Here is a 115,343-nt window from a genome sequence, read left to right on the forward strand (position 1 = left end):
GGCGGCTCAGCCCGGCCGGTTTCTCGGCCACGGTGACCGCGGCCGAAGGCGCAAAGGCGTCGTCGTCTCGCATTGTGAACTCCCCAGATCACGTTCGAGATCACGACGACCGATCGCCTTCGGGTGGCGATCGGGCCGGCAGCCTTCGGGTGGCTGACGTGGTCGTCGTGTCTCATTCGCGAGAATAGGGTCGCTCGTCCGCGATCTTGCGGGACTTCGGGGGATCTTGCGCCGGAATTGCGCTCAACCTGCGATTTGGGTGCGCTCCCACCGATCGCCGCCCCGCTGCTGGGCCTCCGAGACACGTCCCGCGGCGCCTTCGAGCAGCGCGTCCAGGTCGTGGCCGACGGCATCCACGCTCGCCCAGCCGATGCTCGCGGACAGGCGCACATTCGTCGGCTGCTCGGCATCCGCGGCGGCGACACGGGCGAGCAGTTGCGACAGCACCTGCCGCACGGCGCCCTCGGGCCGCGGCAGGAGCACGACGAACCCGGTGTCGCCGCGCGCTTCGATATCGGCATCCGCGGGAAGGGACGCCCGCACGTCGCGCGCGAACCCTTCAGTGATCGCGGCGAATGCGATCGAGTTCGATGCGTCGCGCAGGTCGTCGGGATCGTCGAGGCGGATGTCGAGCACCGACCACCACTGGTCGCCCGCTGCCCGCGCCCGGGCGAGACGGTCGGCCGCGACATCGGTGAAGCACGACGCGGTGCGCTGCCCCGCCGCAGCCGGCGTCGTGCGGGCGAGCAGCAGCACCGTGACGAGCGCGCAGACGACGTAGAAGATCGACCCCAGCGAGTTGAGGTCGCGCACGAAGCCGAGCTCGGCGGCGCTGGCCATGGTGCCGGACTGCGCGTACCGCACACCGCCGTCGATGAGGGCCAGGATGCTGAAGGCCACGTACCCGCCGGAGGCGAGCGCGAGGGGGAGCGCCTCGTCGCGGCGCTCGCTCCCGAGGCGGACGAGCTCGACGATGACGAGCACCGCGAGCGCGCCCGCGATGGCGAAGTCGAGGCGGAAGATGAGCGCGTAGTGGGCGGTCGTCGCCGTCGCGGCGAGCAGGATCGTCGAGGCCACGGCATAGGCGAAGACCGGCAGCCAGTACAGGCGGGCGGCGCCGCGCCACGCGCGCAGGCCCACCCACACGAACGCGCCGGCGCCGAGCAGCGCGCCGGACGCTGCCGCCCGGAGCGGCAGCGAGCCCACCGCGTCGGCGGCGACCCAGCCGAAGGAGGCGATGGTCGTCAGCGTGAACGCGAACGCCCAGATCGACGTCGCGCGCGACGGGCGCGAGAGGAAGCCCAGCCCGATCACCAGGCCCGTGCTGAGGAGGGACAAGACCGCGAAGCTGACGCTCGCGTGGGTATTGATCACGCGGTGATTCCTTCTGTGCTGGACCGGGGGAGGCGGAGGACGACGCGGGTCCCGACATCGATGGTGCTCGTGACCGTCAGTGTGCCGTCGTGCTGCTGGACGATGTCCCGCGCGATGGCCATGCCGAGGCCCGAGCCGGGGATGCCGCTGTCGCGCGCGCTCTGGGCGCGGAAGTCGCGGTCGAACACGCGGGCGAGGTCGTCGGCGGAGATACCGATTCCGGTGTCGGCGATGACGAGCTCGACCGTGTCGTCCGACCCGCCCGCCGAGAGCGTCACGACGCCGCCGCGACCGGTGTACTTGACGGCGTTCCCCAAGAGGTTGTCGACCACCTGGCGCAGCCGGAACGCATCGCCGCAGATCGGCAGCTCGCCGTCGAGCAGGCTGCGGATGCCGACGTCCGCCGCGCAGGCGGCGGGATGGAACGCTTCGACGGATGCCGTCGCCACGGCGCGGAGGTCGAGCACGGCGCGCGCGTCTTCGGGTGGAGTGGCGTGCGCGGTCAGCGCCGAGGTGATCAGCCGCTGCATCCGGGCGCTCGCGTTCTCGATGACGCTCAGCTGGTCGTGGACGTCGGGTGGCAGATCTTCGCGGTCGAGCAAGAGGTCGGTGTGCCCGGCGATCGCGGTGAGGGGGTTGCGCAGCTCGTGCGAGACGATGCTCGAGACGGTCTGGCGCTCACGGGCCGCGTGGAAGGCGCCCGTCGCATCGTGGACTGTCAGGAGGATGCCGGCGGGCTCGGGGCCGTCCGGCATCGCGCGGCTCGACACGTCGAGGGCGCGCCACGACCCGTTCGGGTCGAAGAGCCAGACGCGTTCGTTGTCGAACTCCTCCGCGCGCGCGGCGCGCGCTGCCGTCGTCCGTTCGCGCGGCAGCGCGAAGCCGCGGTAGTCGTCGTACTCCACGGCGCTCGCCGGCTGGGCCGAGGAGATGTCGTCGATGCCGTACAGCACGCGATAGGCCCGGTTCGCGGCCACGACGACGCCCTGTGGGCTGACGCGCGCGAGACCGGTCTCCATCGACTCGAACAGGGCCGCCGCACCCGCCTCCTGCGCCTCGACGCGGTGCAGCGTGCGGGTGAGCTGGGCGGACTGCCGGCGCAGCAGGCGAGCGAAGGCGCGGGTGCGGCGTGCGCCGATCTGGATCGTCATCCCGAGCAGCCCGAGCACGAGCAGGACGACGAGGAGCCGCAGCGCCAGATCGGGGGTGATGGGCGCGTGCAGCGCCACCGCGAGCACGAGCGCGGCGATCTCGCCGAGCGCCGCGATGAGCCAGCCGAAGCTGTAGTAGGTCGAGATCCAGGCGACCGGGAACACCCAGAGGAAGCCGAGGCGGGCGTCGTTGCCGGCGTACAGCAGACCGATCGCGGCGATGTCGAGGGCCGGCACGAGCGCCACGACGTCCTTGCCGAGACGGGGCCAGGGCGTCGCCAAGGTCGCGCAGGTCAGCAGCATGATCAGGACCAGGCCACCGCCGAATGTCGGCAGCGCGTACATCTCGGGGTCGAGCAGGGCGATCGCCACGGAGATCGTGCCGGCGCTGAGCGCGACGATCAGCTGCCATTGCCAGATCGAGCGGGAACGTGCATCGCCCCAGGTGCGTATCGCCCGGGGTCGGCTCAGCCGCTCGACATCCGGGGTGGTCTCTGCCCGCACCGCCTAGCCGGCCACAGTGGGCACGGGCTCGGTGTGCCGACGGGGCACGACCGCGCGGTAGCCGGCGCCGCGGACGGTTTCGATGAACCGCGGGCGCGCAGCGGACTCGCCGAGCTTGCGCCGCAGGTTGGTGATGTGCGCCTCGATCGAGCGCTCCTCCGACTCGGTCACCGTGTCGGGGCTGAGGTGCGACTCGTCGCGCAGGGTGAGGACGAGGTCGGCCTTGCTGCGCAGCCGCCGCTCCGACCCCAGCAGGGTGGCGAGCAGATCGAACTCGCTGCGTGTGAGCGCGACGTCCTCGCCGTCGAGGGTGACGGTGTGGTCGTCGAGGTCGAGGACGAGGCCGTCCTGGCGCAGCACGCGGCGCGACGGCGAGGCGCCGGGCACGATCTCGAGCGCCGCCGTGTCGAGCGTCGCCATGGTCTGCGGCACCCGCACGCGCCGGAGGATCGCCGACACCCGGGCGCGCAGCTCGCGGGCGCGGAACGGCTTCACGACCACGTCGTCGACCCCGACGCTGAACCCGAGCACGGCGTCGGCCTCGTCGGCGAGGGCCGTGATGAGCAGGATGTAGGTGTCGCTGATCTCGCGGATGCGGCGCGCCGTCTCGAACCCGTCGATGCCGGGCATGTTCACATCGAGCGTCGTGATCACCGGCCGGTAGGTCGCCACGGCTTCGACGCCCGCGACCCCGTTGTTGACCGCGATGGGGGAGAAGCCGGCGCTCGTCAGGATCTGCACGAGCAGGTGTCGCACATCGTCGTCATCGTCGATGACGACCGCCAGGGGCGCTGCGGAGCCGAGGTCGCTCATAGGTCTCTCTTGCCGGGTGGTGTCCCGCGCCGCGGCGGCGCGGTCTGCCGGGCCCGTTGCTGAAGCGTGCCCTGCTAGCCCCGATTGTGCCAGATCGCGCGCACTGCGCGTGGCAGCGACCGCAGACCGCGCGGCCAGCGGGCGATGCGGCCCCGGACTTTCGGCCAGAACGCGTCGGGGATCTCCGGCCGTGCGATCAGCAGATCGTGGTCGGTGGGCCAGATGGCGCGCCACAGGACGCGGAGCTTCGCGCGTCCGTGCGACCTCCGGAGGGCGACGAACCACTGGTACGCGCCGACAGATCCCGCGTCGACGCGTTCGCGCCACTCGCGCAAGCCGTGGGGCGCTTGGTCAGCGGATGCGGGAAGATCTACGCCCAGACGGGGGAGCACCGTTCGGAGTGTTTCGGCGCTGCCCGTAGCGGCGGCCAGGTCCGCGAGCTGCACCCGCTCCAACTCGGTCAGCTCGACCGCGAGCAACTCCTTCAACTCGGCCGCGTGACGCTCCTGCATCACGGTTCCCCGGAGTGAATGGAGGGCGAGGATCAGCACTCCCGCGACGCGATCCGGAACCAGGCACGACTGGTGTGCGAAATCGAGTGTCGTACGCCGCGCCCAAAGGGCTTCGAAGGCTTCGGCGGGGTCACCGAGAAAGCCGGGATAGTGGCTGTGCACGTCGATGTCGCAGGGCCAGCCGTCACGAAGGTAGGTCTTGGAGTGGAGCGTGGTGAGCTCGCTGAGGAGCATCGAGTCTCGCTGTCTCCACCCCACGTCGCCCAGATGTGCGCAGAAATCGTGAAAGCGAGCGGGCTCCACAAGAACATCCACGTCGCCCGAAACGCGAGCCGAGCGCAGACCCTGACGATGAAGTGCCGGGCCCTTGATGAACAAGGCCCGAATCCCCTGCGCATCGGCCGCCTGCTGCAGCCAGGCGTGCGCGAGATCGACGGCTTCGTCCAGTCTGATCGACGCGGGTTCGGGCACGCCCTGACTCTAGCCGTGCGCTAGGGGCGCCCCATGCCGTAGTACTCCCACCCCGCGGCACGCCACGCGGCCGGGTCAAGGCAGTTTCGCCCGTCGACGATGATTCGCCCTCGCGTCAGGGACGCCGCGTGGGCCGGGTCGAGCTGACGGCGGTACTCGTCCCACTCGGTGACGACGATGACGGCGTCCGCCCCGCGGAGCGCGTCGTCGCGGTCGGCGACGTAGTGCAGCTGCGGGTGGATGCGGCGCGCGTTCTCGATCGCCTCCGGGTCGGTCACCGTCACATCGGCACCCAGCCCGCGAAGCCGAACCGCGACATCGAGGGCCGGAGAGTCACGGATGTCGTCCGAGTGCGGCTTGAAGGCCGCGCCGAGCACCGTGACCTTCTTTTCGAAGACGGAGCCGCCGAACGCCGCGACGACGAGATCGACGGCACGGTCACGGCGGCGCAGGTTGATCGCGTCGACCTCCCGGAGGAACGCGACCGACTCGCCGCGGCCGAGCTCCTCGGCGCGGGCGGAGAAGGCACGGATGTCTTTCGGCAGGCATCCGCCGCCGAAGCCGATGCCTGCTCCGAGGAAGCGTCGGCCGATGCGCGCGTCATGCCCGATCGCGTCGGCGAGCGTCGTGACGTCGGCGCCGGTGACCTCCGCGATCTCGGCCATCGCGTTGATGAACGAGATCTTGGTTGCGAGGAAGGCGTTCGCGGCGACCTTCACCAGCTCCGCCGTAGCGAGGTCGGTGACGATGAACGGGGTGCCCTTCGCGACGGACGGGTGGTAGACCTCACGCAGGATCTCCGCGGCACGTGCGCCGGCCTCGGTCGCGACCCCGGCGTGGAACGGCACCCCGGCGACGAGCCGGTCGGGGTCGATGGTGTCTTGCACCGCGAAGCCTTCGCGCAGGAACTCCGGGTTCCAGACCAGCGTCGCGCCGGCTGCCTCGACACGCGGTGTGAGCGAAGCCGCGGTGCCGACCGGCACGGTGGACTTCCCCGCGACGATGTCGCCCTCGGAAAGGTGGGGGAGCAGGGCGTCCACGGCGGCGTTCACGTACGTCAGATCGGCGGCGTAGCCGTCCTTCTGCTGCGGCGTGCCGACCCCGACGAAGTGCACCTGCGCCCCGGCCGCCTCGGCCATGTCGGTCGTGAACTGCAGACGGCCCGAGGCGATGCCGGCGGCCAGGATCTCCTGCAGCCCGGGCTCGAAGAACGGGGCCTCACCGGTGGAAAGCGAGGCGATCTTGTTCTCGTCGACATCGATGCCGACGACGTCGTGACCGATGGATGCCATAGCCGCGGCGTGCACCGCGCCGAGGTAGCCGCAGCCGATGACTGAAAGACGCACGTCGCCTCCTGGGAAGATGAATTCGCTGAGGCGGTCAGCGGCGCGTCGGTGAGCGGCAAGCCTCGCGGACCAGCCTAGGGGACGCGCATTCGTTGACGCCGTCGCGCCGACGGCGTACCGTGCAGTCAGGACGTAGCCGTCCTTTGGGGATTCGCCGCAAGGCGGAGAGCACAAGTTCTGGGGGGAACGATGCTCAAGAGATTCGTTCAGCGCGTGGACCGCGCCGTCTGGGGAAGCGCCGACGTGCGCTGCGAAGAGTGCGGGCGGTCAGTGACGTCGCATGCAGCGGTCTGGCATGGTGCGCACCCGTACTGCTCGGTGGTGCACGAGTCCTACGACACCGGCGAGTTCGTGCTGTCGCACTGACTCGCCGGTGGCGAGGTCACTCGCGGATGTGGTCGACGTTGTCTCGGTACCAGGCGACGGTGCGCTCGAGACCGTCCTGCAGCGAAATCTTCGACGTCCACCCGGCGTCGGCGAGCTTGGAGACGTCGAGGAGCTTCTGCGGCGTGCCGTCGGGCTTCGTCGTGTCCCACTCGGTATCGCCGGTGAAGCCGACGACCTGGCCGATCGTCTCGGCGATCTCGCGGATCGTGACGTCCGACCCGGTGCCCACGTTGACCTGCTCGGGGCCGTCGTAGTGCTCCATGAGGTGCAGCACGGCATCGGCCATGTCGTCGGAGTGCAGGAACTCGCGGCGCGGTGTGCCTGTGCCCCAGTTGGTGACCGTCGGTGCGCCCGAGGCCGCCGCCTCGTCGTATCGCCGGATCAGCGCCGGGAGCACGTGCGACCCCTTCGGCGAGAAGTTGTCGTTCGGCCCGTACAGGTTGGTCGGCATCGCCGAGATCCACGGGAGCCCGTACTGCCGTCGCACGGCCTGCGTGTGCAGGATGCCGGCGATCTTCGCGATCGCGTACGCGTCGTTGGTGGGCTCGAGGTGCCCGGTCAGCAGCGAATCCTCGCGGATCGGCTGCGCCGCGAACTTCGGGTAGATGCATGACGACCCGAGAAAGGCGACCCGCTCCACGTCGTTCGCCAGCGCCGCGTCGAGCACGTTCGTCTGAATGCGGATGTTGTCGCTGAGGAAGTCGACCGGGTAGGTGCTGTTCGCGAGGATACCGCCGACTTTTGCCGCCGCCAGGACGACGAATTTCGGCTTGATCTCGGCCATGTAGGCGAACACGGCGTCGCGGTCTTTCAGGTCGAGCTCGGCCGAGCTCTTCCCGACGACATGCTCGAAGCCGGACGCCTCGAGCTTGCGCACGATCGCAGAGCCGACGAGCCCGCGGTGCCCGGCGACGTAGAACGTCGCATCCCGGTCGAGCTCCCCGGGGGTGAAGCCGACCCCGTCGGGGCTGGTCACGCCGCGCCCTGCGAAGCGAAGTCAGCCGTCCTCCACGACGCGAGGTTGACGGTGTCGATCCAGGCTGGGCCCTGCTCGAGAGCGGTGATGTCGGCGTCGACCATGAGAGTCGCCAGCTGCGCGCCGTCGACGCTCGGCGTCCAGCCGAGCTTCTCCTGCGCCTTGCCCGAGTCGCCGATAAGGGCGTCGACCTCCGTTGGCCGCAGGTAGCGCTCGTCGAACTTGACGAACTCCTGCCAGTCCAGACCGACGTGGCCGAAAGAGGCCTCGAGGAAGTCCTTGATCGTGTACCCGACGCCCGTCGCCAGGACGTAGTCGTCCGGGGTGTCGACCTGCAGCATCCGCCACATGCCCTCGACGTATTCCGCGGCGTAGCCCCAGTCGCGGACCGACTCGAGGTTGCCGAGGTAGAGGTCCTTCTGCACGCCGGCCTTGATGCGGGCCACGGCACGGGTGATCTTGCGAGTCACGAAGGTCTCGCCGCGGCGGGGCGACTCATGGTTGAACAGGATGCCGTTGACCGCGAACATGTCGTACGCCTCGCGGTAGTTCTTGGTGATCCAGAACGAGTACAGCTTCGCGGCCGCATAGGGGGAGCGCGGGTAGAACGGCGTCGTCTCCGACTGCGGCGGCGGCGTCGCGCCGTAGAGCTCGGAGGAGGAGGCCTGATAGAAGCGGGTCTTGATGCCCGACATGCGCACCGCTTCGAGGAGACGGATCGTGCCGGTGCCGGTCGTGTCGGCGGTGTGCTCGGGCTCGTCGAACGAGACGCGCACGTGTGACTGAGCCGCGAGGTTGTAGACCTCGTCGGGGTTGATCTCGGCGAGCAGCGTCACCAGGCGTGCGCCGTCGCTCAAGTCGCCGTAGTGCAGAAAGAGCTTCGCCTCGGGGTCGTGCGGGTCGACGTACAGGTGGTCGATGCGTGCCGTGTTGAAGGTGGAGGCGCGACGGATGAGGCCGTGCACCTCGTATCCCTTCGCGAGGAGCAGCTCAGCCAGGTAGGAGCCGTCTTGCCCGGTGATGCCGGTGATGAATGCGCGCTTGGTCATCGGGGGTCCGCTCCTTAAGTCTTTACCGGCCTTGCCCGGCCGACCACCGTCAGATTACAGGCTCTAGGCGATGGTCAAGATTCCGCAGCCCCGCATCCGGGTAGAAGGCACCTCCAGCCGCGGGGGTAGGCTAGAAGTTGTACTTTCAGGGTTGTAGTTCGGTGGCGGCAGTGGAGTGCGAAGCGGGAGCTGGCTTGAGTAGGATCGGATCCGTCGACCTCGCACTTCGTCGCGCAGGTCCGCGCACCGCGTCTCCAGCCCACACGCGAATCAGAGATGCGGGCGAGCGCTGGCAGTCAAGGCCTTTCGTGCTCTGCCGAGCGCACTCCCTGACTCGCGCCGACGACCGGCGCCACCGAACCCGTGGTGAGTGCCCTACTGCCGTCATCGCGGCAATGAGGAAACCTTGAAACGCGTCTGTGTACTCAGCCAGCTCCCCCCTCCGTGGCATGGGTCTACTGTTATGACCGCCACATTGGTCGCGGCGCTTCGCGCCGAGGGCTTCGACGTCGATGTCGTGGAGCGCAGATTCAGCCGCTCGGTGGATGAAGTGGGGCGGTTGTCTCCTAGGAAAATCCTCTCCGCTCTTGGGCTCACTGGCCGGCTAGCGTGGGTCCTCAGTGGTCGTACGCGGCCCCTTCTTGTGTTCTTCCTGACCAACCGTCCCTTTTCATTTCTGGTGGACCTGCTTCTGCTGGAGATCGCGAGGCTCCGCAGGGCCGAAGTATTGCACTACGTCCATACCACGGGATTCGCTGTGCTTGCACGACGTGGTCGGTTCTGGGCGTGGGCGGTGAGACGTGCTCTCGGGGCGGCGCGGCTGACCGTCGTCTTGGGTCATTCTCTGTCCGCGGATGTTGAGGCGTTTGTCGACCCCAAGAGCATACGCATCATCCCGAATGCGGTCGCCGCCGGTGACTTGGTTGTGTCGGCCGCACCGAGGCGTTCCGTAGTTTTCGTGTCTAACCTGCTTCCAGAAAAGGGAGCCGACGACTTCGTCGAGCTGGCGGCCCGATTCTCCCGCGATGTCGATTTCTTGCTCTACGGCGCACCGGGCCCAGCTGGCTACATGGCCGAACTCACTACATCCATTGCGGGACTTACGAACTGCGACTACCTGGGCACCCTTCCAACGCAGGAAAAGTGGCGGGTTCTATCGGAGGCATCCGCACTGATCTTCCCTAGCAGTTATCCGTACGAGGCGCAGCCGCTGACGATCATCGAGGCGATGGCTTGCGGCACACCTGTCATCGCGTATGACGTCGGAGCAGTGAGGGAGCTTCTCGAGCATGCCCCATCGTGCGTTGTCGTGTGTCAGGGTGGCCTCGACGATGTCGAAGGCGAGTTGATGAGGCTCCTGGGGTTAGGGCCTCGACAGAAGGAGGCTCAGCGTCAGCTGCTCCGAGAGTACGCGTCCGAGCACCATTCAACGTCAGCATACGGTCGGGCGTGGGGGCGCGTGGTTGAAGAGGTTCTCGGTGGCTAAGAAAGTTGCGATTGTTCAGCCCTACGCCAGTAGATACCGCGAATCGCTTTTTCGCAGCCTTAGTGCGAGGCTCGCTGCGGGTGATACCGACCTGGAGGTCTTCGCGGGTTCACCTACGGGGGTCGAGAGTCAGAGAAAAGATGCCTCGACGGACGAAATCTTCACGGCCGTCCGGCAGACGGTCATTCCGCTGGGTGAGCGCCGTTTGGTGTTTCGTTGGCTTCCTCGCCGAGTGTGGGACGCGGACCTGTTGATACTCGAACAGGCGACCCGGAATCTCGATACATACTTGTTGCTGCTATGGCGGCAGGTCACTCGACGGCCAACGGCGTTTTGGGGGCATGGGCACACCATAACGTCAGCGCAGTCCACATTGGAGCGACGACTTCAGGCATGGATGTTGCGACGCTCCCAGTGGTTCTTTGCTTACACCCCTCGAAGTCTCGAACGCGCAGTCCTGCTCGGTGCGTGTTCGCGCAAGGCAGTAGTTCTGAACAATACCTATGACTCCTCCGCGCTCCGGGAAGCGATCGGTTCCGCAGCTGGCTCTGTTGCGGAGGGGGACCAGCTCAAAGAACGATGGATAGGTGTTTACATCGGGGGCCTGGACCACACGAAGAGGATCGATTATCTCCTCCAAGTCGCGGCTGAGGTACACAAACGAGACCCTCGGTTTATCCTCGTGATTGGAGGTAGGGGTGAGGACGAGTCACTAGTTCGCGCCGCGGCCACTCGACCTTGGTGTCATTACCTTGGACCGGTGGGCAACTCGGAAAAGGCCTGGCTGTCGCGACACGCGAAGGTCTCCCTCATAGCAGGAAGAGTCGGGCTGGCTGCGATCGATTCGTTCGAAATGGGTCTGCCCGTAGTCTGCGAGGCGTGGCAGTACCACGCTCCCGAGTTCGAGTACCTCTCGGAAGAAAATGCCTTCATTGCCTCGCCCGGCGAGATGTCCGAGCTTGTGGGGCGAGTGATGGGCGACCCGAACCGCCTACGGTCGGTCCGAGACAACGCGCGGGCCTCTGCGGAAGCATATTCTCATGCCCGGATGGTCGAGCGGTTTCACTCGGGCATTACGGCTGCTATGGCGGCCGGGTGAGCGCATCCGCAGAATGACATGCGCTCCGTCGGGCGCCTGCGCGGAATCTCGATAGATCTGAGCGAGCTCTATGCGGGCCCGGTGTGTCATGCCGTCTAGGTTCGCGGGTCGTGACACCGCCGCGTTTAGATCCCTGTCTGGAACTGGCCGCTGGCCGCTACGGCAAGTCCCGAAGGCGCCGCGCGGGCGCGCCAGCGTAGAGGCCGTTGGGCGCACAGTCCCTAGTGACTACTGACCCGGCAGCTACGACGCACCCGTTCCCAATGGATACCCCTCCCAGGATCACGGTGTTCGCGCCCACCCAGGTACCGCGCCCGATGGTTATCGGCAACCCTTCATGTTCACCCGTCCTCCTATCGCTCGGCCCGATCCGATGGCCGCTCGATGCGAAAGTGACGTTGTACGCGATGCTGCAATTCTCCTCGATCGTGACCTCGCCGGACCCATCGATGAAGACTCCCACGTTGATGAAGGCTCCGTCGTGGATGTGAATCCTTCGACTTCCGAAGTAGACGCCTGACTTGATGCGTGCATTGCGAATGTCGACCCCGAGCATCTGCAACCACCGCCGCCGAACGATGGGGGGAAGGAGCGGGCTGCCTCCAACCGAGCACGCGAGGAACTCCCAAGCCCCCGCGCGTGCATCTCTCAAAGTCGGCATGAATCGCATGGAGAGGTCCTCAAGACAGGCAGAGGTCGGACAAGGTCAGCGAGAAGTGAGCTAAGCAAGCTCGGATCGCATCATCGTTTACGGATCGGCCGCGAGTCGCGGGCACGTTCTTCTTGTGTAGGGCGCCACCTTGGGATGCTCCATTCGAGCGGTATTCGCGACCGCTACCCACGCGAGCCGACGCGAACCCCGCACTTAGCGTGGCGCATTTCAGCCAAACATCGTCAGCAGACGGGGCCACGTCGGCGTAGTGGGGCGAACTCGCGTGTTGTAGTGAGCCCGGCGGGTACAGAATTCCGCCGCGGCCCGTGAGGAAGACCGCGGGGTGAGGCCAGTCTAGAGGTGCCGCTGGCCACGAGACGTAGGGCGAGAGGCCGTCCTTGTCTGCCCGCATCAACGTGCCGCGGGTTCCGACGCTGGCGTTAGGTGTCGCTTGACTGCCGGCCAGTAACCCTGCTAGCCAATCGGTTGGGTAGGTAACGTCATCATCGGCGGTAACGATAGTCGAGCCCGCGCCGAAGGCGGAGAGCGCGGGGAGGATCTTCTTGTAAGAACGACTATTGTCCGTGAACACTACTTCAATCTTCTCCGAGTGCAGACGAATTAGTCGTTGCAGGCTGGCTGGAAGGTCGCTCGTACCGCCGTGGAACTCGTCGCGCGCTAGCGCCAAGAAGATGACGTCCGGCGTTGTCTTCTGTCGAAGAATTGACCGAATCGTCCGTCCCACCGCTCTTATTCGGGCGGGATACGACGTCAAGGAAACTGCAACCTCAGGCATTGATGTCCCTACTCATGTGATCTCAGGGCCCCAGCTTCTGACGATGCGAATGATGCCCGGTGCTACCAGGAAGACAGCGAGGCAGATTGCCGAAGCGGCAAACGGGGCTGCGGGCAAATGTTCGCTGACAAGCAGCAATGTGAGCGAAACCGCACACGCAGACATCGGTATTGACCACAGCGCCTGGAATCGCAGGCCGTCTTCCGTGGTCAGGTTCATGCCGATCGCGAACTGGAGGGATTGTACGACAAGCAGCACCCCCGCGCTGAGCCAGGCAGCGGTTGGTGGTTCGACGGCACCCCCCGACACCACAGTCGCCACAACTGGCCCGAGAAGCACGACGGCGCTGCCACCGGCCACGCCGACCCCTCCGAACCACGCGACAGGTATCAGCGACTTCTTGCGCGTCGCTAGACCCGCGGATCGATTCGCTGCGAAATGGGGCCATAGGGCTATTGCAGCGGCGGAGACGACAGAGGTGGCGGGCAGGTACAGCTGCATAATGAGCGAGAAATCTGCGACTGCGTGGAGGTCCCCGCTTCGAGCAATGATGATTCTGCCAAGGGGCAACATCAGACTCGCCGTCAGGGTAATCACGGTGAAGTACATACCCTGACGCAGCAGCCCGCCCGCACGAAAGTCCGCGTCGAAGATCCAACGAGGCTTGAACTTCGTCCGACGAACGGCGGAGGCCGCCATGACCGCAGATGTGCATGCGAGTGCGGCCGATGGACAGATTGCAAGCAGCAGCCAGTTCCCCGGGCTGAGGGCCACAACGGACACCGTGAGAGCGAGAGTGAGAAGTGGGGTGAGCCCGCTTAATAGGACCGCCTGGGCGTTTCGTGATAGTCCTACCAGTACGCGTTGTCCGATTCCCAGAGGGACGGAGGCCGCGAAGAAGGCTAGCGCGACCGCCACTATGAGATCGAGGTCCGGACTCTGGTACTCCTGAAGACCGAGAATCGTTCCCCAGGAGCCGAAGAGATTGACGCTGAGCGCAATGACGACTATCGCTAGTGCTGACGCGATCGCGATCCGCACGGCCGAGGCGATGGTCCCCCACTTGACCCGGTCGCTGGCACTGCGAGCTGCGAGAGCATTTACAACCCCGGCGCCGACTCCCAGGTCTGCGAACGGGAGGACTTGCGCGAGTGTGGAAACCGTCGAGATCACAGCGAAGCCCGAGCTCCCGGTCTGGTCGATGATAATTCGCGCCGTTACGAGGCTTGCCGCCGCGGTCACGGGAAGCGTAAGCAGGCGGCTACTGCCTGCGCGGAGTACGGCTCTGGCAACGCTCAACGAACGCGGTCCAATACAGTGCTGTACACCTTTGCGCGAATCGACAGCGTAGCGATTGCCCCCGCAAGACCCAGCCAGACCTCGCCCCGCACGTTCCAGGGGGAGAAGAGCGCGTCCCAAGTCACAAGAAGCGCCGCAAAGAGGGTTAGGTTGACTATCCCATATGCCGCGCTGGGGCCAACCGCGCGCCAGCAGTGAGCGACGATTAGGGCGACACCCATAGCGCCCAAGAGTCCGGTCGCAATCCAGATTGTGAAGAGCAGGCTATGCGAGTTGATTCCGCCACCCAAAATTCTCTCGAGTTGAACATCGTTCAGCGGGAGACCCATCTGGATGTAGGTCCCGACAGCGAGCGACGCCTCCTGGTTGTCGAGGCTCGCGCCGAACCCACGACCAGTAAACCAGGAGTCTCGAAGAGCGATCATAGAGACGACAATCTCAGGTCGTGCCACTTCGATGAGGCCCGCGGAACTCCCCATTTGCGAATCGAATCGCGCCTTGGCGTCGCTCCCGAACCATCCCGCCTGGAGTGCGCCTGAGATGGCCCAGACGACTCCCATCGCCGCGATAAGCAGCGCAACGCCGTGAGTCGGCCGGAGTGACCTCCCGTCCACTCTGCCGAAAAGGTTAGGGAGAACAGACAGGATGACGATCAGGCCCAGGCTGCGAAAGTCAAGGAGGAGTAGAACAACTCCGGTAGCAACGATGATCGCCGGCCCGAGGGCCCCCCGACGGGCATTGCTCGCCAGTGCAACCGCTGCGACCGCCAGCCCGAGACCAGCACCAAGCTTAATCGGCGACAGTGACGTTGAGATAATCGGCTGCCATATCGCCCCGGCAGCGAGTCCCACCGCCACCCAGACACACAACTCCTTCAATCGTCGTGGCGATTCTCGGGCCAGGTGAAGGAGGAGCAAGTACGTTGCCAGTGTGACAAGCGGGTAAGTCACATTTGCGCCTCCGCTCATCACGGAGGTGTTCTGCAGGATCACGCTGACCAGGACCGACGTCAGCCAGACAAGAATCCCCCGTACGAACCACTTTCCGGCTGGCTCCCGGAGATGGATCGCTGTGACTGGTAACAGGACCACCGCGACTACTCCGAGAAGAGTAAAGGAGAGGCCCGGTATGACGACTACTGCCGTGGATAGAGAAACGAGAAGCCCCACTGCAGGGTCCAAACGTGGGCCCCCGCGAGACTGAAATTCAGGACTCATGAACTGGGCTTTGTGTAGGGCTTGCCCGCTACAAGTGGGGGGGAGTCGAATCTCGTCCGCCACATATACGCGTCGTACACCTTCTCAAGAGCTCGCGTCGCTGGTCTCACCAAAAGACCCAACCGCCGTCCGGGGCTGTGCGCGTACCGCCGTCGCACGTCCATCGATTCGTCTCGCGCACCCTTGGTCGCCGTTATGGAAGCCGAGTGGAGCCGATAGGCCGAAAGCTCCTTGGGCACGTACCGCCAGCGGTGGCTTCCGCCCTCGGAGAGAAAGAGGAACAACTCCAGATCCATCGCGTTCCTGAGCCCCTCATCGACGACCGGCCGGCGCTCGATAGCTGATGCTCTCAACAGCGAACCTGGTTGAGGGACGTAGTCTTTGCCGATTCGCATGTATAGAGGCGCCCACCTCGTTGGCCGACTGAGGTGGATCGTGTCGCCGAGTTCGTCGATGTACCGCGTGCGGCCATAGCCGAAACGTGCCTGAGGACTCTCAGCCAGCGCTTGTGACAACGTCTCGAGGGCGGCAGGTGCTAGCAGATCGTCATCTCCGAGCCACGTGACAAACGTGCACTGGTCGAGAAGCGCGTCAAACCCTTCGTTGATGGCCGTGCTAAGCCCTCGAGGTCCGGAAACGATATGGCTCGCCTGGAACTCACTCGCCATGGAGACGAGTGTCGGTGAGGCCGGACCGACGATCACGAGTTTCGTGGTGACACCGGCCTGAGTGCGAATCGAGGACAACGTCTGCCGAAGCCACGCGGGGCGTTCGCCGAGCGTCGGCACCACGACTCCAACGTCATAGGACATCAATAGAACCAACCCCCGCCGGCTACCTTGACGGACTCCACCAGGCGCGCTGAGCTAGCCGGGTCGTCGAGCTCGGCTTTCCAGCCCTGGTCAAACCGTGGCCAATGCTCTCCCGCGGCCAAGTTCCTCGCCCGGGTCGTCGCCACATCTGCGATGGGTCTCGCAGGAACACCGCCCCAGACTTCTCCACGGGGGATGCTTTTTGTGACGACGCTCCCTGCGGCGATGATGGACCCGCGCCCGATGAGGACACCGGGCAGAATCGTCGATCGCGCCCCTATGAAGACTTCATCCTCGATTTCCACTGGCTGGACTCGAGTCCAGCCAATGTGGTCTCGCAACGCGGCGTCGTGCGTCAGGATCATCACGCCGGGGCCAAAGGTCACGTAGTTCCCGATGGTCACGAACGGGCAGTCGTTCGGGCTGATGATCGCGCCGTTCGGCAAGAACCGGTCGCCGATTCGTGCTCCGGCGCGCCGATATCGCTCGGTCTCGCTCCGCCGGAATGTCTTCTTCAACGCCTCGCGCATCCTCATGATCCGCCCCCTGTGCCATCAGCGAATCGGTGGCTGAATGCGGCGCGGAGGAAACGCAGATTGCCGAAGACGTAACGTCGCCAGAGGCGACGCGGCTCCGAGGCTAGCCTGTACAACCACTCAAATCCCGACCGTTGGACCCATACCGGCGCCTGGCGGACTGTCCCTGCCGCGAAGTCGAATGCTGCGCCAACGTTCACGGTCGTGACCATGGCCTCTCGTGCGAGGGCAGTCCCGACCACATCCTGTTTCGGAGTCCCTAGCCCTACCCACACCAGGTCGGGCTTGGTCTGACGAATGTGGTCCGCGCACACCGCGATATACTCCGCCGTAACGGGTGCGAACGGAGGCGAGTACGAGCCGACGACGTTGATGCCGGGATGAGTGGCTGCGAGGGCTTCCTTCAATTGAGCCAGCGTCTCCGGCGTGCCGCCGAGCAGGAAATGCCGCGTCCCTCGCTCCACCCCGGCCCGCATGACATCTACAAAGAGCGAAGGCCCGCGAACACGCCTCGCAGTTCGAGGCAGCTGCGAGTTCATGAACCAGACGACGGGTGTGCCGTCAGGAAAGTTGACGCCCTCCTCGACAAGCAGTTGTCGGTACGAAGGATCCCTGTCTGCGAGCGCGACATTGTAGGCGTTGGCGAGACGAACGTTAACGGGCGCCGCACGACGGTCCTCGGCATCGAGAAGCCAGGTGGTTGCGTCTTCGGGTGAAGCGACGCAAAATGGGATGCTCCCGACCGTCCGCGTCTCGAAGGCGTGGTTGACGGGGGGGAGTCGACTTGGGGAAGTCGGATGAGAGGTGGGGGACATGATCGGAACTCTCAGTGCTAGTGCCGGTGGGGGGCTGGGGCAGGGGGCAGTCGTAACGCAAGCAGAGCGCGTCGCGAGGCGCCGGGCTCAGCGGATCCTGCGCATCGCGTTTCGGCGGTGGCGGTTGACTTCGGACCGTTGATGCCCGGATTGGCGCGTCGCCTCACCTAGTGCGCCGATCCTGAGGGTGCAATGGTAGCTCGCAGGGTGCGTGCGAGTATCACAAAATCGCCAAGCAGGCTCCAGTTCTCGACATAGGACAGGTCTAGGCGAACGGATTCGTCCCAGGACAGCGTGGAGCGCCCCCCGACCTGCCATGCCCCCGTGATGCCGGGCTTGGCGAGGAATCGACGGTGTACGTGATCGGCGTACACAGCGACTTCGTTCGGGAGTGGGGGGCGCGGACCGACGAGTGACATCGAGCCCGAAATGACGTTGAAAATCTGCGGCAACTCATCGAGGCTGAAGCGACGCATCACTCGCCCGACCGGCGTCACTCGGGGGTCGTTCTTCATCTTGAAAAGCACCTCATTGCCGGCGTCACGCTGCTGCTGCAGGCCCGGCAGAAGGTCTTCAGCGTTGGTAACCATGGAGCGGAACTTGAGCATGGTGAACTGGCGACCCTGATAGCCGATGCGTGTTTGTCTGAACAGCACTGGACCGGGACTAGAGAACTTCACGAGCAGCGCCAGCGCGAGAAGGACGGGGCTGATGAGGACGCCGCCGGCGATGGACAACATAAGATCCGTCATTCGCTTTGCGAATGCCTGGCCGCGCGTGAACTTCGGTGTTTCGACATGGATCAATGGCAGGCCTGCGACCGGCCGAATGTGAATGCGCGGCCCGGCGACATCGACGATGCTCGGCGCCAAAACCAGATGCTGCTGGCCGGCCTCCAGCCCCCACGAGATTTGCTTCACCTTGAACGGTGGCAGTTCGTCCGTGCTCGTCACCGCGACGGTGTCGGCATTGGTCACCGCGATCGCGCGACTGATGGAGTCGACGTTCCCCATGATGGGGATATCGGTGCCGTCAATCATGTCGGCTACCTTTCCCGACGGTACGCATGCCCCCACCACGCGATAGCCGCTAGTCGAGGAACGCGCAAGCTCGCGAGCGACCTGCGCGACCGACTCGCGTGACCCGACCAGCAGGACTCGTGCCGAGTACTGACCCGCCAATCGTTTGGCCACCAACCACTGCCGCCACAGCCAGCGTTCGAGAATGAGCACAATGATGCCAAACGGGAGGCTGATCACTAGGAAGCCTCGCGCCACGTCCACGCGAGAGAGGAACGCGATGATGGCGACGGCGCCGAACAAGAAGAAGCTGGCCCGGACGATGCTCGTATATTCGGTCGGTCCCGTGCCGATTACGCGGTAGTCGCGGGTATCCGCGAGGCTGAGGGCAGCCATCCAGGCGGCTATCAGGATGGCGGAAAAGACCCAGTAGGAGACGTCGCTGATCCGGGTGTCCTCGCGGATGGAGACTTCAACGTTGCCGAGTCCGAACCAGGCGATCTGCGTTCCATAGACAACCCATACGAGCGCGACTAAGTCGGTCAGCCAGAGGCGCCGAGCGTAGCGGTCTCGCCACCGATCGGGTTTACGGACATCGATGGGCCCGGTCGTCGTCGGGACGGCGCCAGCGGAGGTGCGGAGGGTTTCGGGTTCATCGGATTCGGGCGACGTCTGCGTCGCGTCGGCCTGAATTTTCGACGTCACAGTTTCGTTCCTCGGCTCCTTCCCCGCCCCAAGTGTAACTTGCGTTTGATTGCGCACTTGTTTCGGGCTACCCGAGGGTGACGACAGCGTCTCCAAACCACAACAGCAGAGCGTCGCCCGCGAAGGCGATAGCCCCAGAAACCCGCGGGTCGACGTCCCCGACGCACTCCGTCTCGTCCGTCGCGCCGTCCTCGTAACGTGAGATTGCGACCCCGTCACACGATGAAACGGTGTGTGCGATCGCGATCGCGCCGTCTGCGCTCACCGAGAGCCCGGCGGCGCCCGTCTCGACGAGTGGCGCCCACTCATCGGCATCCCGCACGTAGGCAGAGCCATCACAGATCAGAGCGACTACACCGCCGCGAGCGCGGATGTCCCACGGCTCGGCGCAGGGCGCCTCGATGGCGCCGTCAGGTGTGATGATCGTCGCGTCATCCGCGGGGTCAACATACGTCGACGACGCCAGCTCGTCAGGATACGGCGCCCAGAACTCCCCGGCCGTGAACGTGCGGAGTGCCTGCGTCTCGCAGTCCTCGCCGACATCGGCCACAGTCTCGGCGTTCGGGCCGCCGAAGGTCGACAGGGTACGCAGCTGCGCGATGCCGCGGTAGGTCGGGGTGACGTCGGTCCAGGTCGCACCGGTGTCATACGACACCTCGATCGTCGGGGCGTCACCGCCGCACGCGCCCGCCGTGCCGCGCCACAGCGCGTCCTCGCCGACAGCGAGAAAGCGCTCGTCGGCGCCGGGGGTCGTCGCATCCGAGCCGGCATCAGCCGTCGGGCTCGGCGTCGGCGTGCCGGTCGCCGCGTCGCCCGTCGGCAACGGGGCTGGACCGCCGAAGGAGAACGTCGGCTTCGGCGTCGCGCGGGCACCTGTTGCCTCAGCGCCGGTCTGCTGCAGCGCGTACACCGCCAGCAGTATCACGGCGACGGCGAGCACCGTGACGCCGATGCCCGCGAACACTCCCTGCGCAGGGTTGCCCCCGCGTCGCCACCGTGCCATCCGTGTCAGGAGGGGTCGCTGCGGCGCGTCTGCGGCAGAGTCGGCTGCGTTCCGGTGGGCTGGCCGTCGGTCGGCTGCGTGCCGGTGACGGGCGCGCCACCGGCACGCGGGCCGAAACCGAGGTCGCCGATGCTCGCGGCGCTCGGCACCTGTGCGATGGGGCCCGTGCGCTTGCGGCCCTTCGCGGCCTTCTTCGCGGTGCCCTTCTCGACGTACCCGCCGTAGCCGCCATAGCCGTAGCCGTAGCCGCCGTAGTACGAGTCGGGTCCGCGGGTCGGCACCATCGACATGACGATGCCGGCGACCTTCGCGCCCACCGTCTCGAGGGCGTCGGTCGCGCCCTGCAGCTGGTGGCGGGTGGTGCGGCCCGCGGCGACGATGACGAGCGCGCCGCTCGTGGCCCGGGCAAGGATCGCGCCGTCGGTGACGGGCAGGAGCGGGGGAGCGTCGCACAGCACGACATCGAAGTCGCGCTCGAGCACGTCGAGGAGGGTCTTCATCTGCTTCGAGCCGAGCAGCTCGCTCGGGTTCGGCGGGATCTTGCCGGCCGGGAGCACGTAGAGGCTGCGGCCACCCCACGGGAGCATCACGTCGCCCACGCGGGCGCGACCGATGAGCACGTCGGTGAGACCGGCGCCGCCCTCCATGCCGAGGTACTCGGCGACCTTCGGCTTGCGCAGATCGGTGTCGAGCAGGGCGACGCGCTTGCCGGCATCCGCCAGCGCGATCGCGAGGTTGATCGTCGTCGTCGACTTGCCTTCGCTCGGCACCGAGCTCGTGACGACGAAGCTCGAGCGGCCCCCCATGTCGAGGAACTGCAGGTTGGTGCGGAGCGCGCGGAACGACTCGGCGCGGGGGCTGAGCGGGTCGGCGTGCACGATGAGCGGCCGCTCCTTGGCCTTCGGGTCGAACGCGATCGCGCCGATCATCGGGGCCTTCGTGACCTGCTCGGCGTCGCGCGGCGTGCGCACGCGGGTGTCGAGCACCGACCGCAGCACGGCGATGCCGATGCCGAGCGCGAGGCCGACGAGCGTGCCGAGCGCGAGGTTCAGGGGCGTGTTGGGGCTCGCCGGGGTGAGGGCGGGCTGCGCGTCGCGCACCCGGGTGAGGCGCACGGGGCTGACGTCGCTGTCGTTCGGGGTCTCGATGCTCTCCACGGCGCTCGTGAGGCTCGCGGCCAGCGCATTGGCGACATCCGCGGCCCGCACCGGGTCGGGGTCTTCCACGAGGATCGTGATGAGGGTGGAGTTGAGCGCCGACGACGCCGTGACCGACTTCGCGAGCTCACCGGCGGTGATGCCGAGCTCGAGCTCGGCGATGACCGGGTTCATGACGATGGGCGTCGGGACGAGCCCGACATACGTGTTGATGCGCGCCTGCGTGAAGCTCGAGCCCTGCTGCAGCTCGGCGACGGTGCCGCCGGTCTGCGTGGAGACGAAGACGGTGCTGGAGGACTCGTACGTGGGCGTCCTCGTGAGGGAGTACGCCGCCGCCGCGCCGAGGCCCAAGAGGCTGGCGACGACGATGATCGCCCAGCTCTTGCGCAGGATGCGGATGTAGTCGCTGAGCTCCATGGTGCCTCTCGGATGCGGCACGCCAGGACGGGCGCCGTGATGGGGGTGTTCTCAGTCTGCCACAGGGCGGTTTCGCGGCCGTTTCCGTGCGGATGCGCTCCGCGGTCAGGCCACGGCGAGACGCACGACGCGGACGACCTGGTCGATCGCCGGATCGAGCTGCGCGCCGGAAAGCTCATACGTCGCCCACGACCGGCGGAACGGGTCGGTCACGTCGTCGTCCTCCGCGTCTGCGGGGCCGAGCGTGAGGCCGCGCTGCGCGGCGACGACGACGGCGGCCGCCCGCACGCGCGCCGAGGCGTCGGGGCCGGCCGCGGCGGCGGCATCCGCGATCGCCTCGTCGGGAACGGTGGCGGCCAGGCGGGCGAACTCGCGGAACGTGAACGTGGACCGCAGGCGCGCGGGCGCGAGCTCGGCGACGGCGCGGCGGTGGTCGCGCGTCATCGTGAGGATGAGGTCGGGGCTCTCGAGGTGCCGTTCGGTGAGGAACCGCGACCGGTGCGCGCGGGCGTCGTCATCGGCGACGCCGCGGAGGGTGGCGAGGCGGATCGCCTCCTCCGTCATCGGGGCGCTCGCGAGCCCGCGCGTGCCGGCGCTGTGCACCTGCACGTCGAGGCCCGCGAGGCGGGTGCGCAGCAGCAGTTCCGCCAGTGGCGACCGGCAGATGTTGCCGGTGCAGACGGTCAGGATCTCGAACACGATGTCACCTTCGGCTGGGGGGATGCCGGAGCACAGGGGGCGGGGCGCGGTTCGCGCGCAGGGTGGCGCCGGGTAGCGTGGCCCCGTGGACGAACAGCCTATCGACGTGATGGCGCCCGCCGAGACCGCGCCGGCAGCGACGTCGAGCGTCGCCACGGCCGCCCCCGCCGTCGCCGTGCCGACCTCGCGGGCCCGCACCCGCCGCGCCGGCCGCACCGACTGGCGCCTCGGCGGCCGCACCGTGCGGCCGTGGCGCGAGCTGACGCTCGCGTGGGCGTGCTTCAGCCTCGGCGTCGGGGTGCTGCTCGGCTTCGTCATCTCCACGTCGTGGGCCTCGCCGTGGGCGTCGTTCACCGCGACCGCGGTGCTGTGGCTGTCGATGCTCGTGCCGGTCGTGTGGGCGTTCCGGCGGTCGCGTCCGGTCGGGCTGCTGAAGTTCCGCCCCATCGACCTGCTGTACGGCCTCATGCTGGGCGTCGCGCTGCGCATCTTCCAGGGCGTCGTGTCGGAGATGTCCGGCGCCGGCGCCGACTTCCCCACCTTCACGACGTTCGACGGGCAGCTGCCGGCGATGTGGTGGCTGACGGATGCCGCCTCGTCGGTCGTCATCGCCCCCGTCGTCGAGGAGTTCTTCTTCCGCGCCGTCATCCTCGTCGCGCTGTACTCGGCGCTGCGCCGCCCGTTCGGCAAGCTCACCGCGGGCCTCGGCGCCGGCCTCGTCTCGACAGCGCTGTTCCTCATCGTGCACACCGTCGCCGGCTCGATCTCGGCCGACGCCGCGGTCTCGCTCGCCGCGGTCGGCGCGACCTGCGCACTGCTCGTGCTGCTGACCGGCCGCATCTGGGGCGCCGTGCTCGTGCACATCGTCTTCAACGCGACATACTTCGCGCTCGGCCTCGTCGGTACGTTTGTGGGCTGACGCACCGCTAGCATGGGCCGAGGCGGCCCGAACCGCCTGGCAGACGGCCCGAACCGGCTGCGTTTCAGCTTTCGAATCTGGGGATTTGATGAAGAAGACCCTCGCGGTGCTCGCCGTGTCCGGCGCGCTCCTGCTCGGCGGCGCATCCGCCGCCTCCGCTCACAGCTACACGGCGGACGGATACACGGTGCCACCGCCGACGTGCGCGGCCGCGCCCGCCAGCATCCCGGTCGGTGAGACGACCACCATCACGTGCGATTTCGACGACAGCTTCGAGGGCGCCACGGTCACGTTCGGCATCACCGGGCCGGGCGTCCGCAGCGGGTCGCTCGCGGCCATCGCCTTCACGGCGCGCGGTGCGGCGACCATCGACAAGGTCGTGCGGTCCGGCCGGGCGGCGACGACGCTCACCGGCCCGGCGGCAGGGGCGTACACCGTGACCCTCGCGTACGGCCCGAGTGCCGCGATGGTGCTGCCGATCGACGTCACCGTCACCGCCGCCGAGGGTGCGGCGCTGCCGATCACGGGCGGCACCGTGCCGACCGAGGGCATCTGGATCGGCGCCGGCGCCGTCGCGCTCGGCGGGATCGCGATCTTCGCGGCCCGCGCCCGGCGCCGCGCCTACGCGCGCGCCTGACGGCACCGGGGCGCCCTGCGCCGTCGCCCTACACTGAAAGCGACCGTTCCGGCTGGGAGCGGCCGCATCCAGATGGTCGGGAGACTGACGTGCCTTCATCCGCCGCTCTTCGCACCTGGCTGATCGCACCGGCTCTTCTCGCCGCGCTCGCGCTCGCCGGGTGCAGCGCCTCCGCGCCGTGGGCGGCCGACCCGTCGCCGTCGGCGACCCCCACCCCGGTCGCCACCGCGGCGCAGCCCGTGCCGAACGACCTGTCGACCGGCTCCACCCGCCGCACGCTCCAGGCCGGCCCGCTCGGCCTGTCGATCGACTACTGGTCGGACCTGCTGATGGACAAGTGGACCGCAGGGGCGCTCAAGCCGGTGAGCATGAACCTGCTCGCCACGGTCACTCCGGATGATGGCAAGTCGGTGTACCTGCAGCGCGCCGCGATGCTCGCGACGCCGATGAACGGCGCCACCGCGCTGCCGACGCTCGCCGCGCAGGTCGACACGTCGAGCGTCGCGCCGGGCTACCTCGCGCTCGACCCGTACAGCTACTCGCAGACCTTCACGGTGGGCGCGGTGCCCGAGGAGGCCACGCACGTCGTGCTGCTGTTCACCTACGACATGCTCGTGCAGACCACGCCGACGTCGGACCAGTACGCGAAGCAGACCGCGACCGACACGCTCACCGTCGCGATCGCGCCGACGCCCGCGGGCTGACCCGGCTCAGACCGCCGCGACCGGGGGATCCACCCGGCGCCACCGGTCGCCGCCGTCGTCGCGCGCCGCCTCGACGGCGATCGACGCGGCGCGGCGCAGCTGGGGCAGCTCGGCGGCAGCCGGATCGATGGGCACGACGCCCGCGCTCGCGGTGAGGCGCACCGCGAGCGGGTTGCCGGCGTAGTCGTCGCGGAGGCGGGTGAGCACCGTCCGCACCGACTCGGTCGCCGCCACGGCCGGCAGCGACACGAGCACCAGCACCTGGCCCGATTCGCCGCGGCCGAGGTCGGCATCCGCGGGGAAGACGGCGGCGATCGCGCGCTCGAAGTGGCCCGTCACGGTCTCCACGGCGACGTCACCCGTGGCGGCCTGGATCTTGCGGAGCTCGTCCATGCGGAAGTCGATGAACGTCCAGGTGCGCTCACCGCGCGTCGCGATGCGGCGGAGGCGCTCGGTGGCGAGCGCGACGAACTGGGGCGCGGGCAGCACGGGGTCGGACATGCCGGTGGTGGACGGCGCCGCGCGCCAGGTCGCGACGAGGCTCAGCACGGTGACGGTGACGGCGACGACGTACACGATCATCGCGATGCTGAGGAGCGCATGCACGGCGTCGAGGGCGGTGGAGCTGCCGGTGGCGATCTCCACGACGATCGCGGCGACCACGAGCACCGGGATCAGCGCCGACGTGAGCACGACCGGTGCCGTGAGGCGCGGGTAGGTGCGGGCGAGGAAGACCAGCTCGATGACCAGCAGCACCGCGAACACCCCGGCGGCGATGAGCTGGAGGAACAGCGCGAGGCGGGCGGTGGACTCGTTCTGCAGCCACCAGAGCATCCCGACGCCGAGCACGGCGATCGCCGGGCCCACCCAGCCGAAGCTGCGCGCGCCGCGGGACGCCCGGAAGCCGGACCAGATCATGGCGGGCACGCCGGTGAGCGGGGCCAGCGCGATCGTCCGTGCCGACGGCGGCAGCCCCAGGGCGGTCGCGGTGATCGCGCCCCAGCAGGCGACGAGGGCGAGCGCCAGCGCGGAGGTCCAAAGGGTCGTGGCCGGCACGGGCAGCGCGAGGAAGCCCAGGGTCGCGACCAGGACGACGCAGGCCGAGACGACGGCGCAGAGGGCGAGCAGGATGCCGGAGGGCTCGGCGGACAGGAAGCTGGTCATCGCTCCGACACCTCCGCCGCGCCGGCGGTGGCCGGTTCCCCGGCGCCGTCCGCCGGGTCGTGACGCTCGGGGCGCGCCGGCAGGGTGACGGTGACCTTCGTGCCGGCGCCCGGCTCGCTCTGCACGGCGATGGTGCCGTTGTGCTCCGCGACGATCGACTTGACGATCCCCATCCCGAGGCCCGTGCCCTGCGTCGCGCTGGCGCGGGCGCTGTCGCTGCGGAAGTACGGCTCGAAGATCCGCTGCACCTCGCTGTGGCTCATGCCGACCCCGGTGTCGGAGACGACGAGCGTCGCGGTGTCGCCGTCGTGGGTCGCGGCGATACGCACCCGCCCGCCCTTCAGGGTGTACTTCAGCGCGTTGCTCACGAGGTTGTCGACGACCTGGCGCAGCCGGAAGGCATCGCCGTCGACGATCACGGCTTCGGCGGTGTCGAGGCGGAGGACGATGCCGGCCAGGCGGGCCGCCGGGTCGAACGCGGTCACCGCGTCGGCGCAGATCTGGCCGAGGTTGGTCGTCTGCCGGACGGGCTTCGCCGCCTGCGCGGCCGGCGTCTCCAGCAGCTCGCCGATCATCCGCATCATCCGCTCCGCGGCGGTGTTGATCGCCTCTGCGCGGTCGCGGGTGCGCTCCTCGTCGGTGTCGTCGCTGAGCATCTCGGAGTAGCCGAGCACGGCCGTCAGGGGGTTGCGCAGCTCGTGCGAGACCCGGGCCGCGAGGCTCTGCCGGTCGGATTCGGCGCGGATGACGTCGGTGATGTCGTGCACGACGAGGAGCGTGCCGGACTCATCGGAGTCGTCGGTGAGGTCGCGGGCCGAGAAGGAGAGTGCGAACCATTCGCCGTGCTGGTCGAACAGCCAGAGGCGCTCGTCGACGAACCGCTCGCCGGCGACGGCGCGGGCCAGCGGCTGACGGTCCGGCGGGAGCGGGCGGCCGCGGAAGCCGTCGTACTCCACGGAGCGGGCGCGCGCCGCCGGGTCACCGGGATCGAGCCCGTACAGCTCGCGGTAGGTCTCGTTGGCGTACACGATGTCGCCGCGCTCGGACAGCCGCACGACGCCGACGTCCACGGCATCCAGCAGGAGCGACACTTCGCGCTCCTGCCGGCTCGTGCGCTCGACGGTGGCAGCGAGCTTGTCGGCCTGACGGCTGAGCAGCTGCTTGAACGCCCGGTTCTGCGCGGCGCTCGTGCGCATGAAGAGGGAGATGAACCCGAACGACAGGAGGGTGACGATGAGGCGCATCGTCGGTCCGGGCTGGCCGAGGATCGCGACGTCGCGGATCACGATGCACAGGGTGATCAGGCCCAGTCCGCCGACGATCGCGACATGCCCGAAGTACGTGGCGATCCAGACGACCGGGAAGAGCCACAGCGAACCGACGCTGAGCAGCGGATCGATCGTGAGGAGCCCGATGGCGGCGATGTCGACGAGCGGCACGACGAGGACGAACGCTTCCGGAAGGCGATCCCACGGTACGGCCAGGGTCGCGGCCGTCGTCACGATGATGATGGAGATGCCGGCGGTGAACGTCCACGACGTCGTCGCCTGCGGCGCCAGTGCCTGCGCCATCAGCACGAGGATGACGATGATCCCGGCGAGCAGCAGCTGGGCCAGCCACACCGAGTACGTCCTCGTGCTCACCGCGGGCGTCAACGCACGGGAGCGTGCCAGGGCGCCGTCGGAGGTCACGCGGCGGCTCGGCGTCGGTGCGACCATGGTGCCGAGTCTACGGTCTCGACGCGGACCGGCTCAGCCGCTCGACCCGGCTCGCGGGGCGCGCCGCGCGCACGATCTCCGCGACGCTGCGCAGCGTCACCTGCTGCACCGACAGATCGGGCCGGTACTTCACGCCGCGCAAGTCGAGCCCTTCGGCGAACAGCGCCCGGACATCGTCCTCCACGCCCTCGTCGACCTCGAAGCTCGTCGCCATCGCCGCGAAGATCCCGGGCCGCACCCGGCCGATCACGACGTCGGCCGGGAATGCGGCATCCACCGCCTCCAGCAGGGCGGCGAACACCTCCCGCGTCCAGGTGCGACCGTAGGCCGTGCGGTGCAGCGACAGGTCGAGGATGCTGATGAGGACGACCGACCGGGGCGAGGCCAGGGCGAAGCGGATGGCCGCCGCCGTGCGGAAGGCGCGGATCCCGAGCACGCGCTTCGGGCCCCGCACACGGCTCTCGTCGATGGCGATCCGGGTGACGCCGTACGCGCACGCGGCCGTCACGACGGCGCCGACGATCCCGCTCGGCGCGGTCGACAGCGCCGCGATGTAGAGCGGGTGGTCGATGCCGAGCACGGCGGTGCCGACCAGACGTACGAGGCTGTACACCCCGTATGCGCCGACCGCCGCGCCGACGACGGTGCGGCCGACGCTCGGCGGCGCGCTCGGACGGAAGCACTCCCAGGCAGTCAGGGCGCCCAACACGAAGATCACGCCGAGCTTGGCGTACTGCCCGGCGTCGGGCGAGACCCAGAGGGTGGTCACCCCCACGAGGGCGGACGGGACGATGACCGCGGGCAGCACCGACCGGACGACGTCGCGCCCGCGCCGCATCGCGGCCCAGAGGAGACCGACGGCCAGCGGCATCGTCGTGTCCGCGATCACGAGCGGCATGGAGGGGTGCTCGCTGCTGTCCGCAATGACGTAGCCGAGCGTGGACAGCAGGGCGGAGAATGCCCCGATCCCGGCGAGCATGGTCATCGGCAGACCGGGCTCCCCGCCACCGCGCTGCCACGGCTGGGCGATCACCATGATGGCGATGCCCATCCCCGACGCGAGGATCAACGCGACCGCGAACACCTCGACCACAGCGCTCCCACCGGTTCCGCATCACGGGAGGAGGCGGCGCCTCATCCGTTGCGGAGGTCTTGACCGAGTCTTGAGGTGGCCTCGACCGTCTCTCCACGTGACGCGGAGGCAACTCTAGCAAGCTGGACCCATGACGTTCCCGCCGCCCAGCACCGCCCCCTCCTCTGCCCTCGCCACCCGTGGCGTCCGCCCTGTCGAGCTCGAGGTCACCGGCACGGAGCACGCCGCCTTCCCGTCGGACTTCATCGACGTCTTCGACGACACGCAGCGCGCGACCATCGGGTGCGTCATCCCCGCGTACAACGAGGAGGAGTCGATCGCGAGCGTCATCGAGAGCCTGCTCTCCCAGACGCGCGTGCCCGACGTCATCCACGTCGTCGTCAACAACACGACGGATGCCACCGTCGCGATCGCCTCGCAGTTCGCCGGCGCGCACACCATCACGACCGAGATGGGCGAGCAGTTCACCGAGGTGTTCGTCCACGACATCGGCAAGAACCCCGACAAGAAGGTCGGCGCCCTCAACTACGGCTACGCGCTGGTCGAGGGCTACGACTACCTGCTCGGCGTCGACGGCGACACCACCGCCGATGCGCGGGCCGTCGAGTACCTCGAGACCGAGATCACGAGCGACAGCCGCATCGGCGGCATCTCGGCGATCTACTCGATTGACAACAAGCCGTTCAAGGGCCTCGCGTCGTTCCTCATCAGCGGGCAGCGCTCGCAGTTCGCCGCGTTCAACCTGCAGAACCTGCTGCGCGGCCGCAACATGGCCGTCCTCGGCGGGCAGTTCTCCATCTTCTCCACGCACGCCCTCCGCGAGGTCATGCGCGAGAACCACCAGTCGACCCCGTGGGTGAAGGACAGCGAGGTGGAGGACTCCCTCCTCTCTCTGCAGATCAAGAGCGCCGGTTACCTCACGAAGATCAGCCCCGTCGCGCGCGCCGACGTGGGCGGCATGACGACACTCCGCGGCCTCGACGCCCAGCAGGTGAAGTGGACGTACGGGGCCATCGAGCTCATGTGGCCGGGGCAGCGCGGCGACACGAAGGGTCAGCCGTTCCACCCGAACCTGCGCGTCCGGTGGCTGGAGAACGGCGGCATGGCCGTCAACCTGTTCGTCCGCATCGCCTTCGTGCTGCTGCTGGCCGGGTCGCTGTCGCTCAACGCGTTCGTCTTCTCACCGGTGTGGCTCATCCCCATCGCGATGGCCGTCGCCCTGAACGTGCGCATGGCGATGACGATGCAGAACCGCACCCGCAAGGACGTGCTCTTCGCGCTGCTCATCATCCCGGCGGAGATCTACATGTGGATCAGGCTGTCGCACTTCGCGCGCGCCTGGAGCCGCTTCCTGTCCAAGAAGAAGGTCGACAACTGGGCCGCGCAGGCGAAGGCGGAGAAGGGCGGCGGCAACGGGCACTGGGTGCCGCTGATCATCGTCGTGGCGATCGTCATCACGCTGGCCGTCATCTGGTCGATGCTCGGCCCCGTCGTGCAGTCATCCATCCTCTGGGTGGGCTGGCCCATCCTCGGTGTCGTGACGATCCTGCAGACGCTCGGGATGTTCCTCAAGCTCATCCGCCGTCAGCACGGCTACCGCGTCTGAGCGGCGGGGTCGCGGCGCAGGCCGGGGTCGGGGCTAGTACGCGCTGCCGTCGGAGGTGAGCCGGTAGCCGACCCCGCGCACGGTCTCGATGTACCGCGGGCTCGCGGCGTTGTCGCCGAGCTTGCGACGCAGGTTCGTCATGTGCGCCTCGATGGCCCTCTTGTCGGCGTCGCCGACGAAATAGGTCGTGACGTACGACTCGCCGCGGAGCAGCAGCGTCAGGTCGGCCTTGCTCCGCACGCGCCGGCGTGACTCCATGAGCGCGGCCAGCAGGTCGAACTCGGTGCGGGTCAGCTCGAGCTCCTCGTCACCGACGAGCACGACGCGGCTGTCCGGGTCGAGACGCAGGTCGCGGTGCGTCATCCAGTGCGCTCCGTCCGGCGCGGCCGCGACGGCGGCCGGCTGCTCGACGATGCGCGCGACGTCACCGGATCCGGCCGGGGTCGGCGGCACGGGCGCGGCCGGCGCGACCGGCATGCTGCTGGTCGCCGGCTGCCGTCCGGCGGGGAAGGACGGGCCGGCGCTCTCCTGCGCACGCGGCGCCGGGGCGAGCGGGGCGCGCGGGCGGCGCAGCAGCGCTTCGATGCGGGCGCGGAACTCGCGCGGCCGGAACGGCTTGTGGATGAAGTCGTCCGCGCCGGCGGACAGCCCGAGGACCACGTCGGCCTCGTCGTGCAGCGCCGTGATCATGATGAGGTAGGTCTCGGGGTTCTGCGCGCGGATGCGGCGCGCGGCCTCGAAGCCGTCCATCCCCGGCATGTTGACGTCGAGCGTCGTGATGAGCGGCGCGTACTGCGCCACGGCGCGGACGCCGTCGATGCCGTTGCCCACCGAGACGGTGGAGAACCCGGCCGATTCGAGCACGTCGATCAGGAGGTGGCGTACCTCGGGATCGTCCTCGACGATCACCGCGGTCTTGATCGGTTCTTCTGATTCGGCCAACTGATCCCTGGTCATCCTCTGAGCCGTCTGCGACGTGCGCCGTCGCTGCCCGCGCGGGGGCGCGGAGTAGTCGTCATCCTCCCACATGCGTGTGGCGGGAGGGACTATTGGGGCGGAGCGTCAGCCGACCGAGCGGGTCAGCTCGGTCACCGCATCCGGCCACCACTGACCGGCCGGCGGGCCGCCGTTGCAGGCGCCGTCGCTCTCGCCGGGCGGCTTGATCCACAGGTTGGCGTCGACGATGTCGTCGCCGAACGATCCGCTCCGCTGACCGACCTGCCGCCCGCCGGGGTTGCACCACTCGCCGGTCGCGCCGGCGCCGTTGCGGCTCGTGTCGATGACGGCGTGCAGCCCGCCGAGGTGGGCCGACAGGCTCCGCGCGTACATGACCTCGGCGGCGTCGGCGTTGTAGTTCGACACGTTCGTCGCGAAGCCGCGGATCATGTGGGTGACCCCGATCTGCGAGATGAGCCGCGCCATCTCGGATGCCGGACGCCAGTTCGAGTGGCCGCCGTCGAGGTAGAGCCACGCGGTGCGCGCCTGCAGGTTCGTCACGGCGGTCGCGATGTGCGCGAAGCGCTCCGTCATCCCGTCGCACTCGGGGGCGAGGGCCACCGCATCCGGCTCCACGATCACCACCGTCGGCGTCTCCGCCGCGCGCAGGGCGTCGCCGATCGCGAGGGTCCAGTCGTCGTACGCGGCCGGGTCGAGCCCGCCCGCGGACTGGTTGCCGCAGTCCCGGTCGGGGAGGCCGTAGACGACGAGGACGAGGGTCGCATCCTGCTCGCGGGCCTCCGCAGCCAGCGCGGTCACCTCGGCGCCGACCGTCTCGATCGGCATCGCCTCGGGCGTCAGCCACACCGCCTCGGGCTGGGACGCGAGATACGCCGCGGCGCGCGTGGCCGGGTCACCCGCCGTGCCGGAGGCCGCGGCATCCACCGCCTTCGAGGCGGAGGGCACGTGGAACGCCATCCCGGGCGCGGCGGCGGTGAAGGGGAGGAGGCGCACGTACGCCGTGGTCAGCAGCGGCACCGACAGCACGAGCATCACCGCAGCGGCGCCGGCGATGACCGTCAGGGCCGTGGAGGCGGTGGAGGCGGTGCCCCGTCGGGGGCTGCGTGGACGCACGCGTCCGAATATATAGCGCATGCGAGGCCACTCCGCGCGCGCAGGTTTGGCCGCGGCATCCCCATGGCGTAGACTGACTCTTTGGTTCTTGTGCCCTGCTGGCCAAGTACCGCGAACGTGAGCCCTCCACTGGCGTGTTTCACGGGACGTCGTCTCGGGAAACCACCCCGGAGTGGGATTCACGAACCTCTCCGTTCGATCAAGAAAGCAGCACTACAGTGACGCGCACCTACACCCCCAAGGCTGGCGAGATCCAGCGCTCGTGGCTGGTCATCGACGCGACCGACGTCGTCCTCGGCCGACTCGCCTCGCACGCCGCCACCATCCTGCGTGGCAAGCACAAGCCCACCTTCGCCAACCACGTCGACACCGGTGACTTCGTCATCGTCATCAACGCGGAGAAGGTCGCGCTGACGGGCCAGAAGCTCGAGAAGAAGAAGGCCTACCGCCACTCCGGCTACCCGGGTGGCCTCAAGTCGGTCACCTACTCCGAGCTCCTCGAGAAGAACCCGACGCGCGCCATCGAGAAGGCCGTCCGCGGCATGCTCCCCAAGAACAGCCTGGGTCGCCAGCAGCTGACGAAGCTCAAGGTCTACGCCGGTGCCGAGCACCCGCACGCGGCCCAGCAGCCCACCACGTACACCTTCGACCAGGTCGCCCAGTAAGCGCCGCCGAAAAGACTAAGGACATACTGATGGCGAAGATCGCTGACTCCATCGACCAGACCCCGGAGAACTACACCACCGAGACCCCTGCCACCGAGGCCGCTGCGGCGCCCCGTCCGGTGCTGTCGGTCCCCGGTGCTGCAGTCGGCCGCCGCAAGCAGGCCATCGCCCGCGTGCGCCTGGTCCCCGGCTCGGGCACCATCACGGTCAACGGCCGTACGCTCGAGGACTACTTCCCGAACAAGCTGCACCAGCAGCTGATCAACGACCCGTTCACGGTGCTGAACCTCACCGACGCGTACGACGTCATCGCCCGCATCTCGGGTGGTGGCCCGTCGGGCCAGGCCGGCGCGCTGCGCCTCGGCATCGCCCGGTCGCTGAACCAGATCGACGAAGAGAACAACCGCCCGACGCTGAAGAAGGCCGGCTTCCTCTCCCGTGACGCTCGCGTCAAGGAGCGCAAGAAGGCTGGTCTCAAGAAGGCCCGCAAGGCTCCTCAGTACTCGAAGCGCTAAATCGCTCGATGGCGCTGTTCGGTACGGACGGTGTGCGGGGCCTCGCAAACGGCCCCCTCACCGCAGACCTCGCGCTCACCCTGGCCCAGGCGACTGCTGTCGTCCTGGGCCAGGGGCGTATTGCGGAGGCGCGCAAGGCCGCCGGCAAGCGGCTGACCGCCGTGGTCGCCCGCGACCCCCGCGTCTCGGGTGAGTTCCTGGCGGCCGCCGTGGCGGCCGGCCTCGCCTCGTCGGGGGTGGATGTGCTGGATGCCGGCGTCGTACCGACACCGGCCGCCGCCTACCTGATCGCCGACATCGACGCCGACTTCGGCGTCATGGTCTCCGCCTCGCACAACCCCGCGCCCGACAACGGCATCAAGATCTTCGCGCGCGGCGGCGTCAAGCTCCCCGATGAGGTCGAGCAGCGCATCGAAGAGGCCATGACCGGGCCGAAGCTGCAGCCCACCGGCGGCGACGTCGGCCGCATCCGCCGATTCGCGGACGCCGAGGACCGGTACGTCGTGCACCTCCTGGCATCCCTGCCCAACCGGCTCACGGGCCTGCACATCGTGCTGGACTGCGCGCACGGCGCGGCATCCGGCGTCTCCCCGGAGACGTTCCGCGACGCGGGCGCCCGTGTCACCGTCATCGGCGCCGACCCGGACGGCGTCAACATCAACGACGGCGTCGGTTCGACGCACCTGGACAAGCTCGCGGCCGAGGTCGTGCGCACCGGCGCCCACCTCGGCATCGCGCACGACGGCGACGCCGACCGCTGCCTCGCGGTGGACGCCGACGGCAAGGTGGTCGACGGCGACCAGATCATGGCGATCCTCGCCGTCGCGATGAAGCGCCGCGGGCGCCTGACCGACGACACGCTCGTCACGACCGTCATGAGCAACCTCGGCCTGCACCGCGCGATGGCCGCACAGGGGATCAACGTCGTCACCGCGGCCGTCGGCGACCGGTATGTCCTGGAAGCCATGAACGAGGGCGGCTACGCGCTCGGCGGCGAGCAGAGCGGTCACGTCATCATGAGCGAGTTCGCCACCACGGGCGACGGGCTGCTCACCGGCCTGCACCTGTGCGCCGAGATGGCCCGGACCCGCAAGAGCCTCGCCGAACTGGCATCCGTCATGACGATCTTCCCGCAGGTGCTCATCAACGTCCGCGGCGTGGAGCGCTCGCGCGCGACCGACCCGGACGTCGTCGCCGCCGTGCGGCGGGTCGAGGCGGAGCTCGGCGACACCGGCCGCGTGCTGCTGCGCCCCTCCGGCACGGAGCTCATGGTGCGCGTCATGGTCGAGGCCGCCGACGCCGAGACGGCCCAGCGCTACGCCGACGAGCTCGCGGAGGTCGTCCGCGGCGAGGGCTGAGCGGCGGCGGGGTCAGTCGAGGAATGCGCGCGGCGCGCGCCGCGATGCCCCGGGTGCTCCCGCCTGGCCGCGCGGTGACGCCCGGGAGGAGATGACGCCTCGGGAGGTCGAATCCCCGGCATCCATCCTCCCGGGGTGACATCTCCTCCCGACGGATGCGGGATGCCGCGACGCGCGCGACGCCGCGGCGGGCCACGGAGCGACGGCCCCGGCACGGAGCGACGGCCCCACGGCGCGGCGCGACGGCCCCGGCGCGGCGCGACGCCCCGGGAGGAGATGGCGCCTCGGGAGGTCGAATCCCCGGCATCCATCCTCCCGGGGTGACATCTCCTCCCGACGCACCAGCGGGTCCTTGCGGCGCGGACCGATATATACGTCGCTGCGCATGAGGGCGTGGTGCGCGCTCTGCCAGGATCGGAGGTGCGCATCGTGCTGTGTGCTCCTGGGGAGCCGGCGATGCGCGGGGAAAGGTGTTCAGTGACGACCCGATTCAAGGGCGCTCTGGCAGCCATGACGGCTGCCGTATGCGTCGCAGCGACAGTATTCGTGGCGACGCCCGCAATCGCGGTAGTGGTGCAGACCGTCACGCCGGCTTCACCGTCTCGGACGGTCGGTTCACGTCGCGCACCGCGACCGTGACGATCGACGTCGCCGCCAACGACGCTCCCACCGCGTCGGATGCGACGATATCGGCGCCGTTCGCCGGCTCGGCGCCCGTCGACCTGGTCGCCGCGGACCCGGACGGGGCCGCGCTCATCTGGCGCATCGGGATGCCCGCGCCGGTCGTCCTCGGCACCGTGCCGGTCGGCGTCAACGGCTCGTTCGCACTCACGGTGACCGTGCCGACCCTCACCGTCGCCGGTGTCCACACCGTGCGGGCCTTCGTGGGTACGGTCGAGGCCGCCCGTGCGACCCTGACCGTCGACGCGGCGGCCGCCCCGGTCCCGCCGGTAGCACCGGCGCGCGTGCTCAGCGCCACGGGCGGCGAGGTGCCGGTCGACCTCGTGGTCATGGCATCCCTGCTGCTGATGGCGGGCCTGCTGCTCGTCGTCCGGCGCCGGCGCCGGCAGGCGTAACCGCCCCGGCGGCGCGCCCGGCTCGGTCGGGGCGCCGCCGGTCGCGCGTGGCGGGGCTCCGGGTTCGGCGCGGCGCACCCCGCGACGCTCCGTCGACCCGCGCGACGCCCCGGGAGGAGATGACGCTTCGGGAGGTCGAATCCCGGGAACCCGTCCTCCCGGGTTGCCATCTCCTCCCGAAGCGCGGGGGCGGGGGCTCACGCCGGTCGCGCGGGGGGCGGGGGCGGGGGCGGGGGCTCACGCCGGTCGCGGCGGGGCGGGGGCTCACGCCGGTCGCGTGGGGGCCGCGGAGGCGCCGGGATGCCGCGCGCGGCGGCGCAGCCGCTCGTACCGCCAGGCGACCGAGCCGTACAGCACGAGTGCCACGCCGACCAGCGCGACGAAGCCCGCCGCGGCGGGCCGCTCCCACGCCAGCGCGCCGCCGCCGAGCACGAGCGAGATGGCGATCGCGATCAGGCTGATCAGTTGGGCCTGGAACAGCACGCGGAACGCGCCCCACCGGGCATCCCGAGCCAGCGCGCCGTTCACGACCCCCGTCAGGGTCAGCACGGCGCCGGTCACCCGCGCCGTCAGCGGCGTGAGTTCCCACGCCCACACCGGGATGACGGCATCCGGGAACAGGAACAGCGCGAGGCCGGTGACCGCGGCCGCGCCGCCGACGAGCACGAGGATCGTCCGCACCGGTCGGGACACCAGAACCTCGCCCTCCGTGGATGCCGGGGGTCCGGCCCGCCGCGACTCGCGGAGCCACAGCGCCGCGACGACGACGGGCGTCGTGGCGTACAGGGTCATCCACACCGCGAAGGAGAGGTTCTGCGAGAACCGGTCGAGGTGCAGCAGCGTCGCCACGAGCAGGAGGAACGCGAACACCACGACGGCGGGGAACCCGTGCTTCACGTCATCCCACCGCCGCGCGCGTGTGGTGCTGACGAAGAACCACACTCCGCCGGCATACGCGGATGCCAGGAGGTAGGCCGACAGCGGCGGGGCGATCGCCCAGGCGAACAGCTCACCGGTGCGGTCGGGGAATCCGAACAGCAGCACTGCCGCGATCACGAGGAACGGGGTGATCGCGACGGCGGTCCACCGGGTCGCCCGCGTCACGCCGTCATCGCCGGACAAGGGCGATCGCCTCGTTGACGGACAGGTCACGCCCCTGCGCGATCGCCTCGTCGAGCTCTGCCGTCCGCCCGTCGGCGCGCAGCCGCTCCAGCGGGCCGGCGAAGAAGTCGAACGCGCCCGGGTTCATGACGCCCTTCCGCAGGCGCAGCGCCTGCGCGGCGCCCAGCAGCAGCCCCGCGCCGCGCGCGTCGGACTCCGCGGCGCGGAGGCCGACGAAGCCTTCGAGTCCGTAGGCGATGCCCTCGTCGTGGCCCAGGGCCAGGGAGAGATCGAGTCCCGCGCCGAACTCCTGGCGTGCCCCCTCGAGATCGCCGAGGAAGAGCCGGGCCCAGCCGAGGTGGTTGTGCGCGATGACGATGCCCAGTCGCTCGCCCTGCGCGGTGGCCATGCCGAGGCTGTCCTCGAACCGGCTGCGCGCCCCGGCGGGGTCGCCGACGGCGAGCGCGATGCGGCCGAGCATGACGAGCGACATCGCCTGGCCCCAGGTGTCGTCCCCCGCCCGGAAGCCGCTCAAGCTGCGTTCGAGTTCAGCGGCTGCGGCGGGGACGTCCGGCCCCGTGGGCCGCGCGAGCTGCGCCAGCCCGATCGAGACCCCGGCCAGGGCTGCACCCGCCGGATCGCCGGTGGCGTCGAAGAGGTCGCGGCTCTCGGTCAGGTCGTGCCGCGGGTCGTACGCGGCATCCTGCCAGAACCGGATCGCGGCGGTGTAATACAGCGCGATCGCGCGACTGTGCGGAGCCAGGTCGCCGCCCGCCGCGGCGAGCAGCTGGGTCATGAGAGCGCGCACGACACCCAGGTACCCGCCGATCCACAGGTACAGGTACAGCGACCACGCATACTCCGCGGCCTCGTCGAACCGGCCGCGTTCGACGAGCTCCCGCCCCACGGCGGCGATGTTCTCCGACTCGAGTTCGAGCGCCGCCAGCTGCTCGAGCTGATCGGGGCCGCGCAGCCGCGGCGCCGCGCGGGCCACCACGGTGCAGTAGTGCTCGATCCAGGCCGTCACCGACCGCTCCCGTTCATCGTCTGCGGCGAGCTCTGCCGCGTATGTCCGCACCGTCGTGAGAAGGCGGTAGACCCTCGTGTCACCCTCGACGCCGTGGCCGACGAGGCTCGCGTCGATGAGACCGGCCAGCGCATCCAGGGGAGCAGCGACGCCGGCGGCCGCCAGCACACGCTCCGCCGACGTGACGGTGAACGCCCCTCGGAAGGCGGCGAGGGCGGCGAGGGCCCTCCGCTCCGAGGTGCCGAGCAGCTGCACGCTCCACGCCATCGTCGCGCGCAGCGTGCGCTGCCGCTCCGGAAGGTCGCGCGGCCCCTCCCACTCGCCGAGCGCCGTGTCGAGGCGGGCGAGCAGGTCGGCGGGGGCGAGCGTGCGCAGCCGCGCCGCGGCGAGCTCGATGGCCAGCGGGACTCCTTCGAGGGCGCGGCAGATCTTCACGACATCGCCGACGTTGGCCGGTGTCAGCGTGAACCCGGGCTGCACCGCGGCACCGCGCTGGACGAAGAGGGCGAGGGCCGCGGAGCCCTGTGCGGCGGTGACGTCGCGCGTGCCGTCCGCCGGGACGGCGAGCGGACCGACCTCCACGACCCGCTCGGGCCGCACCCGCAGCGGCGCGCGGCTCGTCACCAGCACCTGGAGGCGCGGCGTCCCGGTGATCAGCTCCATCACGGTGGCGGTCGCCCCGAGCAGGTGCTCCATGTTGTCGATCACGAGCAGGGTGTCGCGCTCGCCGATCGCCGAGATCACCCGCTCGGTGAGGGATCCCGCGCTCGCCGCGTCGCGCACGCCGAGCGAGCGGGCCAGCGCATCGATCACCCGCTCCGGGGAAGACACCGCCTCCAGCAGCGTGAACGCGACATCGCGGCCCGCGCGGGCGACCTCGAGGGCGACCTCGATGGCCAGCCGCGACTTGCCGATGCCGCCCGCGCCGGTCAGGGTCACCAGGCGGGTGCTCTCCTGGGCGAGCAGAGCCAGGGTGGCGTCCCGCTCCGCCTCCCGGCCGACCAGCGGCGAGTAGGGAGCGGGGATGCCGGGACGCGGCATCTGCTCGGCGGGGCGCTGGGCCCGCGCCTGATCGAACTGCTCCGTCAGGAGCACGGCGAGATCGTCCTGCAGCAGCCGGCCGAGCTCCTCGGCATCCCGGAACGACTTGTACGACACGCGGTCGTCATCGCGGATCCGCTGCAGAAGCTCCTCCAGGCGCGGCTCACGCGCGCCGGCGGGCTCGCGGACGTAGATGAGGCTCGGCATCCCCGCCGAGAGGCGGTACTCGTCCTCCAGGCCGGAGACGTCCTCGCCCGGCGCGACCCACCCGTACTGCTGGCCGTACACCCCGACGAACACGTCGCTCTGGGCGAGGTAGGAGCGGTACAGCTCGCGCGGTGGATGCGGGCGGGCGCCCAGCTCGAACATCACCGGCGCGAGACGGAGCCGCTCGATCGCGGCGCGCGCCGCCCGGCGCTCCGGCTCGAGCTCACGCAGTGTGGAACTGACGAAGATCCGGAGGCGCTGGTCGGGAGTGCGGATGGCGCGTGGCGCGGCCATGACGGCATCATGGCCCAACCGCGCCCGCGCGTCCAGGGGAGGGGCGCGTCGTCAGGTGCCGGAGAGGCTGCGGGATGCGGGATGGCGTACCCCTCGGGAGGACTTGACGCCGCGGGAGGTCGGAATCCGGGATTCCATCCTCCCGGGGCGCGATCTCCTCCCGAGCGTCGCGCCGAGCGGCGGGCTCCGACGGCCGCGCGCTTCGGCTCAGCTCGGCTCGTTCCAGGACAGCGATTCGATGTAGCGGAGCAGCACGCCCTCCCGCAGTGCCCAGGGCGACACCTCGAGCTCGTCGACGTCGAGCACGGTCATGGCCGTGTGTAGCACGACCGCCCCGGCGACGATCTGCATCGTGCGGTCGGCGGTGATGCCCGGCAGCTCCTGCCGCGCCGCGGCGGGGATGCGGGCGAGCCGGGGGATCCATGAGCCGAGCGCGGCGCGCGGCATCCGCATCCGCTCACTGCCCGACCAGCCCGGCACGGGGTAGCCGGCGAGCTTCGCGAGCGAGCGGATCGCCTTCGACGACCCCACGACGTGGTCGGGGCGCGGCTGTCCCGCCATGAGCTCGGCGACGGGGGCGAGCGTTTCGCGGGCGTGCGCGCGCAGCACCTCGACGGCGTCTTCGCCGGGCGGGTCCTGCGGGAGGAACTCCACCGTCATGCGCCCGGCGCCGAGGGGGACGGATGCCGCGAGCTCCGGGAGTTCGTCGGGTCCGGCGGCCAGTTCCAGCGAGCCGCCGCCGATGTCGAAGAGGAGGATCTGCCCGGCCGACCACCCGAACCAGCGCCGCACCGCAAGGAACGTGAACCGGGCCTCGGACTCGCCGCCGAGCACCTGCAGCTCCTGGCCGAGGGCTTCCTCGATGCGGGCGATGACCTCCGCCCCGTTCGCCGCCTCGCGGACGGCGCTCGTGGCCGTCGCGAGCAGCTCGACGACGTTCTCGCCGTCGGCGATCCGCCGCGCCTCGGTGACGGCATCCACGAGAGCCGTCACGCCGACCTCGCTGATCGAGCCGTCGGGCTCGAGGTAGCGCATGAGGCGCAGCACCGTGCGCTGACTGGTCTTCGCGAGCGGCCGTCCGCCCGGGCGGACATCCGCGACGAGCAGGTGGACGGTGTTGGATCCGATGTCGAGGACTCCCAGGCGCACGGGCCCAGCGTAGTCGTCGGCGTAACCGGGATGTGACCTCCGGTGGGCGGCACGGTGGTCCCGGCGCGGATACGATGGGGCGCGATGTCCGAGAGCACTGTCGCGAGCGAAGACGCCGCACCCGAGACGACCGCGCGCGGGCTGTACCGCGAGATCCCTCGCGACGAGTGGGCGCGGATGGCCGCCGGCATCCCGCAGCCGTTGAGCGAGACCGAAGTCGTGCAGCTGCGGGGCCTCGGCGACCGGCTCGACATGGCCGAGGTGCGCGAGGTGTACCTGCCGCTCAGCCGTCTGCTGTCGCTCTACGCGAGCGCGACCAAGCGGCTCGGCGCCGATACCGCCGACTTCCTGGGCGAGACCGACTCCACGACGCCGTTCATCGTCGCCGTGGCGGGCTCGGTCGCGGTCGGAAAATCGACGGTCGCCCGACTGCTGCGCGAGCTCATGAGCCGGTGGCCGGGCACGCCGCGGGTCGAGCTCGTGACGACCGACGGCTTCCTCTACCCGAACGCCGAGCTCGAGCGCCGCGGCATCATGCACCGCAAGGGCTTCCCGGAGTCGTACGACCGCCGGGCGATGGTCGAGTTCCTCACCCAGGTGAAGTCCGGCGCCGCGGAAGTGCGCGCGCCCTTCTACTCGCACATGCGGTACGACATCATCTCCGACGCGCACGTCACGGTGCGGCGACCCGACGTCGTCATCGTCGAGGGGCTCAACGTGCTCGCTCCGCCCGCGACGCCCAACGGGGTGGCGGTGAGCGACCTGTTCGACTTCTCCGTCTACGTGGACGCGGACGTCGCGCACATCGAGTCGTGGTTCGTCGACCGGTTCCTCGCGCTCCGGCAGGGCGCCTTCAGCAACCCGAACTCGTTCTTCAAGGTCTTCGCCGACCTCCCGGACGAGGAGGCGGTGCGTCAGGCCCTCGGGTTCTGGAACGACATCAACCTGCCGAACCTGCGGGAGAACGTGGAGCCGACGCGCCACCGCGCCCGCCTCATCCTGCAGAAGGGCGCCGACCACACCGTGTCGAGCGTCCTGCTGCGCAAGCTCTGAGTCACTCGGCCAGGCGGATGCCCGCGCCGTCCGCGACGTAGCGCTCGCCGCTGTCGGGGCAGGTCCAGCCGTCGCCGTCGGCTGTCAGCGGATGGCCGGTGCGACCGACCCACCCGATGCGGCGGGCCGGGACTCCGGCTACGAGCGCGTGCGGAAGCACATCCTTCGTGACGACGGCGCCCGCCGCCACGAGCGCCCACGCGCCGATGGTCACGGGGGCGATGCACACCGACCGGGCCCCGATCGACGCGCCCCGCTCGACCGTGACCCCGACCGCGTGCCAGTCGTCGCCGCCCTTCAGGGAGCCGTCCGGGTTCGCGGCACGCGGGAACTCGTCGTTCGTGAACACGACCGCCGGTCCGATGAACACCCCGTCGCCGACGACCGCCGGCTCGTAGACGAGCGCATAGTTCTGCACCTTGCAGGCATCGCCGAGCACGACGCCGGGTCCGATGTACGCGCCCCGCCCGATATTGCAGTCGGCGCCGAGGACGGCATCCTCCCGCACCTGCGCCAGGTGCCACACCCGCGTGCGCGGGCCGAGCGTGGCGCGCGCGTCGACGTCGGCGGACGATTGGACGACGGGATCATCGGTCATGCGGGCCTCCACGGGTGGCTCCGGCTCAGATGAGAGCCGCCTCATGTGAAGTATTGTGCCCGCCGCGCTTGTATGGATACACTCCCGAACGGGGAGTCCGGTCAGGACCGTGCCACTGGGAGGCACGCATCTTCAGCGCTCAGGCGCCGTCGCGACCGGCTTATTGCGCGTCTCGGGTCATCGACGGGGCGGGCGTTTTTGGGGATATGGGTATGGGGACACCTGCGGGACTCGGCGTTTCATCGTTCGTCCGGTCGCGAGCACTCGCGATCATCGCTGCCATCACACTGGTCCTGGCCACGCTCGTGGCGATCGGGGGAGCGCAGCGGGCGGATGCAGCGAGTCCCTGCGGGCCCGGCGTCAACGCGATCGCGTGCGAGAACCTGGAGCTCGGGACCGACCCTGATGTGTGGGACATCGACGGGGCGGGCGACCCCACCATCCAGGGCTTCGCGACCGACATCTCGGTCAACGCGGGCTCGAGCATCGACTTCAAGATCGACACGGATGCCGCGGACTACACGATCGACATCTATCGCACCGGCTGGTATCAGGGCCTCGGGGCGCGGTACATCGACTCGGTCGACCCGCTGCCTTCACCGCCGGAGGGTCAGCCCGAGTGCCGGACGGATGAGACCACCGACCTCTACGACTGCGGCACCTGGCAGGTGTCCGGGTCGTGGAACGTGCCGCAGACCGCGGTGTCCGGCGTCTACCTCGCCGTTCTCCAGCGCGGCGACAACGGCGGCCAGAGTCACATCATCTTCATCGTCCGCAACGACGGCAACACGTCGGACATCGTCTTCCAGACGGCGGACACCACATGGCACGCCTACAACACCTATGGTGGGGCGAGCTTCTACCAGGGCGGGAGCCACGGCCGCGCCTACCAGCTGAGCTACAACCGGCCGTTCGCGACCCGCGGGTGGGAGCAGGGCCGCGACTTCTACTTCAGCTCCGAGTTCGCCACCGTCCGCTTCCTCGAGCGCAACGGCTATGACGTCAGCTACATCTCGGGGGTCGACGCCGACCGCTACGGCGGCGAGCTGCTCAACCACGACGTGTACCTCTCGGTCGGTCACGACGAGTACTGGTCGGGCCGGCAGCGCGCGAACGTCGAGGCGGCCCGCGACGCCGGAGTGAACCTGCAGTTCCTCTCCGGCAACGAGGCCTATTGGCGTGTCCGGTACGAGCCGTCGATCGACGGCTCCGCGACGGCGTACCGCACGCTCACCTCGTACAAGGAGACCTGGGCCAACGCGAAGATCGACCCCGCGTCCGAATGGACCGGTACCTGGCGGGACCCGCGGTTCGCCGGCGCCGCGCAAGGCGGCCACCTGCCGGAGAACGCTCTCAGCGGCACGATGTACGTCGCCAACTACGACGACCTTCCCGTGACGGTGAACGCTGCCGAAGGCAAGACGCGACTGTGGCGTCACACGCCGCTGGCGTCGCTCGCCGCCGGGACATCGGCCGCGCTTGCGCCGCACACGATCGGCTACGAGTCCAACGAGGACATCGACAACGGTTTCCGGCCGGCGGGACTGATCCGGCTGTCCACCACCGTGGGGCCCACCCCGGAGTACCTCATCGACCACGGCAACGTCGTGGTCCAGGGAACCACCGAGCATCACCTGACGCTGTACCGCGCCGCGAGCGGCGCGCTCGTCTTCTCGGCGGCGAGCATCCAGTGGGCGTGGGGCCTCGACCAGACCCACGACGGCAACGGAGCACCCGCCGACCCGCGCATGCAGCAGGCGCAGGTCAACCTCCTCGCCGACATGGACGCCCAGCCGACCACGCTCATGGCCGGGCTCACCGCCGCGACGAAGAGCGCCGACACGACCGCCCCGACGACGACGATCACCAGTCCCGCCTCGGGCGCGACCGTCGCCAACGGCACGCGGGTGACGGTGACGGGGACCGCCTCCGATGTCGGCGGCGTCGTCGCCGGGGTCGAAGTCTCCCTCGACGGGGGAGCCACCTGGCATCCGGCGATGGGCACCACATCGTGGACCTACACCGGCATCCAGCAGGGGTCCGGCGCCGTGACCGTCAAAGCCCGCGCGATCGACGACAGCGCCAACTTCAGCGCCGCGGGCGTCGGGCGGTCCATCACCGTCACCGGTCCCTTCTCCGCACTGGGCGCGATCGAGCCGGTGCTGGCATCGGCCGATGACACCCAGGCGGTCGAACTCGGCATGCGCTTCACCCCGGATGTCGACGGCTTCGTCGCGGGGGTGCGCTTCTTCAAGGGTGCCGCCAACACCGGGGTGCACACCGGGTCGCTGTGGGACGCAGCCGGCACCCGGCTCGGCACCGTCACCTTCGGCAACGAGTCGGCCGAGGGGTGGCAGAGCGCACAGTTCACCGTCCCGATCCAGGTGATCGCCGGCCAGGACTACACCGTCTCCTACACCGCTCCCAACGGCGGCTACGCGATGAAGGCCCAGTACTGGCCGTATCACGCGACACCCTCGACGCCCGTCACGGTTCCGTCGGCGGTGGGCGCGTCCGCGGCCGGGGTCTTCGGAATCGCCGGCCAGTTCCCGGCCGGCACCTGGCACGAGTCGAACTACTACGTCGACGTGCTCTTCACCAAGTCCGACACGTCGCCCCTGCGGATCCTCAGCAGGACGCCGCAGGCCGGAGCGGCGAGCGTCGACGTCGCGACCACGATCTCCGCGACCTTCACCCGCCCGGCCGACCCCGCGACGGTGTCGATGACGGTCACCGGGCCGGACGACCAGCCCGTCGCCGGTTCGACCGTCTACGACGCGCAAACCCGCACGGTGCGCTATCTGCCCGATGCGCCGCTGGCTGCCAGCACCACGTACACCGTCACACCCGCGGCCACCGATGCCGCCGGCGTGGCGCTGGAGGACGGTGCCGCCTGGAGCTTCACGACCCGCGCGGAGGAGCGTCCCGAAGGAGTGTGCCCCTGCTCGCTGTTCCTGGAGAGCTGGGTGCCCGACGTGGCATCCGCCGCCGACCGGGATGCGGTCACGCTCGGTGTGAAGTTCAGCAGCTCGCTGCCTGGCCAGGTCACCGGCATCCGGTTCTTCAAGGGACCGCAGAACGGCGGCACGCACGCCGCGTCGCTGTGGACCGCGGGGGGCACACTGCTGTCGACGGCGACGTTCGCGAACGAGTCGGCGCTCGGCTGGCAGGTCGCCACGCTCGACACGCCCGTCACGATCCAGCCGGGTGTGACCTATGTCGCGTCCTACACGGCACCGGCCGGCGGCTACGCCGTGACCGCCGGGCTGTTCGGCAGCGCGTACTCGCGCGGACCGCTGTCGGTCGCGGCCGGCGGGTCGGTGTTCAGCTACTCGGGCGGCTTCCCGACCCAGACGTCGACGACGGGATACGGCGTGGACGTCGTCGTGGAGACGGCCCCGGCGACGCCGACGATCGTGTCGCGCACGCCCGCGGCAGGAGCCACGGATGTGGCGGCCGATGCGAGCATCTCGGCGACCTTCGACGTGCCGATCCAGGCCGGCTACACCGGTTCGGTCAGTGCAGGGGGACAGGCGATCGCCGGAAGCTGGGCGCTGAACGCGGCCGGCACCACTGCCACCTTCACTCCCGCGACGGATCTGCCGCCGGCTGCCCAGATCGACGTCACGCTCTCCGGCGTGGTCGGCGCGGAGGGGGGCGCGGCCGCGACGTTCTCGTGGGCGTTCTCGACCCTCGATCCGGACGCCCCGATCAGCTTCTTCGCCTCGGCCACGCCGGCCGCGAAGGACCCCGACTCCTCGTCGGTCGAACTCGGGCTGGCATTCACCACCTCGGTCGCCGGCGAGGTCCGGGCGGTTCGCTTCCACAAGGCCGCCGGCAACGGGGGGACCCACGTCGGCAGCCTGTGGGGGCCCAACGGCCAGCGTCTGGCCCAGGTCACGTTCACGAACGAGACGGCGACCGGCTGGCAGCGTGCCGTGCTCAGCGTCCCGGTCGCCCTGACCCCGGGCGTCGTCTACACGGTGTCGTACCTGGCGCCGCAGGGGAACTACTCCTACACGGCGGGCGCGCTCACATCCCCCGTCACCAGCGGCCCGCTGACCACGGTGAGCGGAGCCAACGGGCGGTACCGGTACGGCAGCGGCGGCGTCATGCCGAACAGCTCGTGGAACTCGGCCAACTACTTCGTCGACGTCGAATTCGTTCCGGACGCCGCGGCACCGCTCTCGGTGGCGTCCATGAGCCCGGGTCGCGACGCCGTGGGGGTGTCCCACGCGGCCGACATCTCGGCCGTGATCGACGGAGACATCGGCAGCCGATCGCTGACCATGTCGGTCACCGGCCCCGAGGGTGTGGTCGCCGGCGCGTCGGCCTTCGACAGCAGCACGCGAACGCTCTCGTTCACGCCCACGACGCCGCTCGCGTTCGAGACGACCTACGCCGTCACGGTTCGGGTGCAGTCGTCCACACTCGAGACGTGGCGCTTCACCACCGGCAAGCTCACCCAGACGCTGTTCGGGGACGACCTGCCCCAGGTGGACGCGGTGTCCGATACGGATCCCGTCGAGGTCGGCACGCGCTTCACGGTCAGTGAGGTCGGCGTGGTGACGGCGATCCGGTTCTACAAAGGTGCGGCCAATACGGGCAGCCACCGCGGCACCCTCTGGGGTCCGGGCGGCGAGGTGCTCGCCCAGGTGCAGTTCACGGCGGAGACGGCGTCGGGCTGGCAGCGGGCCGAACTCGCCCAGCCGGTGACGGTCAACCCCGGTACGACGTACACGGCCTCGTACTTCTCCGCCACCGGACGGTACGCGCACACGAGCGAGTACTTCCTTCAGCCACTCGTCTCCGGCAGTATCACCGCCCCGGCGGGGGACAACGGCCGGTTCTTCTACGGCCCGAACGGCGGGTTCCCGCTGTCGTCGTGGAAGTCGGGATCGTACTTCGTCGACGCCGAGATCATGTTCGACCCGGCGCTCGCACCCACCCCGACACCGACGCCGACCCCGACACCCACGCCGACACCGACACCGACGCCGACCCCGACACCGACGCCGACCCCGACGCCGACTCCTGCGCCGACGCCGGAGGCGACCCCTGAGCCGACGCCCGAACCTGCGGCCACTGTGGCCGTCACGAGCACGACCCCCGCGCCGGCCGCGACCGGTGTCGCGCCCAACGCGGCGGTCTCCGCGACCTTCGCGTCCGGCGTGACGGGTGCGTCGCTGGCGGTCAGCGGACCGACCGGCCCCGTGGCCGGTGCGGTCGCGTACGACGAGACCGGTCGCACGGTCACGTTCACGCCGACCCACCCGTTGGCCTGGTCCACCGGCTACACCGCGACCGCGACCGCGGCGGGCGTCGTGGTCACCGACGCGACCTGGACCTTCACGACCGTGGACGAGCCGCCCGTGATCGCCGCGGCCACGATCTTCGGCGATGCCACACCACAGAACGCCGCGTGGAACGACCCGGACAGCGTGCAGGTGGCGACGCGGTTCACCGTCAACGTCGCCGGCGACGCCACCGGCGTGCGGTTCTACAAGGGGGCGGCCAACACCGGCATCCACACCGGATTCCTGTGGCGGGCGGACGGCCAGCTCATGGGCCAGGTCACCGTCGGGAACGAGACCGCCGACGGCTGGCAGGAGGCGGCCTTCGCCTCGCCCATCCGGCTCGAGCCCGGCGTGGAGTACCGGGTCGGTCTTCACAGCACCACGGGACGCTACGCGGTCGATCTGAACGCGCTGGCCGCCCAGACGGCGACCGGCGTGTTCACCATCCCGGCGCAGGGCAGCGCCTACACCTACTCGACCGGATTCCCGGCGAACCTGTCCGCGCACAACTACTGGGTGGACGTGACATTCGTCCCGGTCGAATGACCGCGACGTATCAAGAAGGCCGGTGACGGCCACATGCAACTGGGGAGAAGCATGACAGACAAGAAAAGGGCAGTCGTGGTGGGGGCCGGGTATTGGGGACCCAACCTCGCACGCAACTTCCGGGCGAGCACGGACTGGGAACTCGCAGGCATCTGCGACCTCGACCTCGATCGCGCGCGCAAGGTGTCGGACGGTGTGGGCGGCGTGCCGATCACGTCGAGCCTCGACGAGGTGCTGGCCGACCCGCACGTCGACGCGATCGCGATCGCGACGCCGGCACGCACACACCACCCGATCGTGATGGCAGCGCTCGACGCCGGCAAGCACGTCATGGTCGAGAAGCCGCTCGCCGACGACCGCGTGCGCGGGCGGCAGATGGTGGACCGGGCGAACGAACGCGGACTCGTGCTCATGGCCGACCACACCTACTGCTACACGCCCGCCGTGCTGAAGATCCGCGAGCTCATCGCCGACGGGGCGCTCGGCGACATCCTGTTCGTCGACAGCGTCCGCATCAACCTCGGTCTCATCCAGCCGGACGTCGACGTCTTCTGGGACCTCGCGCCGCACGACCTGTCGATCATGGACTTCGTCCTGCCGGGCGGCCTGGCCGCGGCATCCGTCTCGGCGCACGGATCGGATCCGCTCGGGACCGGGAAGTCCTGCGTCGGCTACCTCGCCATGCCGCTCGAATGCGGCGCGATGGCGCACGTGCACGTCAACTGGCTGAGCCCGACGAAGATCCGCCAGATGGTCATCGGCGGCACGAAGCGCACCCTCGTGTGGGACGACCTCAACCCGCAGCAGCGGCTCAGCGTCTACGACCGCGGCGTCGACATCGCCGCGGTGTCGAAGTCCACCACCGCAGACACGCGCGACGCGAACATCTCCTACCGGCTCGGCGACACGTGGTCGCCGGCGCTGCCCGAGCGGGAGGCACTCGGCGGCGTCGTCGGCGAGTTCGCCGCCGCGATCCGCGAGGGTCGCCCGGCCCGCACCGACGGCGAATCCGGCCTGCGCGTGCTCTCCGTACTCGACGCCGCGCAGCGCAGCCTCGGTGCCGGCGGCGCGCCGGCACCCCTCACCCTCGACATCCAGCCCCGGAGGGCGGCAGCATGACCCAGCTCGAAGGAGCCCGCATCCTCGTCACCGGCGGCGCCGGGACGATCGGCTCGACACTCGTCGACCAGCTTCTGGAGGCCGGCGCCGAGCGCGTGATCGTGCTCGACAACCTCGTCCGGGGCCGGGTCGCCAACCTCGACGCCGCGCTGGAGACCGGGCGAGCAGTCCTCGTCGAGGGCGACATCCGCGACGCGCGTCTCGTCGACGACCTGGTCGCCGGCACCGATGTCGTCTTCCACCAGGCCGCCATCCGCATCACGCAGTGCGCGGAGGACCCCCGCCTCGCCCTCGAGGTGCTCGTCGACGGCACGTTCAACGTCGTCGAGGCCGCCGCCCGCCACCGGGTCTCGAAGCTGATCGCCGCGTCGAGCGCATCGGTGTACGGCATGGCCGAGACCTTCCCGACGGACGAACGCCACCACCACGAGAACAATGACACCATCTACGGCGCCGCCAAGACGTTCAACGAGGGGCTGGTGCGCAGCTTCCGCGCGATGCAGGGCCTCGACTACGTGCTGCTGCGCTACTTCAACGTGTACGGCCCCCGGATGGACGTCCACGGCGTCTACACGGAAGTGCTCGTGCGCTGGATGGAGCGCATCGCCGACGGCCGCCCGCCGCTCATCTTCGGCGACGGGCAGCAGACGATGGACTTCGTCTGCGTTCCCGACATCGCACGCGCCAACGTCCTCGCCGCCCGCAGCGGCGTCGTCGACGGCACCTACAACATCGCGAGCGGCACGGAGACGAGCCTGCTCGACCTGGCCGAGGCCCTGCTGCGGGTGATGGGCGCCGAGCACCTCGGCGTCGAGCACGGTCCCGATCGCCCGGTCAACGGCGTGGTGCGCCGGCTGGCCGACACCCGCGCCGCGAAGCGTGACCTCGGGTTCGAGGCGACCATCGGGCTCGAGGAGGGCCTGCGTCAGCTCGTGGAGTGGTGGCGGCCGTTGCGTGAGGAGATCGCGGCCGGCCGCGTGGCGGTGACCGCGTGAGCGAGCGCATCAACGTCATGGTCCCCTGGCTCGGCCGAGAAGAGGCCGAGGCCGTCGCGGAGGTCATCGCGAGCGGGTGGGTGGCGCAGGGGCCGCGCGTCGCGCAGTTCGAGCAGGAGTTCGCCGCGGCGATGCAGGCGCCGTACGCGGTCGCGACCTCGAGCTGCACCACGGCCCTGCACCTCGCGCTCATCGTCGCGGGGGTCGGGCCGGGCGATGACGTCGTCGTGCCGTCGCTGTCGTTCATCGCCACGACCAACGCGGTCCGCTACGTCGGTGCGCGCCCGGTCTTCGCCGACGTCGACCCCATCACGGGGAACCTCACGGGCGAGACCGTGCGGGTGGCGATCACGTCGGCGACGAAGGCCGTCATCGCGGTCGATCAGGGCGGCGTGCCCGTCGACATCGACGATGTCCGCACCGCCACCGACACCTACGGCATCGTCGTCATCGAAGACGCCGCCTGCGGCGCCGGATCGACCTACAAGGGGCGACCCGTGGGCGCCGGCGCGACGATCGCGGCCTGGTCGTTCCATCCGCGCAAGCTCCTCACCACGGGTGAGGGCGGGATGCTGACGACGACCCGAGGGGACTGGGCGCAGCGCGCCCGCCGGCTGCGCGAGCACGCGATGACGGTGTCGGCGGCCGACCGCCACGGCTCCGTCCTCCCGCCGGCCGAGGAGTACTCGGAAGTCGGATACAACTTCCGCATGACCGACATGCAGGCTGCCGTCGGGCTCGTGCAGCTGGGGCGCCTTCCCGAGATCGTGCGCCGGCGTCGCGAGATCGCGGCGCGGTACCGCGCCGCGATCCGCGGGATCCCCGGGCTGCGGCCGGTCGCCGATCCGGAGTACGGCACCGGCAACGTGCAGTCCTTCTGGGTCGAGGTGGAGGATGACTACCCCACGGACCGGGACGGCCTGCTGGAGGCGCTCGCGCGGGCGGACATCTCCGCGCGGCGCGGCATCATGGCCGCGCATCGCCAGGCGCCGTACCGCGATCTCGCGGTTGACGGGTCGCTGCCGGCCACCGAGCGGATCACCGACGGCACGCTGATCCTGCCGGTCTACCATGCCCTCACCGAGGCCGATCAGGACCGCGTCATCGACGTGCTGCGAGATCCCGTGACCGAGGCGCTCGGATGAGCGCCGGGCTGCTGCTTGTGGGGGCAAGCGGCCTGGCGAGAGAAGTACTGGCGGCCGGCATCACCGGTGTCGTCGGGATCCTGGACGACGACGCGGCGCTGCACGGCACCGAGATCGGCGGCGTCCCGGTCGTCGGCGGGATCGACGACGCCGCGGCGCGGGACGAGCAGCTGCTCGTGTGCGTCGGAAGGGGCGCGGCGCGACGCGCCGTCGTTCAGCGACTCCGGGATCAGGACGTCACCGCGGAACGCTACGCGCGGTATGTCGCCCGCTCGGCGCGGGTCGGTGACACGAGCAGCATCGGGCCCGGCAGCATCCTGCTGGACGGGGTCGTCGTCACGGCGGATGCCGCGATCGGCGCCCACGCGGTCGTCATGCCGAACTGCACGATCACGCACGACGACGTCCTCGAGGACTATGCCACCCTGGCGGCGGGGGTCGCGCTCGGCGGTGGGGTCCGGGTCGGCGAAGCCGCCTACCTGGGGATGAACGCGGCGGTCCGGCAGGGCGTCGGGATCGGCGCCGGCGCCACCATCGGCATGGGAGCAGCAGTGCTCGACGACGTGCCGGCGGGGGACACCTGGGCAGGTGTGCCGGCCCGGCCCTTGAGGAGTCACAGGTGAAGACAGCAACGGGCATCCATGTCCGCACGAGTGCCGGGGGAGCACACATGACCGTACCTTTTCTCGATCTCGCCGCACAGCAGGCCGAGATCGTCGACGACGTCCTGCCGGTCTGGCGGCGTCAGCTGGCATCCGCCGCCTTCATCGGCGGGCCGGAAGTGGATGCCTTCGAGCAGGAGTACGCCGACTACATCGGCGTCCAGCACGTGGTGGGCGTCTCCAACGGCACCGACGCGCTCGAACTCGCGTATCGGGCGATCGGCGTCGAGCCGGGCGACGAGATCATCATGCCCGCCAACACGTTCATCGCGACCGCGGAGGCGGCCTCGCGGGTCGGCGCGGTGCCGGTGTTCGTCGACGTGGATGACGACTTCCTGCTGATCGACCCGGATGCCGTGGCCGCGGCCGTCACCCCGCGCACGCGGGCGATCGCCCCGGTGCACCTGTTCGGGCAGACCGCCCCCATGGAGCCGATCATCGCGCTCGCCGAACGTCACGGCCTGGTCGTCGTCGAGGATGCGGCCCAGTCGCAGGGCGCCGTGAGCGCCGCGGGGCGCGCCGGCGCGCTGGGCACGGTCGCGGCCACCAGCTTCTACCCGGGGAAGAACCTCGGGGCCGCCGGCGACGCCGGCGCCGTCATGACCGACGACGCGGGGATCGCCGCGATCGTGCGGAACCTCGGCGCCCACGGCAGCTCGGTCAAGTACGTGCACGACCGGATCGGCGTGAACGCCCGGCTCGATGCCGTGCAGGCCACGGTGCTGCGGGCCAAGCTGCGCCGACTCGACGGCTGGAACGCGGCGCGGCGCGGGGCCGCCGACCGCTACGCGGACCTCCTCCTCGACATCCCCGGGGTCCGGCTCCCGGCCGTGCGCCCCGGCAACGAGGACGTCTGGCACGTGTATGTCGTCCGGGTGGACGACCGCGACCGCGTCATGGCCGAGCTCGGCGCGGCCGGGATCGGCGTCGGCATCCACTACCCCACGCCCGTCCCGTTCACCGAGGCGTATGCGGGACTCGGGGCCGCGCGGGGCGCCTTCCCCGTCGCGGAGGCCGCTGCGGGCGCGATCCTGTCACTACCGATGTTCCCGCACCTCACCGAGTCGCAGCAGGGTCGCGTCGCCGCGGCGCTGCGGGCGGCGCTGACCTGAGGCCGGCCATGCGCGTCCTCGTCCACCTGAACAGCCTCGAGCTCGGCGGCACTCAGCTCAACGCCGTCGACTTCGCCGTCGCCGCGCGCGCCCACGGCGTCGAGTCGATCCTGGTGGGCGCGCAGGACACGCTGGCGTCCTCGCCGAACCTGCTGGATTACGCCGCGCCGGCCGGGGTGGAGGTCGAGGTGTACGAGCCCGCCGTGGGCATGCGGGGGCACGCGGCCCAGTTGGCGGCCCTGGCCGAGCGACTTCGCGTCGATCTCATCCACGTGTACGGCATGTGGGGTGCAGCGCGTGCCGTCTTCTGGGGACCGGCCCGCTTCGGCCGGATCCCGTGGGTGCAAACCGTCTACGAGATGAGCGTGACGCCCGTCGTCCTCAGGCACATGCCCTTGATGGTCGGCACCGGCTACCTCCTCGACGAGCAGGCGGACCGCCCCGGCGGAACGGTGCTGATCTCGCCGCCCGTCGACCTCGACCGGGATTCTCCCGCGGCGGCCGGCCTGACCGACCTGCGGCAGGAGGCGCGCCTCGGTGCCGGCCCGCTCATCGGGATCGTCAGCCGGCTGGACAGCAACATGAAGGCGTTCTCGATCGGTGTCGCCATCGATGCGATGGCCGGCCTCGGCGAGACCGGCGCCACGCTGTTCATCGTCGGGGGAGGCGACGCGGCGGAAGAGCTCCAGGCACGCGCTCGCCGCGTCAACGACATCCTCGGCCGGGACGGTGTCCGCCTGCTGGGTCCGATGTCGGACCCGCGTCCCGCCTACGCCGCTGCGGACATCATGCTCGGAATGGGGGGATCCGCGGCGCGCTCGCTCGCCTTCGGCAAGCCCCTCGTCGTGCAGGGCGAGGCCGGATGGTCGCAGAGGTTCGAGCCTGCCTCGGCCGACGCCCTCGCCCGGTCGAGCTACTGGAGCCCCGACCGTGTCGCAGATCCTGTGGGAGACCTCGAGGCGGCGATCCGCGTACTTCTCGCCGACCCGGCGCGCAGAGCCGAACTCGGGACCTTCGGTCGCCAGTTCGCATCCTCCCGGTTCGGCCTTCCGGCGATGACCGAGCGGCTCTGCACCTTCTATCGGGCAGCCCTGCAGTCATACGGGCCGGCGGAGTGGCTGGCCGATGTCCCGCGGGAAGGCCGACGACTCGTGGAGAAGATCGCGCGCGTCGCCGCGCGCCCGCGGCTGGAGGAGGCGGCATGACCACGCGGGTTCGCCCGGCCGCCGCCGCGGCGTCCGTCGGCGACCGGGCGACATCCGGAGTGTTCTGGCTGACTGCGCAGAAGTGGACGACCCGCCTGCTCGGGTTCGTGACGATCGCGATCCTGACCCGCCTCCTCAGCCCGGAGGACTTCGGCACCGTCGCGGCCGCCTCGACCGTGCTGCCGTTCTTCTTCCTGCTCGCCGACCTCGGCTTCTCCGCATACATCGTGCAGGTGAAGACGGCGGATCAGCGCATGCTGAGCACCGCCTTCTGGTTCTCGATGGGTGCCGGCGTCATGCTCTGCGCGGCGATGATGGCCCTCGCGCCGGCGCTGGGTCTCCTCTTCCACGATGACGGCGTCGTCCCGATCATCCAGGCACTCTCGCTGTGGGTGATCCTGACCGCGTTCGGATCGGTGCCGATGGCGATCCTCCGGCGCGACATGCGCTTCTCGGTGATCGCCACGCAGGGAGCGAGCGCGGCGATCGTCGCGCAGATCGTCGCGATGATCGTCGCCTTCTCCGGCGGAGGAGCGTGGGCGCTCGTCGCTCAGGGCCTGGTCGCCCCGGCGATCACGTCGGTCCTCGCCTGGGCGACGACGAGGTGGCACCCATCACGGACCTTCGTGCGCCGGGAGTTCGGGATCATGGCCCGGTTCGGCAGTCAAGTGCTCGGCGTCGAGTTCGTCGCCATGTTCCGCGCGCTGGGAGAGGCCGCGATCATCAGCGCGGCCTTCGGCGTCGCAGGTCTCGGATTCATGACGATCGCGCAGCGGCTGGTGCAGGTGGTGCAGGACCTCACGGGCAGCGCCATCGTCCCCGTCGCGCAGGTGGCGTTCGCCAAGATCCGCGACGACCCGGACCGGCTGCGCGGCGCCTACCTGCGCGCACTCCGACTGACCTACTTCGCGTTGGCGCTTCCGCTCACGTTCGTGGCGGTGGCGGCGCCGCTCATCGTGCCCACGGTGTTCGGCAGCGGCTGGGAGCAGAGCTATCCGATCACGCAGATCCTGGCGATCGCCGGCACGCTCACGGTCGGCGCGTGGCTCGACTACGGCCTCTTCTACGGGGTGGGCAAGCCGGGCGTGTGGTTCTGGTACGCCCTCGCGATCGACGGCCTCACGCTCGGGGCGACCGCGGTCCTGTCCCACGTCGGCCTCGTCGCGATCGCCTGGGGGTTCCTGGGGGTCTGCGTCCTGGCCACCGTGGTTCGCTGGTTCCTCACCTCCCGCGTGCTGCGCGCGCGGGTGCGGACCGTGGCCGGGCCGTTCCTGTTCCTGGTCGTCGCAGTCCTCACCTCCGGAGCCGCCGGGTGGGCGGTGATGACCGTCACGGCCCCGCTGCCGGACCTGGTCGCCCTGGCGCTCATCGGGCTCGCCGTGCTGGTGGTCCATCTGGTCATCACGCGGCTGATGGTTCCGCAGGTGCTCCCGGAGACACTGTCGATGCTCGCCCGATCGCGGTTCGGTGCACGCCTGCGCGTGCTCAGGAGGTTCGGATGACGGAATCAGCGGCGCCGCGCACACCGGTGTCCATCGTGTGCGTCTACAACGACCCCGAGGTGCTGGGGTCGTGTCTGGGTCGGTCGGTGACGGACGGTCGTGCGGCGGCACCCGCCACGGAGCTCATCGCGGTCGACAACCGCGAGGGGTCGTTCGCGACCGCCGCGGCGGCCCTCAACCACGGCGCCTCGCAGGCCCGGCACAGCGTCGTCGTGTTCGCCCACCAGGATGTCTACCTCCATTCGCTCGTCCGCCTCGAAGAGGTCGCGCATGTGCTGATGGCGTCGCCGGACATCGGGGTGATCGGCGCGGTCGGAATCGATGACCGCAGTCGGATCGTGGGCCGGATCCGGGACCGCATCATGGCTCTGGGGGAGCCCGCGCCCGAGCCCCGCGACGTCGAGTCGATGGATGAGGTGCTCTTCGCGCTCCGGCGCACCGACGCCATCGCGGAGCCGCTCGCCGACGTGGCAGACCTCGGCTGGCACGCGTACGCGGTGGAGTACTCGGCGCGGGTGCGCCGGCGCGGTCTGCGCGCGACGGTCGCCGACATCCCTCTCACCCACAACAGCCTGACCACGAACCTGCAGCACCTCGACCGGGCGCACGCGTGGATCGGAGCGTCCTATCCGGAGCTCCTCCCCCTGCAGACGACCTGCGGCACCATCCGTCGGCCGGGGATCCATCCATCCGTGGATGTCGTGCGGAGGCGGGTGTCCGGGGTGCGGACGTGGACGCGCGAGTCCCTCGTCGTGCGCTCTCTGGCGGTGGATGCCGTGATCGCGGACATCCGGTTCCTCATCGACGATGTCGTCCGCCTCACGGGAGCGCGGTCGCTGCGGGCGCTGGATGTCATCCAGGACGCGGCCGCCCCGACCAGCCTCCAGGGGATCGTCCGTCACGAGGTCCCGTACTCCGCCGCCTCGGTCACCGCGGATCAGGCTCGCCGGGAGATCGCCGGACGGCACCACGACCAGGCGATCGTCGTCACGAATCTGCGGGAGGCGGATCTCATGACCCTCGTCGAGGGAGCACGCCCGGATGTCGTCGGGGTGTCCGAGGGCGCCGGCATGTGGGCGCTGTTCGGCGTGGACGCCGAGCGGGTCGCACCGCTCTGGTCGGGAAGACGTCAGCGCCCGTTCGCGGGTCTCGTCCCTCCGCGGAGGCCCCGGTGACAGGGGCGCCGCGCCGATTCCCGCGGGGCGCAGGCGTGGTGCGGGCCACCCTGTTCGGCCTGGTCGTCGACGCGACGAGCCTCCTGCCGCCGCGCCTGCGCTATGCGTACGTGCACCGGATCACCGCCCGGCTGTTCCGCAGGCCGCTGCCCGCACTCCTCGCTCGGGACACGCCGGCCGCTCCCGGGCCTGCCGCCGTCACGTCACGGCGGCCCGCCGACCTCCGGTGCGTCCTGGCCGCCGACCGGCTCGACATCGGAGGCGTGGGCGCCGTCGTAGAGATGCTCGCGACCGGATTGGAGGCCCAGGGGGTGCATCCGATCGTGGTCTGCCTCGGCGACGGCACACGTGCCCGTCGGCTGCGCGCCCGCGGCGTCGAGGTGTTCTCCGTCGAGGACGAACGCACCGCCCTGGCAGCGCTCCGGGCAGCCGACCCCGACGTGATCCAATTGCACAGCGCCGCACCCGCACTGGAGCGCTTGGCCATCGCGGGGGAGACCCCGCTGATCCCGGTGCTGCACAACACGGAGATCCACTTCACCCGCGCGCGCTGGCGGACCTTCGAGACCCTCATGCACCGGTCGTACGCCGCGATCGCGGTCAGCGGCGTCGTCCGGGACTTCCACCGTCGGCACGTCTCCCCGGCGCTCGGCGAGCGGTTCCGGGTCGTCCCCAACGAGGCGCCGGGGCGCAACGCCACGGGTCATCCGCAGCGCACAGCGGCGAGGGCGGAGCTCGGAGACGTGCTGGGAGTGGACCTGGCAGCCGATGTCGTCTTCCTGTGCTTGGCCCGCTATGACGCGCAGAAGAACATCGCAGGCACGGTCGCATCCTTCCTCCGGGCGATCGATGCGACAGGCGTGCCGATCCGCCTCGTGATGGCGGGTGAGCCCTCGGACTGGGCTGAACTGGGGCGCGCCGACGGCATCCGCCGGTCGAGTCCGCACGGCGACCGCGTGCACCTGCTCGCCAACTCGGATGCGGCGACCCTGCTCGCAGCCGCGGACGCGTTCTTGCTGAACTCCTTCTTCGAGGGCTGGCCGGTCGCCGCCACGGAAGCGCTGTCCGCGGGCCTTCCCCTCGTGCTCAGCGATGTCGGCGGGGCGCGCGAGCTCGTCGCCCGGCATCCCGACCGATCCGTCCTCATCCCGAACGCGACCGGGGAAGCCGGATCCGTGACGGACGCCCGCGTCGCCCGGGCGCGTCGCCGTTCCGCGCGACAGGACAACGCGGCGGATCTGATCGCGGCGGTGACGCGTGTCGCTCAGCTCGCGCGCAGCGATGGGGCCTCCCGCGCCGATCCCGCTCCGGCAGCAGGGAGCGGGGCCGGCCCGTCAGGGATTGCGGCGATGATGGCCGGGCATGCGCAGATCATCCGGGAAGCCCACGCGCATGCGCGAGGCCGCCGCAACCTCATCGGTCACGACGGCCTCACGATTCCAGTCGCCCGGTCCTAGGCGGAGGGCCAGGGCTTGCTGACGAGACGTCCCTTGCCGTCCGTCGCGTTCTTGTCGTAGATGTAGTTGTCCTCCCACTGCGCCCAGCCCGGACCGCGCTGCGCGTAGGTGGCTCCGAATCCGGTGCCGCTGAAGCGGTTGTTCGTGGCGCGGAGGTTGCTGTACGGGGAGTTCAGCTCATTCAGGCCCAGCTGGTAGCCGGCGCCCTCGAGGTAGTTGCCCTCGATCACGACGTTGTCGATGCGCCCCGAGTAGGACTGGATGAACAGGGCTCCCGTGTCGTTGCCGGAGTCGGAGTTGAACCGGTTGTTCCGGATCGTCAGCTGGCGATCCGGACGCTGGGACGCCGAGAAGTCGCGGACCGTGAACGCGTCGGTGTGGTTACCGGTCGTCGCGGCGTTTCCCCATGCGATCAGGTCGGTCACGTAGTTGCGCTCGACCAGGCCGTTCAGGGTGTCTCCCGACTTCATGATGGCGATACCGCTGCCCATGTGGTGGAAGTAGTTGCCGGAGAGATTCGCGATGCCCATGAAGCCGGTGGCCCACGCGGCGGACTCGGTGCTCAGCTGGGAGCCCGTGATCTCACTGTTGCGGATCGTCACGGTGTCGGGCGTGATCTTGAAGGTGTTGTAGTTCTGCGTGTGCAGAATCGGCATCCCGCGACCGATCGACGTGGGCTGGATGCAGCTCTTGTCGATGGTGATCGCGCCTGCGGACAGGTCCAGCGGAGTCGTCACGCGCATGCCCGAGATGACCGTCCCGCGCGGGACTTCGCTGCTGCCGGTGTACAGGGGCAGCGACTCGCACGACAGGCCCTGCGGTGCGAGGCCCACGGTGGACGGGCTCACCGTCCAGCCCACACCCGAGGTGGCCTGCGGCGTGGTCGGTGCCGGGGTGGGGGTCGGCGTGGGCGTCGGTGTCGGCGTCGGGGTGGGAGTCGGTGTGGGGGTCGGCGTCGGCGTCGGTGTGGGCGTCGGTGTGGGCGTCGGGGTGGGGGTCGGCGTCGGTGTGGGGGTCGGCGTCGGGGTGGGCGTCGGCTTCGCGGGGCTCGTCGCCCCGGCGCGGAACACCACGTCGACCAGGTAGTTGGACCCGCGGTAGGTCTGTCGGGGGAACGCGCTCTGCCCGTACGTGTACACGCCGGCGCCGCTGTCGAGGCGGAAGCCGTTCTGCGTGCGCGCGCTCGTGAGGTCGTTCTCCGTGACCGGGTAGCGGCCCGTCGGCGCGTGGTAGGAGGCCACGTACGTCTCGCCGGCGGTGACGGCGACCGGGGCCGGCAGGGAGACGGTGCGCCAGCCCTCCGTGCCGGATGCCGGGAAGCGGACACGCGCGAGCGCGTCGCCCTTCGAGGACCACAGGGTGGCGGTCGTCACGCCGGACGCGCGCTCGCCCTGGTAGTACTGGAGCGCGGTGACCGCGCCGTCCTTCTGCGGGGCGAACTTCACGCCGAGTTCGACCGCGTCCCGGTCGGAGTCGGCCGCGACGGCCGGCCTCAGGTCATCGGCGAAGATGCCGGGGGTCGACGCGACCCCTGCCGTCGCGGGCGCGGCCGCGAGGGCACCGGCGCCCATCACGACGGCGGCGAGGATCGCCGTGAACCCGAGGCGGCGGGAGATGGGGGAGCGGTGTCGGTGGGGGGCGGGGGGACGGGGGGTTGCAGAATGCAACGTCATGAACTCTCCGATAACGGCGGGGACGGGATATCAGTATGCTAACGACGCTTGACATCGGCTCAGGGGCACATTATTGGACTCTCATCCCCGGCTGGCCGGCGCCCGCGGGGCCCGCAGATTCCCTCTCATTCCGGGGCCCTCGGCCGATAGCATCAGCGTGTGTGCGGAATCGTCGGCATGACCAGATTCGATGGAACCGCCGTCTCGCGCGACGTGCTGGCGGCGATGACGACCACGCTGCGCCACCGGGGTCCGGATGACGAAGGCACCTGGTTCGGCGGCGACATCGCCTTCGGTCACCGCCGGCTCTCCATCATCGACGTCGCCGGCTCGCATCAGCCGATGCAGAGTGTCGACGACCGCTGGGTGATCGCATTCAACGGTGAGATCTTCAACTACCGCGAGCTGCGGGCCCATCTGGACTATCCCTTCCACACAGATGGAGATACGGAGACGATCCTGGCGGGTCTCACGGTGCACGGGATCGCCTTCGTCTCCCAGCTGGTCGGCCAGTTCGCGTTCGCCGCCTTCGACCGGCGAGACGGCACCCTGCACCTCGTTCGCGACCGCCTCGGCGTTCTGCCGCTGTACTACTGGCGTGCCGGCGCCGAGCTGCTCTTCGCGTCCGAGATCAAGGCCATCCTGGCAGGGATGCCGCACCGGCCGTCGGTCGATCATCAGAGCCTGGACGCGTACCTCTACGGCCGATCGGTCCCCGCACCGTTCACCCTCTTCGAGGGGGTCCGAAAGCTCGAGGCCGGACACCGGGTCGAGATCGATCGGAGCGGGGCCGAGCGGTCCGTCCGCTACTGGACGCCACCGGACGAGCAACCCTGGGAAGGCGGTGCGCCGGCTGCGGTCGACGCCGTCGATGCGGCGGTGACCGAAGCCGTCCGCTCCGCACTCGTCGCGGACGTCCCGGTCGGGGCCTATCTGAGCGGCGGTGTGGACAGCAGTCTCATCGTGGCGAAGGCATCCGCCCTTCACACGGGAGGGCCCCTGAAGACCTTCTCCGCAGGATTCGGCGACCCGCGGCATGACGAACTGCCGTGGGCGCGCATGATGAGCGAGCACGTGGGCTCCGATCATCACGAGATCCGTGTGGATGCGGCCGACTTCGAGGCGCTCTGGCCGATGCTGACCTGGCACCGTGACGCGCCCATGTCGGAACCGGCGGATTTCGCGGTCTACCGACTCGCGCAGGCCGCGCGCGAGCATGTCACGGTCGTGCTCTCCGGCGAGGGGGGAGACGAACTCTTCGCCGGCTACCCCAAGTACAAGGTGGCCAGGGCGATGGCCGCGGCGTCGATCCTTCCGGGCCGGTTCCGGCAGGGCGTCGGTGAACGCCTCGACGCGCATCTGCCGTCCAGCCTGGCCCGCCTCCGGATCGCCATGCGCGCATGGGCCGCCCCGAATCGCGAGGACCAGTACCGCACGTGGTTCGCGCCGTTCTCGGCGCGCGAGCGACGCGAGCTGCTCGCCGGCCTGCCCAGCCGGACGACCTCCACCGAGGTGGGCGCACGCGATGACGCAATCCGCGCCATGCTCCTCGCGGACCTCCGGAGCTGGCTGCCCGACAACCTCCTGGAACGCGGCGACCGGATGTCGATGGCCGCCTCGCTCGAGCTGCGTCCGCCCTTGCTGGACCATCGCCTGGCCGAACTGGCGTTCCGGCTTCCCTCCAACGTCAAGGTGCGCTCCGGCCAGACGAAGTGGGTGCTGAAGGAAGTCGCCCGCCGCCATGTCCCCGCCCAGATCGTGGATCGGCCGAAGGTCGGCTTCCGGGTGCCGCTGGATGCCTGGTTCCGCACGTCGCTCCGTGACACCGTGCGTGATCGCCTCACCGGCTCGGGGTCCTTCGTCGCCCAGACGTTCGACAAGGGCGCGATCGAGCGGATGCTGGATCGGCACTCCAGCGGCCGGTTCAACGAGGAGATCCGGATCTGGACCCTCATGTCCCTCGAGGTGTGGCACGAGACGTTCTTCAGCGCGGTCCCCGAGGGGGCCTGCGAGTCAGCCTGACTCCCGTGAGCTGTCGTCCCGTTCCCAGCGCACCCCGCGGCGTCCCAGACGTGCCCGGGCCCGCGCCAGCGCGATGAGGGAGACGTAGACCACGGCATCGGCGAGTCGCCGCGGCTTGCGGGCGAGCATCGCCGCGAGATCACGCAGTTGGGCGCGCTGACCGGGGTACCGGCCCTCGCCCCCGGCCGTGACCTCCGATTGCGTGCGGTAGGTGCGACGCAGGATGCGCAGGAGGTCGGCGGTGCGCCGGGGCGTTGTGACGATGAGTGGGTCCGTCGCGATGATCGACACTTCGGCCCGCGCGAACAGGCTGTCGATGAACAGGTCGTCCGAGACGACATCGGGGAACTCGTCGAAGCGGGCCCGTCCCGCCTCGGAGAGCGCGTAGCACCCGGCTCCCCAGAGTGCGGTGGAGATCGACGGAAGGTCTTCTCGCACGCGATACCAGCTCCGGACCAGCCGCGAGGCGCGCGACGTGTCGAACGTGTGCGGCGGGCGGCCCGCGATCGCACCGCGGCGGAGCGCGTCGACGACGTCGCGAGCGGCCCGTGACGTCATCACGACGTCCGCGTCGAGGTAGATCCGCGGGCCAGGGCCGGCGAGCCCATCGCCCCGCCGAAGGGCGGCCGCCTTCGACGGGGCGTCGAGTTCGGCGACGACGACGCCGGGAAAGCTCCGGGCGATCTCCGCCGTGCGGTCGCTGCACCCGTTCGGGACGACGATCACAGCGAGATCTCCCTCGCGCGCGGCGCTGCCCACAGCCTCCAGGGTGCGCCCGATCACCCGCTCTTCATTGTGCGCGGCGATGATGATCGTGCCGAGGGTCATCGTGGCCCGCCCGGCAGCCCTGCACGCGCTCGTGAGGAGAGCAGCGCACGGACGGCCGCCCGAGCTCCGGGACGGTGCGGGCGGATCGCATTGCGGAGGAGCAGGGCCGTACCGAAGGCGCCCGCGGCCCACGGCCCGTGCCACTTCTGGAAGTAGCGCAGCTTGTTGACCTCGAGCAGCGCATCCAGGTGGGGAGAGGTGCCGGATCCGCCACCCCGATGCTGGACGACGGAATCGGGAACGTAGGCGATGGAGCCGCCGCGCGAACGAATCCGGCGGCAGTAGTCCGTCTCCTCCGAGTAGAGGAAGAACCGGTCGGCGTCCCACGCCCCGACCGCCGCCACGACGTCCGCCCGCACGGCGAGCGTCGCCCCGGTGGCCCACTCGATCGCATGCTCGCTGCGGTACACACGGTCGCGCCGAACGGTTTCGGCGAGCAGTTGCGGCCGACGTGCCCACGCATCTCCGAAGACCGCCTCGCCGAAGGCCGACAGCACCGTCGGCTCGCGGCGGAGCGAATCCTGCCGGACGCCGGTGGCATCGAGGATCCGGGGCACCGCCGCATCCGAGCCGCCATCGACGGCAGCCACGAGCGCGGTGAGCGCCCCGGTGCGCAGCACGAGGTCGGGATTGAGGAAGACGGTCACCCGCGCCTCGGGGGCCATCGTCAGGCCGAGGTTCAGCCCGCCGGAGTAGCCGAGGTTCGCTCCGGCCTCCACCACCGTGACCCGGTCGTCCTCCGACAGATGGGCGAGGGACTCATCGGTCGTGTTGTTGACCACCGTCGCGTGCCAGGACAGCGCTCCGGCCGCGTCGTCGATCGACCTGATCAGCGGCGGCAGATCCCGACCGCTGTAATAGGACACGATGACGATCGAAACGTCGAGCACAACGACTCCCCCCAGCCGCGCGTCGCATGGCGCAACCCGCCCTCAGATACCGTACCGGCGCACCCACGGAGGCGCATAGAGGCGCGACGCTACACTGGCGAGGGGCGTTGCGGGGAGGGGTACGGGTGACCGTTCGTGACATGATCGCGGCGATCGGCAGGCGCTGGTACGTCGTGCTGGTCGTGATCGTGTGCGCGGGCGCCCTCACCCTCGTCTTCGCCGAAGACGGCGGGACGTACTGGACCCGCACCGCCGTGTCGTTCACCCTCCCTCAGCGGTCCACGCTCGACGCGGAGAGCGGGCTCCAGGATGCCAGCCTCATCGCCTTCGCGGGTACCGTCGCGACCGAGATCAACGAGGGCGAACGGCCGCCCCGCTACTCGACCCTCGACGCGCCGTACTACGGTGCGGGCGTCCGTGAAGGGGTGCTCGTCGCACTGCGGGACGTCGGAAACCAGTGGGGGTCGGTGTTCCCGACCGCGACCCTCGAGATACAGATCGTCGGCCGCACGCACGAATGGGTGCAGGAGCGGCAGGACGCGATCCTCTCCGATGTCCTCGAGGCGGCCAGACTGCAGCAGGAGATCGCCGGGACCACCGCGGCGGACCGGATCGAGGTGAAGGTCGAGCCGCTCAGCACGGAGATCGCTTTCGTCGCGGCGTCGCGGACGAGCCAGATCGCCGCCGTCCTGGCCATGTCGCTGGCCGCCCTGCTCGTCAGCGGCGGCGCGGCCGTCACCGTCGACCGCCTCGTCGCCGCGTACCGTGCACGCTCCGCACGGCCGATGCCGATTCTCGTCCCACGCTCGGAAGGCCTCACCGAATGAACGTCGCCGACACTCTTCGTGCACTGATCCGACGCTGGTACATCGTCGTCCCGGGGCTGCTGCTGGCCGTGGCGGTGGCCGTGGGGGCGTGGGTGGCGGTCAAGCCGGCCTACGAACGCTCGGCGACCCAGCTGCTGCTCCCCGGCGAGGGGGTCATGCCCGAGGGTGCGACGAACCCCTTCCTCTTCCTGGGTGGACTGAGCCAGGCCACGGACGTCCTCGTCCGCACGCTGTCCTCCGGTGAAACCGTGGAAGAGGTGGTGGGTCGCTACCCGGGCACCGAGGTGGAGGTCCGACGCGACCCGACGACGTCGGGGCCCGTGGTCTGGACGACGGTGACGGCGCAGAGCGACGCGGATGCGGCCGGTGCGCTCGAAGCGATGCTCGCGCAGGCCGAGTCCGCTCTGGCGCGGCTGCAGACCGAGCAGAACGTCCGTGCTCGTGATGAGATCACGATCACGACCCTCACGCAGGACACCGAGAGCACACCCCAGCAGCGCACGCGCATGGTGCTGGCCGCCGGCGCCGGTGCCGCCGCGGTGGCCGTGACGCTGGTGGTGGCGAGCCTCGTCGACGGGCTCGCCCGCAGACGAGGCGGGCGCGGTGGGAATCGACGCAAGATGTCCGCACACGAGGCGTCAGATGCCGAGCCGGGCTCCGCCTCCGAACAGGACGAGGCCCCGGAGGCCGATCTCACCGAGCCCACGGACCCCGCCGAGCCCACGGATCCCGCCGATCCCGCCGATCCCGGCGGGGCGAGCCGTCCGCGCGCCGCGTCGGATGATCAGACACGGGCGCCGTCCGCCGTCGACGTCTGAATCCGGGCCATGTCGCTCACCGATCGCGAGTCACAGCCGGTACCGGCACGACGTCACCGGACCGCCGGCGGCGGGCGCGCGCTCACCGCCGGAACCATGCTCGCGGTCTACCTGGTGCTGCTGGTGGCCATCCCCTCGAACCTCACCATCACGGCGCTCGGCGGGTTCGGCAGACCGTCGGTGCTGTGGGGGCTGCTGCTGCTGTTCTGGTGGCTCCTCACCCGTCTGCAGATGCGCGCCGTCGACGCGGTTCCGGTGACCCAGCCGGTTCGGATCGCTCTCATCGCCCTCGTCGTCATCGTGCTCGTCTGCTTCGCCTCGCTGATGCTGCGCGGGCAACCGGCGGATCAGATCAGCCCGGCGATCACGGCTCTCCTGCGCCTCGCGTCCTGGTCCGGCGTCCTCCTCGTGGCGATGGACGGCATCCGCACCCACGACGACGCCGCGAGGATCGTCCGTGCCCTCGCGATCGCCGGTGGCGGTGTCGCCGCGCTCGGGCTGGCGCAGTTCATCACGGGACAGAGCCTGCTCGACTGGGTGTCGAGCATTCCCGGCATCTCGGTGGATGGAGCCAGCGTCGCCACGCGCAGCGCCTTCACCCGCGCATCCGCCACCGCAGCGCATCCGCTCGAGTACGGCACCGCCCTGGTGGGCCTGCTGCCGATCGCGATCGGGACGGCGGTGGCCCGCGGGTTCCCGGAACGCCGCCAGACGCGCCCATGGATCTGGTGGACCATCGTCGGGCTGATCATGGCGGCGGCGCTGCTCTCCGTCTCGCGCTCGGCCATCCTCGGCTTGGCCGTCGCCCTCGTGGCCTCCCTGCCGGCCATTCCCCAGGCGTACCGATGGCTGATCGGCGTGGGCGGGGCGATCGTCACGGCCGTGGTGATCGTCGTCGTACCGGGCATGCTGGGGACGGTCGTCTCGCTGTTCGCCGGCGCATCCGATGACCCCAGCACGCAGTCTCGTTCGGATGCCGTAGCCCGGGTGCCGGAGTTCATCGCCACCTCCCCGTGGATCGGCCAGGGCTTCGGCACCTTCCTGCCCCGGTACTACATCTTCGACAACCAGTGGGTGCTGCTCACGGTCGAGATCGGCATCCTCGGAGTGCTCGCGTTCGCCGCCGTCGTGGCATCCGCGTTCGGCAGCGCGGCGTGGGCAGCGCGCGTCTCCCCGTTCGAGGACACGAAGGCCATGGGGCGTTCGCTCGCCGCGTCGGTGCTCACGATCGCGGTCCTGTTCGTCTTCTTCGACGGACTGTCGTTCCCGATCTCGGGCGGGTTGCTGTTCCTCATCGTCGGTCTCACCGCGGCCATGCGCACGATCGCGGCGGCGGACATCGGCATCCGCGCCTCTGCCGAGCGCCTCTCGACGTTCGCCGAGTCCGACTAGGCCCAGGTCTGGACCCAGCGCTTCAGCACGACGCGGACGTTCCGCCGGTCGATGTCGCGCTGGCGCGATGTCGGGATGCCTCCGATCAGCGCGGCCGCCACCGAGAACGTGGAGTGACGGGAGTGCACGAGCCAATCGCACGAGGCGAGCGCCCACATGTCGATGAGGGCGTTCTCGGCCTCGCGGAGCGGATCATCCAGCTCGACGTGCTCGTGAAGGGAGTTGTCGTCGTCCCCGAGCACTTTGTCGATGACGAAGACGTCACGGAAACGGGCTCGGAACTGCTCCTGGACGCCCTGGTTGTCGGTGGCGAGGAAGATCTGCGCGGACGGCACCCTCGCCTGGACCCGCTGAACCTCCTGCATGATCCGGTCGAGGGAGACCTTGCGATCGGTGTACCGGATGTGCACGCCGATGATCGGGCGGGCGCGATCGGCGAAGAGGGCATCGACTTCCGCACGGACCCGGGCGTTCGGCCGGAAGTACTCACGCAACGCCCACCGCGTCAACGCGTCCCGGGACATGCCCCGAAACGGGCTCACCTTCGCCGCGGCGCGCCGGATGCGGGCCATCTTCGGCAGGTACGACCAGAACACGGCGAGCGGCTCCCGCACGTCGGGGTGCGCCAGGTCGATCGAGAGCTTCCGATAGATGAACGGGTTGCTGTGGTCGTTCGGAAAGAGGTCGGAAATGAGGTGGGTGGGGTGCTCGCTCAACCGGCCGCGCCACAGGGCGGGTGTCACATCGCTGCGCGCATCGAAGTCGGCCGCCCGGTGGGGCGTCGGGCTTTCGAAGAGGAGGGGATAGGCATCCTCGCCGTGCGGCAGGTACTCCCCGTCCCGCCAGTCCACGACCGCGGTCCGCCCGGTCAGCCGGGCGATGACGACCCCGGTCGCGGCGGAGAGGATGCGGTTGCCGAATCCGCCCTTCGCCTTGATCAGCAGGAAGCGATCGGGCGCCGCAGTCATGCGTCCCCCCGCAGCCCTGCGGCTCCCGCCCGGCCGGTGCTCCGCAACACAGATCTGCTCCGTCTCATGGCGTGCCCCTCGTCCCCCGTGTTCCCCAGCGTTCCGCGCCCGAACGGCAGCACGCGGAACCCGGACGTCACTCTATCGTCGGGGGTCTGCGCGGGGCCACTATCATGAGGCGCACCGCACCGACGGTGCGGCGATCGGGGTGCGGGGGTGGGCGTGCGTACGAACCGGCCGATGGCGGAGCGCACCGGACGCTCCGGGGTCATCGGCGGCCTCATCGTCTACGGCCTCGCGGTGGGGATCGTGCTGCTGCTGCCCGTCACATACAGCGGGATCGTCGACGCGATCGGCGGATGGCTCCGCACGGGCCTCGGGCTCTCGTTCTTCGGCTTCGGCTGGGTCGAGTTCTTCGCCAATGTCCTGATGTTCCTGCCGCTCGGGTTCCTGCTGACACTGCTGCTCAAGCGGCGGCGGTACGGAGTGGGGCTGGCACTGCTCATCTCGGTGGGCGCCGAAGTGGCGCAGATCGTCATCCCCTCACGGCAGCCGAGTCTCCGTGACATACTCGCGAATGCGATCGGTGCGGCGGTCGGGGCCCTGCTCGCCTGGCTCCTCGTCGTGCGTCGGCAGCGGCGGGCCGCGAAGGACCACACGGTGTCGCGGGAGCACGCGGCGTGATTCACTCCCGCACGACCGACGGCGACCAGGCGTGCTCGAGGAATACCGACGGCTCGCCCGACCCGTCCGCCGCGAGAGCCCACACATCGGTGTCTCCCGCGACCCCCTGCCGCGGCATCCCGTAGAGAATGGTGTCGTCGTCGAGCCACTCGATCTGGTCGTCGATGCTGCGTGATTCGGGCAGCAGGGTCACCTCGCCCGAGCCGATGTCGTAGATCGCCGGGGTCCAGTGCACGGTCGGCCCGGAACCGGCCGTCACCCGTTTGAACGCGATGCGCGTCCCGTCCGGCGACAGCGACGGGCACTCGACGTTCTCGTCGAGCACCTGCATCGAGCGCCCCGAGATCGACCCTCGCACGAGGTCGGTTGTCCCGTCCCTCGTCAGCCCCACGGTCGCGTAGAAGGTGTCGCCGTCGGCGAAGGTCACCCCCCAGAAGTTGCGGTCCACCGGCGCGCTCGGCGCGCCGTCCACGAGGAGCGTCCACTCCTCCAGGTTGCCGAGGCCCTCCCCGTCGGGCGTGTGGATGGTCGTCTCGGTGGAGAAGCCGATCGTCGCGTACGTGTGGCCGGTCACGAACGCCGTGGTGGAGATGAGCGAGCCGTCGCCGGCGATGCGGGTGCGACTCGGGATGCCGGAGAGCGGCCATTGCGCGATCTCCGCGCCGTCGCCCGTGTACAGCGTCGCGGTGTAGGAGGGTGCGATCCCGCGCACGCTGCGCAGGCACGACACCAGGTCCGCCGTCGCGTCCACCCGGTCGCAGGCGATGGCGCTGATCGTGCGGGCGCCGCTCGGGTCGCCGAGCGGGACGGAGGCCACATGGCCGTAGCCCGCGCCGGATGCCGTGTTGCGGAACACGACGCGGTCGCCGGTCGGGACGACCTCGGAGGTGTCGACCGCGCTCGGCGCCGCCTGGCGCTGCTGATACTGCGCCCACGCGACCGCACCGACGACGGCCGTGGCGCCGAGCGCGAGCGCGGAGAGGACCGCGATGAGGATCCATCGCGCGCGGAGCGTCATCCGGCCGCCTGCCCGGAGCGGGACTCGGCGCGCAGGAGCGGCCGCAGCAGGATCGCCACGAGCGGGATCGCGACCGCGAGCACGACGGCGGCGATGATCATGGCGGGCTCCCTGCCGGCTGCGTACCAGAGCAGCCCGAACCCCGCCGCGGACGCGAAGCGGGTGACGGCGACCACCGTCTGCGCCGACGCGATGGCCGTGCCGCGCGTCTCGGGTGTGGCGAGCTGCGCCGTGAGCGCCGCCAGCACCCCGTCGGTCGCGGCGTAGAACGCGCCGAGGAACACCAGGCACAGCAGCGTGGCCGCGAGGTCGGCCATCGGCAGCACCGCGACCACGTACGCGGCGAGCAGTCCGGCATGGCCCCACACGAAGACCCGCGCCCGCCCGACCCGGTCGGCCAGCCGCCCCAGCGGAACAGCGAACGCCAGGAACGCCAGGTTCGTGCCCACGTAGAGCAGCGGGAACCACTGCGCGGCGAAGTCGCTGCGCGCCTGCAGCACCAGGTAGACGAAGCCGTCACCGATCGTGACGAGGCCGAGGACGCCCGCCGCAGCCAGCACCCGGCGCATCCGCCCGCGCACCACGCTGCGCCAGTCGACCCGCCGCCGCGGCTCCCCGGCATCCGCCTGCGCCCGGCGGGTGCGCACGTTCGGCACGATCAGCCCGAGGACGAGGACGCCGATCGTCGCGAAGGCCAGCGACGCGATGAAGACGATGTGGAACCCGTCCGGCACGATCAGCAGGATCAGGAACGCGAGGAGGGGTCCGACTGCCGCGCCGATGTTGTCGAGCATCCGGTGCACGCCGAACGACGCCGCGAGCCGCGCGGGATCGGAGGTCGCGGTGATCAGCGCATCCCGCGGCGCCGTGCGGATGCCCTTGCCGAGCCGGTCGGCCGTGATGACGGCGGTCAGGGCGGCGAAGCCGGTCCAGAACAGCAGACCCACCCGGGCGACCGCGGCCAGGGTGTACCCCACGAAGGCGACCCACTTCGGCTGGTCGATCCTGTCGGAGGCATAGCCGCCCGCGATCCGCACGACGGCGCTCACCCCCTGATACATCCCGTCGAGCACGCCGAACGCGATCGTCGACAGCCCGAGGAACCCCGTTATATAGAGGGGCAGGATCGCCGACACCGACTCGGACGAGATGTCGGTCAGCATCGAGACGATCCCGAGGGTGATCACGGTCGACGAGACGGTGCGGATGCCGCGCGGCGGCCGGCCGGCCGGCCGGGGGTCCACGGGGTCGTCCTTGCTCACCGGCGAGTTGGTGAAGGAGATGTACACCCGGTCACTCCGTCCGCAGCGTCGCGTAGACGGTGTAGATCGTGCCGGTGCCGGACTCCGTGAAGGCCAGGGTGACCGTCGTGAAGGGATCGCTTGCCGAGACCTGCTCGCCGCCGGTCGGCGTCAAGCCCAGCGCGGACCAGGAGGCGCGGAAGCGGTCCGTCACGGTCGCCGGCGTCGCGTCGGTGCGTGCCTTGAGCGCCGCCTGCATCGTGCGGCCGTCTGAGGTGACCGAGCTCTCGAGCACCTCGTCGTCGCCCGCGGCGCTCGCGATCGACGAGGGGAAGCCGGCGACCAGCTCACCGGTCGCCGATGCGTTCTCCGGGAGCGGCGCCGCGATGAGCGGCGTGGGCTGCGGGAGGGCGGGCAGCCGGTCCGACGGCGCCGTCCCCTCCTCCGGCGCCGGCACTTCGCTGCCGTCGACGGGGGTGGCCTCCGGCGACGGACCCGCCAGCGGCGTGGCTGTGCCGGTCGCGCGGGTGCCCGGCACCGGCGACTCGGACGCGCCTGCCGGCCCTCTCGGTGTCAGCAGCATCCAGGCGGCGATGCCCAGCCCGAGGAGGACGATCACCGTGACGCCGATGATCACCCCGCGCATCGCAGCGGTCAGCCGGCCGTCGTCGGTACGCGTTCGCGTACGAGTTCGTGTCCCCATTGCACGTGTCCCCACACATCTGCGGTCCCGGACGATGCCGGGCCCTTGCCCTGACTCCCACACGATGCACGTCGTCGGTCACTCCCCAGTGACGATCCGCAGGTGCGGGACTCTTGCCCCGACTTTACGCGGCGGCGCCGGGGTTGGGAAGTGTTCCGCCGACGATCGGCGTGCCCGCCCCGTGTGGGTGTGGGGCGGGCACGCCGGCCCGTGGACGGCTCATGCCTTTTGGGGGAGGAGCGCGACATCCCGCCGGTCGGGCGAACCGGGAGCCCGCGACCATAGGTCACGGCCGTTACGCAGACTCAGGCATGAGCCGCCACATCTGTTACGACCTGCACCGCGGGCGGCGGCGGGGGCAGGCCGGTTCGTCGAGTCGGGAGCCGAGGCGACGTTCCGCCTCATGCGGATGCCAGCGGTGTGCGATCTTCCACGGGCGCCGGGTCGATCATCTGACGGATCTCGCCCGTCGTGACCGTGAGCGACGTCGCACCGCGATCGAGGAGGTAGTGCTCCAGTGCGTCGTCGTCGTGCAGGTCGACGTACCGCCGGCCACGAGCGTCGAACTCCGGTGCCGAGCCGGTGACCGGCACCGCCGGGCAGTCCCGGTGATGACCGGTGAGGGCGTCGTAGACGTCGACGTACGCCTCGGCCTGCGGGCGCCAATCCAGCGTGCTCGCGACCCGCTCGCGCGCCGCGCGTCCCATCCTGCTGCGCAGGCCGGGGTCGTCGATGAGCCGCTCGATGTGATCGGCGAAGCCGGAGATGTCCCCCGATGGCGCGTACAGCACCGCATCCGCCCCCGAGACGCGCGTCTCGATCAGGTCGAAGGCGACGGAGGGAAGTGCGTAGGCCATGTACTCCATCGTCTTGTTCATCGTCGAGACGTCGTTGAGGGGCGTCTTCAGATCCGGGCAGACCCCGATGTCGCCGCGGCTGAGGTACTCCGCCATCTGCGCGCGATCGACGCGGCCCGTGAAGGTGACGTGGTCGTGCAGCCGCAAGGCGAGCGTCTCGGCCTTCAGCGCCTCGAGACAGTCGCCGAAGCCGAGCAGCGTCGCGGTGACGTTGCGGCGACCACGGCGGTGCACCAGCTCGTCGACGACGTGCAGGAGCTGATCCACGCCGTCCTGCGGGCCCATGATGCCGACGTAGACGAGGTTGATGGTGCCGAGCGGGCGCGGGTTCTCGGGATGGATCGGGCGCATCTGCATCGTGTCGGGACCGCTGCGCACCACGGTGACCTCATCCGGCCTCCGGTCACCGCGTTCCACGGCCTTCGCCTTGTACGACTCGTTCGTCGAGATGACGTGCGCGGCGGTGCGGAACGACCGGCGCTCCAGCCACAGCAGCATCCGGTATTCGAGCTTCTTGAGGAATCCCTCCGGCTCGCCGAATCGCGAACGGAACAGCTCGGGGTTCAGGTCGTGGTGGTCGTAGACGAAGGAGACCCCCGCGACGCGCCACAGCAGCGCGAGGAGCCAGAACGTGTCCGGCGGGTTGCAGGCCTGGATCACATCGAACCGGCCCGCGCGGCGCACCTTCAGCGAGAGCCACGCGGTGCGGATCCAGCTGTATGCGAACTCCCACGCGAACCCCAGGAGGCCTTCGGCCTCCGGTGCCGGAGCGTACTTGTAGATGTCGACGCCGTCGAGGCGCTCGAAGGCCGGGTCGCCCGGACCCTTCGGGCAGATGACGCTGACGCGGTATCCGCGCGTGATGAGCGCCTGGCACTCGAGCCACACGCGCCGGTCGAGCGGCACGGGCAGATTCTGCACGATGATCAGGATGTGCGGGCCCGGCGTGCCGGCGGCTGCGGTCATCGTGCGCCGCGGGGCGCGGCTGCGGTCCTGGGCGGTCCGGAACATCAGTACGCCCCCTTCGGACGGACCATCACCTGTGCGGTGCGGAGGATGATTCGCAGGTCGGTCGCCACCGACCAGTTCTCGACGTAGTGCAGATCCAGTCGCACGCTCTGCTCCCAGGACAGGTCGCTGCGGCCGCTGATCTGCCAGAGACCGGTGATCCCCGGCTGGACGTACAGGCGACGCAGCACCTGCTCGTCGTAGTCGCGCACCTCGCTGGGCAGCGGCGGGCGCGGGCCCACGACGCTCATGTCGCCCCGCAGCACATTCCAGAACTGCGGCAGCTCGTCGAGCGAGAACCGCCGGAGCACCGCCCCCACCCGGGTCACGCGCGGGTCGTTCTTCATCTTGAACAGCGGACCGGCGCCCTCGTTCTGCGCCTCGAGTGCCGCCCGGTCCCGCTCCGCGGTCGTCGTCATCGTCCGGAACTTCAGGATGCTGAATTCGCGCCCGTCGCGCCCGATCCTCCGCTGCCTGAAGAACACGCCCCCCGGAGTGTCCATGCGGATCAGCAGCGCGATGATCGGAGTGATCACCGCGATCGGAACGAGCGCGACGAGCGCGACGACCACGTCCAGCACGCGCTTGGCGCTCAGGGTGGACTGGTCGAACCTGGGGATGCTCACGTGTGTGAGGGCCAGCCCGTCGGTGCGCTCGAAGGCGATCCGGGAGCGGGCGACATCCGCCAGGCGGGTCGCGAGGATGAGATCGGTGGCGGCGCCCTCGAGGCTCCAGCTGAGCTTGCGCACGTAGTCGGGGTCGTCGGAGCCGCCGGCGACGATGACCGTCTCGATGCAGAGCTCACGAGCCCGCTCCGCGACGGTGTCGGGCGACCCGACGACGCGGTAGCCGGTGCCGTCGACGCGGATGGTGTCCTCCCCGCCGTTGACCGCGACGCCCACGACGTGGTGGGCGAACCGCGGGTCGGCCGTCAGGGAACGGACCACCTGCTCCACGCAGCCGCGGTCGCCGACGACGAGGGTCCGCGGCGCGAGGGCGTGCGTCGTGCGGTGGCTGGTGAGCCGGCTGCGCCGCCCCAGCCGCGTGCCGACCAGCACGGCGACGCCCGCCGGCAGGGTGAGCGACAGGTGCGCCGGCAGCACCGTCCACCCGGCCGTGCCCTCGATGATCGCGAGCGCGGCGATCGCGATGGTCGCCGAGTGCAGGATCGGCAGGAGCTCGTAGCGCTCGCCGCTGCCGTGCCGGTGGGACGCGCCGCGCAACAGCGCGAGCGAGGCCCCCCACGCGGTGGTCACGGCCGCGACCGTGACCACCGCGACGAGCAGGGGATCGGCCACGCCGACCACCGAGGCCGCCTCCGTGGTGACCAGATGCACGGTGGCCGTCACGGCCGCGCAGACGGCGATGACGAGCGTGTCGAGCACGGTCGTGCCGGCCCGGTGCCGCCGCACCTGCGTGAGCCGCTTCTCGAGCACCGGCATGAGCCGCGGAGCCGCAGCACCGCCGATGCTTCCATCCAGCTGCAGCGTCGCGGAGCTCATCGCGACGCCCCTGCGCTCGGCGATGCGTGACCCGGATCGACCACGGCGCGCGAGCGCGCAGCCGCAATGATGCGTCCCCCCATGAACGTTCCCCAATGTCCCCAAAATGGCGAGCCTGAACTCGCGTTCCCCCAAGCGGACGATGCCGCTCCCCAATGGGTCAGAGCCTCCAGCCCGATTCCCACATCGGACGGAGCGTTGTTCGGGAGCTCCGACCCCTCGGCGCTCCCGCCACCTCACGGCGGCTGACTTGGGCATGAGTATTGCATAGGCCTCGGGGGAACGGAAGAGGTTGTCGCCCGCGTCCGGCGGGACCGCGGAAGAAGGCTGCGCGGCCCGGATGAGGGTAAAATCGACGGCATCCGCGCGTGAACCAACTGCCCCCCAACACAGCGGCGTATCGGAGCCCCGCCGTCCCCAACGGCCCTCCGATGGTGCGCGGACAGGGCCCTCTCGAGTCGACCGTCCCCAACGGCTCCTCTGGAGGGCCCGCCTCATCTTCCGGTCCGGCGCGGCCCGTGTTCGTCCAGGGATCCCCGGCGCCCGCTTACCATTGAGCCCATGTGTGGAATCGTCGGATACGTGGGCTCGCGCGACAGCCAGGCCATCCTCCTGTCCGGGCTCGCCCGCCTGGAATACCGCGGGTACGACTCCGCAGGCATCGCGGTGATCGACGGAGACGGTGACCTCGGCATGCGCAAGCGCGCCGGGAAGCTGCAGGTGCTGCGCGACGATCTGAATGCGCACCCGCTCGCCGACGGCACGACCGGCATCGGCCACACCCGGTGGGCGACGCACGGCGGCCCCACCGACGAGAACGCGCACCCGCACCTCGCGGACGACGACAAGCTCGCCGTCATCCACAACGGCATCATCGAGAACTTCGCCGAGCTCAAGAACGAGCTGCTGGCTGAGGGCTTCACCTTCCGCAGCGAGACCGACACCGAGGTGGCCGCCGTGCTCCTCGGCCGGGAGTACGAGGCGACGCACGACCTGGTGGGCGCCTTCCGCACGGTCGCCGCCCGACTGGAGGGCGCGTTCACGCTGCTCGCGATGCACCGCGACGAGCCCGGCCTCGTCGTCGGCGCGCGCCGCAACTCCCCGCTCGTGATCGGACTGGGGGAGGGCGAGAACTTCCTCGGCTCCGACGTCGCCGCCTTCGTCGAGCACACCCGCAACGCCCTCGCGATCGGGCAGGACGAGATCGTCGCGATCACGCCCGCCGGCGTCGAGGTCACCGACTTCGACGGCAACACCGTCGAGGTGGAGCCGTTCGAGGTCGTGTGGGACGCCGCGGCCGCCGAGAAGGGCGGCTGGTCGTCGTTCATGGCCAAGGAGGTCTCCGAGGAGCCCGAGGCCGTCGCCAAGACCGTCCTCGGTCGCATCCGAGACGGGGCGGTCGTCATCCCCGAGCTCGAAGCGCTCGACGACCTGTTCCGCGGCATCACCCGCGTCATCGTCATCGCGTGCGGCACGGCCGCATACGCCGGCATGGTCGGCAAGTACGCCCTCGAGCAGTGGACCCGCGTGCCGGTCGACGTCGAGCTCGCGCACGAGTTCCGCTACCGCGACCCGGTGATCGGCGCCGACACGCTCGTCGTCTCGATCTCGCAGTCCGGCGAGACCATGGACACCCTCATGGCGGTCAAGTACGCCCGTGAGCAGGGCGCCAAGACGCTCTCGATCTGCAACACGCAGGGCGCGACCATCCCGCGCGAGTCGGATGCCATCGTGTACACGCACGCCGGCCCCGAGGTCGCCGTGGCATCCACGAAGGCCTTCGTCGCCCAGATCACCGCGCTCTACCTGCTGGCGCTGCACGTCGGCCGCGTGCGCGGCGTGCTGTCGGCAGAGCAGTCGGCTGCGAACGTGCGGGAGCTGGAAGCCATTCCCGCCAAGATCTCGCGGGTGCTGGAGACCGAGCAGGCGCACATCGAGCAGTTCGCGCGCTGGATGGGCGACACGCAGTCCGTGCTGTTCCTGGGCCGCCACGTCGGGTACCCGATCGCCCTCGAGGGCGCGCTCAAGCTCAAGGAGATCTCCTACATCCACGCCGAGGGCTTCGCCGCCGGCGAGCTCAAGCACGGCCCCATCGCGCTCATCGAGCCGGGTCAGCCCGTGTTCGTCATCGTTCCGTCGCCGCGCGAGTCGGCGGAGCTGCACAAGAAGGTCGTCTCCAACATCCAGGAGATCCGCGCCCGCGGCGCGCGCGTCATCGCGGTCGCCGAAGAGGGCGACGCGGCCGTGCTGCCGTTCGCCGACGAGGTGCTGCGCATCCCGCTGGCCGGGGCGCTCTTCGAGCCGCTGCTGGCCGTCGTCCCGCTGCACATCTTCGCGATGGGCCTCGCGACGGCGAAGGGCCTCGACGTCGACCAGCCGCGCAACCTCGCGAAGTCCGTCACCGTCGAGTAGGCCCGGCACCTGCCCGGCTCAGGACGAAAGGTAGGCTGGCGGAGGCCGCGCTGCGGCGCGAGAGGAGGACGCCGTGATCATCGGAATCGGCGTCGACCTCGTCGACATCCCCCGCTTCGAGCGCTCGCTCGAGCGCACCCCGGCCCTCCTGCAGCGCCTCTTCTCCCCGAACGAGCGGAGCCTCAAGCCGCACTCGCTCGCGGCGCGCTACGCCGCGAAGGAAGCGCTCATCAAGGCGCTCGGCGGTTCGGACGGCGTGCACTGGACCGACATCGAGATCGCCTCCGAGCCCTCCGGCCGCCCGGTCTTCGCGCTGTCGGGCTCGACGGCATCCGCTGTCGCGGAGCGCGGGATCACCGCCGTGCACCTCTCCCTCTCGCACGACGCGGGCCTGGCGGCCGCCTACGTCGTCGCGGAGCGCGTCGAGGGCGGCGCCGACACGAAGGGTGGACGATGAGCCGGATGCCGGACGGGATCATGCGCGAGGCGGTCATCGACGTCGGCGCGATCACCGCGAACGTGCGGCACCTGCGGCGGCTCACCGAGTCCGAGGTCATCGCCGTCGTCAAAGCGGACGGGTACGGGCACGGCGCGGTGCGCTCCGCGCTCGCCGCGCTCGAGGGCGGGGCGGCGCGACTCGGCGTCGCCGACGTCGGCGAGGCGCTCGCCCTGCGCCGGGCCGGCATCGACGCGCCGATCGTCGCGTGGCTGCACGCCCCCGGCGCCTCGTTCGCCGAGCCGGCCGCGCAGAACATCGAGCTCGGGATCTCGAGCCTCGACCAGCTCCAGGCGGCCGCCGCGGCGGCATCCCGCGATCGTCCCGTCGTCGTGCACCTCAAGGTGGAGACCGGGCTCGGCCGCAACGGGATCGCCGCGGCCGATTACGGCGTCGTGCTCGCCGAGGCTGCGCGGCTCGAACGGCTCGGCAAGATCCGCATCCTCGGCATCTTCAGCCACCTGTCCAACACGAGCGAGGCGGATGACCGCGTCGCGCTGTCGCGGTTCCAGGTGGCGCTGGCCGCCGCCGCCGCGCACGGCATCGCCCCGCCGCTGCGCCACATCGCCGCCTCGCACGCCGCGATCGCGCTGCCCGAGGCGCGGCTGGGCTGCGTGCGGCTCGGGATCTCGATGTACGGGCTCTCGCCGTTCGACGACCGGACGTCGGCCGACCTGGGGCTGCGGCCCGCCATGACCCTCCGCGGCGCCGTCGCCGCGGTGCGGCGCGTGCCCGCGGGCCAGGGGGTCTCCTACGGCTACGCGCACCGCACCGTCACCGAGTCGACCCTCGCCCTCGTGCCCCTCGGCTACGCCGACGGCGTGCCGCGCAGCGCCTCCGGCGCCGGCCCCGTCACGATCGGCGGCCGGCGCTTCTCCGTCGCCGGGCGCATCGCGATGGACCAGTTCGTGGTGGATGTCGGCGACGCCGACGTCTCGGTCGGCGACGAGGTCGTGCTGTTCGGCGACCCGACCCTCGGGGTGCCGTCGGCGTCGGAGTGGGGCGCGGCATCCGGCACGATCAACTACGAGATCGTGACGCGCATCGGCCCGCGCGTGCCGCGCCGGCAGGTGTCGCAGTGAGCGGTCTGGCATCCGTCGAGGGAACGCGCGAGATCTCCTCGCCCGCCGACATGGAGGCCTTCGGCCGTGCGATCGGCGCCGAGCTGCGGGCCGGCGACCTCGTCGTGCTCACCGGCCCGCTCGGGGCCGGCAAGACGACCCTGACCCGCGGGATCGCGGCCGGGCTCGGCGTGCGCGGCCCCGTCCAGAGCCCGACGTTCGTGATCGCCCGGACGCACCCGTCGCTCGTCGACGGTCCGCCGCTCGTGCACGTCGACGCGTACCGGCTCGGCTCCCCGGCGGAGCTCGACGATCTGGGCCTGGACTACGACAACTCCGTGACGATCGTCGAGTGGGGGCGGGGCATGGTGGAGGGGCTCGTCGACTCCTGGTGGGAGGTCGAGCTCGACCGCCAGTGGCACGGCCACGGCGTCGACAGCGCGTGCGGGACGACGGCGCACGACGCCGAGCTCGACGCCGACGCGCCCCGGCTCGTCACGGTGACCCGGCGACCCTGAGCCCCCGGTTCAGGGTCCCGTCAGCACGGGCAGGGCAGACTCTGAGCATGCGCGTACTGCTCGTGGACGATGAGGTGCGCCTCGCCGACGGCGTGCGGCGCGGCCTGGAGGCCGAGGGGATGACGGTCGACCTCGCACACAACGGTGTCGACGGTCTCTGGCGCGCGCGCGAGCAGGACTACGACGTCATCGTCCTCGACGTCATGATGCCGGGCATGAGCGGCTACCGCGTCTGCGCGACGCTGCGCGCCGAGCAGATCTGGACGCCCGTGCTCTTCCTCACCGCGAAGGACGGCGAGTGGGACGAGGTCGAGGGCCTCGACACCGGCGGCGACGACTGGCTCACGAAGCCGTTCTCCTTCCCCGTGCTCGTCGCGCGACTGCGCGCCCTCGTCCGACGCGGTGCCCGCGAGCGTCCGGCGGTGCTGGAGGCCGGTGACCTGCGCCTCGACCCCGCCGCCCGCACGGTGCACCGCGGCGAGGTCGAGATCGACCTGACGGCGCGCGAGATCGCGGTGCTCGACTTCCTCCTGCGCCGGCGCGGCGAGGTCGTCACGAAGCTCGAGGTGCTCGACAACGTCTGGGCCGATGGCTTCGACGGCGACCCGAACATCGTCGAGGTGTACGTCGGGCGGCTGCGCCGGAAGGTCGACCGCCCCTTCGGGCGTGACGGCATCCAGACCGTGCGGGGGTCGGGATACCGGCTGGCGGCCGACGGTGGCTGACGCGTCGCGCCCGTCGCGCCCGTCGCGCCCGGCGCGCCGAGCGGATGCCGGCACGCCGCGGCGCTCCGCATCCCTTCGGACCCGCATCGTCGCGATCGCGGCCGCCGTCGTCGCCGTCGCGCTCGCCCTCGGCGCCGTCGGCGTCGTCGTGACACTGGACCGCATGCTCACGACGCAGGTCGCCGAGCAGCTGCGCGGCGATCTGGAGGCCACGGCCGACGGCCTGCACGACGGCACGCTGGACCGCGCCTGGGTGGAAGGACGAGACGATGACGTCCTCGTGGCTTGGCACACCGGCGGAGACGTGGCCGTGAACGACGACGACGCGCGTGCGCTCCCGACCCCGGGGGAGGAGGCCGTCGCGGACGCGACCGTCGACGGCGAGCGGATGCTGGTGGTCGCCGAGCGTGTCGACGACGGGGTGCTCGTGTTCGCCCGCTCCATCGACGAGGCGACCGAGGCCGTCCGCACCACCGCCGCGCTCCTCGCAGTCGCCGTGCCGGTCGCCGTCGTGCTCATCGCGGTGGTCCTCTGGGTCGTCGTCACGCGTGCCCTGGCGCCCGTCGAGCGCATCCGGACGCAGGTGGACGGCATCGACGCGAGTGCCCTCGACCGGCGCGTACCCGCGAGCGGCCGCGGGGACGAGATCGACCGCCTCGCCGGCACGATGAACCGCATGCTCGACCGGGTGGAGGACGGATATCGCGCCCGGCAGCGATTCGTCGGGGATGCCTCGCACGAACTTCGCTCGCCGCTCGCGACGATCCGCCAGTTCGCCGAGCTTTCCCGGGCGCACCCCGAGGCTACGTCGCCCGGCGAACTCGCCGACGTCGTGCTGGCGGAGGGCGGCCGGATGCAGGACATCGTCGAGGGTCTGCTGCTGCTGGCGCGACTCGACGAGAACGCCGTGGCAACGGCATCCGTCGTCGATCTCGACGATCTCGCACTCGCCGAAGTGCAGCGCCTGCGCGGGCTCGGGTCGGTCCCCGTCGACGGGCGCGCGATCTCGGCGGCCGCCGTGCGCGGCGATGAGCGGCTGCTCGCACGGGTCGTGCGGAACCTCGTCGACAACGCGGCGCGCCACGCGCGGACGACGGTCGCGCTCGGTTGCCGGGTCGCCGACGGCCGCGCGATGCTGTGGGTCGACGACGACGGTTCGGGGGTCGCTGGCGCGGATCGGGAACGCGTGTTCGAGCGCTTCGTGCGCCTCGACGAGGCGCGCTCGCGGGATGCCGGCGGCAGCGGGCTGGGACTCGCGATCGTCCGCGAGATCGTCCGCGCGCATGGCGGCGAGGTGCGCGTCGAGGATGCGCCGTCGGGCGGCGCGCGGTTCGTCGTCGAACTCCCGGCGGCCTGACAGCGCGTTCAGCGGAGTTCAGATCCGGTTCAGGGGTCGTGCGGGATCGTGGAGACATGAACAGCCACGACTCCTCCTCCGCAGACCGCACGCCCGCCGACGACCAGCCCACGCAGGACTTCCATGCCCCCGCCGCCGCGCCGGCGGCATCGGAGCCGGTACCCGCGGACGACACCGCCGCCCGCCGCCGCTTCTCGCGGCCCGTGATGATCGGCGCCGCGGCGGCCGGCATCCTTCTCGTCGGCGGACTCGGCGCCGGCATCGGCTTCGCCCTCGCCGACCTCGACGACGACGACGACGTCCTCGAGGGCGCGCCGTCCTCGTCCAGCGCGACGGTCACGTCCGGCGACGACCGCGACGACGACGGTGAGGATGCCGTTGCGCCCGGCGCCCCCGCAAGCCCCGACGATTTCGTCGCCGCGATCGACACGGCGATCACCGCCGCGGACGCCTCCGGCGCCACCTCGATCGAGCGTGAGGGCAGCGGCTGGTCGGTAGACGTCGTCCTCGCCGACGGCACGGAGGCCGATGTCCGCATCGCCGCCGACGGCGCCGCGACCGTTCGCCCCGACGACGACGGGAAGCAGAGCAATGACCCGCTCCTGGACACCTCCCGCGTCGCCGAGATCGCGGCGGCAGCGATTGCCGCGGCGGGCGGCGGCTCGATGGACGCGATCGAGACCGACGCCGACGACAGCCACGCCTTCGACGTGAGCGTCGACCTGGGCGGCGGCCGGGACGCCGACGTCGCGCTCAGCGAGACCCTCGAGGTCGTGCAGGTCGAGCAGGACTGACCTCGCGGCACGTCCAGGCCCCGCCGTCCCCCGACGGCGGGGCCTTCTGCATCCACCCCGGTGGTGCGCCCTCGCCGCGCATTTCGCCCGCGCCAATGTGCGGGTCGCGGCGCTCCGCACCCGCACTTCGGCGCGGGCCAGCGGCATCCACGTTCTTCGTCCGCGCCAATGTGCGGGTCGCGGCGCTCCGCACCCGCACCTCCGCGCCGGCGAACCGCCACCCACGTCGGCCACAGCTCGCGGGGTCGCGGAGTGGCGGCCGGCCAGGCAATACGCGGCGCGTGAGCACCCGAAAGTTCGTCCGCGCCAATGTGCGGGTCCCGGCGCCCGGCACCCGCACCTCCGCGCCGGCGAACCGCCACCCACGTCGGCCACAGCTCGCGGGGTCGCGGAGTGGCGGCCGGCCAGGCAATACGCGGCGCGTGAGCACCCGAAAGTTCGCCCGCGCCAATGTGCGGGTCGCGGCGCCCGGCACCCGCACTTCGGCGCGGGCCAACGGCATCCACGTTCTTCGCCCGCGCCAATGTGCGGGTCCCGGCACCGAGCACCCGCAATTCGGCGCGGATGACCCCCACCAGCTACCCGGGCCACCCGTCGCAAGGCGCCGCCTCGCCCTGGACGTCCGGACTTCCGAGCGCTCCCGCAGATCAGACGTCGAACCGACCCCGCAAGGCCCCGGACCCGCGGCGATTACCCTGGAGGGGTGATCCTCGGCATCGACACCTCCCTCGGCACGGCGGTCGCCGTCGTCGATCGCGACGGCGTCGTCCGGGCCGACGAATCCCGCACCGATCCGCTCGGCCACGCGGAGGCGATCGGCGGCATGCTGCACGACGCCCTGGCCCAGGCCGCGCTCGGCCCGCTCGGGGCTACGTCCCCCGAACCGATCGCCCTGACGGCCGTCGCCGCGGGAATGGGGCCCGGGCCCTTCACCGGCCTCCGCGTCGGCATCGCCGCGGCGCGGGCGTTCGCCCTGGGGCGCGGCATCCCGGTCGTCCCGGTCGCGAGCCACGACGCCGCCGCCCTCGCGATCCTCCTCGCCGACCCGTTCGCCGACCTGCCGCGCTTCGCGGTGGTCACCGACGCGCGTCGCCGCGAGCTCGCCTTCACCGTGTACGAGGGGGTCGACGACGACGGTCTTCCGGCCCGCATCACCGAGCCGGCGCTCGCCCCGCGCGACGACCTCGACGCCCGCCTCGCCGAAGCCGGCGCGCAGCGCCGCGACGTCGACGCGATCTCCGGGGCGATGGTGGCCCTCGTCGCCGCGCGCGCCCTCGCCGCGGGCCGCGAGCTCGCCTCGACCGAGCCGCTGTACCTGCGGGCGCCGGATGTCACCGTGCCCGGCGCCAGGAAGAAGGTCGGCACGTGACGCTGCGCACCGCGACGGCATCCGATCTCGCCCCCATCATGGATCTCGAGCGCACCTCCTTCCCCACCGACGCGTGGAGCGAGGCGATGATGAGTGCCGAGCTCGCGTCGCCGCACGGCCGCTACGTCGTCGACGAGTCGGGCGGTCGCCTCCTGGGGTACGGCGGCGTGCGCGCCGTGCAGGGCGCGGGGGATGCCGACATCCAGACCATCGCGATCGCCGAAGCGGCGCGCGGGCACGGTCGCGGGCGCGCGCTTCTGACCGAGCTGCTGCGCACGGCGCACGAGCGCGGCGCCCGCGAGGTGTTCCTCGAGGTCCGCGCGGACAACCCCGTCGCCACCGCCCTGTACGCCTCGGAGGGGTTCACCGAGATCGCCCGCCGCCCCCGCTACTACCAGCCGGATGACGTGGACGCCGTCGTCATGCAGCTCGACCTCGCCGGGTGGGCGGCCAACGCCGCCGGCGGCGACGCGACGCCCGCGGACACCTCCACGCCGCAGCCGGCAGGAACGATCGATGGAAAGGGATGGTGCTGATGGGCCGCGCGGAGCCGCTCGTCCTCGGGATCGAGACCAGCTGCGACGAGACCGGCATCGGCATCGTCCGGGGCCGCACGCTGCTGAGCAACACGATCGCGAGCTCCATGGACGAGCACGCCCGCTACGGCGGCGTCGTCCCCGAGGTCGCCGCCCGCGCCCACCTGGAGGCGCTGCAGCCCGCCATCGAAGCGGCCGTCGCCGAGGCGGGCATCACGCTCGCCGATCTGGATGCCGTCGCCGTCACCTCCGGTCCGGGCCTCGCCGGCGCTCTCATGGTCGGCATCGGTGCCGCGAAGGCGCTCGCCGTCTCGCTCGACAAGCCCCTCTACGCCGTGAACCACCTGGTGGGGCACATCGCCGCCGACATCCTCACCGGCGAAGAGGTCCAGTACCCCACCGTCGCGCTCCTCGTGAGCGGCGGGCACACCTCGCTCCTCCTCGTGCGCGACCTCGTCTCGGATGTCGAGCTGCTCGGCGAGACGATGGATGACGCCGCCGGGGAGGCCTTCGACAAGATCGCGCGCATCCTCGGGTTGCCCTACCCGGGCGGTCCGGAGATCGACCGGGCGGCGGCCACCGGCGATCCGGCCGCGATCCGGTTCCCGCGGGGCATGTCGCGTGCCTCCGACATGGCCGAGCACCGCTACGACTTCTCCTTCTCCGGGCTCAAGACCGCCGTCGCGCGGTGGATCGAGCAGCGCGAGGCCGCGGGCGAGCCCGTGCCGGTCGGCGACGTCGCGGCATCCTTCCGGGAGGCCGTGGTCGACGTGCTCGTGACGAAGGCCCTCGACGCCTGCGCGCGCCACGACGTGCCGCGGCTGCTCCTCGGCGGCGGTGTCATCGCCAACCGCCGCCTGCGGGAGGTCGCCCTCGAGCGGGCCGCGGCGGCCGGCGTCGCGGTGCGGATCCCGCCGCTGTCGCTGTGCACCGACAACGGCGCGATGATCGCCGCGCTCGCCGCGGAGCTCATCATGAGCGGCCGCGCGCCCTCGACACTCGCGTTCGGCGCCGACTCGACGCTGCCGGTCACGGAGATCCAGGTGGCGGCGGCATGAGCGACCCGACTCCCGACGAACGTCCGACCCAGCCGGACGACCGGCCTGCGCTCCCGGAGCTGGACGCGTCGATCGCGGCCGCCCGTCACCTGACTCCCGCACCGGATGCCGTGCCGCCCCTGCCGGATGCCGTGCCGCAGGTGCCGGATGCCGTGCCGGCCGCGGCCGATGCGACTCCGCCTGTGCTGCGCCGGCCCGTCGTCGACGTGCCGACCGAAGACGTCGCCGTCGTGGGCGACGCCGCGCGCCTGCCGGGCGAGCATCGGGGCGGGTTCCAGCGCGCGATGACCGAACCCGTGCCCATCACGCAGCCGGTGCACACCGAGGTCCGCTGGGCCCCGCCGCCGCCGGCGCCGCTCCCGCGCAGCGCGGGTTGGGCGATGACGTTCGCGATCCTGGGGCTGCTGGTGTCGTTCCTCGTCGGGTGGGGCTTCCTCATCGGGCTCGTGGGAGCCGGGTTCGCGATCGTGGCGCTCCGCCGCCCGTGGGAGCGCCGGGGCGTCGCGCTCTGGGCGCTGTGCCTCAGCCTGCTCTCGCTCGTCTACAGCGCCGGCTGGCTCTGGTGGGCCTCGATGCAGGCCAACCTCTTCGGCTGACGCACGCTGCCGGCTGGCGGAGCGATCGACCGGATCAGACCCGGTCGGCGAGGATCGCCACCCGCCGCGCGGCCGACTTCGGGCCCACTCGCGTGAGGATCAGGGTCGCGGAGGCGTCACCGCGCAGCCGCAGCTTGCGACGGAACTGTGCGGGGTCGACGTCGACACCGCGCTTCTTGATCTCGATCGTGCCGATGCCGTTGCTCGCGAGCGCGGCATTGATCGCCGGGACCTTCAGCGGCAGAACCTCGCGCACCCGGAACGTCTGCACGAACGGGCTCGTGAGCGCCGCCTCCGACGTCAGATAGGCGATTCCCTCCGCGAGCATGCCGGCCTGCAGATCGCGCGCGACCTCGCCGATCAGGCGGGCCCGGATGACGGCGCCCTCCGGCTCGTGCAGATAGCCGTCCACGGCGAGCTCGCGCACCTCCGCGTCGGGAGCGTCCGCCGCGGCCGTCAGTTCGTGCGCCGCACCTCCGCGGATGACGAGGGCGGCACGCCCCACACCGGGGCGGGCCAGCACACCCGACCAGACCACGAGTTCGATCGTCGACCCGTCGACGCTGATCCACTGCGCCTCCATGCCCGCCGGCACGCGGTCGCGGTCGAACGCCGGCCCGAGCTTGATGCCGGCCGGCATCCGCGCGGCGAGGGCGAACACCCAGTCCAGCGACGGCGACCACTCGTCCGCGCCCACGCGCGCGGTCTCGCTGTGCCCGGCCGAGCGGCGGGCCGGGTCGAGCCACACCGCATCCACCCCGTCGAGGTCCACGTCCTCGGCGCGGCTGCACCGCACTTCCACGGCCCCGCCGAACGGCGCGAGGTTGTAGGCGGCGAGGGCTGCCGTGATCTCGTCGGCGTCGACGGCCAGCACGTCCAGGCCGATGCCGGCGATGCCGAGGGCGTCGCCGCCGATACCGCAGCCGAGGTCGGCGACCCGCGTGACACCCGCGTCGCGGAACCGGCCGGCGTGCCGCGCGGCGACCTCCAGCCGGGTCGCCTGCTCGAGACCGGCGCGCGTGAACAGCATCCGATCGGCGAAGGTGCCGAACTTCGCCCGCGCCTTCGCGCGCAGCCGGGCCTGGCCGATGACCGCGGAGACGAGGTCGGGGGAGTGCCCGGCGCTGCGCAGCCGGGAGACGGCGGCGGCGACATCGGAGGACGATTCAGCGGCGTCGGTCTCATCGAGCAGGCGCAGACCTTTGGGGGTCAGGAGGGCGGTGAGTTCGGCCTGTTCCATCCGGCCAGCCTAGGCGGGACCCGCGGTTCCCCCATTCCCCGTGCGGCCCACCCCCTACGAACCCCGTGGGGTGGGGAGCCGGTGGGGGGACGGCCACCGATGCCACGACCGCGGTCGCGGACGAGACTCGCTGCATCGGCGCAGGGGGCGCCCACAGGAGAGGATCCATAATGGCGGACAACAACGTCCTCAGCAGTGTCGACGAGGACAACTCGGACAACAGCGACAACTCGACCGACGACTCGGTCAACGGGTGGGCGAACAACTCGGACAACTCGTACACCGACAACAGCGACAACTCGGACAACTCCGACAACAGCGACAACTCGGACAACTCGGACAACAGCGACAACTCGGACAACTCCGACAGCTCGGACAACTCGGTCAACGGGTGGGCGAACAACTCGGACAACAGCGACAACTCGACCGACGACTCCGTCAACGGGTGGGCGAACAACTCGGACAACTCGTACACCGACAACTCGGACAACTCCGACAACTCCGATAACTCGGACAACTCGGACAACTCCGACAACTCGATGACGGACAACTCCGACAACTCCGACAACAGCGACAACTCGGACAACTCCGACAACTCCGACAACTCGGACAACTCGGTCAACGGCTGGGCGAACAACTCGGACAACTCGTACACGGACAACTCCGACAACTCCGACAACTCGACGACGGACAACTCCGACAACTCGACGACGGACAACTCCGACAACTCCGACAACTCCGACAACTCGGACAACTCCGACAACTCGGACAACTCGATCAACGACTCGCAGAACCACGGCTCGTACAACCAGCACATGGACTACGACCAGGACAACTCGATCCACGACTCCGCGAACGACAACTCCGTCAACGCCGGCATCCGGGAGTACGGCAACATGTTCAGCGGCGCCGCGGCCGGCGCGCCCCTCGCCGGGCTCGGCACGGTGAGCGGTGGGATGTCCGTCAGCAGCAACGCGACCGTGATCGACCAGTCCGTCAACGCGAACGTCAACGCCGGCGGAGACGTCGGGCTGGAGTCGGCCTCGTCCGCCATCGCTGCGACGGCGCCGAACGCCAATGCGGCCGGAGGCGACATCGTCTTCGACAGCTCCGTCGACAACTCGGTGGACTACACGATCGGCGGGGACGCGCACATCGGCAACACGACGACGATCGAGAACACGTTCGGGTCGTACAACAGCGCGGTCGACAACTCGACGACGGACAACTCCCTGCACACGGAGATCATGGATTCGTTCAACCACGAGCTGACGAACACCCTGGGCTCCTACAACACCGACAACAGCTCGGTGGACGAGAGCGTCACCACGACGATCTCCGAAACGTTCAACGACTCGTTCAACGAGGAGTTCGCCCCCACGATGACCAACACGCAGTCGTGGAACGACGAGTCGAGCAGCATCTGGACGTCGGGCGACGACGCGGACATCGTCGATGGAGGAGCGACGAACACTGAGACGGACGTGGACACGTTCTGAACGTTCGCAACCGCCTCACCGACCAGCGCCCCGGGTGGCCACCACCCGAGGCGCTGGTCGCGTCGCGACCCGATCGCCGGCTCTTGAGGCGTGCGTGTCGAACGGCTACGTTGGCCGCGGGGGCGTCCGCGACGGCGTGGACAGCGGAATGAGTATCCATGGCTGAACCGACGACGGACGCCACGACCGACGAGGCGTCGCAACGGGAGACGGCCGAGCTCGTGCGCTACTCGGAGACGCTGGCGGCGCTCAGTCGCGCGGCGGGTCGGGAAGACCTCGCGGATCGGCTCCGGCACACCCGTGCGCGCCTGCTGGACCCGTACGTGCGCGTCCTGGTGGTGGGGGAGTACAAGCAGGGGAAGAGCAAGCTCATCAACGCCCTCGTCGGCGCGCCCGCGTGCCCCGTGGACGATGATGTCGCCACCCGTGTTCCCACGGTCGTGGCCTACGGTGAGACGCCATCCGCAGCCCTGCTCGTGCGCGCGACGGCCGGCGGCGAGGTCGCCCGCCGGGAGGTCCCGCTCGACGATGTGGCGGAGCACATCACGAGTCATCCCGCCACGTTCGACGGCGAGGAGGTCGTCGGCGCGGAAGTCCTGCTGCCGCGGGAGATCCTCAAGGGCGGCCTCCGGCTGGTGGACTCGCCGGGTGTCGGGGACGTCGAGTCCTTCCGCGCCCTGGCCACCCTTTCCGCCCTCGCCGGGGCGAGCGCCATGCTGCTGGTCTCCGACGCCTCCCAGGAGTACACGGCATCCGAGCTTCGGCTGATGGGCCAGGCGCTGCGGATCTCGCCGCAGGTCTCGGCGGTCCTCTCGAAGACGGACGTCTACCCGCACTGGCGCCGCATCGAGGAGATCGACCGGGGGCACCTCTCCTCGCTCGGCGGTATCCCGGTGTTCGCCGTCTCCAGCGATCTGCGGCTGGCCGCCGGTGCGACGAACGATGCCGGGCTCAACGACGAGTCCGGGTTCCCCGTCCTGGTCCAGCACCTCCGGCGCGAGGTGGTGGCGCCCGCCGACGACCTGCAGCGCCGCGCGGCCGCGCTCGACCTCGCGTCCGTGGTCGATCAGCTGGCCATGGCGGTGCAGTCGGAGCAGCACGCCCTTCAGCATCCGGAGCAGACCCCCGAGCTCATCGCTCGACTCGAATCCGCACGTCAGCAGGCGGAGGACTTCCGCAGCCGATCCTCGCGCTGGCAGGTGATCCTCACGGACGGCATCGCCGACCTGATCGCCGACACCGAGCACGATCTGCGCGACCGCCTCCGTCGCGTGCAGCGCCAGGCCGAGGAGGCGATCGAGGAAGGCGACCCCTCACCGATCTGGGACGAGTTCTCCCAGTGGCTGGACGAACGCGTCGGGGAGGCGGTGGCGGACACGTTCATCTGGACGAATGAGAGGCAGCAATGGCTGACCCAGGAGGTCGCTGCGCAGTTCCTCGAGGGTGAGCACGACATCCCGGACATCGATGTGAGCGACATCACCGGTGTGCTCGACCCCGTCGACGAGATCGCCGGGATGGATGCCGCACCCCTGTCGGCCGCGGAGAAGATCTACATCGGCGTCCGCGGCTCGTACGGCGGAGTGCTGATGGTCGGGCTGGCCACGAGCGTGCTGGGGATGGCGGTGCTCAATCCGCTGTCGCTCCTCGCGGGCGTTCTCGTGGGGCGACGGGCCTATCGCGAGGACAAGCAGGCGCGGCTCTCGCGGCGGCAGTCCGAAGCGAAGAACCTCGTGCGTCGCTACATCGACGAGGTGGCCTTCCAAGTCGGCAAGCAGCTGCGCGACCGCCTTCGCGTGGTGCAGAGGGCGACGCGCGACCACTTCGGCGCACGGGCCGATGAGATCCACCGCTCGCTCACGGCCGCCGCCGATGCCGCTCGTCAGGCGGCGAGCGTCTACACGAAGGATCGCGACGTGCGACTGGAGCAGCTCCGCCAGCACGCTCAGGCGCTCACGGAGCTGAGAAAGGCGCTGCCCGCGGTCACGAGCGCCGCGGGCACGGGCGATCGGCCCAGCATCGCGAGGCGCGCGTGAACATGGCGCTCCTGGACGACGCGGCGGGCCTCGTCCGTGTCGCGGCGGAGGTCTACGGCGACCACCCGCGGAGCGCTGCGCTCCTGGGGGAATGGGGGAAGCGGCTTCGAGAGCCGCTCCGGCTCGGGGTGGCGGGCATGGTCAAAGCCGGGAAGTCGACGCTGCTGAACGCGCTCCTCGGTGAGCGCATCGCCCCGACCGACGCGGGCGAGTGCACGCGCGCGATCACCTGGTACCGGTACGGGGACACCCCGGCCGTCTCCGCGCTGCTGTCGGACGGGTCGGCGAAGCGGCTCGCGGTGCGCCGGACCGACGGCCGGCTCGCCTTCGACCTGGGCGGCACGGGTGTCGATGAGGTCGAGCGGATCGACGTCCGCTGGCCATCGGCGGGCCTGAGATCCACGGTCCTGATCGACACCCCGGGGATCGAGTCCGTGTCCGAGCGCATCGCGGCACGGACCGTGTCCTTCCTCACGCCCACCGAGGGCGCCTCCAACGCGGACGCGATCATCTACCTCATGCGCCACGTGCATCCGTCGGACCTCACGTTCCTGGAATCGTTCCGGGATACCGCTGCGGGCTCCGCGCACACCGTGAACGCCATCGCGGTCCTCTCCCGCGCCGACGAGGTGGGCGCGGGCCGCATCGACGCCCTCCTGTCTGCGCGCAAGATCGCCGACCGCTATCGCGCCGACCCTCGGATGCGCGTCCTCGCCCTCACCGTCCTGCCGGTCGCGGGCCTGCTCGCCGAGACCGCCCGGACCCTCCGAGAGGGCGAGTTCGCTGCGGTGCGGTCGCTCGCGCACCTCGACCGCGCACGGCGGGACTCCCTGCTGCTGTCGGTGGACCGGTTCGTCGGAAACGACGTCATCGATGGGGTCGACTCCGCAGCGCGGCGGGGTCTCATCGACCGGTTCGGGGTCTCCGGCATCCGTCTGGCGATGTCGCTCGTGCGCGGGGGCGCGCGGTCCGCGCAGGAGCTCTCCGAGCAGCTCGTGCTGCAGAGCGGGCTGGAGGAGCTCCGCGGGGCGATCCGTCAGCAGTTCCGGGCCCGGCAGGCCGCCCTCAAAGTGCGCGCGGTCGTGGCCGGGCTCGAGGCGCTCCTCGCCGAAGAACCCCGGCCGGGCACTGCGCCGATCGCCGAGGGGATCGAGCGGATCATGGCCGCGTCCCACGAGCTGCGGGAACTGGAACTGCTGGCTCGAGCGCGCACGGAGGGTCTCGCCCTCCCGGTGGAGGTGGCGGGAGAACTCGAGCGCCTCCTCGGCGCGGACGGCACGGAGGCCGCGGAACGGCTCGGCCTCAGGGCGGGAGCCGACCGGGAGGAGGTGCGGGCACGGAGCGAAGCCCTGCTCGCCGACTGGCGGGCCCGGCTGGAGTCGCCCTCGACCACGCGGGCGGCGGCCCGCGTGTGCGGCGAGGTCGTCCGGACCCTGGAGGGACTCCTGTCAGAGGTCGCCGGTACCGACGGCCTCCGGGCCGCGGCGGATGTCGACTCCGCGGGCCGTCCACCGCAGCGCGGCGGGGATGAGGGAGACCAGCAGACCGAGCGCGGCGAGACCGAGCTGGGCGAGCAGGATGAGCCTCAGGGGCTCGGCAGAGGTCTCCAGCGCCGCGAACTCCACGGCCACCACGAGCAGTCCGCCGTGCAGCAGCATGCTGCCGAACAGCCACCAGCGCGCACGCGGTCGACGGTTGGCGAATGACACCAGGAACACCAGCTGCACCAGGAGCACGGCGACCAGACCGCCGAAGAGCGACCAGTAGAGGATGTCGGATGTGAGGGTCACGGTCTCCTCGGCGCGGCCGGGATCGATCGCCAGCACCCGCTCGCCGATCACATCGAGAAGATCCTTCCGCACGATGAACGCGTAACCCACGCCGACGCCCCCGGCCGCGAGACTCAGGATCCACAGGAGCTGGCTGGCGCGCACCGACAGCGGTGGCGGGACGTGGGCCACGACGGGTGCGTGGTTCCGTGTCGTCAGGGCCGGTCGGTCGGGCTGGTCGCGTGTCGTGCGGAGGCGGCCGACCGGCACACGCGGTTCAGTACTCATCGTCCGCCAGCGGGTCGTCCAGCGGGGCCGCTTCCACCATCGCCGCGCTCTCGTCCACGAACGGCTCGGACTCGACGAGCGGCTCGGGCGCGGGCGCAGGCTCGGCTGCGGGCGCGGCCGTCGTCGTGGAGTTGTCCGTGGCCGACGAATCCGTGGCCTGGTTGTACGAGTCCGTGATGGTCGTGGAGTCGAACGTGCTGTCCACCGTGGCATCCCCGCCGGCAACGATCGTCGTGGAGGAGTCCGTGCTGTCGTCGTAGACGACATCGTTGCCGGCGGCGGTCGATCCCTCCCCGCTGGCGATCACCGCTTCGTTGTCGAACAGCTGCATCACATCGCCCTCGGCCCAGATGTTCTGGTTCACCGACTGATCGAGCACGGTGGCGTTGTTCGTGATGTAGGAGTTGTTGTTGATGACGTTCTGCAGCTCGCGGATGATGTTCGAATGCTCCTCGACGGAGGGCCGAGGGCTCACCGGCGGCGGGGTGCTGGCCGGCGTCGGGTCACTCCGCTGCACGACGCTCGGGTGGTCGTAGACGAGCGGCAGCACCGAGCACACGTCGGCGTAGCTGACCCCGTCCAGGCCCCGGTTCGTCAGGGTGGCCTCCGGATCGGCCTCGAATTCGGCAGCCGTGTCCGGATCGCGGAGCAGGCTGAGGATGAATTCGATCAGGGCGTTCGCGATGGTCGAGATCACGGTGCTCATGAGGCTTCCTTCGAGTCGCTGGCCGACACTCCCACGTTAGGGATGTCGGCGGTGGAAGGCATCGGGGAGGTCCCCCTCCGCTGCGGGGCTTCGGTAGGGGCTGGGCCCCTGTGCGGCGCGCTCATGCGACACCCTCCTTGTCGGACGGCGGCTGCGCACCGAGCGCGTGGTGGAGCTTGGTCAGCAGATCCGATCGGGACGTGGCATCGAGGCGGCGACGGATGCGGGCGATGTGGTGCTCGGCGGTTCGGGGCGAGATGAAGAGCGTCTGCCCGATCTCGACATATGTCCTGCCCTGCAGCACGAGCCGGGCCACTTCGACCTCGCGAGCGCTCAGCAGCGTGCCATCGCCGGTCTCCCCGAACGGCTCGGGCCGGTCGGCCTCGGGCTGGAGCAGCTGGCGCGGGTGGAGCTCGCGCGCGCACGCCAGCAGCTGCGTGTACGACGGACGATCGGACGAGCGCGCGGCGCCGTGGGCGGCCAGGCGCGCGCCGTCCCATGCCATGCCGTCCCGCGCGAGCGCGTGTGCGGCTGCTTCGACCGCCATGGTGTCCACCCGTCCGGCCAGCACCTCGGTCCAGATCCGGCCGGCCTCGGCCAGCTGCGCGGCGAAACCGCTGTGCGGTGCCGCAGCGAGCAGGGCGCGCGCGTGGGGCACGAGCAGCTCCGGCCGGTTGGTGAGGATGCCGTGCTGCACGCCGCTCCAGTGCAGCAGCGGCGTCCACAGCGGCGGGTTCCCGAGCCGGTCGAGCGTCGCCTGCGCTTCGCGCATGTGCCGGTGGGCCGACGCGGCGCCGACGCGGGCCGCAGCCAGCATGAGCTCCCCGAGAAGGGGATGCAGGTACAGATCGAACCGCTGCCGGAGGAGATGCTGAGAGGCGTCGCGGAAGACGCCCATGAGCGTGGCCGTATTGGCGTACCGACGAGCCAGCGCCGTCTCGCAGGCCGCCGCGATCAGGCGGTCGCGCGGCGTCGCCGCGCCCCCTTCCGCGGCCAGGCGATCCAGGATCGACCGGGCGTCGTCAGGCTGTGCTCCGTGGATATGCGTCCAGGCCCGCCACAGGAGCAGCCGACGGCGCGCCCACGGTCCGGCTTGGCCGGCCTGGATCGCCGCGTCGAGGACCGCTGACGCCACCGCCGGTCTCCCCGATCCGAGCGCCGCGAGCGCCGCCACCACCGCGGGCGGCTCGACGAGCGGGAAGTCCGAGTGCGTCAGGCTGTACAGCTCGGAGGCGTGGACCAGGTCGTCCACGGCTCGTTCGGTGTCGTGGCCCAGGGAATCGCGCACCGCGGACGCGAGTGCCGCCGAAGCGATCGAGAGAGTGTCGCGCGGGCGGGCCGCCGTGCGCCCGGCCGGCTCGGGCCGTTCGCCGACACCGAGCTGGGCGAGCGCCGTGCGCGCCGCGGAGACCGGCGAGGCCGGCGGCAGCAGCGCTCCCGCGGTCGCCTGCAGGCTGCCGCGCGCAGCCCAGATCGCGTGCGTCGCATCGACGGCGTCCGCCAGTGCCGGGTGATCGGGGTGCGAAAGGATGTCGTCGAAGCATGCCGCGGCGCCCTCGACGTCCCCCGCGTTCATCGCGGCCACACCGTATCGCCCCGCCAGCGGCACGGGGTCGGCGCCGGCGGCGACGGCCTCCCGATACAGGGCGATCGCGCGGGTGGGCTCGGTCAGGCGCTCCCGGTCGCCGCGAGCGGCGAGCCGTGCGCCGAGGGAGTCGGATGCCGGGCCGCCCCAGCGCTCGTGCCCGGCCTCGGCCTCCACCATCGCCCGCGCGACGAGCTCGGTGAGACGATGCGGGGGAAGAAGGGTGCGGACGGCGTCGCGCACCGCCACGGGGGGCCGCCCATTCTGCGTGAGGAGACCCGCGGCGTAGCCGGCGGCGATGGCTTCGTCCCAGGAGATGCGCGGCGGATCCAGCCGCGAGATCTCCGCGGGCGCGAACACGCAGAGCGCTTCGATCGCGCTGCGGACGTCGCCGTCGAGGGAGTCCAGGCGGTGCGCGATGTGCGCGCGCAGGCGGCGCGAGAGGCTGTGGTGGTCGGCGGGCCCGGCGCACTCCGTCTCGTGATGCGCGTCCGCGGCGATGAGGGCGAGCCACGTGACACCGTCGGTCAGCCGGACGATCCCCTCCGCGCATGCCCGGTGGATGTCCGCGGCGGCCGTGACGGCGGCGTCGTCGACCTCGCCGAGGAGAACGGGCGGGCGACTCTTCTCGAGCTCTGCGGCGAGCAGCTGCACGTGGGGAGCGGGACCGGGGCGATGTGCGATGACGATCGCCGTCGTCTGATCGGCGGCGAGGTCCAGCAGGGCGCGGGCCTCATCGGCGTCCAGCCCATCGGCGTCGTCGATCACGACGGCGTGGGCGGAGTGCGGGCGCGGGCCCGCCGTGACCGATACGCCGCGGCTGCGCAGCACGGCGCGCAGGCCGCGCAGCGTCGCCGACTTCCCCGATCCGGAGGGGCCGACCACCACGCCGCGGATGGGGCCATCGCCGGCGAGGAGGTCGGCGAGCGCCTCGTCGACGATGTGGGCGACCAGTGCATCGGCGGGCCGGTGCCGGCGCGGGACCGCGGCCACCGCTGCGAGCCGCGTGACGTGGGCCGGCGGTGTCTCCCTGGGGTCGTCCTCGGGCGGCCTTGTCATTGCGGCACCTCGGGGCCGGGCTGGGGCGTGGGCTCAGGCGTCGGGGATGGCTCCGGCTCGGGTGTCGGAGTCGGCTCCGGCTCGGGTGTCGGAGTCGGCTCCGGTTCGGGCTCGGGCGTGGGCTGCGGATCCGGTTGCGGTTCGGCGGTGGGCTCCGGGTCCGGTGCCGGGTCGGGTGCGGGTGCCGGGTCCGGCTCGGGCGTCGCGGGTGGCTCGGTGGCTGCCGGCGTGGGCGCGGGGGCGGGGGTCGGACTCGCCGGCGCGGCGACATCCGGTGCGGGCACCGAGCGTGCGGGCGTCAGCACGGGCTGACCGGGGGTCGATCCGCCGGGGGCCGGTGCGACCGGCTTGAGGGGAGGCTGGCCGACCTGCCCCGCCTTCGGATTCGCCGGCGGCGGGCGGAACCCTGCGCCCAGTCGCTCGGCCGGGTTCGATCGGCGCACGTCGGGGAGCAGGCGTGGCGCGGGAGCGGGCTCGCGCGGCGACTCGGCGGTCGGGACGTCGGGCGCGGCGATCGGCGCGGCGATCGGTTCGACCGGTGCGGTGCGGGCAGCGACGTCCTCGTCGATGGTCCGCCACGGCACAGCCCACGGGCCGAGCTCGGCACCGTCCGCCACCGCGGTGACGGCGCCGGCGGCGTGGAGCCGGGCGTCCGTGCGATCGACACCGGATGCCACCGACGCGCCGAACGCGACGCCGCCGGAGACGATCGCGGCCGCGGCCGTCGCGCCGATGACCCCCCGCCAGCGCGACGGGACGGAGGCGCGGAGCGCGGGCACGAGCGCCCTCAGCGGCGCCCGGGCATCGTCGGTCGTGGTCGACTCGTCCGCGATCGACGCAGCCGCCGGGCGAGCCGCCGCCGCGGCGGCGGCCGCGCGGGCCGCGCCGAGCGCGACCACGGCCTTCGGATCGGCATCCGCTCGCAGCGGGAGGTCGAAGCACTCGGAGAGCAGCTGGGCGACGCGGGGGATGCGGCTCGACCCACCCGAGAGGAGGACGGCCTCGACGTCGTCGTCGGCGACGCCGGACGCGAGCCGGGCGCGGGCGAACACGTCCATGGTGCGGGCGATATGACGCTCGATCATCCCCTCGAACTCGCTGCGGATCAGCCGCACGGTGCCCCCAGCGCCCAGCAGGACGGGGATGACCGCTTCCGCATCGAAGGAGAGGGCCTCCTTCGCGGCGACGCACTCGCGCCGCAGCGCCGCCAGCCCCACCGCCGAGGCCGCCCCCACCGCGGGGGAGGACGCCAGGACGTGGCCCATGACGGCGTCGTCGAAATCGGCGCCGCCCAGGTCGTCGAGACCGGTCGTGTGGACGACCGTGACCTGCTCCCCGTCGCCGATGCGCACGAACGTGACGTCGAAGGTCCCCGCCCCGAGGTCGTAGACCGCGAGCACCGCGCCGGGCGTCAGGGGGTGGGCGGCCGCGTAGTGCCGCGCCGCTGCCTCCGGCTCGGACAGCAGTGCGACCTCCCCGAGCCCGCAGTCGTCGAGGGCGCGACCGATCGCGTCGCGGCGATGCGTCCCCCACGACGCCGGGACCGTGACGGTCAGGGTCTCGATGGGCAGTCCCTCCGATGACTGCGCGGTGGTCGCCGCCCACTCGACCGCGCGGGCGAACAGCTCCTGCGGTGCGAACCGGCGGCCCCCGGCGGCCAGCGGGATAGGGTCCCCCACCCGGCGCTTGTAGTCGCGGAGCAACAGCGCCGGCTGCCCGACGCCGCGCCGCTCGGCTGCATCGCCGTGCAGAAGCCCGTCCTCGGTGACGAAGATCGCCGAGGATGCGGTGTCGGTTCTCTGACCGAGCCGGACGCTCCGCACGGAGAGGCCCGCCGGCTCCATGACGGCGACCGCGGCAGCGATCTGCGATGACCCCACATCGACAGCTAGATGCATGATTCGACCCGACACGACGTTCCCCGATGACCCGCTTCGACGCGGGTCCTCCTTCTTGCCGGCCCCCGCGATACTTCCTACTCCGCAGGAGCGTGGGAGGGAAGGGGGTGATACGCCGATCCCCCAGCAGATCCTCGATTAGGGGGTTGGGGGTGCGGTGCCGAGGGGGGATTAGGGGGAGGGGTGGGAGTGCGTCCGGGGGGATGGCTGGCACTCGCGTTGCGAGAGTGCCAGTCGCGCTCTAGACTTGCCGTTAGCACTCTCAGTGTGTGGGTGCTAACCAGTCTTGAAGCAAGAAAGAGGTAGACCGTGTCGGTTTCCATCAAGCCGCTCGAGGACCGCATCGTCATCAAGCAGGTCGAGGCCGAGCAGACCACTGCCAGTGGTCTGGTCATCCCCGACACTGCGAAGGAGAAGCCCCAGGAGGGCGAGGTCATCGCAGTGGGTCCGGGTCGTATCGATGACAACGGCAACCGCGTTCCGCTCGACGTCGCCGTCGGCGACCGCGTGCTCTACAGCAAGTACGGCGGCACCGAGGTCAAGTTCGGTGCGGACGAGTTCCTCGTCCTGTCGGCGCGCGATGTCCTGGCGGTCGTCGTCCGCTGATCTCGCGTCCGCGCGTTTTCCGGGAGGCCCGGATGCTTCGGCATCCGGGCCTTTCCGCGTCTCCGGCCTGGCAGTCTGCGGACGGAGGACGGCAGGATCCCGCATCCGCGGTGAACGCGGCGCAGTCATGACCGTTCTAGTCTTGGACCCATGACACCCGAGGAATCCGCCCGCGAGCAGACCCTCGGCGGCGTCTACGCCTTCTCGGCGTACTTCCTGTGGGGCTTCATGCCCCTGTACTTCCTGGCCCTCACGCCGACGGGGCCGTGGGAGGTCGTCGCGTGGCGCATCCTGCTCTCCCTCGCCTTCTGCGCCATCCTGCTGACGATCACGCGCACCTGGGCGAAGCTCTTCGCCATCCTCCGCAACCGGCGGCTCGTGCTCTGGACGATCGTCGCGGGCCTCCTCATCTATGTGAACTGGCAGGTGTTCCTCATCGGGACGCTCACGGGCCACGTGATCGAGGGCAGCCTGGGGTACTTCATCAACCCGATCGTGACCGTGCTGCTGGGCGTCCTCGTGCTGAAGGAGCGCATGCGGGTCGCCCAATGGGTCGCGATCGGCATCTCCGTCGCGGCCGTGATCGTCATCATCGTCGGCTACGGCGCGTTCCCGTGGATCGCGCTGACGCTCGCCGCCAGCTTCGGCACGTACGGTCTCGTGAAGAAGCAGATCGGTCCCTCCGTGGATGCCGTGAGCGGCCTCACGCTCGAGTCGCTGTGGCTCGCGCCGGTCGCCGTCATCCAGCTGATCGTCGTCGCGACGACCGCGGGCCTCACGATGGGGCAGGTGAGCGGATGGCACACCGTCCTGCTCCTGCTCGCCGGCGCCGTCACGGCCACGCCGCTCCTCTTCTTCGCAGCCGGCGCACGGCGGGCCCCGCTCACCGTCATCGGGATGCTCCAGTTCGTCGCGCCGATCCTGCAGTTCATCACCGGCGCGTGGATCATGCAGGAGCCGATGCCGCTCGAGCGCTGGATCGGGTTCGGGCTGGTGTGGCTCGCCCTCGTCGTGCTCATGGTGGACTCCCTGCGCAACGCGCGTCGCCCCGTGCTCGGGACCGCAAGGTAACGATTCACCTCCGTTACACATCGTTAACGAGACGCAACACTCGCGAGACGTGGACTTGGTTAGGTTTGTCCCACTGGGCGGCGCCCGAGCCACCCGTGTCCAAACACAGCAAGGAGCAACATGAGCGTCTTTACACGTTCGCGTGCTGGCAAGGCTCTCGGCGGCATCGCCGTCGTCGCCGTCAGTGCGGTTCTGCTCGCGGGGTGCGCCGGTGGGGGAACCACCGCCGAGCCCAGCGAGACCAATGCGCCTCCCGCAGAGGACCTGACCCTCAAGATCGGCACTGTGCTGCCGCAGACGGGCAGCCTCGCGTTCCTCGGTCCGCCCGAGGAGGCCGGTGTCCTGCTCGGCGTCACGGAGGTCAACGAAGCCGCGAAGGGCCTCACGATCGACCTGACTCCGGGTGACTCGGGCGACGCCGACAACAAGGCGTTCGAGACCACGGTCCCGAAGCTGCAGAACGCGGGAGTCTCCGCGATGATCGGCGCCGCTGCGTCGGGTGTGACGAAGCTGTTCCTCGACTCCAACGTGTCCGCCGGCGTCATCACCTTCTCGCCCGCGAACACCTCGCCGGACTTCACCGAGTGGCCGGACGACGACCTCTACTGGCGGACCGCCCCGAGCGACCTGCTCCAGGGCGAGGTCCTCGGCAACCTCGTCGCCGAGGACGGCCACAAGAACATCGGCATCCTGTACCAGAACGACGCGTACGGCACCGGCCTGCGCGCCGTCGTCAAGGAGGTCTTCGAGTCCACCGGCGGTACCGTCGTGGCCGAGGCGTCCTACAACGACGGTGACGGCCAGTTCGACGCTCAGGTCCAGACGATCTCGGCGGCCAACCCCGACGCGATCGTGCTGATCACGTTCGACCAGTTCGCGACCATCGCGCCGCTGCTGGTGAACGCCGGTCAGGACGCGGCGAACTTCTACCTCGTGGACGGCAACCTCAAGCAGTGGGGCGCCGACGTGTCGGTCTCGCTCGAGGGCGCGAAGGGCACGACGCCCGGTCCGGTGCTCGAGGACGACTTCCAGGGCCGCCTCAACGACGCCTGGACCGCCGACGGCAACGAAGAGCTCACGGACTTCTCGTACGCCGCCGAGTCGTACGACGCCGTCATCCTCCTGGCGCTCGCCTCCCTGGCGGCGGGCTCCACGGACGGTGCCGACATCGCAGCGAAGCTGCAGGAGGTCTCCGGTGGCTCCGGCGAGGGGGAGAAGTGCAGCTCGTTCGCCGAGTGCGCCGACATCATCCTCGACGGCGGCACGGCCGACTACGACGGCTACTCCGGCCCGGTCACGTTCGACGAGAACGGCGACCCGACCGAGGCGTCCATCGGCATCTTCCAGTACAAGGCCGACAACATGCACGAGCGCATCGATACCCGCTGACGCTCAGCACACGCGGAAGGGCCCCGGAGCGATCCGGGGCCCTTTCCCGTGTGCCCGGGGCCCCGGGTACGGCGCGTCGGGCCGGCGACCGCGCCGGGCCGGCGGGTGGGGCGCCAGGCCGGTGGCCCGGGCCGACGGGTCCGCGACGAAATGCAGGATCGGGTGTGACGCGTGGGGCGCCTGTCGTGCCCCGCGCCTCATCCGTCACACTCGATCCTGCAGTTCGCACCGGGCGCACCGGGCGCGCCGGGCGCACCGGGCGCGCCGGGCGCACCGGGCCCGCACGCAGAGGGGGGCGGATGCCGCAGCATCCGCCCCCTTGTCGGCCCTGGGTCAGTCGTTGCCGAGCGTGCCCAGGTACAGGCCGATGACGTGCGGGTCGTTGAGGAGGTCGCGGCCGGAGCCGGTGTGGGCGTCGCGGCCCTGGTCCAGCACATAGCCGCGGTCGCAGATCTGCAGGCAGCGCCGGGCGTTCTGCTCGACCATGATGGTCGTCACGCCGGCCTTGTTGATGTCGGAGACGCGGAGGAACGCGTCGTCCTGGCGGACGGGGGAGAGGCCGGCGCTGGGCTCGTCGAGCAGCAGCACGGAGGGCTCCATCATGAGCGCCCGGCTCATCGCGACCATCTGCCGCTCGCCGCCGGAGAGCGACCCGGCGCGCTGCTTGAGGCGCTTGCCGAGCTCGGCGAAGATGCCCGTGACGAACTCGAGGCGCTCGGCGTAGATCTTGGGGTTCTGGTAGAGCCCCATCTGCAGGTTCTCCTCGATGGACAGCGACGGGAAGACGTTGTTCGTCTGCGGGACGAAGGCGACGCCGCGCTGGACGAGCTTGTCGGCGTTGAGACCCACGATGCTCTCGCCGTTGACGGTGATGTCGCCGCCGCGGATCTTCACCATGCCGAAGATCGCCTTCAGGAGCGTCGACTTGCCGGCGCCGTTCGGCCCGATGATACCGATCAGCTCGCCCTTGCGCGCGACGAGGTTCGCGCCGTTGATGATGTTGATGCCCGGCAGGTACCCGGCCGTCAGATCCTGCACGTTCACGACGACGTCGGATCCGGTCGTGGCCGGCGCCGCGGCGGGGGCGGGAGTGCTCACTTGGTCTCCTCTTCGGCGTTGGCGATCGATGCCGCCTCTTCCTCCTTGATCTCCTCGAGCAGCTCCTGTGCGGAGCTGTCGAGCTCACCGGCGACACGGCCGGTCACGACGCCGAGGTCGACATCCTGGTGGCTGCCGAGGTACGCGTCGATGACCGCCTGGTCCTGCATGACGCTGTCCGGCGGACCTTCCGCGACGACGCGCCCCTCGGCCATGACGACGACCCAGTCGGCGATGTGGCGCACCATGTGCATGTCGTGCTCGACGAAGAGGACGGTGACGCCCAGGTCCTTCAGGTCGAGGATGTGGTCGAGCAGCGACTGCGTGAGGGCCGGGTTGACGCCGGCCATCGGCTCGTCGAGCATCACGAGGTTCGGGTCGCTCATGAGCGCCCGCGCCATCTCCAGGAGCTTGCGCTGGCCGCCGGAGAGCGACGCGGCGAAGTCCTTCTCCTTGGCGTCGAGCTTGAACCGCTTGAGCAGTCCGCGGGCCTTCTCCTCGTTGTCGGTCTCCTGCTTGCGCCACACGAAGGGGAAGAACGCCTGCCAGAACTTCTCGCCGCGCTGCTTCGGTGCGCCGAGCTTCATGTTCTCCAGGACGGTCAGCAGCGACAGCGCCTTCGTCAGCTGGAACGTGCGGACCTGGCCCATGCGGGCGACCTTGAAGGCGGGGATGCCGGCGAGGCTCTGCCCGTCGTAGGACCACGTGCCCGTATTCGGCTTGTCGAAGCCGCACAGCAGGTTGAACAGCGTCGTCTTCCCGGCGCCGTTGGGGCCGATGAGCGCCGTGATGGCGTTCCGCGGGATCTCGAGGTGCTCGACGTCGACGGCGGTGAGACCGCCGAAGCGGCGCGTGACCCCGTCGATCACCATGATGGGGTCGACCTTGGTGACGCCGGGCACGCCGGGTCCGGTCGCGAGTCCCGTGGCCTTGGGTCGGGGGATGCTGCCGGTGGCGGATGCCGGTTCGGTGACGCCGTCCGTCTCCCCGGCGGGCGTGTCGCCCATCGGGACGTAGGCCGGCTCGCTCGGGCGGTCGCCCGGCGGGGTGCTTGGCGGGTTATTTGACAAAGGTCATCTCCCTCTTGTCGCCGAGGATGCCCTGCGGCCTGAAGATCACGATGAGCATGAGCGCTACGCCGACGAGGATGTACCGCAGCGTTCCCGCCTGGATGTCGGTCATCGGCAGCCAGCCGGCCTGCGCCATCTGGGGGAGCAGGTTGCCGAGCAGCGCGAGCACCATCCAGAAGATCACCGCGCCCAGCGACGGTCCGAAGATCGTCGACGCGCCGCCGAGGAGGAGGATCGTCCAGAGGAAGAAGGTGAGCGCCGTCGTGTAGCTCGACGGGATCACGGCGGACGGCAGCACGTAGATGATGCCGCCGAGCGCCCCGATGACACCGCCGACGACGAGCGCCTGCATCTTGTACGCGAAGACGTTCTTGCCGAGCGAGCGGACGGCATCCTCGTCTTCCCGGATGCCCTTGAGGACGCGGCCCCACGGGCTGCGCATGAGCGCCCAGACCACGAACAGCGCGAGGGCGAGCAGGAGGACGCCGAACACGATGACCCAGAGCTGGGCCGCGGTGTACTGCCACGGGCCGAAGCCGTAGCGCTCGCCCTTGGGCAGCTCGGGGAACGGGTTCGCGGACTGGAAGCTGCCGTTGTACCCGCCGAGGCCGTCGGCGGAGTTGGTGTACTCGTCGAAGACCTGGGTCGTGAAGAGCAGTCGCACGATCTCGGCCGCGGCGATGGTCACGATCGCGAGGTAGTCGGCGCGCAGACGCAGCGTCGGCACACCGAGGATGATCGCGAACAGCGCCGCGAGGAGGAGACCGACGAGCATCGCGAGGTACCACGGCATCCCGAAGCTCAGGACCGAGATGGCGTACCCGTACGCGCCGAGGGCCATGAAGCCCGCCATGCCGAAGTTGAGGAGGCCGGCATAGCCGAAGTGGACGGCGAGACCCGTCGCGGCAAGCGCGTACGCGATCGTGACCGGGCTCAGCAGGTAGCCGAGCGTGTTGGTGAGGATGGCGCCCCAATCCATGGCGGCTACCCCAATCTTTCTTTACGGCCGAGGAGACCCTGCGGCCTCACGAGGAGGATGAGGATCAGGACGACGAGGGCGCCTGCGTACTTGAGGTCGGACGGGATCCACAGGGTCGACGTCTCCACGACGATGCCGACGATCAGCGAGCCGAGGAGGGCGCCGAACGCCGTTCCCAGTCCGCCGAGCGTGATGGCCGCGAAGATCAGCAGCAGCATCTGCGTGCCCATGTCCCACCGCAGCCCCGGGCGGAAGTACGCCCACAGCACGCCCGAGAGGGCGGCGAGGATGCCGGCGACGACCCAGACGATGCGGATGACGCGGTCGACGTTGATGCCGGATGCGGCCGCGAGCTGCGGGTTGTCCGAGATCGCCCGGGTCGCCTTGCCGATGCGCGTGCGCAGCAGGAAGTAGGCGACGGCGAGGATCGCCACGATACTGACGCCCATGCTGATGAGGTCGATGTAGGACAGCTGGATGGGCCCGAGCTGGATGGGCGTGGGGCTGGCCCCTTCCAGCTGGTAGGTCTTGCCGCCGATGAAGTACTGGAACGTGTACCGCATCGCGAGCGACAGGCCGATGCTCACGATCATGAGCTGCACGACCCCGAGACCCCGGTGCCGCAGCGGACGCCAGAGCCCGGCATCCATCGCGAGCCCGAGGACCGCGCCGCCCAGGACCGCGGCGATGACGCCCGCCCACAGCGGAAGCTGCCACATGGTCGTCGCGACGAGGGTCACGAGAGCCCCCCACGTCACCATCTCACCGTGGGCGAAGTTCGACAGGCCGGTCGTCCCGTAGATGAGAGCCGCGCCCATCGCCGCCAGGGCCAGGAGGAGGCCGAAGTTCAGCCCGCCGATGAGGCGGACGAACAGCTGCTCGGCGAAGCCCTGCGTGACGCGCTCGCCCTCGCCGAGGAAGAGGTTCACGATCTTCGACTTGGTGAGGCCGAACTCCAGCTTCTGCGAGGCCGATTCGCCTTCGACGATGACGCCGTCGGGCAGGGTCGACTCATCCACCGTGAGCGTGTACTCGGCCTTCTCGGGCACGTACAGCCGCCAGCGGCCATCGTCGCCGGTCAGCGTCTCGGCCTCGAAGCCGCCGCCTTCGATCCTCAGGGTGACGTCGGGTACCGGCTTGTCTTCGAAGGTGATGACGCCGCCGAAGTAGAAGTCGGTCTGCTCCTGGTCACCGCCGGGCTCGTCGGGGGCGGCCGCCATCGCAGCGACCGGACTGCTGAACAACAGCAGAGCGGCGGCCAGCATGGCGCCCAAGAACAGCACAAGCCACCTCAATGGGCGTCTTGCGGTCACGGTCGTGGGACTCACGAATCCTCCAGTCCGGCGCACCTAACGGGTGATGCGGTCGCATCGGCATTGATCAACGACGGTACGAGCGTAATGTGTCGATTTTGTTTCGCCTATCGCACGCTTTTCCGCGCCACGCCCGGAAGGCCCGCGGATGCCCGGATTCCCGGCGATCACGCACCCGGATCCGGAATGAAACGCCCGGCGCGCCGCTTAGAATCAGTAGGCCCGGAAGATGCAGGAGAGCGCATGGAGCACAACGACCCGTTCGGTTTCGTCGGACTGACCTACGACGACGTCCTCCTCCTCCCGGGGCACACGGACGTGATCCCGTCCGAGGCCGACACCTCCTCGCGCGTCTCGCGCCGGATCACGGTCGCGACGCCGCTGCTGTCCTCGGCCATGGACACGGTCACCGAGGCGCGGATGGCGATCGCCATCGCCCGCGAGGGCGGGCTCGGCATCATCCACCGGAACCTCTCCATCGAGGACCAGGCCTCCATGGTCGACCGGGTCAAGCGCTCCGAGTCGGGCATGATCACCGACCCCATCACGACCACGCCGGACGCGACGATCGACGAGGTCGACGCGCTGTGCGCCCAGTACCGCATCTCCGGACTCCCGGTCATCGACGGGGAGGGGCGCCTCCTCGGCATCATCACCAACCGTGACATGCGGTTCGTCTCGGGCTTCGAGCGGCAGAGCACGAAGGTCCGCGACGTCATGACGAGCGAGGGCCTCGTCACCGGCAAGGTCGGCATCGGCGCGAACGAGGTCATCGCCCTCTTCGCCCGGCACCGCGTCGAGAAGCTCCCGCTCATCGACGACGAGGGCAAGCTGGCCGGCCTCATCACAATCAAGGACTTCGACAAGAGCGAGAAGTACCCCCTCGCCACGAAGGACGAGCACGGCCGGCTCCGCGTCGGCGCCGCCATCGGCTTCTTCGGCGACGCGTGGGAGCGCGCCGAGGCCCTCCGCGACGCGGGCGTCGACGCGATCGTCGTCGACACCGCCAACGGCCAGTCGGCCGGTGTCATCGACATGGTGCGGCGCCTCAAGTCCGACCCCACGTTCGCGCACATCGACGTGATCGGCGGCAACGTCGCGACCCGCGAGGGCGCGCAGGCGCTCATCGACGCGGGCGTGGATGCCGTGAAGGTCGGCGTGGGCCCGGGCTCGATCTGCACGACGCGTGTCGTGGCGGGCGTCGGCGTCCCGCAGGTCACGGCGATCTACGAGGCGCTCCTGGCCGCGCGCGAATCCGGCATCCCGATCATCGCCGACGGCGGCCTGCAGTACTCCGGCGACATCGCCAAGGCACTCGTCGCGGGCGCCGACACCGTCATGCTCGGCTCGCTCCTCGCCGGCACCGACGAGTCGCCGGGCGAGATCGTCTTCCAGGGCGGCAAGCAGTTCAAGCTGTACCGCGGCATGGGATCGCTCGGCGCGCTGCAGACCCGTGGCAAGAAGACCTCGTACTCCAAGGACCGCTACTTCCAGGCCGACGTGCCCAGCGACGACAAGCTCATCCCCGAGGGCATCGAGGGTCAGGTCGCGTACCGCGGCCCCGTCTCGGCCGTCGCCTACCAGCTCGTCGGCGGCCTCCGGCAGTCGATGTTCTACGTCGGCGCTCGGACGATCGAGGAGCTGAAGGCCCGCGGCAAGTTCGTGCGCATCACCTCCGCGGGGCTCAAGGAGTCGCACCCGCACGACGTGCAGATCATCGTCGAGGCCCCGAACTACAAGAAGTAGCCCGCGGCATCCGGCATCGCCGCGTTCGGCGCCCGGCATCCATCCCGCTGAGAAACCACTTCCGGCGCGAGAAACCACGCCTGCCGTGGTGTCTCATGCCGAATCTGGTTTCTCAGCCAGGTGCCCCGTCCTCGGCGGCGGGAGAATGGATGCCGTCCCCCGGCGAGAGGAAGCCGCCATGCCCGAGCAGTCCCGGTTCGTCGTCGTCGGCGGCGGCGTCATGGGGCTCGCCGCGGCGTGGGAGCTGGCCCGCCGCGGTGCGCGTCCCATCGTGCTGGAGCGCTTCGCGCGCGGCCACACGCGGGGAGCCTCGCACGGCGCGACCCGGAACTTCAACAACGCGTATGCGGAGGAGCACTACCTCGACCTGCTCATCCGTGCCCGGGCGGGCTGGGAGGCGCTCGGCGAGGTGGAGGGCGAGCCGCTCCTGCGCCTGCATGGCCTCGTGTCGCACGGCGCGGGCGCGGCCCTCGGCGGCACCGGCGGCGGGCTCGTCGAGGTCGAACGCCGGCTGCATGAGCGCGGCATCCCCGCGACGCTCCTCGATCCGGTCGACGCCGCGCGGCGCTGGCCCGGCATGCGTTTCGAGGACACCGTCCTGTACTCGCCGGATGCCGGAGTGGCCCGCGCCGATGCGACGCTGCGCGAACTCGAGCGGCGCATCGTCGCGGCCGGCGGAGAGGTGCGCTGGGAGACACCGGCGGTCGACATCGACCAGGATGCCGATGGCGTCACGGTGCGGACGGCGCTCGGGGCGATACGCGCGGACGTCGTCGTCGTCGCCGCCGGAGCGTGGACGAAGACGCTGCTCACCGGCATCCGCCTGCCGCGCCTCTTGGTCACGGAGGAGTCACCGGCCCACTTCGCTCCGCGCGATCCGCGCTCGCCGTGGCCGTCGTTCAACCACTTCGTGACGCCGGGCGCCTGGCCCGCGCCGGTGTACGGCATGCCGACGCCCGGCGAGGGGATCAAGGTCGGCTTCCATCACGTCGGCGACGAGGTCGACCCGGACGCGCGCGCGTTCCGCACCGACGCGCACGCGGACCTCCTCGCCGCCTACGTGCGGGAATGGATGCCGGGGCTCGATGCCGGCACCGCCGTGCCGATCAGCTGCACCTACACGTCGACGCCCGACGACGCCTTCGTGCTCGACCGGCGCGGGCGGATCGTCGTCGGTGCCGGGTTCTCCGGCCAGGGCTTCAAGTTCGCGCCCGGCGTCGGCGCCGTGCTCGCTGACCTGGCGCTGGATCCGGCGGCGCTCGCCGCGTCGGCGTTCCGCCTCCCGGACTGACGCCGCCCCGTCGCGCCCCGGGTCCGGTCGGGTCCGTCCGACCCGCGTCCCCGAGAAACCACATCCGGCGTGAGACATCACGTCAAGGGCGGTTTGTCATGCTGGATGTGGTTTCTCGGTGCGGCCGAGTGGGGCCGGGAGGCCCCGAGACGCGGGGCGGTAGGCTGGGACGGTGACCATGGAGATCGAGCTCGGCCGCGCAAAGCGTGCCCGCCGCGCATATGCGTTCGACGACATCGCGGTCGTGCCGTCCCGGCGCACGCGCAACCCCGAGGACGTCTCGACGGCCTGGTCGATCGACGCCTTCGGCTTCGGCATCCCCGTGCTCGGGGCGCCCATGGACTCCGTCATGAGCCCGCGCACCGCGATCATGCTGGGCCAGCTCGGCGGGCTCGGCGTCCTCGACCTCGAGGGCGTCTGGACCCGCTACGACGACCCCGAGCCGCTGCTCGCCGAGATCGCCGCGCTCCCACCGGATGCCGCCACGGCGCGCATGCAGGAGCTCTACTCCGCACCCATCAAGCCGGAGCTCGTCCGCGACCGCCTCGCCGAGATCCGCGCCGCCGGCGTCACCGTCGCCGGCGCGCTCACCCCGCAGCGCACCCAGGAGCTCTACGAGACCGTCGTCGCTGCCGGCGTCGACCTCTTCGTCATCCGCGGGACCACGGTCTCCGCCGAGCACGTCTCCAGCGTCTCCGAGCCGCTGAACCTGAAGAAGTTCATCTACGACCTCGACGTCCCCGTCATCGTCGGCGGAGCCGCGACCTACACCGCCGCCCTGCACCTCATGCGCACGGGCGCCGCGGGCGTCCTCGTCGGGTTCGGCGGCGGCGCCGCCTCCACGACGCGCGCGACCCTCGGCATCCACGCCCCGATGGCCACTGCCGTCGCCGACGTCGCCGGCGCGCGCCGCGACTACCTCGATGAGTCGGGCGGGCGCTACGTGCACGTCATCGCGGACGGCGGCGTGGGCACCTCCGGCGACATCGTCAAGGCGCTCGCGATGGGCGCGGATGCCGTCATGCTCGGCGTCGCCCTCGCCCGCGCGACCGATGCGCCCGGCGGCGGGTTCCACTGGGGACCCGAAGCGCACCACGCGAAGCTTCCGCGCGGCAACCGCGTCGAGGTCGGCCAGGTCGCCCCGCTCGAGGAGATCCTCTACGGGCCGGCCCCGGTCGCTGACGGCACCGCGAACCTCATCGGCGCCCTCCGCAAGTCGATGGCCACCACCGGGTACTCCGACCTCAAGGAGTTCCAGCGCGTCGAGGTCGTCGTCGCCCCGTACACCTTCGGCTGAGATGAGCTCTGCCGACCCCGAGGTCTTCCCGCCGACCCTGCGCGAGGTCATGCTGCGCCCGTGGTGGCTCGGCATGCTCGCTTTCGCGCTGCTGCTGGCGGCGGTGTTCGCGTGGCTCGGGCAGTGGCAGCTCTCGAGCGCCCTCGACACCGCTCCCGTCGAGCCGGGCGCGACCGAGAACGTGCGCCCCCTGGATGACGTCGCGACGCCGGGGGAGTACCTCTCCGACCCGCTCGTGGGTCAGAAGGTCGAGGTGACGGGGTCGTTCGTCGCCGACGACTTCGTCATCGTCTCCTCCCGCTACAACGACGGCGCGGCGGGGTTCTGGGTGACGGGTCAGCTGCGCATCGCGGATGCCGCCGCCCCCACCTCGCTCGCCGTGGCGGTCGGCTGGACCGCCGACCGCGACGAGGCCGAGGCCGCGGCATCCGCGCTGAACGACGACCCCCCGCAGGGCGTGACGCTGACCGGCCGGATCATCTCCGACGAAGGCCCGGCGCTGCCCCGTGCCGGCGCGCCCGCCACCGAGATGTCCCGCATGTCGCCGGCGGCGCTGCTGGGTGTCTGGCACGACGTCGACGGGCTCTCGGTCTACCGCGCGTACCTCACGGCCGGCGAGCCGCTGAGCGGACTGACGGCCATCCACTCGCCGGCCCCCGAGGAGCGCGGCGGGGTCAACTGGCTCAACATCTTCTACGCCGTCGAGTGGGCGATCTTCGCGGGCTTCGCGTTCTACATGTGGTACCGCCTGGCGCGGGACGCGTGGGAGAAGGAGCTCGAGGAGCTCGAGGTCCTCGAGGAGAGCCCGCTTCCGACCCGCGACTAGACTTGAGGCATGCCTCAGCCCAAGCTCGCCACCTTTCCGGCGATCCGCGGAGCGCTGAAGTTCTACCAGGTCGCGTCGGTCATCACCGGCGTCATGCTGCTGCTCTTGTGCGCCGAGATGATCGTGAAGTACTTCCTGAAGTACGAGCTGTTCCTCGGCGGCGCCGGCGGGTTCCTGTGGTTCGCGCAGGTGGATGCGTTCGGCGAGTCCACCGGCGACGGGGTCAACCTGTCGCTCCTGATCCTCATCGCGCACGGCTGGTTCTACGTCGTGTACCTCTTCGCCTGCTTCCGCGTGTGGAGCCTCATGCGCTGGGGCTTCGTGCGGTTCGTGACGCTCGCCCTCGGCGGCATCGTCCCGCTGCTGTCCTTCTCCATGGAGCTGCGCGTCGCGCGCGAAGTGCGGGCCTATCTCGCCCAGCGGGAAGCGTCCGAGCGCGACACCGCCCCGCCCTCCGAATCCGCCCCGATCCCGACGGAGAACATCCGGTGACCAGCCAGACCGAGACCGCCCAGCGGCCCGTCCTCGTCGTCGACTTCGGCGCACAGTACGCGCAGCTGATCGCGCGCCGCGTGCGCGAAGCCGGCGTCTACAGCGAGCTCATCCCGCACACCGCGACGGCCGCCGAGGTCGCCGAGCGCAACCCGGTGGGCATCATCCTCTCCGGCGGCCCGTCGTCGGTGTACGAGCCCGGCGCGCCGACGCTCGACCCCGGCGTGCTCGAACTCGGCATCCCGACCCTGGGCATCTGCTACGGCTTCCAGGTGATGGCGCAGCAGCTCGGCGGCGAGGTCGCCAACACGGGGCTCCGCGAGTACGGCGCCACCGACGCGACGCTCGCCGGTGACGGCGGCGTGCTCCTGGGCGGTCAGCCCGCCGAGCAGAACGTGTGGATGAGCCACGGCGACCAGGTCGCGAAGGCCCCCGAGGGCTTCGACGTCCTCGCCTCGACCGCCGCGACCCCGGTCGCCGCGTTCGGCAACGCCGAGCGCAACCTCTACGGCGTGCAGTGGCATCCCGAGGTCAAGCACTCCGACCACGGCCAGGACGTCCTGGAGAACTTCCTGCACAAGGCCGCGGGCCTGCCCGCCGACTGGAACAGCGGCAACGTGATCGCCGAGCAGGTCGAGAAGATCCGCGCCCAGGTCGGATCGGGCCGCGTCATCTGCGGTCTCTCCGGCGGCGTCGACTCCGCCGTGGCCGCAGCACTCGTGCACAAGGCCGTCGGCGACCAGCTCGTCTGCATCTTCGTCGACCACGGGCTGCTCCGGAAGAACGAGCGCGAGCAGGTCGAACAGGACTACGTCGCCTCCACCGGTGTGCGCCTCGTCACGATCGACGCGCGCGACCAGTTCCTCTCCGCGCTCGCCGGCGTCAGCGACCCGGAGCAGAAGCGCAAGATCATCGGCCGGGAGTTCATCCGCACGTTCGAGCAGGCCGAAGCCGCGCTCGTCGCGGAGGCCGCCGCGGACGGCGAGCCGATCCGCTTCCTCGTGCAGGGCACCCTGTACCCCGACGTCGTCGAGTCGGGCGGCGGAGCGGGCACCGCGAACATCAAGAGCCACCACAACGTGGGCGGCCTGCCGGAGGACCTGCAGTTCGAGCTCGTCGAGCCGCTGCGGACCCTGTTCAAGGACGAGGTCCGCGCGATCGGCCGCGAGCTCGGGCTCCCCGAGGTCATCGTCGGCCGCCAGCCGTTTCCGGGGCCCGGTCTCGGCATCCGGATCGTCGGTGAGGTCACCGCTGACCGTCTCGCGATTCTGCAGGATGCCGACGCCATCGCCCGCGAGGAGCTGACCAAGGCGGGCCTCGACGACGAGATCTGGCAGTGCCCCGTCGTGCTGCTGGCCGACGTGCGCTCGGTCGGTGTCCAGGGCGACGGTCGCACGTACGGACACCCCATCGTGCTGCGCCCGGTCTCCAGCGAGGACGCCATGACGGCCGACTGGAGCCGTCTGCCCTATGACGTCCTGTCGAAGATCTCGAACCGCATCACGAACGAGGTCCGCGAGGTGAACCGTGTCGTCCTCGACGTCACGAGCAAGCCCCCGGGGACCATCGAGTGGGAGTGAGCGTGTGACGGATGCCGTGGCCTGAGGGTCACGGCATCCGTCGTTCGCGGGTCATGTCGCGGGCCCGCGGACGCACGAAGAAGGGCCGCCCGGCGTACCGGGCGGCCCTTCTTGTGGAGTGCGGTCAGTTGCTGCCGCGGACGATCGCGATCATGCGCAGGATCTCGACGTACAGCCACACGACCGTGACCATGATCCCGAAGGCGCCGAGCCAGCCGAACTGGCGCGGGGCGCCGTTGCGGACGCCCTGCTGGATCTGGTCGAAGTCGAGCACGAGCGAGTACGCGGCCATGATGACGACCAGCACGCCGATGATGAGGCCGAGCGGGATGCCGGCGATCGTGGCGCTGTACAGGCCGAAGGTCTGCTCTGCCGGCAGGACGTTGGTCCACATGAGGACGAGGTTCAGCAGCGAGAAGACGAGGTAGCCGATCATCGCGATCATGAAGATCTTCGTGGCCTTCTTCGAGGCACGGATCTTGCCGCTCGCGAACAGGGCCAGCGTCACGCCGACGACGGAGACGGTCGCGAGGGTGGCCTGCATGACGATGCCGGGCCACATGATCTCGAAGAACGCCGAGATGCCGCCGATGAAGAGCCCCTCGAACGCCGCGTAGGCGAAGATCAGCGCGGGGCGGATCTTCTTGCGCGACGTGAAGGTGATGACCATCGCGAGGACGAAGCCGCCGAGCGCGCCGATGATCCAGGGCATCATGGTGAACGCCTGGTTCGGGTCGCCGGTGATGCCGAACGATCCGCCGAGCGTCCACAGCCAGCCGACGACCGCCGTGACCAGCAGGATGGCGAACAGGCTGAACGTCTTGATGACGGTGTCCTCGACGGTCATGCGACCGGTCTCGATGGATCCCGCGGGCGGGGCGGCGAACATGCCCTCGAGCTGCGCGCTGGCGGCGACGTCGGCGCCCTGGTGGGCGGCGGTCGCGTACTGCGTTGAGGTGCCCGCCTGCTGCGCCGCGGGAGGGGTCAGGCCCGGCCGCTGCTCTTTGAAGGCCGGGTTGTTGAATGCGAAGTTGCCGGAGGCCATGGTCTCTCTCACTCCAAGAATCGGGTCACAGCGCGGTGCTGTGGATTACAGGGTATCGGACGGGGTTCCCGCAGCGGCAGTACAGGCTGTGAGAGCGCTACGAACCGCGGGGATGGCGACGGGTAGCCTGGAACGATGCCCCGCCGCAGACCCCTCGTGATCGGTCATCGCGGCGCGCCCGGCTACCGCCCCGAGCACACCCGCTCCTCGTATGACCTGGCCCTCGAGCTGGGTGTCGACGCCGTCGAACCCGACGTCGTCGTCACGAAGGACCGGGTCCTCGTCGTCCGTCACGAGAACGAGATCGGCTCGACCACCGACGTCGCCGCGCACCCCGAATTCGCCGACCGCCGCACCACGAAGACGATCGACGGCGCGGAGATCACGGGATGGTTCACCGAGGACTTCACGTGGGCCGAGCTCGCGACGCTGCGGTGCCGGGAACGGCTGCCGCAGCTGCGGCCGGGGAGCGCGAGCTTCGACGGCGAGCAGCCGCCGCTGCGGCTGCGCGACGTGCTCGACATCGTCCGCCTCGCCTCGCTGGACCAGGGTCGGGAGATCGGCGTCGTGCTGGAGATCAAGCACGCGACCTACTTCGCCGGACTCGGGGTCGACGTTGCAGGCCTCGTCGCCGCGGAGCTGCAGGCCAGCGGCTGGGCCGACGGCGCGCTGCCGCTCGTGCTCGAGTCGTTCGAGTCGACCGTGCTGATGCAGCTGCGGGAGCACGGCATCCGCGGGTCGTACATCTACCTCTTCGAAGCGGCCGGCCGCCCCTACGACCTCGTCGCAGCCCTCGGCCGCAACGCACCGACCTACCCGTCGCTGGCCACGCCGGCGGGCCTGGACGGACTCGTCGGGGTCGTCGACGGCATCAGCCTCGACAAGCGCATGATCCTCGCGCCCGACCGGCTCGGGCGGCCCACCGGTCCGGCGCCGATCGTCGCCGAGGCGCACGCGCGCGGCCTCCGCGTCTTCACATGGACCTGCCGGCCGGAGAACTCGTTCCTCCTCCCGTCGTTCCGCCACGGCCGGGACAAGTCGGCCCTCGGTGACTACGAAGCCGAGTGGCAGGTCATCGCCGACGCCGGGGTCGACGGGGTGTTCGTTGACCACCCCGACCTCGGTACCGCGTTCTTCCGCTGATCCGCCGGCGTACCGGGACACATGCCCCGGCGTTCATGCACGGTCCACAGGGAACCCCTAGGGTGAGCGCATGAGCACCCCCGGCATCGTCGCGCGCGGAGTCAAACGGTCCTTCGGGAACGTGCACGCGGTCCGCGACGTCACACTCGAGGCGCGCGAGGGCGCCGTCACCGGCCTCGTCGGCCCGAACGGGTCGGGGAAGACGACGCTGCTGCTGATGCTGGCGTCCCTGCTGCAGCCCGACGAGGGCGAGCTGCGCATCGGCGGGATCGACCCGATCGCCGACCCGGCCGGCGCGCGCGGCGTCCTCGGCTGGATGCCGGACGCGCTCGGCGCGTGGCAGACCCTCAGCGCCCGCGAGACCATCGTTACGACGGGCCGGCTCTACGACCTGGACAAGGAGCGCTCCGCCGCCCGGGCGGCGGAGCTGCTGAGCATCGTCGGCCTGGAAGACCTCGC

General features: G+C 70.4%; 96 protein-coding genes (2 of these 96 running past the window's edge). 51 read left to right on the forward strand and 45 right to left on the reverse strand.

Annotated elements, in window-relative coordinates; genetic code table 11:
• The 8 genes from MSA03_RS03125 to gmd form a co-directional block, all read right to left on the reverse strand.
• Window positions 1–73, reverse strand: the 5' portion of a protein-coding gene (locus tag MSA03_RS03125) for a hypothetical protein (RefSeq protein ID WP_147049581.1). It extends 554 nt beyond the left edge of the window; only the first 73 of its 627 coding nucleotides appear in the window; its start codon is at window positions 71–73; its stop codon lies off the left edge, out of view.
• A 170-nt stretch (window positions 74–243) separates the two neighbouring features.
• A complete protein-coding gene (locus MSA03_RS03130; RefSeq protein WP_147049582.1) occupies window positions 244–1,374 on the reverse strand; it encodes a nucleotidyl cyclase domain-containing protein in 1,131 nt (376 codons plus the stop codon).
• Window positions 1,371–3,029 carry a sensor histidine kinase gene (locus MSA03_RS03135; protein WP_147049583.1) on the reverse strand — a complete coding sequence of 553 codons (1,659 nt, stop codon included), beginning with the start codon at window positions 3,027–3,029 and terminating at the stop codon, window positions 1,371–1,373. The genes MSA03_RS03130 and MSA03_RS03135 overlap by 4 nt, the downstream gene beginning before the upstream one ends.
• 3 nt (window positions 3,030–3,032) lie before the next feature.
• Window positions 3,033–3,842, reverse strand: coding sequence for a response regulator transcription factor (locus MSA03_RS03140; RefSeq protein WP_147049584.1), 810 nt, complete (start codon window positions 3,840–3,842; stop codon window positions 3,033–3,035).
• A gap of 74 nt (window positions 3,843–3,916) precedes the next feature.
• Window positions 3,917–4,825, reverse strand: coding sequence for a nucleotidyltransferase family protein (locus MSA03_RS03145; protein ID WP_147049585.1), 909 nt, complete (start codon window positions 4,823–4,825; stop codon window positions 3,917–3,919).
• 20 nt (window positions 4,826–4,845) lie between these two features.
• Complete coding sequence (locus MSA03_RS03150; protein ID WP_147049586.1) at window positions 4,846–6,171, reverse strand: UDP-glucose dehydrogenase family protein; 1,326 nt, start codon at window positions 6,169–6,171, stop codon at window positions 4,846–4,848.
• Between the two features lie 382 nt (window positions 6,172–6,553).
• Window positions 6,554–7,534 (reverse strand): GDP-L-fucose synthase family protein, encoded by a 981-nt coding sequence (locus MSA03_RS03155; protein ID WP_147049587.1) that lies wholly within the window; start codon window positions 7,532–7,534, stop codon window positions 6,554–6,556.
• Window positions 7,531–8,583, reverse strand: a complete 1,053-nt coding sequence (gene gmd / locus MSA03_RS03160; RefSeq protein WP_147049588.1) for a GDP-mannose 4,6-dehydratase — start codon at window positions 8,581–8,583, stop codon at window positions 7,531–7,533. Before gmd ends, MSA03_RS03155 begins: the two co-directional genes overlap by 4 nt.
• Window positions 8,584–9,046: 463 nt before the next feature.
• Here gmd and MSA03_RS03165 point away from each other — a divergent pair, with 463 nt between their 5' ends.
• A complete protein-coding gene (locus MSA03_RS03165) occupies window positions 9,047–10,069 on the forward strand; it encodes a glycosyltransferase family 4 protein (RefSeq protein ID WP_147049589.1) in 1,023 nt (340 codons plus the stop codon).
• Window positions 10,062–11,168: a glycosyltransferase gene (locus MSA03_RS03170; RefSeq protein WP_147049590.1), complete on the forward strand. Its 1,107-nt coding sequence runs from the start codon at window positions 10,062–10,064 to the stop codon at window positions 11,166–11,168. Before MSA03_RS03165 ends, MSA03_RS03170 begins: the two co-directional genes overlap by 8 nt.
• A gap of 157 nt (window positions 11,169–11,325) precedes the next feature.
• On the opposite strand, the gene MSA03_RS14670 is transcribed toward MSA03_RS03170, so the two are convergent.
• The 10 genes from MSA03_RS14670 to MSA03_RS03220 form a co-directional block, all read right to left on the reverse strand.
• Window positions 11,326–11,838 carry an acyltransferase gene (locus MSA03_RS14670; RefSeq protein ID WP_147049591.1) on the reverse strand — a complete coding sequence of 171 codons (513 nt, stop codon included), beginning with the start codon at window positions 11,836–11,838 and terminating at the stop codon, window positions 11,326–11,328.
• Between the two features lie 790 nt (window positions 11,839–12,628).
• Window positions 12,629–13,858: an oligosaccharide flippase family protein gene (locus MSA03_RS03180; protein ID WP_147049592.1), complete on the reverse strand. Its 1,230-nt coding sequence runs from the start codon at window positions 13,856–13,858 to the stop codon at window positions 12,629–12,631.
• Between the two features lie 53 nt (window positions 13,859–13,911).
• Window positions 13,912–15,084: a hypothetical protein gene (locus tag MSA03_RS03185; RefSeq protein WP_147049593.1), complete on the reverse strand. Its 1,173-nt coding sequence runs from the start codon at window positions 15,082–15,084 to the stop codon at window positions 13,912–13,914.
• A 44-nt stretch (window positions 15,085–15,128) separates the two neighbouring features.
• Window positions 15,129–15,944, reverse strand: coding sequence for a glycosyltransferase (locus MSA03_RS03190; RefSeq protein ID WP_147049594.1), 816 nt, complete (start codon window positions 15,942–15,944; stop codon window positions 15,129–15,131).
• Window positions 15,944–16,480 carry an acyltransferase gene (locus tag MSA03_RS03195; RefSeq protein WP_147049595.1) on the reverse strand — a complete coding sequence of 179 codons (537 nt, stop codon included), beginning with the start codon at window positions 16,478–16,480 and terminating at the stop codon, window positions 15,944–15,946. The genes MSA03_RS03190 and MSA03_RS03195 overlap by 1 nt, the downstream gene beginning before the upstream one ends.
• Window positions 16,477–17,295: a WecB/TagA/CpsF family glycosyltransferase gene (locus tag MSA03_RS03200; protein ID WP_147049596.1), complete on the reverse strand. Its 819-nt coding sequence runs from the start codon at window positions 17,293–17,295 to the stop codon at window positions 16,477–16,479. The genes MSA03_RS03195 and MSA03_RS03200 overlap by 4 nt, the downstream gene beginning before the upstream one ends.
• Window positions 17,296–17,462: 167 nt before the next feature.
• A complete protein-coding gene (locus tag MSA03_RS03205) occupies window positions 17,463–19,019 on the reverse strand; it encodes a sugar transferase (protein ID WP_147049597.1) in 1,557 nt (518 codons plus the stop codon).
• 67 nt (window positions 19,020–19,086) lie between these two features.
• Window positions 19,087–19,983, reverse strand: coding sequence for a hypothetical protein (locus MSA03_RS03210; RefSeq protein WP_147049598.1), 897 nt, complete (start codon window positions 19,981–19,983; stop codon window positions 19,087–19,089).
• A 44-nt stretch (window positions 19,984–20,027) separates the two neighbouring features.
• Window positions 20,028–21,596, reverse strand: a complete 1,569-nt coding sequence (locus MSA03_RS03215) for a tyrosine-protein kinase domain-containing protein (protein ID WP_147049599.1) — start codon at window positions 21,594–21,596, stop codon at window positions 20,028–20,030.
• A gap of 105 nt (window positions 21,597–21,701) precedes the next feature.
• On the reverse strand, window positions 21,702–22,295 hold the full coding sequence (locus tag MSA03_RS03220) for an arsenate reductase/protein-tyrosine-phosphatase family protein (RefSeq protein ID WP_147049600.1): 594 nt from the start codon (window positions 22,293–22,295) through the stop codon (window positions 21,702–21,704).
• A gap of 85 nt (window positions 22,296–22,380) precedes the next feature.
• Between MSA03_RS03220 and MSA03_RS03225 the strand changes: the two genes are divergently transcribed.
• From MSA03_RS03225 to MSA03_RS03235, 3 genes are all read left to right on the forward strand, one after another.
• Window positions 22,381–23,214 (forward strand): CPBP family intramembrane glutamic endopeptidase, encoded by an 834-nt coding sequence (locus MSA03_RS03225; protein ID WP_244946298.1) that lies wholly within the window; start codon window positions 22,381–22,383, stop codon window positions 23,212–23,214.
• Between the two features lie 88 nt (window positions 23,215–23,302).
• Entirely contained in the window at window positions 23,303–23,851 is a 549-nt protein-coding gene (locus tag MSA03_RS03230) for a hypothetical protein (RefSeq protein WP_147049601.1), read from the forward strand.
• 89 nt (window positions 23,852–23,940) lie between these two features.
• Entirely contained in the window at window positions 23,941–24,555 is a 615-nt protein-coding gene (locus MSA03_RS03235) for a hypothetical protein (RefSeq protein ID WP_147049602.1), read from the forward strand.
• 6 nt (window positions 24,556–24,561) lie between these two features.
• Here MSA03_RS03235 and MSA03_RS03240 read toward each other — a convergent pair whose 3' ends face one another.
• The 3 genes from MSA03_RS03240 to MSA03_RS03250 are packed head-to-tail and all read right to left on the reverse strand — an operon-like array spanning window position 24,562 to window position 28,530.
• Window positions 24,562–25,719 (reverse strand): nucleotidyl cyclase domain-containing protein, encoded by a 1,158-nt coding sequence (locus tag MSA03_RS03240; protein ID WP_147049603.1) that lies wholly within the window; start codon window positions 25,717–25,719, stop codon window positions 24,562–24,564.
• Entirely contained in the window at window positions 25,716–27,437 is a 1,722-nt protein-coding gene (locus tag MSA03_RS03245) for a sensor histidine kinase (RefSeq protein ID WP_147049604.1), read from the reverse strand. Before MSA03_RS03245 ends, MSA03_RS03240 begins: the two co-directional genes overlap by 4 nt.
• 10 nt (window positions 27,438–27,447) lie before the next feature.
• Entirely contained in the window at window positions 27,448–28,530 is a 1,083-nt protein-coding gene (locus tag MSA03_RS03250; RefSeq protein ID WP_147049605.1) for a hypothetical protein, read from the reverse strand.
• 130 nt (window positions 28,531–28,660) lie between these two features.
• On the opposite strand from MSA03_RS03250, the gene MSA03_RS03255 reads away from it, so the two are divergent.
• Window positions 28,661–30,136 (forward strand): glycosyltransferase family 2 protein, encoded by a 1,476-nt coding sequence (locus tag MSA03_RS03255; protein WP_147049606.1) that lies wholly within the window; start codon window positions 28,661–28,663, stop codon window positions 30,134–30,136.
• Between the two features lie 33 nt (window positions 30,137–30,169).
• Here the strand turns inward: MSA03_RS03255 and MSA03_RS03260 are convergent, their stop codons facing one another.
• Entirely contained in the window at window positions 30,170–31,093 is a 924-nt protein-coding gene (locus tag MSA03_RS03260) for a response regulator transcription factor (RefSeq protein ID WP_147049607.1), read from the reverse strand.
• Between the two features lie 105 nt (window positions 31,094–31,198).
• Entirely contained in the window at window positions 31,199–32,206 is a 1,008-nt protein-coding gene (locus MSA03_RS03265) for a glycoside hydrolase family 6 protein (protein WP_244946299.1), read from the reverse strand.
• A 218-nt stretch (window positions 32,207–32,424) separates the two neighbouring features.
• Between MSA03_RS03265 and rplM the strand changes: the two genes are divergently transcribed.
• The 4 genes from rplM (at window position 32,425) to MSA03_RS03285 (ending at window position 35,820) form a co-directional block, all read left to right on the forward strand.
• Entirely contained in the window at window positions 32,425–32,871 is a 447-nt protein-coding gene (rplM, locus tag MSA03_RS03270; RefSeq protein WP_028497247.1) for a 50S ribosomal protein L13, read from the forward strand.
• 29 nt (window positions 32,872–32,900) lie between these two features.
• The gene (gene rpsI, locus MSA03_RS03275; protein WP_028497248.1) at window positions 32,901–33,386 is read left to right on the forward strand and encodes a 30S ribosomal protein S9; all 486 of its coding nucleotides are present in this window, start codon (window positions 32,901–32,903) and stop codon (window positions 33,384–33,386) included.
• Between the two features lie 8 nt (window positions 33,387–33,394).
• Complete coding sequence (gene glmM / locus MSA03_RS03280) at window positions 33,395–34,744, forward strand: phosphoglucosamine mutase (RefSeq protein ID WP_147049608.1); 1,350 nt, start codon at window positions 33,395–33,397, stop codon at window positions 34,742–34,744.
• Window positions 34,745–35,379: 635 nt separating this feature from the next.
• On the forward strand, window positions 35,380–35,820 hold the full coding sequence (locus tag MSA03_RS03285) for an LAVTG motif-containing sortase-dependent surface protein (protein ID WP_147049609.1): 441 nt from the start codon (window positions 35,380–35,382) through the stop codon (window positions 35,818–35,820).
• Window positions 35,821–36,084: 264 nt separating this feature from the next.
• Here MSA03_RS03285 and MSA03_RS03290 read toward each other — a convergent pair whose 3' ends face one another.
• From MSA03_RS03290 to MSA03_RS03300, 3 genes are all read right to left on the reverse strand, one after another.
• Complete coding sequence (locus tag MSA03_RS03290) at window positions 36,085–36,924, reverse strand: hypothetical protein (protein WP_174799840.1); 840 nt, start codon at window positions 36,922–36,924, stop codon at window positions 36,085–36,087.
• Window positions 36,925–36,928: 4 nt separating this feature from the next.
• Window positions 36,929–39,490, reverse strand: a complete 2,562-nt coding sequence (locus tag MSA03_RS03295) for an ATP-binding protein (RefSeq protein WP_147049610.1) — start codon at window positions 39,488–39,490, stop codon at window positions 36,929–36,931.
• A 207-nt stretch (window positions 39,491–39,697) separates the two neighbouring features.
• Window positions 39,698–40,639: a Ppx/GppA phosphatase family protein gene (locus MSA03_RS03300; RefSeq protein WP_147049611.1), complete on the reverse strand. Its 942-nt coding sequence runs from the start codon at window positions 40,637–40,639 to the stop codon at window positions 39,698–39,700.
• 84 nt (window positions 40,640–40,723) lie between these two features.
• On the opposite strand from MSA03_RS03300, the gene coaA reads away from it, so the two are divergent.
• Window positions 40,724–41,692 (forward strand): type I pantothenate kinase, encoded by a 969-nt coding sequence (gene coaA, locus MSA03_RS03305; protein WP_147049612.1) that lies wholly within the window; start codon window positions 40,724–40,726, stop codon window positions 41,690–41,692.
• A gap of 1 nt (window position 41,693) precedes the next feature.
• Here coaA and MSA03_RS03310 read toward each other — a convergent pair whose 3' ends face one another.
• Window positions 41,694–42,290 carry an acyltransferase gene (locus MSA03_RS03310; RefSeq protein WP_147049613.1) on the reverse strand — a complete coding sequence of 199 codons (597 nt, stop codon included), beginning with the start codon at window positions 42,288–42,290 and terminating at the stop codon, window positions 41,694–41,696.
• Between the two features lie 212 nt (window positions 42,291–42,502).
• Here MSA03_RS03310 and MSA03_RS03315 point away from each other — a divergent pair, with 212 nt between their 5' ends.
• The 10 genes from MSA03_RS03315 to MSA03_RS03360 are packed head-to-tail and all read left to right on the forward strand — an operon-like array spanning window position 42,503 to window position 58,505.
• A complete protein-coding gene (locus tag MSA03_RS03315; protein ID WP_147049614.1) occupies window positions 42,503–48,133 on the forward strand; it encodes a DUF4082 domain-containing protein in 5,631 nt (1,876 codons plus the stop codon).
• 51 nt (window positions 48,134–48,184) lie between these two features.
• Complete coding sequence (locus tag MSA03_RS03320; RefSeq protein WP_147049615.1) at window positions 48,185–49,252, forward strand: Gfo/Idh/MocA family protein; 1,068 nt, start codon at window positions 48,185–48,187, stop codon at window positions 49,250–49,252.
• Window positions 49,249–50,247, forward strand: coding sequence for an SDR family NAD(P)-dependent oxidoreductase (locus MSA03_RS03325; RefSeq protein WP_147049616.1), 999 nt, complete (start codon window positions 49,249–49,251; stop codon window positions 50,245–50,247). Before MSA03_RS03320 ends, MSA03_RS03325 begins: the two co-directional genes overlap by 4 nt.
• Before the next feature lie 17 nt (window positions 50,248–50,264).
• Window positions 50,265–51,392: a DegT/DnrJ/EryC1/StrS family aminotransferase gene (locus tag MSA03_RS03330; RefSeq protein ID WP_036273224.1), complete on the forward strand. Its 1,128-nt coding sequence runs from the start codon at window positions 50,265–50,267 to the stop codon at window positions 51,390–51,392.
• Window positions 51,389–52,015 carry a NeuD/PglB/VioB family sugar acetyltransferase gene (locus tag MSA03_RS03335; protein ID WP_147049617.1) on the forward strand — a complete coding sequence of 209 codons (627 nt, stop codon included), beginning with the start codon at window positions 51,389–51,391 and terminating at the stop codon, window positions 52,013–52,015. Before MSA03_RS03330 ends, MSA03_RS03335 begins: the two co-directional genes overlap by 4 nt.
• Window positions 52,016–52,062: 47 nt before the next feature.
• Entirely contained in the window at window positions 52,063–53,166 is a 1,104-nt protein-coding gene (locus MSA03_RS03340; RefSeq protein ID WP_147049618.1) for a DegT/DnrJ/EryC1/StrS family aminotransferase, read from the forward strand.
• Between the two features lie 8 nt (window positions 53,167–53,174).
• Entirely contained in the window at window positions 53,175–54,371 is a 1,197-nt protein-coding gene (locus tag MSA03_RS03345; protein ID WP_147049619.1) for a glycosyltransferase, read from the forward strand.
• Window positions 54,368–55,873 carry a lipopolysaccharide biosynthesis protein gene (locus tag MSA03_RS03350; RefSeq protein ID WP_147049620.1) on the forward strand — a complete coding sequence of 502 codons (1,506 nt, stop codon included), beginning with the start codon at window positions 54,368–54,370 and terminating at the stop codon, window positions 55,871–55,873. The genes MSA03_RS03345 and MSA03_RS03350 overlap by 4 nt, the downstream gene beginning before the upstream one ends.
• Window positions 55,870–57,048, forward strand: a complete 1,179-nt coding sequence (locus tag MSA03_RS03355; RefSeq protein ID WP_147049621.1) for a glycosyltransferase — start codon at window positions 55,870–55,872, stop codon at window positions 57,046–57,048. Before MSA03_RS03350 ends, MSA03_RS03355 begins: the two co-directional genes overlap by 4 nt.
• Window positions 57,049–57,083: 35 nt before the next feature.
• Entirely contained in the window at window positions 57,084–58,505 is a 1,422-nt protein-coding gene (locus tag MSA03_RS03360) for a glycosyltransferase family 4 protein (protein WP_147049622.1), read from the forward strand.
• Here MSA03_RS03360 and MSA03_RS03365 read toward each other — a convergent pair.
• Window positions 58,502–60,178 carry a DUF4082 domain-containing protein gene (locus MSA03_RS03365; RefSeq protein WP_147049623.1) on the reverse strand — a complete coding sequence of 559 codons (1,677 nt, stop codon included), beginning with the start codon at window positions 60,176–60,178 and terminating at the stop codon, window positions 58,502–58,504. The two genes, MSA03_RS03360 and MSA03_RS03365, sit on opposite strands and share 4 nt — an antisense overlap.
• A 177-nt stretch (window positions 60,179–60,355) precedes the next feature.
• On the opposite strand from MSA03_RS03365, the gene asnB reads away from it, so the two are divergent.
• A complete protein-coding gene (asnB, locus tag MSA03_RS03370) occupies window positions 60,356–62,200 on the forward strand; it encodes an asparagine synthase (glutamine-hydrolyzing) (protein ID WP_170245440.1) in 1,845 nt (614 codons plus the stop codon).
• Here the strand turns inward: asnB and MSA03_RS03375 are convergent.
• The gene (locus MSA03_RS03375) at window positions 62,192–63,028 is read right to left on the reverse strand and encodes a glycosyltransferase family 2 protein (protein WP_147049625.1); all 837 of its coding nucleotides are present in this window, start codon (window positions 63,026–63,028) and stop codon (window positions 62,192–62,194) included. The genes asnB and MSA03_RS03375 overlap by 9 nt on opposite strands.
• Window positions 63,025–63,918 (reverse strand): glycosyltransferase family 2 protein, encoded by an 894-nt coding sequence (locus tag MSA03_RS03380; protein WP_170245441.1) that lies wholly within the window; start codon window positions 63,916–63,918, stop codon window positions 63,025–63,027. Before MSA03_RS03380 ends, MSA03_RS03375 begins: the two co-directional genes overlap by 4 nt.
• 125 nt (window positions 63,919–64,043) lie before the next feature.
• On the opposite strand from MSA03_RS03380, the gene MSA03_RS03385 reads away from it, so the two are divergent.
• The 3 genes from MSA03_RS03385 to MSA03_RS03395 are packed head-to-tail and all read left to right on the forward strand — an operon-like array spanning window position 64,044 to window position 66,955.
• Window positions 64,044–64,745 carry a hypothetical protein gene (locus MSA03_RS03385; RefSeq protein WP_147049627.1) on the forward strand — a complete coding sequence of 234 codons (702 nt, stop codon included), beginning with the start codon at window positions 64,044–64,046 and terminating at the stop codon, window positions 64,743–64,745.
• Window positions 64,742–65,563, forward strand: coding sequence for a hypothetical protein (locus MSA03_RS03390; RefSeq protein WP_147049628.1), 822 nt, complete (start codon window positions 64,742–64,744; stop codon window positions 65,561–65,563). Before MSA03_RS03385 ends, MSA03_RS03390 begins: the two co-directional genes overlap by 4 nt.
• Window positions 65,564–65,572: 9 nt before the next feature.
• Window positions 65,573–66,955: an O-antigen ligase family protein gene (locus MSA03_RS03395; protein WP_147049629.1), complete on the forward strand. Its 1,383-nt coding sequence runs from the start codon at window positions 65,573–65,575 to the stop codon at window positions 66,953–66,955.
• Here the strand turns inward: MSA03_RS03395 and MSA03_RS03400 are convergent.
• Window positions 66,952–67,923: a nodulation protein NodZ gene (locus MSA03_RS03400; RefSeq protein WP_170245442.1), complete on the reverse strand. Its 972-nt coding sequence runs from the start codon at window positions 67,921–67,923 to the stop codon at window positions 66,952–66,954. The two genes, MSA03_RS03395 and MSA03_RS03400, sit on opposite strands and share 4 nt — an antisense overlap.
• A 240-nt stretch (window positions 67,924–68,163) precedes the next feature.
• On the opposite strand from MSA03_RS03400, the gene MSA03_RS03405 reads away from it, so the two are divergent.
• Entirely contained in the window at window positions 68,164–68,607 is a 444-nt protein-coding gene (locus tag MSA03_RS03405; protein ID WP_147049631.1) for a VanZ family protein, read from the forward strand.
• A gap of 1 nt (window position 68,608) precedes the next feature.
• On the opposite strand, the gene MSA03_RS03410 is transcribed toward MSA03_RS03405, so the two are convergent.
• The 5 genes from MSA03_RS03410 to MSA03_RS03430 all read right to left on the reverse strand — a co-directional run bounded on the left by MSA03_RS03410 (window position 68,609) and on the right by MSA03_RS03430 (window position 74,936).
• The gene (locus MSA03_RS03410) at window positions 68,609–69,625 is read right to left on the reverse strand and encodes a TolB family protein (protein ID WP_244946300.1); all 1,017 of its coding nucleotides are present in this window, start codon (window positions 69,623–69,625) and stop codon (window positions 68,609–68,611) included.
• Window positions 69,622–70,914 carry an MFS transporter gene (locus MSA03_RS03415; RefSeq protein ID WP_244946301.1) on the reverse strand — a complete coding sequence of 431 codons (1,293 nt, stop codon included), beginning with the start codon at window positions 70,912–70,914 and terminating at the stop codon, window positions 69,622–69,624. Before MSA03_RS03415 ends, MSA03_RS03410 begins: the two co-directional genes overlap by 4 nt.
• 4 nt (window positions 70,915–70,918) lie before the next feature.
• Window positions 70,919–71,503 carry a hypothetical protein gene (locus MSA03_RS03420; protein ID WP_147049632.1) on the reverse strand — a complete coding sequence of 195 codons (585 nt, stop codon included), beginning with the start codon at window positions 71,501–71,503 and terminating at the stop codon, window positions 70,919–70,921.
• A 467-nt stretch (window positions 71,504–71,970) separates the two neighbouring features.
• The gene (locus MSA03_RS03425) at window positions 71,971–73,437 is read right to left on the reverse strand and encodes a glycosyltransferase family 4 protein (RefSeq protein ID WP_244946302.1); all 1,467 of its coding nucleotides are present in this window, start codon (window positions 73,435–73,437) and stop codon (window positions 71,971–71,973) included.
• Entirely contained in the window at window positions 73,437–74,936 is a 1,500-nt protein-coding gene (locus MSA03_RS03430; protein ID WP_244946303.1) for a sugar transferase, read from the reverse strand. The genes MSA03_RS03425 and MSA03_RS03430 overlap by 1 nt, the downstream gene beginning before the upstream one ends.
• Before the next feature lie 561 nt (window positions 74,937–75,497).
• Between MSA03_RS03430 and glmS the strand changes: the two genes are divergently transcribed.
• The 11 genes from glmS to MSA03_RS03490 all read left to right on the forward strand — a co-directional run bounded on the left by glmS (window position 75,498) and on the right by MSA03_RS03490 (window position 85,858).
• Window positions 75,498–77,348, forward strand: coding sequence for a glutamine--fructose-6-phosphate transaminase (isomerizing) (glmS, locus tag MSA03_RS03440; protein WP_028497268.1), 1,851 nt, complete (start codon window positions 75,498–75,500; stop codon window positions 77,346–77,348).
• A gap of 73 nt (window positions 77,349–77,421) precedes the next feature.
• Entirely contained in the window at window positions 77,422–77,805 is a 384-nt protein-coding gene (locus tag MSA03_RS03445; RefSeq protein WP_028497269.1) for a holo-ACP synthase, read from the forward strand.
• Entirely contained in the window at window positions 77,802–78,926 is a 1,125-nt protein-coding gene (alr, locus tag MSA03_RS03450; protein ID WP_028497270.1) for an alanine racemase, read from the forward strand. The genes MSA03_RS03445 and alr overlap by 4 nt, the downstream gene beginning before the upstream one ends.
• Before the next feature lie 50 nt (window positions 78,927–78,976).
• The gene (tsaE, locus tag MSA03_RS03455; RefSeq protein ID WP_166657816.1) at window positions 78,977–79,423 is read left to right on the forward strand and encodes a tRNA (adenosine(37)-N6)-threonylcarbamoyltransferase complex ATPase subunit type 1 TsaE; all 447 of its coding nucleotides are present in this window, start codon (window positions 78,977–78,979) and stop codon (window positions 79,421–79,423) included.
• Between the two features lie 47 nt (window positions 79,424–79,470).
• Entirely contained in the window at window positions 79,471–80,148 is a 678-nt protein-coding gene (locus MSA03_RS03460; protein WP_147049634.1) for a response regulator transcription factor, read from the forward strand.
• The gene (locus MSA03_RS03465) at window positions 80,141–81,505 is read left to right on the forward strand and encodes a sensor histidine kinase (RefSeq protein ID WP_147049635.1); all 1,365 of its coding nucleotides are present in this window, start codon (window positions 80,141–80,143) and stop codon (window positions 81,503–81,505) included. Before MSA03_RS03460 ends, MSA03_RS03465 begins: the two co-directional genes overlap by 8 nt.
• A 56-nt stretch (window positions 81,506–81,561) precedes the next feature.
• Entirely contained in the window at window positions 81,562–82,299 is a 738-nt protein-coding gene (locus MSA03_RS03470; protein ID WP_147049636.1) for a hypothetical protein, read from the forward strand.
• A 703-nt stretch (window positions 82,300–83,002) separates the two neighbouring features.
• Window positions 83,003–83,668 (forward strand): tRNA (adenosine(37)-N6)-threonylcarbamoyltransferase complex dimerization subunit type 1 TsaB, encoded by a 666-nt coding sequence (gene tsaB / locus MSA03_RS03475; RefSeq protein WP_147049637.1) that lies wholly within the window; start codon window positions 83,003–83,005, stop codon window positions 83,666–83,668.
• Window positions 83,665–84,204 carry a ribosomal protein S18-alanine N-acetyltransferase gene (gene rimI / locus MSA03_RS03480; RefSeq protein ID WP_147049638.1) on the forward strand — a complete coding sequence of 180 codons (540 nt, stop codon included), beginning with the start codon at window positions 83,665–83,667 and terminating at the stop codon, window positions 84,202–84,204. The genes tsaB and rimI overlap by 4 nt, the downstream gene beginning before the upstream one ends.
• Window positions 84,204–85,262 carry a tRNA (adenosine(37)-N6)-threonylcarbamoyltransferase complex transferase subunit TsaD gene (tsaD, locus tag MSA03_RS03485; protein WP_028497276.1) on the forward strand — a complete coding sequence of 353 codons (1,059 nt, stop codon included), beginning with the start codon at window positions 84,204–84,206 and terminating at the stop codon, window positions 85,260–85,262. The genes rimI and tsaD overlap by 1 nt, the downstream gene beginning before the upstream one ends.
• A complete protein-coding gene (locus MSA03_RS03490) occupies window positions 85,259–85,858 on the forward strand; it encodes a hypothetical protein (protein ID WP_244946304.1) in 600 nt (199 codons plus the stop codon). The genes tsaD and MSA03_RS03490 overlap by 4 nt, the downstream gene beginning before the upstream one ends.
• A 34-nt stretch (window positions 85,859–85,892) precedes the next feature.
• Here the strand turns inward: MSA03_RS03490 and MSA03_RS03495 are convergent, their stop codons facing one another.
• On the reverse strand, window positions 85,893–87,098 hold the full coding sequence (locus tag MSA03_RS03495) for a THUMP-like domain-containing protein (protein ID WP_147049639.1): 1,206 nt from the start codon (window positions 87,096–87,098) through the stop codon (window positions 85,893–85,895).
• A gap of 170 nt (window positions 87,099–87,268) precedes the next feature.
• Between MSA03_RS03495 and MSA03_RS14440 the strand changes: the two genes are divergently transcribed.
• The 3 genes from MSA03_RS14440 to MSA03_RS03510 all read left to right on the forward strand — a co-directional run bounded on the left by MSA03_RS14440 (window position 87,269) and on the right by MSA03_RS03510 (window position 92,339).
• A complete protein-coding gene (locus MSA03_RS14440) occupies window positions 87,269–88,597 on the forward strand; it encodes a hypothetical protein (RefSeq protein WP_092897036.1) in 1,329 nt (442 codons plus the stop codon).
• Between the two features lie 158 nt (window positions 88,598–88,755).
• Window positions 88,756–90,633 carry a dynamin family protein gene (locus tag MSA03_RS03505; RefSeq protein WP_147049640.1) on the forward strand — a complete coding sequence of 626 codons (1,878 nt, stop codon included), beginning with the start codon at window positions 88,756–88,758 and terminating at the stop codon, window positions 90,631–90,633.
• A gap of 2 nt (window positions 90,634–90,635) precedes the next feature.
• Window positions 90,636–92,339, forward strand: a complete 1,704-nt coding sequence (locus MSA03_RS03510; protein ID WP_147049641.1) for a dynamin family protein — start codon at window positions 90,636–90,638, stop codon at window positions 92,337–92,339.
• Between the two features lie 340 nt (window positions 92,340–92,679).
• Here the strand turns inward: MSA03_RS03510 and MSA03_RS03515 are convergent, their stop codons facing one another.
• From MSA03_RS03515 to MSA03_RS03525, 3 genes are all read right to left on the reverse strand, one after another.
• A complete protein-coding gene (locus MSA03_RS03515; protein ID WP_147049642.1) occupies window positions 92,680–93,396 on the reverse strand; it encodes an IniB N-terminal domain-containing protein in 717 nt (238 codons plus the stop codon).
• Window positions 93,397–93,517: 121 nt separating this feature from the next.
• A complete protein-coding gene (locus tag MSA03_RS03520) occupies window positions 93,518–96,040 on the reverse strand; it encodes a helix-turn-helix transcriptional regulator (RefSeq protein ID WP_147049643.1) in 2,523 nt (840 codons plus the stop codon).
• On the reverse strand, window positions 96,037–97,938 hold the full coding sequence (locus MSA03_RS03525) for an Hsp70 family protein (RefSeq protein WP_147049644.1): 1,902 nt from the start codon (window positions 97,936–97,938) through the stop codon (window positions 96,037–96,039). The genes MSA03_RS03520 and MSA03_RS03525 overlap by 4 nt, the downstream gene beginning before the upstream one ends.
• 309 nt (window positions 97,939–98,247) lie before the next feature.
• Here MSA03_RS03525 and groES point away from each other — a divergent pair, with 309 nt between their 5' ends.
• The 3 genes from groES to MSA03_RS03540 all read left to right on the forward strand — a co-directional run bounded on the left by groES (window position 98,248) and on the right by MSA03_RS03540 (window position 101,004).
• Window positions 98,248–98,544, forward strand: a complete 297-nt coding sequence (gene groES, locus MSA03_RS03530) for a co-chaperone GroES (RefSeq protein WP_028497279.1) — start codon at window positions 98,248–98,250, stop codon at window positions 98,542–98,544.
• Window positions 98,545–98,694: 150 nt separating this feature from the next.
• Window positions 98,695–99,615 carry an EamA family transporter RarD gene (gene rarD / locus MSA03_RS03535; RefSeq protein WP_028497280.1) on the forward strand — a complete coding sequence of 307 codons (921 nt, stop codon included), beginning with the start codon at window positions 98,695–98,697 and terminating at the stop codon, window positions 99,613–99,615.
• A 120-nt stretch (window positions 99,616–99,735) separates the two neighbouring features.
• Window positions 99,736–101,004: an ABC transporter substrate-binding protein gene (locus tag MSA03_RS03540; protein ID WP_147049645.1), complete on the forward strand. Its 1,269-nt coding sequence runs from the start codon at window positions 99,736–99,738 to the stop codon at window positions 101,002–101,004.
• Between the two features lie 333 nt (window positions 101,005–101,337).
• Here the strand turns inward: MSA03_RS03540 and MSA03_RS03545 are convergent, their stop codons facing one another.
• Genes MSA03_RS03545 through MSA03_RS03560 form a run of 4 tightly spaced genes read right to left on the reverse strand, consistent with a single transcriptional unit; the run spans window position 101,338 to window position 105,416 of the window.
• Entirely contained in the window at window positions 101,338–102,102 is a 765-nt protein-coding gene (locus tag MSA03_RS03545; protein ID WP_028497282.1) for an ABC transporter ATP-binding protein, read from the reverse strand.
• The gene (locus tag MSA03_RS03550; RefSeq protein WP_081782843.1) at window positions 102,099–103,109 is read right to left on the reverse strand and encodes an ABC transporter ATP-binding protein; all 1,011 of its coding nucleotides are present in this window, start codon (window positions 103,107–103,109) and stop codon (window positions 102,099–102,101) included. Before MSA03_RS03550 ends, MSA03_RS03545 begins: the two co-directional genes overlap by 4 nt.
• 52 nt (window positions 103,110–103,161) lie before the next feature.
• On the reverse strand, window positions 103,162–104,151 hold the full coding sequence (locus MSA03_RS03555; protein ID WP_028497284.1) for a branched-chain amino acid ABC transporter permease: 990 nt from the start codon (window positions 104,149–104,151) through the stop codon (window positions 103,162–103,164).
• Window positions 104,152–104,156: 5 nt separating this feature from the next.
• Window positions 104,157–105,416, reverse strand: coding sequence for a branched-chain amino acid ABC transporter permease (locus MSA03_RS03560; RefSeq protein ID WP_036273267.1), 1,260 nt, complete (start codon window positions 105,414–105,416; stop codon window positions 104,157–104,159).
• Between the two features lie 291 nt (window positions 105,417–105,707).
• Here MSA03_RS03560 and guaB point away from each other — a divergent pair, with 291 nt between their 5' ends.
• The 6 genes from guaB (at window position 105,708) to guaA (ending at window position 112,696) form a co-directional block, all read left to right on the forward strand.
• Window positions 105,708–107,210: an IMP dehydrogenase gene (gene guaB / locus MSA03_RS03565; protein WP_147049646.1), complete on the forward strand. Its 1,503-nt coding sequence runs from the start codon at window positions 105,708–105,710 to the stop codon at window positions 107,208–107,210.
• Window positions 107,211–107,388: 178 nt separating this feature from the next.
• Window positions 107,389–108,501, forward strand: coding sequence for an FAD-dependent oxidoreductase (locus MSA03_RS03570; protein ID WP_147049647.1), 1,113 nt, complete (start codon window positions 107,389–107,391; stop codon window positions 108,499–108,501).
• 178 nt (window positions 108,502–108,679) lie between these two features.
• A complete protein-coding gene (locus MSA03_RS03575) occupies window positions 108,680–109,798 on the forward strand; it encodes a GuaB3 family IMP dehydrogenase-related protein (protein ID WP_028497288.1) in 1,119 nt (372 codons plus the stop codon).
• A gap of 1 nt (window position 109,799) precedes the next feature.
• Window positions 109,800–110,624, forward strand: coding sequence for an SURF1 family cytochrome oxidase biogenesis protein (locus MSA03_RS03580; protein WP_244946305.1), 825 nt, complete (start codon window positions 109,800–109,802; stop codon window positions 110,622–110,624).
• Window positions 110,625–110,633: 9 nt separating this feature from the next.
• The gene (locus MSA03_RS03585) at window positions 110,634–111,116 is read left to right on the forward strand and encodes a DUF3817 domain-containing protein (protein ID WP_147049648.1); all 483 of its coding nucleotides are present in this window, start codon (window positions 110,634–110,636) and stop codon (window positions 111,114–111,116) included.
• Window positions 111,113–112,696: a glutamine-hydrolyzing GMP synthase gene (guaA, locus tag MSA03_RS03590; protein WP_028497291.1), complete on the forward strand. Its 1,584-nt coding sequence runs from the start codon at window positions 111,113–111,115 to the stop codon at window positions 112,694–112,696. Before MSA03_RS03585 ends, guaA begins: the two co-directional genes overlap by 4 nt.
• Before the next feature lie 124 nt (window positions 112,697–112,820).
• On the opposite strand, the gene MSA03_RS03595 is transcribed toward guaA, so the two are convergent.
• Window positions 112,821–113,741, reverse strand: a complete 921-nt coding sequence (locus tag MSA03_RS03595; RefSeq protein ID WP_147049649.1) for a Bax inhibitor-1/YccA family protein — start codon at window positions 113,739–113,741, stop codon at window positions 112,821–112,823.
• A gap of 135 nt (window positions 113,742–113,876) precedes the next feature.
• Between MSA03_RS03595 and MSA03_RS03600 the strand changes: the two genes are divergently transcribed.
• Both MSA03_RS03600 and MSA03_RS03605 read left to right on the forward strand, forming a co-directional pair.
• Window positions 113,877–114,884: a glycerophosphodiester phosphodiesterase family protein gene (locus MSA03_RS03600; protein WP_147049650.1), complete on the forward strand. Its 1,008-nt coding sequence runs from the start codon at window positions 113,877–113,879 to the stop codon at window positions 114,882–114,884.
• Between the two features lie 70 nt (window positions 114,885–114,954).
• Window positions 114,955–115,343, forward strand: partial view of an ABC transporter ATP-binding protein gene (locus MSA03_RS03605; RefSeq protein ID WP_147049651.1) — the beginning only. It continues 544 nt past the right edge of the window; the window shows 389 of its 933 coding nt (coding positions 1–389); it begins with the start codon at window positions 114,955–114,957; its stop codon lies beyond the right edge, outside the window.

Source organism: Microbacterium saccharophilum, assembly GCF_007992455.1.
Lineage (GTDB): Bacteria > Actinomycetota > Actinomycetes > Actinomycetales > Microbacteriaceae > Microbacterium > Microbacterium saccharophilum.

Excerpts from the sequence above, each read along its gene's own strand:
- rarD (WP_028497280.1), top strand. The coding sequence starts at position 98,695 with ATGACACCCGAGGAATCCGCCCGCGAGCAGACCCTCGGCGGCGTCTAC.
- rpsI (WP_028497248.1), top strand. The coding sequence starts at position 32,901 with ATGGCGAAGATCGCTGACTCCATCGACCAGACCCCGGAGAACTACACC.
- asnB (WP_170245440.1), top strand. The coding sequence starts at position 60,356 with ATGACCAGATTCGATGGAACCGCCGTCTCGCGCGACGTGCTGGCGGCG.
- MSA03_RS03295 (WP_147049610.1), bottom strand. The coding sequence starts at position 39,490 with ATGGCCGCGCCACGCGCCATCCGCACTCCCGACCAGCGCCTCCGGATC.
- MSA03_RS03595 (WP_147049649.1), bottom strand. The coding sequence starts at position 113,741 with ATGGCCTCCGGCAACTTCGCATTCAACAACCCGGCCTTCAAAGAGCAG.
- MSA03_RS03390 (WP_147049628.1), top strand. The coding sequence starts at position 64,742 with ATGAACGTCGCCGACACTCTTCGTGCACTGATCCGACGCTGGTACATC.
- tsaD (WP_028497276.1), top strand. The coding sequence starts at position 84,204 with ATGGGCCGCGCGGAGCCGCTCGTCCTCGGGATCGAGACCAGCTGCGAC.
- MSA03_RS03190 (WP_147049594.1), bottom strand. The coding sequence starts at position 15,944 with ATGTCCTATGACGTTGGAGTCGTGGTGCCGACGCTCGGCGAACGCCCC.
- MSA03_RS03245 (WP_147049604.1), bottom strand. The coding sequence starts at position 27,437 with ATGGTCGCACCGACGCCGAGCCGCCGCGTGACCTCCGACGGCGCCCTG.
- glmM (WP_147049608.1), top strand. The coding sequence starts at position 33,395 with ATGGCGCTGTTCGGTACGGACGGTGTGCGGGGCCTCGCAAACGGCCCC.
- MSA03_RS03515 (WP_147049642.1), bottom strand. The coding sequence starts at position 93,396 with ATGAGCACCGTGATCTCGACCATCGCGAACGCCCTGATCGAATTCATC.
- MSA03_RS03520 (WP_147049643.1), bottom strand. The coding sequence starts at position 96,040 with ATGACAAGGCCGCCCGAGGACGACCCCAGGGAGACACCGCCGGCCCAC.
- MSA03_RS03555 (WP_028497284.1), bottom strand. The coding sequence starts at position 104,151 with ATGGATTGGGGCGCCATCCTCACCAACACGCTCGGCTACCTGCTGAGC.
- MSA03_RS03585 (WP_147049648.1), top strand. The coding sequence starts at position 110,634 with ATGCCTCAGCCCAAGCTCGCCACCTTTCCGGCGATCCGCGGAGCGCTG.
- MSA03_RS03490 (WP_244946304.1), top strand. The coding sequence starts at position 85,259 with ATGAGCGACCCGACTCCCGACGAACGTCCGACCCAGCCGGACGACCGG.
- MSA03_RS03395 (WP_147049629.1), top strand. The coding sequence starts at position 65,573 with ATGTCGCTCACCGATCGCGAGTCACAGCCGGTACCGGCACGACGTCAC.
- MSA03_RS03320 (WP_147049615.1), top strand. The coding sequence starts at position 48,185 with ATGACAGACAAGAAAAGGGCAGTCGTGGTGGGGGCCGGGTATTGGGGA.
- MSA03_RS03255 (WP_147049606.1), top strand. The coding sequence starts at position 28,661 with ATGACGTTCCCGCCGCCCAGCACCGCCCCCTCCTCTGCCCTCGCCACC.
- alr (WP_028497270.1), top strand. The coding sequence starts at position 77,802 with ATGAGCCGGATGCCGGACGGGATCATGCGCGAGGCGGTCATCGACGTC.
- tsaE (WP_166657816.1), top strand. The coding sequence starts at position 78,977 with ATGGAGGCCTTCGGCCGTGCGATCGGCGCCGAGCTGCGGGCCGGCGAC.
- MSA03_RS03315 (WP_147049614.1), top strand. The coding sequence starts at position 42,503 with ATGGGGACACCTGCGGGACTCGGCGTTTCATCGTTCGTCCGGTCGCGA.
- guaB (WP_147049646.1), top strand. The coding sequence starts at position 105,708 with ATGGAGCACAACGACCCGTTCGGTTTCGTCGGACTGACCTACGACGAC.
- MSA03_RS03505 (WP_147049640.1), top strand. The coding sequence starts at position 88,756 with ATGGCTGAACCGACGACGGACGCCACGACCGACGAGGCGTCGCAACGG.
- MSA03_RS03325 (WP_147049616.1), top strand. The coding sequence starts at position 49,249 with ATGACCCAGCTCGAAGGAGCCCGCATCCTCGTCACCGGCGGCGCCGGG.
- MSA03_RS03570 (WP_147049647.1), top strand. The coding sequence starts at position 107,389 with ATGCCCGAGCAGTCCCGGTTCGTCGTCGTCGGCGGCGGCGTCATGGGG.
- MSA03_RS03345 (WP_147049619.1), top strand. The coding sequence starts at position 53,175 with ATGCGCGTCCTCGTCCACCTGAACAGCCTCGAGCTCGGCGGCACTCAG.
- glmS (WP_028497268.1), top strand. The coding sequence starts at position 75,498 with ATGTGTGGAATCGTCGGATACGTGGGCTCGCGCGACAGCCAGGCCATC.
- MSA03_RS03375 (WP_147049625.1), bottom strand. The coding sequence starts at position 63,028 with ATGACCCTCGGCACGATCATCATCGCCGCGCACAATGAAGAGCGGGTG.
- MSA03_RS03195 (WP_147049595.1), bottom strand. The coding sequence starts at position 16,480 with ATGAGGATGCGCGAGGCGTTGAAGAAGACATTCCGGCGGAGCGAGACC.
- MSA03_RS03365 (WP_147049623.1), bottom strand. The coding sequence starts at position 60,178 with ATGACGTTGCATTCTGCAACCCCCCGTCCCCCCGCCCCCCACCGACAC.
- MSA03_RS03560 (WP_036273267.1), bottom strand. The coding sequence starts at position 105,416 with ATGCTGGCCGCCGCTCTGCTGTTGTTCAGCAGTCCGGTCGCTGCGATG.
- MSA03_RS03355 (WP_147049621.1), top strand. The coding sequence starts at position 55,870 with ATGACGGAATCAGCGGCGCCGCGCACACCGGTGTCCATCGTGTGCGTC.
- gmd (WP_147049588.1), bottom strand. The coding sequence starts at position 8,583 with ATGACCAAGCGCGCATTCATCACCGGCATCACCGGGCAAGACGGCTCC.
- coaA (WP_147049612.1), top strand. The coding sequence starts at position 40,724 with ATGTCCGAGAGCACTGTCGCGAGCGAAGACGCCGCACCCGAGACGACC.
- MSA03_RS03430 (WP_244946303.1), bottom strand. The coding sequence starts at position 74,936 with ATGAGCTCCGCGACGCTGCAGCTGGATGGAAGCATCGGCGGTGCTGCG.
- MSA03_RS03575 (WP_028497288.1), top strand. The coding sequence starts at position 108,680 with ATGGAGATCGAGCTCGGCCGCGCAAAGCGTGCCCGCCGCGCATATGCG.
- MSA03_RS03400 (WP_170245442.1), bottom strand. The coding sequence starts at position 67,923 with ATGACTGCGGCGCCCGATCGCTTCCTGCTGATCAAGGCGAAGGGCGGA.
- MSA03_RS03230 (WP_147049601.1), top strand. The coding sequence starts at position 23,303 with ATGAAGAAGACCCTCGCGGTGCTCGCCGTGTCCGGCGCGCTCCTGCTC.
- MSA03_RS03600 (WP_147049650.1), top strand. The coding sequence starts at position 113,877 with ATGCCCCGCCGCAGACCCCTCGTGATCGGTCATCGCGGCGCGCCCGGC.
- MSA03_RS03425 (WP_244946302.1), bottom strand. The coding sequence starts at position 73,437 with ATGTTCCGGACCGCCCAGGACCGCAGCCGCGCCCCGCGGCGCACGATG.
- MSA03_RS03340 (WP_147049618.1), top strand. The coding sequence starts at position 52,063 with ATGACCGTACCTTTTCTCGATCTCGCCGCACAGCAGGCCGAGATCGTC.
- MSA03_RS03335 (WP_147049617.1), top strand. The coding sequence starts at position 51,389 with ATGAGCGCCGGGCTGCTGCTTGTGGGGGCAAGCGGCCTGGCGAGAGAA.
- MSA03_RS03550 (WP_081782843.1), bottom strand. The coding sequence starts at position 103,109 with ATGGGCGACACGCCCGCCGGGGAGACGGACGGCGTCACCGAACCGGCA.
- MSA03_RS03540 (WP_147049645.1), top strand. The coding sequence starts at position 99,736 with ATGAGCGTCTTTACACGTTCGCGTGCTGGCAAGGCTCTCGGCGGCATC.
- MSA03_RS03350 (WP_147049620.1), top strand. The coding sequence starts at position 54,368 with ATGACCACGCGGGTTCGCCCGGCCGCCGCCGCGGCGTCCGTCGGCGAC.
- MSA03_RS03495 (WP_147049639.1), bottom strand. The coding sequence starts at position 87,098 with ATGGAACAGGCCGAACTCACCGCCCTCCTGACCCCCAAAGGTCTGCGC.
- MSA03_RS03240 (WP_147049603.1), bottom strand. The coding sequence starts at position 25,719 with ATGACCAGCTTCCTGTCCGCCGAGCCCTCCGGCATCCTGCTCGCCCTC.
- MSA03_RS14670 (WP_147049591.1), bottom strand. The coding sequence starts at position 11,838 with ATGCGATTCATGCCGACTTTGAGAGATGCACGCGCGGGGGCTTGGGAG.
- MSA03_RS03580 (WP_244946305.1), top strand. The coding sequence starts at position 109,800 with ATGAGCTCTGCCGACCCCGAGGTCTTCCCGCCGACCCTGCGCGAGGTC.
- MSA03_RS03525 (WP_147049644.1), bottom strand. The coding sequence starts at position 97,938 with ATGCATCTAGCTGTCGATGTGGGGTCATCGCAGATCGCTGCCGCGGTC.
- MSA03_RS03215 (WP_147049599.1), bottom strand. The coding sequence starts at position 21,596 with ATGGAGCTCAGCGACTACATCCGCATCCTGCGCAAGAGCTGGGCGATC.
- MSA03_RS03470 (WP_147049636.1), top strand. The coding sequence starts at position 81,562 with ATGAACAGCCACGACTCCTCCTCCGCAGACCGCACGCCCGCCGACGAC.
- MSA03_RS03510 (WP_147049641.1), top strand. The coding sequence starts at position 90,636 with ATGGCGCTCCTGGACGACGCGGCGGGCCTCGTCCGTGTCGCGGCGGAG.
- MSA03_RS03310 (WP_147049613.1), bottom strand. The coding sequence starts at position 42,290 with ATGACCGATGATCCCGTCGTCCAATCGTCCGCCGACGTCGACGCGCGC.
- MSA03_RS03330 (WP_036273224.1), top strand. The coding sequence starts at position 50,265 with ATGGTCCCCTGGCTCGGCCGAGAAGAGGCCGAGGCCGTCGCGGAGGTC.
- MSA03_RS03260 (WP_147049607.1), bottom strand. The coding sequence starts at position 31,093 with ATGACCAGGGATCAGTTGGCCGAATCAGAAGAACCGATCAAGACCGCG.
- MSA03_RS03140 (WP_147049584.1), bottom strand. The coding sequence starts at position 3,842 with ATGAGCGACCTCGGCTCCGCAGCGCCCCTGGCGGTCGTCATCGACGAT.
- MSA03_RS03405 (WP_147049631.1), top strand. The coding sequence starts at position 68,164 with ATGGCGGAGCGCACCGGACGCTCCGGGGTCATCGGCGGCCTCATCGTC.
- MSA03_RS03410 (WP_244946300.1), bottom strand. The coding sequence starts at position 69,625 with ATGACGCTCCGCGCGCGATGGATCCTCATCGCGGTCCTCTCCGCGCTC.
- MSA03_RS03460 (WP_147049634.1), top strand. The coding sequence starts at position 79,471 with ATGCGCGTACTGCTCGTGGACGATGAGGTGCGCCTCGCCGACGGCGTG.
- MSA03_RS03165 (WP_147049589.1), top strand. The coding sequence starts at position 9,047 with ATGACCGCCACATTGGTCGCGGCGCTTCGCGCCGAGGGCTTCGACGTC.
- MSA03_RS03200 (WP_147049596.1), bottom strand. The coding sequence starts at position 17,295 with ATGTCCCCCACCTCTCATCCGACTTCCCCAAGTCGACTCCCCCCCGTC.
- MSA03_RS14440 (WP_092897036.1), top strand. The coding sequence starts at position 87,269 with ATGGCGGACAACAACGTCCTCAGCAGTGTCGACGAGGACAACTCGGAC.